The organism is Mucilaginibacter limnophilus (genome assembly GCF_004005815.1).
GTDB classification, from domain to species: domain Bacteria; phylum Bacteroidota; class Bacteroidia; order Sphingobacteriales; family Sphingobacteriaceae; genus Mucilaginibacter; species Mucilaginibacter limnophilus.
The window spans coordinates 804093-919435 of the sequence record NZ_SACK01000002.1 but is presented as its reverse complement, the minus strand read 5'-3'; the positions used below and the strand labels follow the sequence as shown (position 1 = coordinate 919435).

Here is a 115343-nt window from a genome sequence, read left to right as displayed (position 1 = left end):
TTAGTCCATCAAACTTAAGCTCGCAAACGTATTCGAAGTTATCGCCAATGGCTTTTTTTATGCGCTGGTCAAAGTCAAGCAGTTCCTGTTCGCTGTAGGTATTTCCCAATGAGAGCATAGGCCAGCGGTGCCTTACAGTAACAAACTCTTTGGTAACCTCTCCACCTACTTTTTGCGTTGGTGAGTCCGGGTCGGCAAGCTCAGGAAACTGCTTTTCAAGTTCAGCCAGCTGTTCCAGCTTCTTATCAAAATCATAATCAGAAATAGTAGGCATGGCCAGCACATAGTAGTTGTAATTGTGCTGTTTTAACTCGGCGGTTAACTCTTCAATACGTTTTTTGGCTTCAATTGGCGACATGCAACGAAGATAGTGATTTGCCAGGTTACGACAATTTTAATCAATATCTACTACAGCACAATCATATAAAGATAGCAGCTTATTTACTGTTGGTTTTTCTTGTTTACACTGTAGCGTTTAGTTTTTTACCATCGTAATTACTTTTAAATGCCCTTACTATGTTGAAGAAGCTGTTTATAGCCGGTGCTGTAGTTTTACTATTTACTTCATGCGAGAAAAACACAAAATGCGGTGAACGTATATGCGATGCCAGCTTTGCTTACGTAAGTGTACAGTTTGTTAATGCCAATAGCGAACATATAGCTGTCAAAAATTTTACTTCAGTTAATAAGCGTACCGGGGATACGCTTATTAAAGGCAAAGAAAAGATGTTTACTGACAGCATATATGTGGTTGCCGACGACAGCCATGTAAGAAAGCTTTCTGAAAATGGTGATGAAATAAAAGTCTCTGCTACAGACAGCGCTACCAATGTTACGAAAACAGCAGTGTTCAAAGTATCGGGAGGTGAGTGCGAGTGTCACATCAGCAAAATTTCAGGTCCGGATAAAATAACGTTTAACTAACAGGCAACAGATGAAGAAAGTATTACTTGCAGTAACAGCCATCGCGTTTTTAGCTTCATGCAAAGAAAGCACCGTAAAGCTGCGCAAATGCCCCGATTTGGTTTGTACTGAAAACTTTGCGAGTGTAACTATTGAGTTTGTAAAGGGCGGACAATCATTTAAAGTGATTGATTATAGCGCCGTAAACCAGCGCACCGGCGATACACTTGTCCACGCAAAATCTGAACTGCCTGAAGGCATGTATGTGGTTGCCGATGATAGCGACGTAAAGGAACTATCAGAAAAAGGAGATGAAATAAAAGTAACCGGCACCGACAGCCTCACCAACAAAACTAAAACAGCTATAATAAAAATAACAGGCGGCGAATGTGCCTGCCACGTTGAAAAAATATCAGGGCCCGAGCAAATCAGCTTTGATTAAAACCCGTCCTTTAATTTTGTGTTTAATTGTTAAGAAGCCCGGTATTGAGCCACCGGGCTTCAATTTTTAATCTGATACTCAAATGAAAAAGTTATTTGCCCTTATACTTTTGGCGGCGATATTTTCCGCTTGTAAAAGCAAAAAGCAACAAACACAAAACGCCCAGGATTGCCCTGACAAACCCTGCACCATGATGTTCGCCAGCGTACCTGTACGCTATGCCGACAAGAACGGGCAGCCTGTTTCAGTAAAAAATTTCAAAGCAGTAATACTGCGCACTAATGAAGATATCACCCATACCGATAACCATACGGGAAGCATGTTCACCGTAGCCGATGACAGTGACCGAAAAAAACTTACCGAAGCCGGTGACAACATACTGATTACCGCTACCGACAGTGCAAGCAACGTTACCCGCACTGATACCATTAAGGTTGCAGGCGGCGTATGCTCATGTCACGTGGTGCGTGTGTCCGGCCCGGAAGAGATCAGGTTTAATTAAGCCTGCGACAGCCAAACGTGGTACTCCTGTTTAATAATTAGCAAACACTGGTTGCACAGACAACCATCATATTGCTCGCTGATGTATTGCGTTTCGTTTAGGGTTAAGGGGACTTTCGCGCAATCACACTTGGTAAAGGAGTTTGCCTTGCATTCAAAAGCGCCGTTACAGCGCTCGCATCTTATTATTTCGTGTTTTGAATGCATAAGCATTTAAAAATGGTAAGATAACATCACTGAAGCAGCGATGGAATTGTAAAGCTTGCCGCCCGGTTCGTCGGTCACATAATCATACCCTGTTACAAAGATATTATACTTAGCCTCGATGCCAATGCCGATGTTACTATTAGTAAGATATGTAAAGCCCGCTTTGGGTGCAAAATAAAAGTTGATGTTGCCCTGTTCACAGTCGCAATCATCATAGTCGGTTACAATATCGTAACGCTTAAACCATCCGCCAACATTTAAGCCACCATACACTTTAAAAAACGACGATATCATTTTATCATAAGCGCCACCAGTATAAAATCCTAACACCAGGAAATAATTGTCAACCTTACCGTATGAATTATTCTTTACCGGGTACTCGTGATAATTGAGGTTAAAGTTCACTGTAAAAGCATCTATTTTCTTTAAAACACCAAGGCCATAAGTAGGGGTAAGTTTATAGTTGAGTCCTAAAGCTCCCTGAGGGATGTCGTAACCATACTCTGCAACAATAGCTATGCCGTGGCCTTTATTAAATTCGTTATAACCGTCAACCGGTTCAAACTCAATTTCAGGGGTTTGCGCCCGGGCTTTTTCAAAACAAAATAACAGGATAATTAAGCAAAGCAAAAACGGCTGTTTATTAAAGTGATGGTTCATGATTGTGACATATAAGGGTTGTTATTGATACAGACACAAAAAGCGCTACACCGTTTAACAGGTACAGCGCTTTTTTTCCCTTACAAAAAAAGTAGGGGCGTATTCCTAAAACGCCCCATACTTTTTAGTAAAACTATTAAACTGACGATTTTAATAGCTACGGATCTTTAAGCCGAACAGGTTACGCAACCCTCTTCCATTGAGCAGGTTGGGCCGGCAGGTATTTCGTCGGCTACCTGCTGTACGTGGTCGGGTATTACAGGCTCCATTGTTTTACCTGCCTGGTTTTCAACGGTAAATTTAATTGCCTGCGATGCCGCCTGTGTACGCAGATAGTACATGCCCGTTTTTAGACCTTTTTTCCAGGCATAAAAATGCATTGATGTTAGTTTCGAGGCGTTTGGCGCGTTTATGAACAGGTTGAGCGATTGTGATTGGCAAACATATGCGCCCCTGTCAGCAGCCATATCAATAATGTTGCGCATTTTGATTTCCCAAACGGTTTTGTACAGTTCTTTAATATCGGCGGGTATCTCTGCAATATCCTGTATTGAACCATTTGCGCTGATGATTTTGTCTTTCATGGTGGTGTTCCACAAACCAAGGTCAACCAAATCGCGCAGCAAATATTTGTTAACGATGATGAACTCGCCACTTAGCACCCTGCGGGTGTAAATGTTAGAAGTATATGGCTCAAAGCACTCATTATTACCCAAAATTTGCGAGGTTGACGCGGTAGGCATTGGCGCTACCAGCAGCGAGTTACGTACGCCATGGTTCATTACGTCGAGGCGCAGGTTATCCCAATCCCACCTACCGCTATCAGGTATTACATTCCATAAATCGAACTGGAATTTGCCTTGCGACAGTGGTGATCCTTTAAACGTTTCGTAAGCACCTTCTTTTATGGCGAGATCTTTAGACGCCGTCATGGAAGCGAAATAAATGGTTTCAAATATCTCTTTATTCAGTTGTTTAGCTTCATCGCTTTCGAAAGGCAGGCGCAGGCGGATAAAGGTATCGGCCAGGCCTTGTACACCCAACCCTATCGGGCGGTGGCGTAAGTTTGAATTGCGGGCTTCTTCAACCGGATAATAGTTGTTGTCGATAATACGGTTCAGGTTGATGGTAACTTGGTAGGTAACTTCGTATAGTTTCTGATGATCGAACACGCCGTTAATGATGTATCTTGGCAAAGCCAGTGAAGCCAGGTTACAAACCGCCACTTCATCAGCCGAGGTATATTCCATAATCTCGGTACACAGGTTCGAGCTTTTTATGGTACCAAGATTTTGCTGGTTCGATTTGCTGTTGGCAGCATCCTTATATAACAGGTACGGTGTACCGGTTTCTACCTGAGCGTCTAATATGGCAAACCAAAGTTCCTGTGCTTTTACGGTTTTGCGGGCACGGCCTTCACGCTCATATTGCTCATACAGCGCCTCAAATTCGGCACCAAAACACTCGCTTAAACCAGGCGCTTCATGCGGACAAAACAGGCTCCAGTCTTCATCGGCTTCCACCCGTTTCATAAACAAATCGCTCACCCAAAGGGCGTAGAACAAATCGCGGGCGCGCATTTCCTCTTTACCATGGTTTTTACGCAGGTCCAAAAATTCAAATACATCGGCATGCCATGGTTCAAGGTAGATAGCAAAGGCACCTTTACGTTTGCCCCCACCCTGGTCTACGTAACGGGCGGTATCATTAAACACCCTCAGCATCGGGATGATACCGTTGCTGGTGCCGTTGGTACCGGTAATGTACGAGCCGGTTGCCCTCACATTGTGAATAGCCAAACCAATACCACCCGCGCTTTGAGATATTTTGGCAGTTTGTTTCAGCGTATCGTAAATACCGTCGATACTGTCATCCTTCATCGTCAACAAAAAGCACGACGACATTTGCGGTTTCGGCGTACCTGCGTTGAACAGCGTAGGCGTGGCGTGGGTAAACCAGCGTTCGCTCATCAGGTTGTATGTATTGATAGCGCTTTCCACGTCATGTTTGTGGATACCTACCGCCACACGCATAAACAGGTGCTGCGGGCGCTCAACGATTTTTCCGTCAACTTTTAACAAATATGATTTCTCAAGGGTTTTAAAGCCGAAGTAATCGAAACCGAAATCGCGGTCATAAATAATAGTGCTATCAAGCAGGGCGGCGTTTTCTTGTATCACCTCCCAAACATCGGGCGCAATCAGCGAAGCGTTTTTGCCCGTTTTACCATCAACGTACTCATACAGCATACGCATGGTTTCTGAAAACGACTTGATAGTATTTTTATGCAGGTTTGATACCGCTATACGCGATGCCAGTAATGCGTAATCAGGGTGTTTGGTGGTTAACGATGCCGCGGTTTCTGCCGCCAGGTTATCCAGTTCTGATGTGGTTACGCCATCATACAAACCCTCAATAACTTTCTTGGCCACATCAATCGGGTCAACCAAATTGAACCCATAGCACAGTTTTTCTATACGTGCTGTTATCTTATCAAATTTTACCGACTCTTTGCGGCCATCTCTTTTTATTACGTACATGTTCCAGCCCCCTAACCCCCTAAAGGGGGAATTTTTGAAGTGAATATTTAATTATCTTATCTTTTATTTTAGTCTCCTCCCCTTCAGGGGAGGCCGGGTGGGGTCAAAAATCCTCATCCAGCGAAAACGCCTTGCTATCTGCCGAGGCATTTAGTACACCACTTTTCTGGTAATCACCTACCCGTTTCTCAAAAAAGTTGGTTTTGCCTTGCAGGCTTATCATCTCCATAAAGTCGAACGGATTGGTGGCGTTGTAATACTTGTCGTAACCCAGTTCAGTAAGCCAGCGGTCGGCAACAAACTCGATGTACTGGCTCATCAGTTTGGCGTTCATGCCTATCAGGTTCACCGGTAGAGCATCGGTCACAAATTCCTTTTCAATTTCTACCGCGTCAGTAATTATTTGTGTCGCTTCTTCTTTTGTCAGCTTGTTTTGCAGCATGCTGTACAGCAAACAGGCAAACTCACAGTGCATACCTTCGTCGCGCGAAATCAACTCATTACTAAAGGTTAAACCCGGCATCAACCCGCGTTTTTTTAACCAAAACAATGAGCAGAAACTTCCTGAAAAGAAGATACCCTCAACCGCCGCAAAGGCTACCAAACGCTGCGCGAAGGTGCCATTGTTTATCCATTTAAGCGCCCATTCGGCTTTTTTGCCTACGCATGGTACGGTTTCAATGGCGTGAAACAGGCGATCTTTTTCAACCGGGTCCTTTACATAAGTATCTATCAGCAGGGCATAGGTTTCTGAGTGAATGTTCTCCATCATTATTTGGAAACCATAGAAGCAGCGGGCTTCGGGAACCTGTACTTCGCTCATAAAGTTTACGGCAAGGTTCTCGTTCACAATGCCATCGCTGGCCGCAAAAAAGGCAAGTATGTGTGATATAAAATGTTTTTCACCTGCATTGAGGTTTTCCCAGTGCTTCAAGTCATCGCTAAGGTCAATTTCCTCGGCCGTCCAAAAGCTGGCTTCATGCTTTTTATACATTTCCCAAATGCGGGGATAGTTAATGGGGAGAATAACAAAGCGGTCTTTGTTTTCGCGTAGTAAAATCTCAGTTTCGTTTTTCATCTTGCCTCTTTTTTGTTTTGTGGGAAAAGGCAAAAGACGGGTACGCCGCGTGTCCGGAAGAGAAGGGGACACAGATGAGGTAACATATCTTCGCCAAAACCCTATGCGTGAAAGTTTTGACAAGCTATTAAGGCAGGTGTCTGGCTCAGTTGGTTGATTGGTCAGTAGTCATTTGCCAGTAGTCATTGGGCTTATATAAACCCATTCACTACTTGCCATTCACTACTCACTGCTCACCAACAACACAGTTGCACGTCAGCCCATGAATTTAACATGGTTCCCTTTTAATACCGGCAGTAAAACCGGCAACCTGGATAGCGTTATGTAAAGAACTTATAAACCAAAGATAGGCGGCAGGATTGTTATGTTGGTAATGTTAGTTTTTCACATTAGGCGGAGTTTTTAACAAAATGACCGAGATGATTTTATGCAGGCGCTGATGGTGAGGCTGATATAATGTGAATTAGAAAAATCGGGTATTTATATTGCCACATTATTAAGCCTCACCCAGTAACGGCAGTGCTATTTGCAATGACCTACAAACTCTCTCCGGGTGGAGAGGGTAGCACGCACAGGGCTGACAAAACAATGATAACGGGTGAGGCTAAACTCATTTAACAAAAAGCCCGGAAGTGCGTTCACGCTTTCGGGCGACATAATAGCTATTATAGATACCTACAGCCTGTAGCCTATGCCAAAACCTATTACTAAAGGCCTTATTTTTACATCGGCCGGAATACTTTTTAATACTGATGACAGCTGCGGGTTAGAAGCCGGTGTCAAATTGGATGCGTCGACAGTAACATCGGTATCGAGAAATATTTTCTTGATGTCGATATTCAGGAAAAACTTTTGACTCAGGTCGATATCTACGCCCAACTGACCTGCAAAGGCAAATTTGTTTGCGTAATCAACATTTTTTACGGTTTTACCCTCATCGGCATTGTAAAAAATGGTGTAATTAATACCCGCACCAATATATGGGCGAACGCATTTGGCCAGCGGCAGATGGTATTGTAGTGTTAAGGTTGGCGGCAACAGCCATACCTTACCCAAATCAACATCGGCAGATGCAGGGCCGCCAATTGGCGTTAGGTTTGAACCGGTAGTTTTTACGCTATGCCTTGATATACCCAGTATAAGTTCGGCCGAGAAGTTGTTGGCGAAAAAATAGGTGAAATCAAGTTCAGGGACTACAGTGTTGCTTATCTTAGCGTCGCCACCTATTACGCCTATTTCCGCGCTTTCCTGCGGCAGTATGCCAATACCGCGCAAGCGTACGTGCCATTCGTTTTTTTGTTGAGCAAAACCTGTAAAGCCTGTTAAAAGCAGCATGCCAATAAAGGATAATCGTAGAGTTTTCATAATGATATTTAAGTTGAATCAATAATTCAAAACTATTTATCAACTCATGAAAATCCTTTGACGCAAGACATGCTTCTACGTGATGCCTATCATTCAGGCGAGGCACCAACGTCACGTTAAAAATTACAAAATTATTTCTCCAGCGGCACAAATTTCATTGAGACAGAATTCACGCAGTGGCGGACATTTTTATCGGTTAAGTGCTCACCTTCAAACACATGTCCCAAGTGTGCCCCGCAATTAGCGCAAAGTATCTCTGTGCGGCGGCCGTCAGCATCGGTTTCGCGGCGTATTGCACCCTGAATTTCATCATCAAAACTTGGCCAGCCGCAATGGCTTTCAAACTTATCTTCCGAGCGGTACAACGGCGCGTCGCAACGTTTGCACACGTAAAGGCCTTTAGCCTTGTTATTAAGCAACGAGCCGGTGAATGGCCTTTCAGTACCTTTGTATAGTATTACCCTTTCTTCTTCGGGTGTCAGTTCGTTATATTTCATGTTTTTATAATTATGCTGTGTTGTTTTTTGTTTTACAGGATTGCTTTGTTTCTTAGCGTCGGGTTGCGTACACGACAGGAAAAAGCCCATCATAACTGCAACAATAAATCCTCTAATTATTTTTCCTTTATTTGACATCTGCCCTATCCTTTTACTTAAATATACGAAATAATAGCCATGCAGATGTTTGAGTTAAGCTTGTTTACAAGCGGGTGACAAGGCGGGTTAATCAATACATCAGCAGCTTTTCCATCATTTTTTCCACCCGGTTTTTCGCCATAAACTGGTCTTCAAGCGCTTTGTTCATGGGGATAGGTGTATCTAAACTCGCGCAGCGCATTACCGGCGCATCGAGGTAGCTGAAGCAATGTTCGGCTATATACGCGGCAATTTCGCCTCCGAAACCGCTTATAAGGGTATCTTCATGAAGTATCAGCACCCGGCCGGTTTTCTTTACGCTTATTTCTACCGTTTGCTTGTCCCAGGGTTGCAGCGTGCGCAGGTCAATAATCTCAATTGATTGTTCAGGATGTTTCGCCGCGTACTCCATTGCCCAGTGCACGCCCCATCCGTAGGTAATAATACTGGCTTGCGTACCTTGCTGAATAATATTAGCCTTGCCTATTTCAACGGTATAATAGCCATCAGGTACGCTTCCGCTGATGTTGCGGTACAGGTATTTATGCTCAAAATACATTACGGGGTTCGGGTCGTCAATTGCTGCCAGTAACAGACCCTTTGCATCGGCCGGAAAAGCGGGATAAATCACTTTTAAACCGGGTGTTTTGGTAAACCAGGCCTCGTTGCTTTGCGAGTGGAACGGCCCCGCACCGGTGCCGCCGCCAGCAGGCATGCGTATCACTACATCTACAGGCTGGCCCCAGCGGTAATAGTTTTTGGCCAGATTATTTACCACCTGCGTAAAGCCCGAACTCACAAAATCAGCAAACTGCATTTCAACCAGCGCTTTGTAGCCGTTTAGTGCAAGCCCCATACCTGCCCCTACAATAGCTGATTCACAGATTGGCGTGTTACGCACGCGCTCTTTCCCAAACTCGTCTACAAAGCCCTGTGTAATTTTAAACGCGCCTCCGTACTCGGCAATATCCTGCCCCATCAATACTAAATTTGGGTAACGCTGCATAGCTTTCCGCAAGCCGTCACTAATGGCGTCGATATACCGTTTCTCAGAACTACTTTCTGTAACAGTCGGTATAAAATGATGCGGCTTGTATACATCCTTTAATTCAGTTTCTATATCAGGCACTGTATCCGGTTGGGCAAACGCTTTTTCAATTTCAGTTTCAATATCTTTAGCAAATCCTGCACGCAAACCATTGATGGTACTCTGCTGCAATACGCCCCGTTTATCAGGTATTGCTCAAAATTTTCTATCGGATCCTTTTGCTTCCACTCATCTAACAATCGCTGCGGTACGTATTTCGTGCCCGACGCTTCCTCGTGCCCTCGTATCCTGAAGGTAACGCACTCCAGCAACACAGGTCGCGGGCGCTGGCGAATGTCATGCGCTACTTCATTAATGTTATGATACACATCAAGCAGGTTATTGCCATCAATTCGCCTGCCTTCAATGCCGTAGCCTATTGCACGGTCAACCAAACGGCGGCAGCGATATTGCTCCCGTGTAGGTGTAGATAAGCCGTAGCCATTGTTCTCTATCAGGAAGATCACAGGCAAATCCCATACCGCGGCAACGTTTATGGCTTCATGAAAATCGCCTTCACTGGTAGCGCCTTCTCCCGTAAAAACCAGTGTGGCTTTTTTGCGGCCGCTTAATTTATCCGCTAACGCGATACCATCAGCCAGCGCCATTTGCGGACCGAGGTGTGATATCATCCCGATGATCTTATGTTCCTGCGACCCGAAATGGAACGAGCGGTCGCGACCCTTAGTAAAACCGGTAGCCTTGCCCTGCCATTGCGCCATCAGTTTCCACAGCGGTATATCGCGTGTAGTAAAAACTCCCAGATTACGATGCATGGGCAGGATGTACTCGTCAGGCTGCATTGCCAGTGTGCTGCCCACGGCTATAGCCTCCTGCCCTATTCCTGAAAACCACTTACCAATACGCCCCTGACGCAACAGTATGAGCATTTTTTCTTCTACCATCCGCGGCAGCAGCAGGCGCTTGTAGAATGCCAATAAAGTGTCATCATTAAGATTTTTACTGTCGAAAATCATGTGCCTAAGCTAACGAAGTTTTCAAAACTTTGTATGTTTGAATGATCTAATTAATACGCCCATGAAACGTGTGTTCCTGCCCATCTTAGCTGCTTTTATTGTAGCTGTTTCTGTAGCCGCAAGCAGCGGAAGCTTTTTACTTGCCGAAAATTTCTATCTGCATAAGGGCGATAAACTAAGTATTAAACTTTTTACAGGCTTGCAAACAAACGAGGATGGCTACCAGGGGCCGCGTTCAAAAAATGCTGAGTTCGCGCTGTATGAAGGGTCGAAAAAAATCCCGCTTACTGCTTCAATAAGCGATACTGCCATAGCGGTCAATAACTATGAAATGGCTAACCAGGGCCTTGCCATGCTACATTGCACTCAGACAGCCACCCAGGAAGCCGACAGCTACGATGTAGCACAGTACTTCGAGCATGAAGGCCAAACCACCATTTCGCAAAACATAAAGGATATGAACGCCGACATGGTGACCGAAACCCGCCATAACTTTCTTAAAACGCTGGTTAGGGTTGACAAGCCTTCAGGTGACGCGTATAGCCAGGTTTTGGGCGATGAACTGGAAATCGTACTGAAAAACAATCCATACAAAATGAACTATGGTGACGACGTGACCGCTGTACTTTACCATAAAGGCAAACCGCTTGTATCGGCACCGGTAGTGCTGTATGTAAAAACTACTCGTGGCAGCGTTTACCCTGAAAAGCTTAACACCGACGAAAAAGGACAGGTATATTTCAAACTTAGTCGTGAAGGGATTTACCTGATCCGCTCGCTATATACACCAGGTGGCAAGAATGACGAACTGGAAACCTGGTGGGCTTCATATACTTTCGCGTTCAGCAGCGCGAACGATCTGCCTAACACTTACAAAGAGTTCGGTTTCGGTAATTATCATTAATAGTATAAGTGTTGACGTCAACAGAGTCAACACCGTCAACACCGTCAACACCGTCAACACCGTCAACACCGTCAACACCGTCAACACCGTCAACACCGTGCTTCAGTTGCACTGAAGCACGGTGCATAAGCTGCCTCACCCATTTACGATACTGATTAATTCACTGTCACTGCTCCCTCTCCATTGGAAAGGGTTTGTTCAGGATTGCATTGCTGCAACGTTGTCAGATGGGGCTACAGTGCTTCGTTAGCAATGGCTTTGCGCCATATTGTGCGTTAGTGGATGTTACTTTTTCTTTTGCCGGAAAAGAAAAAGTAACCAAAAAGAAACCTCGCGGCTGCGCACTCCCGGCCAGTGTTACTGCCAAAGCAATGCCTCTGCCCATCCGGCATTACGATGCCGCATCCTTTTTAAGTTTGTATTAAGCGATTGTGTGGCTCTTTTTTCGTGACCGCAAGCAATTAATCCTACGCTGTCATGCTGAACTTGTTTCAGCATCCCTCATGCTAAGCTAAGCAATCGAATTGTCCTGAGAGATCCCGAAACAAGTTCGGGACGACGAATTGAGTATCTAAAAAATCAGCGTAATCAAAAAATCACAAAAATCAGTGGTTCAGACAATCTCCTCAAAATGACAAGTGTTTAGAAAGTATCAAACTTTATAATACAACTGCACCAAACCACTGCTAAAGGTTATGCTGTTTGTAAGGGTTAAAGGCAACCTTTCTTTCAGATCTTCAAACAATGGTTTACCGGCGCCTAAAACAATGGGGTGTACCGATAGCATCAGCTCGTGAATATAATTATGCTTAAGCATCGCAGATACCAGGCTCGCACCGCCAAAAAGCCATATGCTCTTACCGGGTTCATTAAGAATCGCTTCTACCTTTGAAACTAAATCGGCGCCGCGCACTATTTCCGCGTTTGGCTTGACGGTATCAAGCGTATCGGTAAATACATACGTTTTTTTATTGTACCACTCGTGCGTTTCATTGGCTATCAGCTCATAGCTTTTCCTGCCGATAAAAATGGCATCGGTATTCTCAATAAACGCCGTCATACCGTAATCGTCGTCGGTAAAACACCAGTCGTATTCACCATTGGGCCCTTCAATAAAGCCGTCAAGGCTTACAGCTACATTCAGTATTACTTTACGCATCGGGCTCTCCTTTCTGGCGTTCCTGCCATTGTTTACTGAACGATTTTTCGGCCACATGAGGCAACTCACGGCGCTTGCCCCAGCTTTTTTTAAACGCGAATTTCATAAGCATATTTTTCCATTTGCCGCCTAAAAAGTCGGTGAACTTACGGCTAAGCATAGCCTTTTTCCACATGGCCCAGCTCCACTTTTCAACTTTGGGCGATAAGTCTTCTTGTACAGCGTCGCGGCGATTAAGCAGCAGCATTTTATGTATATCAATCTTCACCGGGCATACCTCAGTACATTTACCGCACAGGGTTGACGCGTAGCTGAGGTGTTTAAACTCTTCCATACCCTTCATATGCGGCGTTATGATAGAGCCGATAGGTCCGCTGTAAGTGGTGTTGTAGCTATGCCCGCCTATGTTTTGATAAACCGGGCATACGTTTAAACACGCGCCGCAGCGGATACAGTACAAACCCTGGCGCTGTTCTTTTTGCGCCAGCAGATTGGTGCGGCCGTTATCAAGCAGTATCAGGTACATTTCTTCCGGACCGTCAGTTTCGCCGGGCTGCCGCGGACCATTTAAAATGGTGTTATACACGGTAAGATTCTGACCCGTGCCATGCGAAGCCAGCAGCGGCCAAAACAGATCAAGATCAGCCATTGATGGGATGATCTTCTCAATACCTGCAACAGCGATATGTATCTTAGGGAACGATGTAGTTAAGCGCGCGTTGCCTTCATTTTCGGTAATGGCAATGCTGCCGGTATCGGCAATTAAAAAGTTGGCGCCGGTAATCCCTGCATCTGCCTGCAGATATTTTTCGCGCAGTACTTCCCTTGCTTTCAGCGTAAGCTGCTCGGGTGTAGCGTCCAGTGGGGTGCCGAATTTCTCGTTGAACAGCTTAGCTATTTCCAGTGTCGACAGATGCATGGCCGGCGTTACAATGTGGTAAGGCGCCTGCCCCAAAAGCTGAATGATATACTCGCCGAGGTCGGTCTCCAAACTTTCTATTCCGTTCTTTTCCAGAAACTCATTTAAATGAATTTCTTCAGTCGCCATTGATTTCGATTTAACAACGGTTTTAGCACTGGCTTTCTGAAGAATATTAAGTATCTCGCGGTTGGCTTCGTCGGCGTCATTAGCCCAAATAACCTTACCACCGCGACGCTGGAAATTGGCCTCAAACTCTGGCAAAATTTTGTCGAGATTCTCCATCATACGCCACTTGACAACATGCGCCTTGCGCTTAGCGTGCTCCAGGTTAAAAAAACGTGGAATGCTTGCTTCCGTGGCCAAATCGTACTTACCAATACTGCTATTGATAATGTTACGATGGCTCATATCAAATGCCTTATCCTCAGCGGCTATCAAAAACTCTTCGGCAATGTTACCCATGCGGCTAATTTAGGATATTTAACAAAAAATTAAAGGGATGAGTTCGCACCCATCCCTTTATTAGTTTTCAACAATTATCCCTCCTAAATCCTCCCCAGTAGAGACGACTTTCTTTAAGCCCTCCTTTGGGAGGGTTGGGTGGGCTATTTATCAGCCGGCATATCATTTTTCACGTCAACAACCGGGCGCTCCGCGCGGTTGGCAAGCTCCCAGGCGGTATAGTAAACCAGTTGGGCGCGTTTAACCAGCATCGGGAAGTCAATTTTTTCTACTTCGTCGTCAACACCGTGGTAATCTTCGTGCACGCCGTTAAAGTAAAAAATAATCGGAATATTATGTTTAGCAAAGTTATAGTGGTCTGAACGGTAATAAATCCGTTCAGGATCGTTTGGATCATTGTACTTATAATCGATAGTCAGGTTGGTATAAGTAGCGTTTGCCTGTTCGCTTATTTTGTGCAGCGTGGTACTCAACTTGTCCGATCCTATCAGGTAGCAATAATTAGGATTATCTTTATGAGCAGGGTCAACACGACCGATCATATCAATGTTAAGGTCGGTAATGGTATTTGCCAGCGGAAATACAGGATGATCTGAGTAATATTCAGAACCCAACAAACCTTTCTCCTCGCCTACGTTACCCAGGAACAAAATGCTGCGTTTAGGGCCTTTACCTGCTTTTTTAGCCATTGTAAATGCGCGTGCAATTTCAAGTACACCTGTAGTGCCCGAACCATCGTCATCAGCGCCGTTGTTTATACGGTCGCCATTTTTACCCTGACCTTCAGGCTCTATACCAATATGATCGTAATGCGCCGAAATCACCAGCACCTCGTTTTTCAGCTTCGGATCGCTGCCCGGCAGAAAGCCTAACACGTCAACCGCTTTAACATCCTTGTTTTCGGTAGCGTATGATACGTTGATATCAGTTTTGATTGTTTGCGTTTTTGGCGCGCTGGTAGAGTCGATCTCAGCTTTTAACTGCGTATAGGTTTTACCTGTGTTTTTAAGCAGTTGGTTAGCCATGTCGGCAGTGATGCTAACAATAACAGGCTTGGTATTAACAGGAGCTGCCTGATCAGCTTTTATGGTTAAACGAGGCGCCATAATGCTACTGCCGAAGCGCTGAATGTTACCGGCAATCAACGAGCTGGTTGATAAGATCAACGCAGGGTTTTTGCTTTGAAGAAACTGGGTACGTTTACCGCGGCTAATGCTCCATTGTGATTTGGTAGCCGTACCGGTTAATAATGATACGCCTGCCTTGGTAGGCTCGCCCTCGTTTATAACCAATACTACTTTACCGGTGATATCGATGCCTTTCAGATCGTCGTATTTCTCATCACTTATGCCGTAGCCTACAAAAACAATCTCGTTTGCGTTGATGGTTTTTGCCGGTGCCGGTGTAACCGAATAAAAATCTTTACCATTGGTAAAGGTTTGTCCGCCTGCGGTAAAGTTGCTTATTTTAAAAGCGTTCTCTGTTAAAGGCACATCTAAAAAGTATGAGCCTTTTACCGGAGCCTGCAAGCCAAGCTTTTTAAACTCGCCGGCAATGTATTTGGCTGCTTTATCGGCGCCTGGCTTGCCGGTTTCACGGCCTTCAAATGCATCAGATGCTAAAATGGTAAGGTGTTTTTTCGCGTCGTCAACGCTGATGTACTGCGCATATTTAACCGCAGCAGGATTTTTTTGCGCATAGCTGCACGAAGCCGCAGCTACCGCCAAAAACAACAGGGGTAGTTTTTTCATTAATGTTTGTCAGTTTATATTAATAAAGATCCCGCGTCCTTAAAACGGGATCAAAAAATTAAACGCTTTTGTTAGCAGGAAATTTTATCGACCCTGCGGGCATGCCTGCCGCCTTCAAATTCGGTGTTAAAAAACACGTCGAGTATCTCTTTCGCTTCTTCAACCGTTACATGCCTTGCCGGTAAGCAAATCACGTTCGCGTTGTTATGGCTGCGTGCAGGCTCGGCTACCTCAGGCTTCCAGCATAAAGCCGCGCGTATGCCCTGGTGCTTATTGGCGGTAATAGCCACACCGTTAGCAGTACCGCAAATCAGAATACCAAAATCAGCTTCACCGTTTTCTACCGCGCTGGCTACCGGGTGAGCAAAGTCAGGGTAATCGGCTGATTCTGTCGAATAAGTCCCGTAATCTTTTATTTCCGCGCCTTCAAGTATAGGCTTCAAAGCTTCTTTCAAATCGAACCCCGCGTGATCGGCGCCTATAGCTATTTTAAGACCTTGTTTCATGGTTGATAAAATTATCAATAATTAATTAAAGCGTTAGTAAAGTTATTGTTGTATTTACAGAAAGGTGATATTGGTTTATCACGCTTATACACCTATCAGGCGGCAGCTTCCTCACGTTTTTTTCTGCGACGCTCAACCACACCTGCTACAATGATACCCACCTCGTACAGCAGGAACAGCGGGATACAAACTACCGTCATGGTTAAAATATCAGGTGTTGGCGTAATCACCGCGGCTATAATCATGATACCTACAATGGCGTACCTTCTGCCTGAACGCATTGTTTTGGCTGTCAAGATACCCAGGTTAGACAGGATGTATACCAATATCGGCAGCTCGAACACGATTCCTGTAGCCAACGTAAGCGTTGCTACCGATGACAGGTACGAATCAATTGTAAAATTATTTTCAATATCAGCACTTACTTGGTAGGTTGATAAAAACGAAATAGATTCGGGCGTAACCACATAATAGCCAAACAGAATACCCAGTATAAACAGCAGCGAAGCATACATCACAAAGCCGCTTGCAGCCTTGCGTTCACTTTCGTGAAGGGCAGGCTTAACAAATTTCCATATCTCGAAAAGCAGGTACGGAAAACCCAGCGTAATGCCAATGATGAGCGCCGAATTGATCTGCAGGGTGAACTGCCCGGCCATCTCGGTGTTGATGATCTTTCCGGGAATCTTATCGATACAAAAACCCGGGCGGTTAAGCCAATGGCCTATCTTGCACAGCATCCGGTAAGTGAAAAAGTCGGGTTTCCGCGGCCCCATAATCACCGTATCAAACACAAAATCGTAAAATATAAACGCCAAAATACTAAAAGCAACAATACCGATACTTGCCCTGATAAGATGCCAGCGCAATGCCTCGATATGATCAAAAAACGACATTTCGGCCTCAAGGTTCTTGCCTTTTTCTTTGATGGCCTTTACAAGTTTATTATCGCTCATGTTTTAAAGTAAAATACCCTTGCTTAAACGGGCAGGGGTATTTACGTATTATTTTAATATGTGGGTTTTTATATTCCTGTTACTTCGCTTTCAACCATTTCAAAGCTTTCCATAAACTTGGTGGTAAAATTACCCGCCCTGAAGTTAGGGTCTTTCAGCAATTTAAGGTGGAAAGGTATAGTGGTTTTAATGCCTTCAATAACAAACTCGCTAAGCGCGCGCTCCATAGTGCTAAGCGCCTCGTCGCGGGTTTGCGCTACACAAATCACCTTGGCTATCATCGAATCATAGTTCGGCGGAATGGTATAGCCCGAGTACACGTGCGTATCAACCCTTACACCATGGCCACCCGGCGAGTGGAAGTTGGTTATCCTGCCCGGCGACGGACGGAAATTGTTAAAAGGGTCTTCAGCATTTATACGACACTCAATGGCGTGCATTGTTGGCTCGTAGTTTTTCCCTGAAATTGGTATACCTGCTGCAACTTTAATCTGCTCTTTTATCAGGTCGAAGTTGATCACCTCTTCGGTAACCGGATGTTCTACCTGTATACGGGTGTTCATCTCCATAAAGTAGAAGTTGCGGTCTTTATCAACCAAAAACTCAATGGTACCGGCGCCTTCGTATCTTACAGCCTTTGCGCCTTTGACGGCAGCATCACCCATTTTTTTACGCAGCTTTTCGGTCATGAACGGCGATGGCGCTTCTTCAACCAGTTTTTGGTGACGGCGTTGTATAGAGCAGTCGCGCTCAGAAAGGTGCGAAACCTTGCCGTACTGATCACCTACTACCTGTATTTCAATATGGCGCGGGTCCTGAACATATTTTTCAAGGTACATACCATCGTTGCCGAAAGCTGCACCCGATTCGGCACGTGCAGAATCCCAGGCGGGTTCAAATTCTTCGTCGCTCCAAACTACACGCATACCACGGCCACCGCCACCGGCAGTTGCTTTCAGTATAACCGGGTAGCCAATTTTTTTCGCTATTGCGATACCTTCTTTTACTGAAGAAAGCAAACCTTCAGAACCCGGAATAGTTGGTACGCCGGCTTTTTTCATAGTTTCTTTAGCCGATGATTTATCGCCCATGGCGTTAATCTGGTCGGCAGTGGCGCCTATAAATTTGATGCCGTAATCGGCACAAATTGCTGAGAACTTAGCGTTTTCTGATAGGAAACCATAGCCCGGGTGTATCGCGTCGGCATTGGTTACTTCGGCCGCCGAAATAATGTTCGGGATATTCAGGTATGAATCTTTACTTGGCGGCGGACCGATACAAACAGCCTCGTCGGCAAAACGCACGTGCAAACTCTCGCGGTCGGCAGTTGAATATACAGCTACGGTTTTAATGCCCATTTCCTTACAGGTACGAATAATACGCAAGGCAATTTCACCACGGTTAGCTATTAATATTTTTTTAAACATAATTTAAATGTGATGTGCAGATTTCAGATGTGCAGATGTGCAGATGAATTTCTTTGCGTATCGCATATCAGCATTCAACACATAATTAAACAATTAACAAATCAGCGGGCAGACGAACATTCGCACATCTGCATATACTCATTTGCACATTTATACCGGTTCAACCAGGAACAGCGGCTGATCGTATTCAACCGGCGAAGCATTGTCAACCAATACCTTAACAATACGGCCTGATACTTCAGACTCGATCTCGTTAAACAATTTCATGGCTTCTACAATGCAAAGTACAGTACCCGGTTTAATTTCGTCACCTACGTTAGCAAATACCGGTTTTTCGGGGCCTGCCGAACGGTAGAAAGTACCGATCATTGGTGATTTGATGGTGATATAGTTTGACGTTTCAGGAGCTGAAGCTGCAGCCGGTGCGGAAGCGGTTGCCTGCTCGGCAACCTGTGGTATTGCAACAGGAGCCGGCGCGGCTGAAACAGCCTGCGGCGTAGGTATAGTAGCGTTTACTATAGTTGGCGCCTGGTTGGTTTTTATTGTGATTTTGAAGTTTTCCTGCTCAATTGAAACTTCGTTTACGCCTGCTTTCGAAACGAAGCGGATAAGATCCTGTATCTGTTTAATATCCATATGAGGTGTTAATAGGTTACTTTGTTAAAGTAATGGTCTAAAATTTTCTATTTGCTTTTAAAAGCCTACAAATATGCAGATATGCAGGCAATTATTAATCAACATTTAACATTTAATAATGTTCGGCGTAACAGGCTGATCAATAAGCCCATTTAACGTATACCGAACCCCATGTAAATCCGCCGCCAAAAGCAGCCAGTATAATGTTGTCGCCTTTTTTAAACTTGTTTTCCCACTCCCACAAGCAAAGTGGTATGGTAGCGTTGGTAGTATTGCCGTAACGCTCAATGTTTACCACAACCTTATCTGAGGTTACACCGCAGCGGTTGGCGGTAGCATCAATAATACGTTTGTTGGCCTGGTGTGGTACCAGCCATGCAATATCTTTTGATGTCAGATTGTTGCGCTCCATTACTTCGGCAGCAACATCGGCCATATTGGTTACGGCAAATTTAAATACTGCCTGGCCTTCCTGGTAAGCATAGTGTTCACGTGCATCAATAGTAGCGTGGCTTGCCGGTTTTAAGCTGCCGCCTGCTTTCTGGTGCAGAAAAGGTATGCCCGAACCATCGCTTTTCAGTATTGAATCAAGTACGCCTTCGCCTTCTTCATTAGGCTCAAGCAAAGCACAGCCACAGCCATCACCAAAAATAATACAGGTAGCACGATCGGTATAATCAATCATGGCCGACATTTTATCGGCGCCGATAACCAATACTTTTTTATGTTTGCCTGATTCAATGAACTGGGCGCCGGTTGTTAAACCAAATATAAAGCCCGAGCAGGCTGCCTGAAGATCCCATGCCCAGGCATTTTTAGCGCCTACTTTATCGGCCAAAATACATGCCGTTGCCGGGAAAGGCAGATCGGGTGTAGTAGTACAAAATATAATCAGATCAATTTCTTCGGCACCGATGCCGCGCTTTTGCAGCAGCTCTATTACGGCCGGTACAGCAAGGTCCGACGTTGCCAGGCCCTCGCCTTTTAATATCCTGCGTTCTTTAATGCCGGTACGGGTGGTTATCCATTCGTCGTTGGTATCAACCATGGTTTCCAGTTCCTGGTTGGTTAAAACATACTCAGGTACGTAACCTCCAACGGCAGTAATGGCAGCGTGAATTTTACTCATCTTCTTTTTTAAGAGGGGGATTAATGAAATGCCTGCTTTATTTTTTCAATAAGGTTGCTTTCAACCATATTTTTTGCCAGCAGCACCATGTTTTTTATGGCTTCGGGATTGGATATGCCGTGCCCTACCACAACAGGGGCGTTTAGGCCAAGTATGGGGCTGCCGCCGTATTGCTCGTAATTAAACTTATCCAGAAACTCGTCTTTAAAGCCTTTTTTAAGCGTAATAACATAAAACGACTCGGCGAGCTTTAATATTACATTTCCTGTAAAACCATCGCACACGGCAACATCAAAGCCATCGCTAAATAAGTCGCGACCCTCAATATTGCCCACAAAATTTAACAGGTTAGTATCTTTCATCAGCGGGTAGGTGGCCTGTGTAAGCAGGTTGCCCTTTTCTTCTTCCTCGCCAATGTTCATCAGCGCCACACGTGGCGTTTGAATATTGTACACGCTTTCGGCCAGCAAACTGCCCAAAATACCAAATTGCAGCAGGTTGTCGGGCTTACAATCGGCATTAGCGCCTACATCCAACAAAATACCCAAACCGCCTTTCAGTTTGGGTACAATGGTTGTCATGGCCGGACGCACAACGCCGGGTATGGTTTTAACGCTGAACATGCCGCCCACCAGCATGGCGCCAGTGTTGCCTGCCGATGAAAATGCCTGCAGCTGGCCTTCTTTAAGCATTTTAAAGCCAAGGCTTATGCTTGAGTTAGGCTTTTGTACAATGGCTTTAGTAGGATGCTCACCCATGCCTATCACTTCGGTTGTGTGTACAAACTCAAAGCAGGCCTGGTCGGCATTGTTTTGCTTTAGTATATCTTCGGCTATGTCCCTGTCGCCAATAAGCACCAGCTTTTGGTTTGGAGATAGCACCTTACAGGCTTCAATAGCTCCTAAAACTGCTGCTTTAGGGGCGTAATCTCCGCCCATAATATCTAAGCCAATCTTCATTAATTGAAAATTAAACTTATGCTACTGCTGTTTTCTCAATCAGTAATTTACCGTTGTAGTAAACGTTACCGTCAACAGTGTAAGCCCTGTGCGGCAGGTGCACCGCGCCGGTAGTTTGGCAAGTAGTTAAAGTTGGCGCTTCTGCTTTATAATGCGTACGGCGTTTATCTCTTCTTGATTTCGAGAATTTTCTTTTTGGATTTGGCATAACTTCCTAAATAAATATTACTTAATGTTCTTCAGCGCATCCCAACGCGGGTCGGGTGCGTCATCGTTTCCTTCATCATCGCCTGTCAGGCTGTTAAGCTTGGCAAGCATATCTTTATCACAGTATGAGGTGTTTCCCTCGTTTCCGCACGATGCTATAAATGGCACCGCAACGTTTATATATTCATATATCAACCCCGAGATATCGATCTCATGATCGTTTTTACCCAAGGTGATAATTTCGTCGTCTTCATCTATTTCCTCGTCACTAAACTTGGCTATCTGCTGCTCGCTTATATCCACCGTTTCAGGATATTCAGCAAGGCATTTATCGCAGGTTAGCTTTATGCTGCCTGTGATATGGAAATTCAGGATAAGCATTGTCTCCTGTTTTTCCAGCTTAACAGTGCATTTCAGGTCGGCTTTTTTAACCAGCGAGTATTCAAATTCTTCAAAAAAAGAATTGTTTACCTCGAAGTCAAAATCATGCTTCCCGAGCGCAAGCCCCGTAAACGGAATAGAATATTTTCTAAGCGATTTCAATGAGCAACAATTAGCCCGCAAATGTAGGGAAAATTCCGTTATGTGTAAAGTGTTTTTTTAATTTGGGAAGTGAGTGGTTTATTATGTTGATTAGGTGAGTGGTTCTGGTGTATTTTCCCGATAACAAGGGGTTTTAATATAGCGATGGGTTTCAAACCCATCGCTACCAGGATGAATATCTTACTTAATCAACCATTCACCTAATCACTACTCACCAATTCCATTAATCCCTGTCCCTGCTCAATTTGGTAAACACCAGCGGATTTTCATTCAACTCAACATTTTCGCGGCGATTCCGTACTATCCGTAAAGCCGCAAACAACGCTTCGCGGAAAGATACATCAGATGCCTTGTTTTTTCCGGCGATATCGTAAGCGGTACCATGATCGGGTGAGGTGCGCACAAAGCTGAGGCCGGCGGTAAAGTTTACGCCATCTTCAAAAGCCAGTTGTTTAAAAGGAATAAGTCCCTGGTCGTGGTACATAGCCAATACTGCGTCGAACTGACGGTAAGTGCCGCTGGAAAAAAAACCGTCGGCCGAGTACGGGCCAAAAGCCAGTATATCGTTTGCACGCGCCTCTTCAATAGCCGGGTTAATTACTTCTATTTCTTCTTTACCAATTAACCCGTTATCGCCTGCATGTGGGTTGAGGCCAAGCACGGCAATTTTTGGTCTGCGTATCCAGAAATCGTTGCGAAGGCTGGCATCCATTAATTTTAGCTTGGTATGAATTTTTTCTTTGGAGATGCTTTGCGACACCTGGGAAACCGGTATATGCCCGGTAACCACCCCTACACGGATATTATCACTCACCATAAACATCAGTGAATCGAGCGCGCCATCGCGCTGCTGCAGGTACTCGGTATGCCCGGGGAAATTAAATGTCTCGCTTTGGATATTGTCTTTATTAATAGGCGCGGTAACCAGCGCGTCAAGCTCGCCGGCCAGCAGATCGTTTGTAGCGCGCTCAAGCGATATCAGTGCGTATTTGCCGCCCGTGGCATTCACCACACCCGGTTCAAGCTTTACATCTTCCTCCCAGCAGTTAATCATGTTGGGCTTGCGGTGGTGTGCGTTTGAAGGATGATCGATCACATTAAAATTGAACTCGCTGGCATTGCTTAAGCGGCGGTAAAACGAAGCAACCTTGGTATGCCCGTAAACCACAGGCGTACAATAATCATATACCTTGCTTTCAGACAGTGTTTTTATAATTACCTCAAGCCCTATCCCGTTTACGTCGCCTATGCTAATACCAACTTTAATTTTATCGCTCATTATATTTTGTGATTACGCGGATTCTATTCTCGATTACACCGATTATAATTCGACTTTTCTCTGATTTAAACTTTCTTAGCTATCTAAACCTATTCTGAAAATTCTCAAATTCAACAAATTCAAGTCCAGACAATTTGCAAATAAAAGATTTTTAGGATTAAACTTCCTGATTAAAACACAAATATGACTTAATTTGCTCAATAATTAACAGCACATGTCATTAGTAAGGGCGAAAAAACATTTAGGGCAGCATTTTTTAACGGATAAAAATATCGCCGCTAAAATTGTTGATGCCCTTCATCCGGAGAAGGGCTATAAGCAGGTTTTAGAGGTTGGTCCGGGCATGGGTATCCTGTCTGACTTTTTATTGCAGAAGACTGATTACGAAACTTTTTTGATAGATATCGACACCGAATCTTACGAGTTTCTTCAAAAGAAATACCCGCAACTTGGCAGCCGGCTGATTAACGCCGATTTTCTGGAACTGGACTTTGCCGCAACCTTCGCCGGGCCGATAGCTGTGATTGGCAATTTTCCTTATAACATCTCCTCGCAGATACTTTTTAAGATACTTGACAACAGGCAGCAGGTAAGCGAAGTAGTAGGTATGTTCCAAAAAGAAGTAGCCGAACGCTGTACTGCAAAAGCAGGAAGCAAAGAATATGGTATACTCAGTGTGTTCTTGCAGTCTTATTATAAGGTTGAGTATTTGTTTACGGTGAAAGCAGGCGTGTTTAATCCACCGCCCAAGGTATTATCTGCCGTGATACGTCTTACCCGTAACGAGGTCACCGAGTTAGGTTGTGACGAAAAACTGTTTTGGCAGGTGGTAAAGGCCGGCTTTAACCAGCGAAGAAAAACTTTGCGGAACGCGCTGTCATCACTCATCAACAAAGAAAAACTAACCGACGAGCCGATGCTTGAACTTCGGGCAGAGCGGTTAACGGTGAATGATTTTGTTCAGCTAACCAATAACATATCTGCAAGCAGGTAATCAACTTGGCTGGATTACTATCGCTTCTTTCGTATAACCGTTCAATTCCTTAACCGAAGCTGCCATGCGTTTAATGAACAAATAATTGGCCGTACCGCCTATCACTGCACCAACCACCGGAACCAGCCTTTGGGCGGCACGCGCGCCAAACTTCAGCATGATCTTTTCGGCTACGGCCTCCATAGCGGTTTTGGCAACAGCAACACCGGCCTCTACCTTCATTGACGCAGCCACTACCGACATAAACTCATTAAAGTTTATCTTATAATTTCCTTTAGTATAATACATCACCGCCATAGTTACCCTGAACTGCTGAGTGATCAGGTTGGCCACATCTACAGGCATGCCGGCCATCATGGTGATCAATCCGCCGGTACCGGATAGTGCACCTGAGCCTGCAGCCATATAAGCGCATTGCTCAATAAATTTATCAAGCCCAAGCTTATCAACGCCCTTTTTAACGCCAAGTTGATCGATACGGCTAAATATTTGTTTAAACCCTTCGTGCGCAAGCCTGTCGGCCTGCTGCTTTATGTTTGTGCTGATCTTTTTAAGTGCTTTCATTTCATCTAATTACAATCCATTTACGTGCCAGAGATAGCGGCTGTTAGTATGGCATAAATAAATTTTAGGTATATTTGAATATGGACCTGCAAGCAGAAAAAATTGAACTGGTAAAACTTTTACTCGAAGTAGAGGATGAGCAAACGCTGAACGAAATAAAGGCGGTGTTACACCACGATTATGATTTTTATGACGACTTGCCTGAGGCTGTGAAGGACAGCATTGAACAAGCCCTTGAAGACGTTGAAAAAGGCAATGTGCGTAGCCACGAGGAGGTAATAAAAGAAATGAAAAGTAAGTATGGCATTTGATGTCATATGGTCGGCTGAAGCCGAAAAATCTTATTCAAAGATACTTTTATATCTTCAAAAAAACTGGACAGACCGCGAAGTAAATCACTTTGTTAAGCGCGTAAACATTCTCATAAAAAACATCACTCAACAACCTTACCTATTCAAACCCTCGTCAACAAAACAAATACGCAAAGCGGTTATCGGCAAACAAAATTCGCTTTTCTATTTAGTTCGTAATCACCAAATCATACTGCTTACTTTCTGGGACAATCGACAGCATCCAAAGAAAAATAAATATTAAGCTTACTTAATACCTTTACGCTTTAAATATTTCTATTGTGAACAACAAAATTCTCATTGTCGACGACCTGCACCCGGCATTTATCCAGGGTGCCGAAGCTAAAGGTTATGTATGCGATTACCGTCCGCAGTTTACTCTTACCGACGCCATGCAGGTGATAGGCGATTACCACGGATTAGCTATACGCTCAAAATTTGAGGTAGATAAAACGGTTATAGACGCTGCCGTTAGCCTGAGATTCATTGCCCGGGCAGGCGCCGGTATCGACAACATCGACGGTGATTATGCCGCTCAAAAGGGCCTCACAATATATAACGCGCCCGAAGGTAACGCCGATGCCGTAGGCGAACACGCTGTAGGATTGCTGCTTGCGCTGATCAACAAATTTAACACTGCCGATGCCGAGATACGCGATGGCAAGTGGCTGCGCGAAGAAAATCGCGGTTATGAGCTTAAAGGAAAAACCGTAGGCATTATTGGTTACGGCCACATGGGCCAAAGCTTCGCACGCAAGTTAAGCGGCTTTGAGGTAAACGTTATAGCCTATGATAAGTACAAAACCGGCTTTAGCGACCAATATGCACGCGAAGTGAGCATGGAAGAGATTGTTAAACATAGCGATGTGCTTAGCCTGCATGTACCGCTTACCCATGAAACGCAGCACCTGGTTGACGAGGAATATCTGTTCCACTTTAAAAAGCCTATCTTTTTTATTAATACATCCCGGGGAAAAACAGCGAAAGTGCGGACTGTGCTTGATGCCATTGGTAAAGGAAAAATCATAGCCGCCGGACTTGACGTACTTGAAGTAGAGAAGTTTCCTGCCCTTGCCGAACAGGAGTGGTTTGAAGACCTGAAACGATCAGGAAAAGTGCTGCTTACCCCCCACGTTGCCGGCTGGACATTTGAATCGTACCGAAAAATAAGCGAAGTGCTGGCGGAGAAGTTGCCGGTGGCTTTTTGACCATAGACGATGGTCTATAGCCCATAGCCGAATTATTTATCACCATCGACTATGGACTATCGACCAAATAAATTTGGATTATAAAATTTAATTCTCTTATCTTCGTTTTATATCAAAACAAGACTATGCGGCTACGGTTCTCATAGTCTTGTTTGTTTTTAAAGTCGTCACGTCCTTCTTGTTAAAAAGGAAGGGCGGTTTTTTTTGACGGCTATTGAACAATTGAAAACAAAAGTCTTACAAAAACATAGTGCGTTATGGCAGAGGTTTCATACTACACCAAAGATGGTTTAGAAAAATTAAAGGAAGAATTACAATACTTAAAAACAACAGGCCGTGCTAACATCGCAAAAGCGATAGCCGAAGCCCGTGATAAAGGTGATCTATCAGAAAATGCGGAATACGATGCCGCCAAAGAAGCGCAGGGTCACCACGAAACTAAGATAGCTAAACTGGAAGATACGCTTGCACATGCACGCTTGCTTGATGAATCAAAACTGGATACTTCAAAAGTGCTGGCCCTATCAACCGTTAAAATCAAAAACACCAAGAACGGCGCGGTAATGAGCTACCAGCTGGTATCTGAAACAGAAGCGGATCTTAAGGCCGGAAAAATATCTGTTTCTTCACCAATAGCTAAAGGCTTATTAGGCAAACAGGTTGGCGAAAAAACTGAAATAACCGTTCCTGCAGGTAAAATTGAATTTGAAATTCTGGAAATTAGCAGATAGTGAATAGTTAATTGAGTGAGTGGTAACCAGATTTATATTAACCACTCACTTAATAAACGTGATAAATTTAATCAACATAACATGCCTACCATCTTTTCAAAAATAGTTTCGGGCGAATTGCCTGCGTATGTGGTTGCAGAAAGCAACGATTACCTTGCTTTTTTAGATATTAATCCGCTGGCGCAGGGCCATGTGCTGGTTATCCCAAAAATAGAGGTTGATTATATTTTTGATGTTGAGGATGATGTTTATGCAGGTCTCTGGCTGTTTGCCAAAATTGTAGCCAAAGGACTTGGAAAAGCTGTGCCATGCACCCGGGTAGGCATAGCGGTAATTGGCATTGAGGTACCGCACACACATATCCACCTTATTCCGCTAAACAGTGTGCAGGATATTAATTTTTCCAGACCTAAATTGTCGTTTACTCCTGAGGAATATGAGGCAACCGCTGAAAAAATCCGTGAAGCACTGAGGGGATAGCTTTTTGATGTGCGGAAGCGTTTTAATGTGCAGATACGTGGATGTGCAGATGTGCGAATTTGCTGTTATAATGCATGGTGATAGATGCTTCGTTCCTCAGTAGGACAATTGAGTAAGTGTATTGATACACTTACAAGTTCAATAATATATTCATCGATACATCATTTGCGCATCTGCATATCCCCACATCCCCGCACATTAAATTATTTTTTCTTCGTCAAACCGCTTACCCTTGCAGCGTTATCTTTGGCAAAGGTGTCCCAGCCTGAGTATGACTTTTTGCTGCCGCCAGCACTGCTGTTACCTGTGATATTGCGTTGAAAAGCGTGGCAAACCGCTACGGCCAGTCCGTCGGTAGCATCTAAAAAATCCGGTGTTTCGGTGAAGTTAAGCAGACGCTGTATCATGCCGGCTACCTGTTCCTTGGTAGCGTTACCATTGCCGGTTATAGCCTGTTTTATTTTACGTGGAGAATACTCGGTGATATCAATATTACGTGACAACGCCGCCGCCATAGCCACCCCTTGTGCACGACCAAGTTTTAACATTACCTGTATGTTTTTGCCGTAAAACGGCGCTTCAATGGCCAGGCAGTCGGGGTGATAGTTATCAATTAAAGCAACGGTTTTTTCAAAAATTCGCTGCAGTTTCAGCATGTGATCGTCAAGGTTTTCCATTTTTACCACACCCAAACTAATAAGTTCAATTTTGGGGCCGGTTTCTTTTATCAGGCCGTAACCCATAACGGCTGTTCCGGGGTCGATACCTAATATGATGCGTTCTTTGTGGTTGGGTTGCTGCATGGAAAACATTTAGATGTCATGCCGAATTTATTTCGGCATCTCACATGGTATTCACATTGCATGAGAGATCCTGAAACGAGTTCAGGATGACAATTCAAATTTACCTATTTCTCGGTCAGCATTTGCATATATTCTTCCCTGCTTATCATTTGGGCGCCCATGCTTTCCAGGTGTTCGGTATGTAACTGGCAGTCTATAAGCTTATACTTACCTGATTGGCATAAATATATCAGGGATGTTTTAGATGCATTGCTAACGCGACTGAACATACTCTCGCCACAAAACACATTACCCACCTCAACACCGTAAAGTCCGCCGGCAAGCTCACCATCCTGCCATACCTCGACCGAATGCGCAAAGCCTTTTTTATGCAGATTGATATAAGCGTTGATCATGTCACTTGTTATCCACGTACCGTCCTGCCCTTCGCGTTTGGCGGCAGAGCAAGCTTGTATCACCTCAGCAAAAGCTTTATTAATGGTAACTGTGAACCTGTTTGAATGCAGCACCTGCCGCGTGCTTTTTGATATTTTTATATTATTTGGATACAGCACAAAACGCTCGTGCGGCGAATACCACAATATGGGCGTTTCGTCACTATACCATGGGAATATACCATTCCGGTAGGCCAGCATCAGTCGTTCGGTCGACAGGTCGCCGCCTACTGCCAGCAAACCATCAGGTTCGGCCAGGGTTGGGTCGGGAAAAATAAGGTCATCAACAATCCTGAAAATCATCAGGCGCAAATTTACGCCTTGCGGCGGATAACCAGCTTTTTATTCTGCGCTTTAGCAACGGCGTCCATATACTGCTGCATTTCGGTGTACTTAGCGGCCGGTATAATATGCTTATTCAAGTTAAATTTTGTAGTTCCGGTTACGCGGTTCGTAGCGGCATCATATACATAACTTACGTCAAAACTTCCGTAAGTAAATTTAAGACTTTGATTTGCCGGCAATGTTTCTACTTCAAAACCTTCAGGCAATTCAATAGTGGTTACGCTGGTTTTTTGCAGGGGGTGCTCAAAGTAAAAGTCGGCTTTGCGCTTTTCGGCGGCAGGGCAGGTAAACGTCCATATATCAAATGCCGCCGGGCGGTAAAACTGTTTGCTTCCGGTAATAACATCACTAAACTTATCATACTCCAGCTCAATATCAACCTGTTTTACACCATCTTTATCTTCTGCCGGCTTAAACTCAAAAAACGAAGGCTGTTTGATGTGCATACTGCGCAGCAAAATTTCCTTTTGCTTGTCAAGTGGGATCTCTGCCAGACCCAGGTACATGTTGCGGTACTCGCCGGTTCCCGATATCTTTATATCTGTTTTAGCGCTACCATCAGCGTTAAGCTTTATTAAAACCGTGCTGTTAAATATATTATCCTCAGCTTTGGTGACAGGCGTATTCACCAATTTTCCGCCATCTTCAGTAATAAGCAATGCATTACGGTTTTCGGTAAAAGTGCCCAGCTTGCCGAAGGGTTGCGTAGTGCTGGTGCACTCGAGCCAGGTAGTATCGCCCTTAAACGGTATGCATAAAATGGCGTGGTTAAACCTGAACTGACTGAATGCAGCATTCGCTGGCTCGGCATTCTCTCCTGCCCGGATTATTGCATAGTTTGCCGGAATATTTACAGCCTTAAGCATGGCGTACATGTAATTTGACAAGGCTTTGCAGTCGCCGTATTTTTTTTGGTCAACAAATGCTGCCGGGAAAGGCTTTAAACCGCCTATACCCAATTGTATGCTTACATAACGCATGTTTTGCTGCATATATTCATATAAAAATTTGGCTTTTTCCTTGTCGCTTTTTAAATGCGCAGTCATTTGCTGTAACTCGGCCACACGCGCGGGCGACAGGGTGTTTACATCGCTGTTAAGCCCTTGTATCCATTTACCAAATCCGGTCCAGGTGCTCATATCCCCTTCAATATGATTGTATTGAAACTTCACCGGGGCTATATCTACCCGCGAGGCTTCACGCCATGAAGGCACACCTTCTTCGCTTTTAAAAGCTTTCAGGTTTGATATATGCCAGGTATAGGTTTCCATCTTATCGGCAGTTCCTTTCTGCGGAAGTATTTTGGTATTAACGTTATTATACCTGATGGCCACACCCGGATTTACAAGATACTTACAGTAAGTATCTTGTACTGATTGTTCGGGATTTTGTAGCAGAAAACTTCCATAGCTAATCGCGTTGTCATTTTCGGTTTCATAAATCATTTCAATAGTAACCGGGTAACTGGCCACGGCGTGCATAATCGCCTTGAAACGGCTATCGGTAATAATTGATATACCATCAACCGCGGCGCGGTCATACATATCGCTTTTAGCATACTTTTTTATCAAGGTGCCATCAGCATTATAGACGTTCATTTTAAATGAATTGATAGACGATGTTTTGTCATACGGGATCATGATGCGTGTTTCATCTATCGCTTTTTCATTTAAAACGGCAACAATGGAATGGCATTTATTTATCAACTCTCCGGGGGCATTAACAAAATTCTCAACCATTTTGTAACGCACCACAGAGTTAGCTTCCTGCTTAAGCGAATCAGGTATGGTTGCCGCCTTATACAAATCGGGCGACGGCGACTGTGCCCTGCATATATTAACCCCGGCTGCCAGTGCGCAGCAAACCATAAGCACTTTATACAATCTCAGTTTCATGACTTTTTCAATACGATCTGCTCATTCAACATTTCAAACATTTGCTTGCTAAACTCCCTGAAATCGTTGTAATCTTCTTTAAAATAAGTGGTTTTTGCGTGGTCAATTGTGTACCTTATACTAATTGCATCATTTACCTGGGTAACAATCCGTTTGAAAGTCATGCTTTTATCGGGCATAGTAAGGCTTATGCTTTTAGGCACACTTTCGGCAACATAACCTGCCGGTAACTTATATACAGCAAATATGCTGTGATTATCGCGATAGGCAAAATCAATATCAGTAAAACGGTTCTCGCTTAAAAACGGATTTGTTTTAAGCAGTGTAAGCGCATTTGGGTTTAAATAAATATAATTATCATCAGAACCCGAAAGGTCCATATCAAACTTTGCATTTTGCACCAGCGGAAGTGTATCAACATCAATGTTTTCGAGCTTTAATTCTGATATTTTAACGCTGTTATCATTATCTCTTAAGAAGTCGATGTACTTGTTTTCTCCATCAGTTTTATACTTGGCGGTGCGTTTTATTTTATTATAGCTAAAGCTGCTTATTTGCAGAGTGCCGCTCATTTTACCGCCTGGTTTAACTTCGCCATTAATAAAATAAGTTTGCCTTACAGGCTGGTTGTTACTGATAAAAAATATATCATAAAGTTTTTTCTCCTTGTCAATATACAGCCCTGACGAGTTTAATAGTTCATCAGGCACCTCGTTATACAGGTTATACTTGCCTGATGCGTCAAGAATATATCTCCTTGTGCTATCAACAGGTATATACACTACTCCACGGTTAAACTGACGGATAAACGCGCTGTAGGGGTTCACCCTGCCATGTTCGCGTGTGCTAACTACCATCGGGTAGGCATCAACTCCGGCTTGCTTAAGTAAATGGTAAAGTATCAGGTTAATTTCGGTAGCGTTACCTGTTTTTTTCTCCCAGGCCTTAACTGTGCCGTCAATGGTAAACCACCTGTCCAGATTATTCCATTTCATATTGTTTTTCACCTCGTTAAACAAATAGGCTATTTTCTGGTCATCCGTTTTTAGTGAGGCAGCTTTAGTAACAATTGCTTCTTCGCCCTGTAACTTGCGCTTAAGCTGTTTGCCAAAGTCTTCGTCGTCAGCCAGTAAGCCTCCTACCTTTGGCCAGGTATCGGCACTTGTTTGCGTGAAACCCTGCGGTGGCCTGATACTGGTTAGTATAAACGACATGCTTTGCAGATTATCCGCGTCTGACCGCATATACGGTTCGTCGGGCAGTGAATGTACATTCTGCATACCTCGCACATCAATTTCATTGACATATTGCAAGGCCGAATTACCAAAGCCTATGGTTGCCGAATTGGTTGAGTGCTGATTTGTAGAAAAATAAGTTGCCAGGCGGATTTGAGGCTTATAGTAGAAATACTCAGGGATTTTTGTAGTTAGCTGGCTATACCGCACAGGTATCTTTTCCTGGAAATACCACTCGGGAAAATCACTTAATGAATTAGCTGTAAGGCGGTAACGGTATTCTATAACCGATCCGGCTTTGACATTAGGGAACGAAAACACCATTGCCGAATTCATCTTATCAATGTTTTCGGTAAATATTTGCTTTTTGTCAATTTTAGTGATTTCGGGTTTGCCGTTCACCATGTTAATAGTTTGCACCTGCAGATCAGTAACATATTCCAGGTGATTGCCGCTATAATATTCTATGCGGACATCGGCATTTTTTTTACCGTTATCATTGAATATTTTTATTCGCTTATGCCGCTCCAAAACAATGTTAAAGCTTTGGTCGAAATAAACTTCGCCCTTATCAAACAGCACCATAGCGTTTGCATCAGGTTCAAAATCACATTGTTTTAGTTCAAGGTCGGCTACGTCAATTTTTCCAAAATCGGGTAGTTTTGGCGCGGGAGATTGCGCTTTTACTGTTGTTAGCACAGCGCATGCCACTAAACAGGCATAAATCTTTTTCATGAAAAGGGTTAGTCTAAGTTAAAAGGGTATTTTAAGTTGTTGTATTATAAAGCTTCGCACTTATGGTGCGGCTAAAACTAATTGGGAAATAGTTTTTTCATGCTGATAAGGTTTTGAGTAAAATCAATAATTCAAGGCTTGAATATAGAAAAAAAATTTAACTTGTATAAAGCTGGTTAATTACTTTTTTGAATAACAACCGGCTCATTTAGTATTTCAAACATTTTTTTAAAAAACTCTTTTACGCCTGTGTATTGATCTTTTTTGAAATAATGATGATGCAATGTTACTGTGTACCGTACATACAGCCTGTTATCTTCTACAGCTGCAAAACGCTTAAGGCTTACACTTCCGTCTTCGGCTCTCACGTAAAGATTTTTAGGTAAGCTTTCAATTTTTAATTCTTTAGGAATGGTATAAACAGTGTTTATCATGTTAGTTTTAGGGAAGCCTAATTCAATATCTGAGTTTCGTACATCAGCTATAAACGGATTTGTTGTAAATCCTGAAAAAAGGTTGGCATACAGGTACAGATATCCACCGTCGGACTGTACCAGATTAACTTTATAATTTATATTTTGAATTAGTGGCAAGGTATCAATATCTGTATTGTCAAAACTTACCGATTTGATCTCGAGGTCGTTATTATCTTCTTTTAGATAATCAGCATACTTGTCTTCATGAAGCTTTTTAAATTTTAACGAACTTTCGCGGTTGTAACCATAATCTTTAATCGTAACTATACCTTCAACTTTTCCGTCGGCAGTTATAGTGGATATATTGTTTATCGCTTTTGAAGCCGGCACTACACTTTGTATTGAAAACAATTGTCCGGCATTCTTTTCAAGCTCTTTAACCGGATTTTTAATATCGGTATTTATACCTAACCCGTAAGTGTTTAATATATCGTAAGGAATAATTTTATAGTCGCCGTGTTTATTTGTAGCATCAAGTACATAGTGTTTAATACTATCGGCAGGCACACATATTACGGTTTTATTAAACTGCAGGATGCTTGGATAATTAGGCTCAACTATACCATTATCAGGTGTACTTACTAAAACCGGAAACCCTTCAACACCGGCCTTTTTAAGCAGCGTGAATAAAATAAGATTAATCTCGGTGGAGTTGCCCGTATTTTTATTCCATGCTTTTTTCAGTCCTGCCCGGGTAAACCAGTCATCTGTGTTATCCCATAGCATTTTGTTTTTAACGTAATTGAAAACCGCTTCAATTTTGTCGGTTTCGTTATTCAGTTTTGCAACTATTGTTAATATTGAATCGGTACCCGGCAAGCTTACCTGCAACTGCTTGCCAAAGTCAACATCACCAATAACCCTGCGCGAAATTTCATTCCATGTGGTATAATTACCTTTAAAAAAAACAATTTGCTGTACCATGTTCTCATCAGTAGGAGCAAAGGGTTCTTCTTTATACGACGGCACATTGGCCATTGCCCATACCTTTTTTATGCCGGTTGTTTTATCTGTTACTACTACCCCGGCCTTTACAAAAGGCTGTTTTACTTTACTTAGATAGTACACGCCATATCTAAATTTTGTGATAATCTCGCTATATAGTACCGGTATGTCTTCTTGAAATATCCAGGGAGGGTAATAAAGAAAGGGGGTGCTCCATTTATAAACAAATTCAATAACAGAGCCCACCTTTACAGCCGGAAAGGTGATGATAACAACTTTGCGATACTTATCGATTTTTTGGGTATATATCCTTTTTTTATCAACAGGTGTGTATTCAATTTTTCCGTTTGTTAAATTGATAGTTTGGGCGGATATGATATCTATATCTTCAGCAGCTCCTTTACTGATATATTGCAGTTTAATATCACCTTCACTTAAACCGCTGCTGTTAAGTATTTTTATGCGTTTATGCCGTTTCAGTTCAATTGAATAATCGTAACGTGTTAGCTCGCCTTTATCAAAGAGCACCATAGCGCCGGCATTTTTTTCAAAGGGACATTCGGATAATTTTAAACTGGCGGTATCAATTTGCCCGTAAGGCTGTATTTGTGAGAATGTGCTGTGAAAAATACACAGCAACAGAAAAGTGATAAGAGGTTTCATGCAATTGCTTAACGCCCTCAAAAATATAAAAAATACTATTAAGACGTATTTACAAGCGCTATGCTTATAATCGGTTATTTATTTGAAGCAGAATATCAGGATCAGGAACATTTTTCAGATACCTTCCTTTTTCAGACGGACGGCACACGCCCGGATAATCACCCTTCTTGCCTTCCATATCCAGCATCAGCTGAAAATGCAGGTGCGGCGGCCAGTTGCCGTTTTCATCGAGGTTGCCGAAGCTGGCTATATGTTGCCCGGAATTAACTTTTTGGCCGACTGTTAAGTTATTAAGACTTGCACGATTGAGATGCCCGTAAAGACTATAAAGGGTAAGTCCGGCGATATCATGTTGAAGGACGATGGTGGGGCCATAATCACCAAAGTTGTCATTATCCAGGAAGCTGTGTACAATGCCGTCAAGTGGTGTATATACCGGTGTACCTGCCGCGGCCCAGATGTCAACGCCTAAATGGATGCTGCGGGGTTCGGCATCTGTATCAAAATGCTCCCGGCTGGCATAGATGACCCGGTTTTCCATATAGCCCCCAACGCCATAACGGCAGCCCGAATCATTTAGTTTTTTAGTTACCCAGCCATCAAACGCCTGTACATCTTTTAATAACTGCGGGTTAAGTTCACTGTTGCCGGCGGTAAGATCCATATGCAGCAGGCAATCGTCAGGCTTGATATCAACAACCTTACTTACACGCAACGGATACTTTTGCAGATGCTGTACCAACAGTTCCGAGGCATCCATGCGAAATTACTCTTCGGTATCGGGCTGACGTGGTTCGCGGCTTATTTTGTCAAACAGCGCGTCCATACGCTCAACGTATTCGTTGGTATCGTCCACAAAAAACTCAAGCTGCGGTATAATGCGCACCTGGTCTTTTATACGTGCGCCAAGCTTGTAGCGAATTTCTGAAGCATGCGATTTTACCAGCTGCAAGGCCTGCTGAGTATTGGTATTATTAAAAAAGCTCAGGAAAACGCGTGCAATAGCCAAATCGGGTGTTACCCTTACTTTAGTAATAGTTACCAGCGTATTGGGCAAATAGGCATTGCCCTCGCGTTGAAAAATGGCGGCAAGGTCTTGTTGTATTACTCCTGCAAACTTTTGCTGACGTTTTGATTCCATGATGAGATATATTAATTAGCCGAACGGCGAATATTAAAAGTTAAAGCTACTATTAAAAGCCTGTCGCGCCTAATTTGTTTTATTAAATGCCGATGCGTTTTTCAACATACAGCCGGGTTAACGGCAGCTATCGGCAGGAATTTCTTTTGTAATTTTGATGACTTTATAAACCACAAGTGTACTGTCAAACTCAGCACCTAAACCGTCTTTGTTCGAAGGTTTTTTTACGCCCTCTACCTCGACATAAACGGGCAGGTAAGGCTTTTCAAAGTTCATTTGTGAATATTTTAATTCCAACTGCGCCGAACTATCGGTTACCCAGAACTCTTTCTCGCGGCCGCATTCCTGAAACGATTTGATCTCGGGGCCAAAGCTATACAAACCTTTTATCACAAGCGGTTTTTTAGCATCGGGGCGCCGGTTGCATGAGCATGCCGATACCAGCATCAACGTTATGCCTAAAATGATATACTGTATATTTAAAATACGCATAAATTATCTTTCTACAGGTCTTGCTTTAAATCGCTCAACCCTTTTACACTTAGCCGCGCGCTTATGCCCGATGCTATTACGGCGATACCCAATACGGTTAAAAACACGAGTAAAAAGTCGCCGGGCTTAATGTCTATAGGGTAAGCATCAATAACCGTTAACGAGCCGTTTATTTTTATCAGGCCGAATTGCTGCTGCAATATGCAAAATATCAGCCCTACTATAATACCGGCTACACACCCCAGTACTGATATCATCATTCCCTCGAAAAAGAAAACACCCTGTATCAGCCTTTTCCCGGCACCCAAACTGGTTAATATGGCAATGTCTTTCCGTTTATCAATAACCAGCATCGTTAACGAACCAATGATGTTAAACACGGCTATGATCAACACAAAGGTTAGTATCATAAAAACCGACCAGCGCTCATAATTCAACGTTTTATATAGCTCGGTATTTTGCTGTACCCGGTTTTTTACCACAAAACTGCTGCCTGCCGATTTTTCTATTTCTTCTTTTACCTTTTCAATGTTAACGCCCTTGTTGAAGTTTAATTCAACAGACGATACCTGGTCGGGTTCATCGAGCAGATCGCGGGTGAAGCTGAGCGGTGCAACTACAATATCGTCAAAGTCCTGCTGTATGGCAAACACACCCGAAGGCGATATGCTTTGTACAACAAACTCGTTCAATGGGTTTGACGATGCCGAAGCGCTTCGCCTCGGCGAATATACCTGCAACTGGGCTATCGCGTCATCAATATTAACACCTAAACTGGCCTGTATGGTGGCTCCTACCACCGCGTAGTCTTTACCGCCGGCCTTCAGCGTGAACGATCCGTTGAGTATGGTGCTATCCAGGCGCGGGTTCTTTAAAAAATCGTCGCTCACTCCCTTTATAGTACCTATAAACTGTTTGTTACCATAACGCAGTAAAACCTTTTCCTGCAACACCTGGGTGTACGAAAATATGCGTTTATCGTTTTTCAGCGATACAAAGTAAGGTGTGTTCGGGTTAAATGTTTTGCCCAACTTGGCCTCAATTTTTACTTCCGGACTGAAATTACTGTACAGCGAAAGGATAACTTTTTCGAACCCGTTAAACACCGACAGGATAATAATAAGCGCTGCACTGCCCACAAACACCCCAAGCATGGATATGCCTGAGATAATATTGATGGCATGTACCTTTTTGCGTGAAAAAAGATACCGCTTCGCTATGTAAACCGCCGTGTTCAATTATAAAGGGTTATGCAGAGTTAATTAAAAAAGGGGTTGTATTGTTTTTCGTAACCGATGGTTGTTTCAGGTCCATGCCCCGGATATACTGTGCAGTCATCAGGCAGCACGAACAATTTCTCACGGATATTTTTCAAAAGCTGCGCGTGGTTACCACCGGGCAAATCGCTGCGACCAATGCTGCCTTTGAAAAGCACATCTCCGCCTACCAATATATTGGCTTCCTTATCATAAAAGCACAAATGCGCAGGCGAATGGCCCGGCGCGAATATCAGTTCGAGCGTTGTATTGCCAAAGCTAATGGTTCCTGTTTCAGGCAGATATTCATCTGGCAGCGGCGAATTTTCATACCTAAAACCTATTTGCGCGGCATGCACCGGGGCAAAATTTAACACAGGCAATTCGCCCTGATGAAACTTCGGTTTTAAACCATATTGCTCGAAAACGAACTTGTTGCCCAGCACATGATCTATATGGCAATGGGTGTTTAATAACAAAACCGGGATCAGGTTATTTTCTTTGATGAAATTCACCACCGCGTTCTGCTCGGCGCCGGTGTACATTCCGGGATCGATAATCACGCACTCGCCGCTGTCATTATATAAAACAACGGTATTTTCCTGGTAAGGATTATTTGCAAAACATTCGATTTTTGCCATATGGGCAAAGGTAGTATATTTTATTCACCCCTCATTAGCAATGGGTTTAAAACCCATTGCTAATGAGGAATGCCAAACAATAACCGAAAATCTTCTACTTCCACCTAAAACTTTTTATCAGCACATCTACGTCTTTCTTCACGAAGTCGAGAACAGGCTGTATCGAATCGAGCCGAGGTTCGTTGCTAAAGTATAATGCGCCCCGAAGATAGTGCCGGGTACTGTCTGTTAAGAAGAACTGTACCGAAGAGGCCGCGTTGCCGTCAATGGTATAATATAATCCGTAAACTTTCCTGTCGGGATAGCTGATGTAGCCTTCATCAATCGAAGTCGCTTTTATAGTGTGCTTGAAAGCAAAGGTGTGCGCATCTTCAACCAACTCGTTAAATATCTTTTTGGATGTTACCGGCTGATAGCTTAAATGCAGTACCCCGTTAAACTGGGGCAAATTCATGTTCAGCCAGCAAGGATTATTTTTAGCCTTCGGATCGGGTACAATGTTAGCGTATTTGGGATACTCAAAAGTAAACGGGCAGCCATCATTATATTGCTGATAAGCCTTTTCGGGATAGTATATACGGAAGTACCCCCTTGGCTTGGGCGAGTAATCCGCCTCGCCGACGCAGCCGGCAAGTACTATCAATGCTAATAAAACAATTGCGCACCACTTCATCGCATCAGGCTTTTTTGTTCCATATTTCCCAGGCCCGTTCGGCCTGCAGTATCAGCATTTCATGACCGTTTTTTGTTACCGCGCCCCTCTCCGCCCCTTTCTTCAGTAACAGCGTCTGCTCGGGATTGTAAATCAGGTCGTAAAGCAGGTGTTTATCCGTAATCTGGTCGTAAGGTATTGGCGGGCATTCATTTACATTTGGTGATGTACCAACAGGGGTGGTGTTAATAATCAATTTGTTCTCAGCCACCATTTCGGGTTCGAGCTCATCAAACAATATCGTACCGTCCATTTTACGGCGAGTGATAACCGCGTAAGGTATCTCAAGTTTATCCAGCACATAAAATACTGCTTTCGCCGCGCCCCCGTTACCCAGCACCAACGCACTTTCGTGATGTTTTTTTAGCAATGGCTTTAACGACATTTCGAAACCATACACATCAGTATTAAATCCTTCCACCCTGAAGTTATCGTCGCCGAAGGCAACAGTGCCTTCAAATGATGCCGCAACCGGTGTTTCCTGACTGATGCGCAAGGTATTTACAGCGCCTACCTTATTGGCTTCCTCGTCGAGCCAGTCGACGTACTTCATCACATCAACCTTGTACGGAATGGTCACATTTAACCCAACCAAACCGGGATTGGCGCTTAAAAAGCTGTTGAACGTACTGATATCCTCAATAGGATAAAGGTCATACTGTGCATCGGCAATGCCTTCATTGGCAAACTTTTCGGTAAAGTATTTTTTGGAGAACGAGTGCGACAGCGGGTACCCTATAAGGCCGTATTTTTTCATTTTAAAGGACTGATGTAATGCAACGGCGAATATAGCAATGTTTTACGCCGCCTAACTTACATCCTCAAAAATGATTTAAGCTCACCTTTATCATTCGCCGCCGAAAGACGCTTTATATCTTTTGATAGTTTTGATTTGTAGTAGGTAGGCTCGTTAACGTATTTCAGGAAAACTTTGGTGGCGTCGAGAGTTAGTTCGTTAGCATCAGTATGCTTGGTTTCAAGTTCCACCTTGCATAAAGCAGCCATGTATATGCTCATCAAATCAACGTTATATGAGAAGTATTTTGTGGGATAACCATCTATGGTAAACGTATGATCAGGGGTTCCTTCCATCCACTTTATCAAAAACTGCACAGCTTTTAAACGGTCGATATCATTTTCTTTAACAGGGGTGGTAAGCAGGTAATCGGCGGTTTGCAGTACCAGCGGCTCATGTACCTTGAATATTTCCGAACCTTCAAACTTTATACCATCGATGGGTGGCAGCTCCTGCGCCACAGACACCGCAGCGGTTGATATTATCCAAAATAAGACAACTAAAGTCTTTTTCATTCAACTTTGATATGGTGGCTGAAAGATAGCAATTTTAGCGGTTATCCGGCAATCACAATCCTATCACATCAGGCCGTGTTTCTTTGCGCCAGTCTTTGCCATACTTGTTATCAAGATATTTAAACACTTCTGCATTGTAAGCTCGTATCTTTTCACCTCGCGGAAAAACACATCCATACGTGTAGTATGTGATATCATATTTACGCTCAAACCTCTCCTGATCATCAAAGTGCTTTGGCCGCATACCGCCTATCAGTAACAGCTTTATAGTATTGTTACTGATGTCATGCAAAGCCCTTGCCTTGCCAACATTTGTATGATAATTTTCATACTCACTTATAACAACACTATCCTTTTGAGTCGACTGCGCTTTTAGCTTAACCGAGCCCGACAATATGATTAAACAAAACAATAAGTATTTCATAACCGATCTTTTACTATAAGATGCAGACAGGTCATGGATTCCATATATTATAAGATCCTTGTTAATAAATTCTACTGAACTAATTCCTGCATATGATTGATACTCGCAGAATATTTCATCTTATTTGCCAATTGCTTAATTGTCTCATAAAATTCATTTGTGATTTTTATATCAAATTCATACAACTGAGCAATCACTAAATGAAAACATTCTCCATATTCATAGTGCGACAATAAGTCTAAAGCAAAATCAGTATCTTTTTCAGGTAAACCTAATTCAGCAGCAGTATTAACAAAGTCTTTTAGCATTGCCTTTAAACTCCTAATTCTCCATTTAAATAAGGCAGAAAATATCATATATAACTAATCTCTCTATTGTAAACAAAAAAGCCGCACCGGAAATCCGGATACGGCTTCGATAAAAATATGTTCAACGCTTAACGCGTATAGCGGTTAATGATATCAATGATCACCTTGTTGTTTTGCAGCTGAGGCAAATATTCAAACAGGATAAAGTGCTTCTCGGCATCGGTGCTTAAGGCAAGCTCAAGCTGGTTAAGCGCCTCGTTATAATCGCCTTTGGCAAACAGGTAAGCAACCATGCGGTAATACAGCTCTGCTGTTCCCGGGTTAGTTTTTATGGCCTCTGTCATTACCTCGATGGCTTCGGTTAGCTTGCTTTGCTCGTACAGTATCGACGAATAATCAAGCCAGGCATCAATATCTACCGGGTTCAGTTCAACTACCTTTTCATAAGCCTGGGCTGCTTCGTCAATACGGCCAAGCTTGTATTCGGCATCGGCAATGGCAAACCAGTAGTCGGCATTGGCAATGTCAAGGTCGAGAGCTTTTTTGTAGAAGTGCAGCGCTTCAAAATAACGTTCCTCAAAATCAAGGGTTACTCCTATGCCAAACCATGCATCGGCCAGTTTAGGATCCATTTTCACCGACTTTTTGTAAAAAGCCCTCGCGTCGTCCATCTGCTCCAGCTTTTCGTAGCATTCACCAATGGCGCAATAGGTATCGGCATTAGGCTGCTCATACTCAAACGTATGGCGGTAAACTTCAATGGCCTCGGCATATTTTTCAAGGTTCACCAAGGCGTTACCTTTGTTAAAGTAGGCAGACGCAAAGCTTTCTTTTATCAGGATGGCGTAATCATACGCATCGATAGCTTTTTCAAACAGGCCTAACTTAGTATAAGCGTTGCCCAGGTTGTACCATGCGGCATAGCTATATGGCTCGTTATCGATGTACTGCATATAAAACTGCACGCTTTCCTCCTGGTTGTCTAGCACATCATAGCAAAAGGCCAGCTCGTACAGGGCGTCCTGGTTTTCCATATTCTGCTCAAGGCAGCGTTTCAGGTATTTTATAGCCTGATCATAGTCGCCCATGTTTTGATGTACGTAGGCAATATGCAGCAGCACATCGTCAGTTTCATCGGCAAGTTCAAGGGCCTTTTCGTAATTTTCCAAAGCCTCGTCGTAGCGTTCCATACTTTCGTACAGGTTACCGCGGATCACGTAGATATCCGGGTCGCTTGCTTCAAGCATGGCCGCCTTGTCAAGCGAGTCAAAAGCCTCTGAAGCGCGGTTAGTTACCACCAGCAACTGTGCCTGTTTAATAAAAAATACAGCGGCGAAAGGGTGCTGGTTGCGGGCGTACTCTACAACTTGCAATGCTTTTAGCGGGTCGTTCTTCTCGATGTAGTAGTCGATAATGTTCTCAAACGCCTGGGCATCAAAAAAGTACTGGTCGTGGTTACGAATCATCTCTTCGTACCGTTCTACCGAGAATTTTGCATCTTCGGCAGAACCAAATTCAAATTCTTCTTCCATTCAATTTTGTTTGCAGAACATATTCGGCTTGACAGCAATTTATATTGCTTTTAGGCTTTACTGCGTTTAAGTTAATAACTATAAGTAACGGCAATGCAATTAAGTTTTCAACATACACACATTGTTAACACTTGTTAAATGCAACTACCTGATAATAAATAAGTATCAGCGGAAGGCGGTTAAGTGAGGGTGCCGGGTGATTTGCCTTAAAGATTTTTACCTTTGACAAATTTACGATTATGTATATCGATATTTCAAAAATTCTTTCTCATTTACATATAAACGACAAAAACCCTGCCTTTAGTACAGGCAGCATATGGGGTGGCAGCGGTACTGATATAAAAAATATCACTTCACCGGTTGACGGTAAATTGATAGCGCAGGTAACCATGGCTACAGCCGATGACTATAATGCCGTTATTGAAAAAGCGCAGCAGGCATTTACCATATGGCGCACCGTGCCGGCGCCAAAACGTGGTGAAATTGTAAGGCAAATTGGGGATGCACTGCGTGAGCACAAGCAAAGCCTGGGTGCGCTGGTATCATACGAAATGGGTAAAAGCCTGCAGGAAGGCTACGGTGAAGTGCAGGAAATGATTGATATATGCGATTTTGCTGTTGGTTTAAGCCGCCAGCTTTACGGCCTCACCATGCACTCGGAACGCCCGGGGCACCGCATGTACGAGCAGTATCATCCGCTGGGTGTGGTGGGCATTATTTCGGCGTTTAATTTCCCGGTAGCGGTATGGAGCTGGAATGCCGCTTTGGCCTGGGTGTGCGGCGATGTATGTGTTTGGAAACCATCAGAAAAAACACCTTTAACGGCTATTGCCTGCCAGCATATTGTACAAACTATTTTCGAACGAAATGAGGTACCGGAAGGCGTATCGTCCATAGTAATTGGCGGCCGTGATATTGGTGAACTGATCGCCAATGATACCCGTGTACCTTTAGTTTCGGCAACAGGTTCAACCCGTATGGGCAAGGCTGTGGGCGCTGCTGTTGGCGCACGTTTAGGCCGTAGTTTGCTTGAACTTGGCGGAAACAACGCCATCATCATAACCGAAAATGCCGATCTTGACATGGCATTGATAGGTGCAGTGTTCGGCGCGGTGGGTACAGCAGGCCAGCGTTGTACTACCACACGCAGATTGATCATTCATGAAAGTATTTACGAGCAGTTTAAGCAAAAACTGGTGAGCGCATACGGGCAAATCCGCATTGGCAACCCGCTTGATGAAAATAACCACATGGGTCCGCTGATTGATGCAGACGCGGTGCAGGCTTACCTTGACTCGATAGAAAGATGCAAGGCTGAAGGCGGTAAATTTATTGTGGAAGGCGGCAGGCTTGAAGGCGAAGCCTATACCTCTGGTTGTTATGTAAAGCCTTGCATAGCCGAAGTGGAAAATCAATACAGCATTGTGCAGCACGAAACCTTCGCTCCTATTCTTTACCTGATAAAATATACTGATATTGACGACGCGATTGCCATGCAAAACGCTGTACCGCAGGGTTTATCTTCAGCCATCATGACCAATAATTTGCGCGAGGCCGAACAATTTTTGTCGTTTGCGGGTTCTGACTGCGGTATTGCAAACGTTAACATAGGCACCTCGGGTGCCGAAATTGGCGGCGCGTTTGGCGGCGAAAAGGAAACGGGCGGCGGCCGCGAGTCGGGGTCAGACGCATGGAAAGCGTACATGCGCAGGCAAACCAATACTATTAATTATTCAAAAACGTTGCCTTTAGCACAGGGAATTAAATTTGATTTGTAATTTATAGACCATAGTCCATGGACCATAGACGATAGCAAACTATGGACTATGGTCTATGGTCCATCGTCTTAAAAAAACATATATGTTAAAAACACGCAAATTTCTTATTGCCCCGCTGCTTACAGGGGCTTTATTCTTTAACCTAAACACTTACGCACAGGCTCCTGCTGAAGCGCCGGCACCCGAACTTCCAAAAAACTGGCATCTGCTTGACCTGAAAACTGATGGTTATTTCGGTATCAGTCTTACTCCTGCCTATCAACTGGTAAAAGGTAAAAAAAGTAAAACTGTTGTGGTGGCTACTATTGACAGCGGGATTGATACCGCTCAAAAAGACCTGAGGCCTATCCTGTGGACAAATCGTAAAGAAAAACCCGGAAACGGCAAGGATGATGATAAAAACGGTTATGTTGATGATGTACACGGCTGGAATTTTTTGGGCGGACCGGGCGGTAACTGTAACTACACCGAAACTACCGAAGAAGTACGCGAGTATAACCGTTTAAAAGGCAAGTACGCCACTATTACCGAAGCCTCAGCAACCGACAAAAAGGAATATGCTTACTGGCTGAAAGTAAAGGCTGTACACGATACTACGGTTACCCACTCAAAAACCGAATTTGAGCAACTGTCGCCTGTGCTGAATGTGTTGATGGCGACCAGCGGTTATGTGAAACGCGATTTGAAACTAACTTCAGACGCTACGTTTAAAACAGCTGATCTGTCAAAGATCAACACCACCAACGATACCGTTATGCAAAGCAAGCAGATATGGGAGTCGATATTTCAACAGCAGGGCGGCGACAAGGATAACGCTGAAATCATTAAAGACCTGAGCGAGTATCTTACAAAGCTGAATAACGACATCAACCCCGACCTTACTTCGCGCCAGCGCATTGTGGGCGATAACCCTGATATTTGGGAAACCAAGCCTTATGGCAGCAACCTGCTGAAATTCCCTGATGCATCGCACGGTACAGGCGTTGCGGGACTAATTGCCGCCGTGCGCGATAACCAATACGGTATTAATGGCGTTGCTGATAATGTACGCATAATGGGCATCAAGGCGGTTCCAAACGGCGATGAATACGATAAAGACGTTGCTAAAGCTATCCGTTACGCTGTTGACAATGGCGCGCAGATCATCAACATGAGTTTCGGCAAAAAGCTTTCGCCGCACAAAAAGTGGGTTGATGATGCCTATAAATATGCCGCTTCAAAAGACGTATTACTGGTACAGGCTGCAGGTAACGAAAGCGAAGACGGTGATGTGAAACCGCATTATCCGAATGATAATTTTGAAGACGGCTCATCATCAGACGCTGCAAACGTGATTGTAGTGGGCGCTTCCGGAGCAAAAAATGATTCGACGCTTGCGGGCAGCTTCAGCAATTATGGAAAGAAGAACGTAGATGTATTCGCGCCGGGCGTATCAGTTACCTCAGTTGATAAAGACGCTGAATTTAACACTGCTGATGGTACCAGCTTTGCTTCACCAATTACCGCAGGTGTGGCAGCGTTGGTATTGGAATATTATCCGAAGCTTAGCGCGAAACAAATTAAACAGGTAATCTTGCAATCGGCCGCACCGCTAAACGGCACTATGGTTATTAAACCGGGCAGCAAAGACGAAAAAGTTGATTTTGCAACCCTATCGAAAACCGGCGGTATTGTGAACGCTTACAAGGCGCTTCAAATAGCGGCAACGTTAAAGGGAGAAAGAAAGTAAATTGTATTTCGGATTTCGAATGTTAAATTTCGAAATTGAAAGGCGGAGGATTTTTCTCCGCCTTTTTTGCTGAAATTCTGAAACTAACACCCACCGCCACTCGCCAACCACCACCCAAATACTTATCTTTACCATTTGTTATGAAATACCTGCGCCTGCTTTTATTTCCTTTTTCGCTGTTATATGGGCTGGTGGTGAGCATCCGTAACTGGTGTTATGATGCAGGGTTGTTTAAAAGCTATACGTTTAAGCTGCCGGTTATATCTGTAGGCAACCTTGATGTTGGCGGGGCGGGAAAAAGCCCTATGACAGAGTATCTTATCCGCCTGCTAAAAGATCAGTATAAAATTGCCACGTTAAGCCGCGGCTACGGCCGTGAAACAAAGGGTTTTATTCAGGCGGATAACACATCTACGGCTACGCAGATTGGCGACGAGCCGGCACAGTTCAAGCATAAATTTCCTGACGTTACCGTGGCTGTTTGTGAAGACAGGGTAACCGGTATTAAACAATTAGTAAATTATCACGAAGTCATTATTCTGGACGATGCTTACCAGCACCGGAAGGTAAAACCCGGTTTCAGCATTTTATTGTTTGATTATACACGGCTAAACGAACCACGCCTCGTATTGCCCGCTGGCAACTTGCGCGAGCCTTTCATTGGCCGTTGGCGCGCCGATGTTATCGTGATCAGCAAATGCCCGGCAAACTTATCAACCGATGAGCAGACAGCCATCGCCGAAAAAATAAAGCCGTTTCCATTTCAACAATTGTTTTTCACATCGATAGCGTATCAGCCTTTACGGACTATGTCAGGCAATAATTCACAGGTTGCTATCGATAACAATACAACAGTTTTCCTGTTGACAGGAATAGCCAATACTTTTCCCCTGCTGCAGTATCTGCAAGGTTTTACAACGAAGATAATTCACCATAAATATCCCGACCATCATCCCTTCAGCTTAAAAAATATCACTAAACTTGCCGCTGAGTTTGAGGCTTGCCCGGCAGAAAAAAAACTGCTTATCACAACAGAAAAGGATGCGCAACGTTTAGGTGAACAGCACCTGCTTCCGCTGGTGAGCAAACTGCCGTTTTTGGTGTTACCAATAGGGGTTGAATTTTTAAATAATGGGCAGTTACAATTTAACGATTTGATTTTACAATATGTTAGAGAGCATACAGCGCACCGCGGCATACATTAAAAACCGCATAGGCGATTTTGAGCCCGAGGCAGGCATTATTTTAGGCACCGGTCTTGGCGGACTTGTTAAGGAAATCCAGATTGAAAAACAACTAATGTATGCCAACATCCCCGATTTTCCTATTTCAACCCTTGAGTTTCATTCGGGTAAGTTGATATTTGGTACTCTTGGCGGTGTTAAGGTAGTAGCCATGCAAGGCCGTTTGCACTATTATGAAGGCTATAACATGAAGGAAATAACCTTCCCGGTGCGTGTGTTGAAGGCCCTTGGCATTAAAACGTTGTATGTGTCAAATGCCAGTGGCTCGTTAAATCCGTCGTTTAAAAAAGGCGACCTGATGATTATTGAAGATCATATTAACCTGCAACCACAAAACCCGCTTACAGGCCGTAACGAAGAAGAGCTTGGCCCGCGTTTCCCTGACATGAGCCAGCCTTACCGTATTGATCTGATTGCCAAAGCGCTTGATATCGCGGAAGCAAACAATATTATATGCCATAAAGGAGTTTATGTAGGCGTAACAGGCCCAAACCTTGAAACCCGCGCCGAATACCGCTATTTACGCATAATAGGCGGCGACGCGGTGGGTATGAGTACTGTGCCAGAAGTAATTGTTGCCAACCACATGGGTTTACCTGTTTTTGCAATATCTGTTTTAACCGATGAGGGCTTCCCCGAAGAACTGAAACCTGTTTCGCTTGACGAAATTATAGCCGTGGCGCAGGAAGCTGAACCAAAAATGACCTTGATTTTAAAAGAACTGATAGCCGGAATTTAATGCACGCAAGGCTGAAATATATTTTTTTATTGCTGATAGGCTTATCGGCGCATGCGGCGTTTGCCCAGTTTCCAAGCAACAACAGAAACAACCAGTACCCCGGCCAGCGTATGCCCAACTATATGCGCGATACTGCCAAAACAACTTCGCAAAGGCAGCTTACCGGCGACGAGCTGATGGATACCCTGCGAAAGCGCGAGGAAGAAAAAGAAGATTCGATAGTGTTCAATTCAAGCTTTATCAGGGTAAGTAACGAACGCTTTCTGAGCGACAGCACACAGGTATTTGCCATTGATACGGGATTGGTAAATTTTGAAAATTATAGTCCGCTGCTACAGCCGCGAAGCCCACGGATAAGTTTGGGCGGATATACAGGTATAACGCAGCGTCCGTTGTTGTTCGAGCCACTCAAAACAATCGGCTTTGATGTAGGCATGCACGCCCTCGATCCGTATCTACTTAACCATGAAGACATCAATTATTTCAAAGCACGGGTGCAGTATACGAACATCTTTTATGTAGGAGGCGGCAAAAAAGAGCAATTTGTACGCATTACACACACACAAAATGTAAAACCCGAATGGAACGTAGGTTTTAACCTGAATTTTAACGGATCGCGCGGATTTTACAGTACCGACAACGTGTTGCGACAAAATGTTAGCGATGTAAATGCTGCATTTTTTACCTGGTACGAATCAAAGAACAAGCGGTATAACATACTCGGCAATATTGTTTATAATGACCTTAAAGCACCGGAAACGGGAGGCATTCTGAATGACACGGTGTTTACCGGGCAGGGATCTGCAACCATTTTTGGAAAAGCCTTCGCCCCGGTACGGTTGCCTAACAGCTATACACGATGGAAACAGGCAGGCGTTTATATAAAACAGTTTTACTATATAGGCAGAATAGACAGCGTACGTAACAAAGGTACCGGTAAGATACTACCAACGCAACGGGTTACCCACACCATTAGTTACGATCGCCGCCGGTATCAGTTTCTGCAGGATGATGAAGACACTTATGGCGTTTTCCCCGATTGGTTTTATACTTCACGCGTATCAAACGACTCGCTGACGGTGAACCAGTTACATAATGATTTTTCATACAGTTTTTACCTGCGGGGAAAATCTGTCGCCTTTGTTAAAAATGAAATGAAACTTGATGTGGGTATAGCGCATGATTTATATAATCTTACCCAGCACGTTACCGATACGGCCTTCAACGAGTTTGGAACGCAGTACATACGCCGCAACAAGGTACAAAACACAATATTTCAAAACATAACGCTGAAAGCCCGGGCCAGCTACCGTTTCAGCAACCGCATATTGCTTGAGGCCGATTTACGGCAAATAGCACAGGGTAGAGATTTTGGAAACTTTTTGTACGATGCTAAGCTAACGCTGGGCGGCGGTAATAAACTTGGCCGGGTTATACTGGGCGCTTATCAGCAAAACAGTTCGCCGCCGCTTGTTGCTACAAACTGGATATCGAACCACTACATTTTTCATAACGACTTTAATAACGTAAAAACCACTAACGCGTCGTTCAACTACATAAACGAGGCGCTGCAGCTTGACGTTAAGGCGGAGTATTTCCTGATAAACGATTACATTTATTTTACAGCAGCGCCCGGCAGTAAAGACGCTCATCCCGAGCAACTAAGCAGCCCTATAAACCTGATAAAAATAAGCCTGGGTAAAAACCTGGCTTGGCGCCGCTGGCACCTGGATGCTTATGGCGTTTATCAGAAAACCGACTATCAAAGCACCCTGCGCACGCCCGAAGTGTATGCTTACGGAAGCCTGTATTTTGCATCAACGTGGTTTAAGGTGCTTAACAATAACTTAGGTGTCACAGTACGCTATAACACGCCATATGTTGCACCATCATACGCGGTGGGATTGGGCCAGTTTTATAACGGGCCTGATGTTACATTCAGTTCGTATCCGGTTGCTACAGCCTTCTTTAAAACCACGTTATACAGCGCAAACATATTTGTGCAATACGATTACATTAACCAGGGATTGTTAAGCCGCGGTTTTTACACCGTTAACCGATACCCTATGCAGGACGCGTTGCTGAAATTTGGCGTAAGCTGGACGTTCTATCAATAAGTTTATTAAACCAAGAACTAAAAATTAAGATAAAACTTTCTATCGGCAAGTTTTTTTGAGTCTTAAATCCTGATTCTTAATTCTTGACTCTTACGCTTATCGTACAGGCTTGTACAACTTGGTTACTATGGGTTGCGCGTTGAATGTCAGCTTTGTGTACATATTTGAATCAAACGCGAAATAGTTATTGGTGATCCAGGTTTCCTCAACAGCGTTTACGCAGTAATCATTACCATATACCCAAAACAATGGAATTATAATCCCGCAATCTTTTAGTTTTTTGGCAGTGATGAATTCATTTAATAACTCCAGCTTAAAGCTGCCTTTTATTTTGTTAAACTCCTCGCGCAGCAAATCAGGCGCGCTGTCTGATATTTTTACGTCAACTACCTTACCCTTACCGTCAATATCTATCAGCATATTGGTAAAAGCCGGAGTACAGGTTTGCCGCAAAAATGCCGGGTACACCAGCATACGCTGAATATTTTTTTTAAAGGGCTCAAGCTGTGTTTGGGCGTAAACTGAGCCCGATAATAGAAATGCAATTAACAAGGCTAAGTATGGTTTCATGCGGGGAGTTGTTTTATCAATTACCTTGTAGAAATAGTTATTTTTCTGTAGCGGGTGCAACAAATTTAGTTGACATGAGGTTTGGAATTAAAATAGCGGTTGGGTCGGTATTTTTTAATTGCCAGTATATTCCATTAAGTGTTTCTACAACCTCACTGGGGGTAGGCAAGTAGTCATCAGGCTTAGGCTTACATATTTGAGCGTTATCTATATAATAATAAAAAACAACCGACCGCCCCTTCAATTTCATTGTGTTTGGAAATTGATACCCCAATAGAAAATCAAAACTTTTCTTCATCGCTTCGGGTGGACTATTTAAAAAATTATACTTTACAATTTTGTTTGAAGCATCAGTTTTAACACGCACTACTGCATATAGCCACTCGCAATTATATTTCAGCTCATCAGGAACTTTATAATTATTGAGAAATTTAACAAAATTTTGTATTTCAATTGATTGAGCACTTGCCATAATTGGAAGAAACATCAAAACAACTAATATTCTAATTATGGTGTGCATGGCGTTCCTTGTTGACCTGATAAATACTTTTGATTTGCTAATGCAATATAATTTTTTTCTGTTTGACTAAGGCTATTATATAAATCCGGTGCATCTTTTTGAAGTCCACCCCAAGCCAAAGCCGTTGCATTAGATAATGTTAAGTTAGGATAAATTAATACAAGTTGTTCTGCCATAGTAGAAATATAGTTTCGAGCCATATCCAGATGTTGATTAACAATTGTTTGTGAATTCCACAAATAAGCGTGTAGAGCCTCGTGTAAAATCGTTGCTGTGATATATTCCTTAGAAGCGTTACTTAATCGAGTTTTATTTAAAGATATTTCCAAATCCATTTTTTCTACAACAACTCTATTAGTTCCAGATTGAGTGCTTTTAATAATAAATGAAATATCTGTAGTTCCATCGATATTTGAATTCGAAAAGCTGCTTCCATTTGCATCTTTAAAAATTAAGTTGACATCCGTATTACTTCCAAAAATACTTTTCATTGATTTTCCAATTACAAACTGAATATCACGATTGATCGCATCTTGAACCATTTTTTTTAAACATGGGTCTTTTACATTATTAATAATTATCGGCGCTTCGTCACACGGCGGCGGCGTTGTAGGCGGCGGGAAACCAGTGCCTGGATTTGCCGGTGCGTTATAATGTGTTGTTAAGCCCCCTTTTTTTTTCGCAACACTTGCCGGCCCCGGCTCGCAAGGTGTTGTTTGCGGCGCACCGGGGCTTGAGCTTCCACCACCGCCTGAACTACCGCCGCCAGTAGCCGGAGGGGGAATACCTCCGTCAACCGACCCATAAATTGTGCGGCATGATGAATCCAAATAAACCCACTTGCCATCTATTTTTTGGTACCAGTCAGTACAATATGTAGCAATTGCAACATCATTGGTATTGGTATTTACCCGTAACCTGTGTGTGGTTTTACTTCTATTAAAAATCTCATTGTTGGTGGTAACTGTTTGCCCCGGGCGCAGCCTTTCTGTTATGCTACCATTTTTATAAAGCCATCCGTTCACAAATTGTCCATCTGGCGTCGAATATAATACGGCACCCGAAAAATCATCATCGCGTTTGTTATACTTAATGCTATCAAGCTTCGATGGGTTATTATTGATATAAGCAGGATCGGATATAATAGTCATTATAAAAGCTTTATACGTGTCGTTATTTTTCAACACTAAAAATGAGCTCTTACTGTATTCCTTTGGATAGTTAGCGCTATCTGTAACATTGCTTACCATGCCGGCGCCTACCGCGCCTGTAGCATCTTCCGGTAATTCCATCACTTCATCGCCAAAACGTTCATAAGTATCGGCATTATCCCAATCAGGCTGAATTAGTTGACTAAAATCAATACCGTCATCAATATCGTTTGTTTTCTTTCCTTTAAACGGATAAGTGGATTCGTACCATGATTTGGCATCCACAAATTGTTCGTGCTCAATTTGTGGCGCTGATGAATGGATGTCTTTACGACAACTGTTGGTTATAAACGCAATTAATGTTGTTGCAATTAATAAATAAAGAGATTTTATTCTTACAGATTTCATATACAAGGTTTGGTGCTCAAATTTACAATTTGCGTTAAACGAAACCTATACGTATTTCTACCTGTTTTTAGTTGAGAATCAAAAGCCAGGAATTAAGATCAAAAAAGGAACTATTCTTTTTGATTCTGATTCTTAACACTTGATTTTCCTCCCCTATGTCTTCTGCTTCTTTTTGTTAGCCGCCGGAAAAAGCACATTATTGAGTATTAACCTGTAGCCGGTTGAGTTAGGGTGCAGTTTCAGGTCGGTTGGTGGGTCGCCAACGGCGTGCTGGTAATCTTCCGGATCATGACCGCCGTAGAATGTCCATTGGCCTTTACCATATTCGCCATGTATGTAGCGTGCCTCATTTGCGGTTTTCATTTCGCCCATTATGGTAACGCCGGGCTTTATAAAGTTTTTGTTGAAAGCCGTGGTTAAGCCCATAAAACCTTTAATTACCTTGTCGTGGTCTTGAGTGAGCATGCTTGGTACCACATCATATTTGGCCGAGAAATCAAACAGCGTAAAGAAGTCGCGGTTACGATCAACGTTGCGGCTGGTGTTCACATCAATGTCGCTAAACTGGTGCGACATTGGGTTCATATCGATATGGAAATCTTTAAACGCGAAAGTGCCGCTGAAATCAAGCTTGCTTTGGGCGGCACGGTCGGAAGGGTCTCCGTCAAACATGGTTTCACAGATATCGGTATTGGCTGCCGCTAACGCAATGTCGAACGTATCGGTACCGGCGCACATAGCAAACAAAAAGCCGCCACCGGCACAAAACGACTGTATGTTTTGTACCACGGCCAGTTTCATTTTCGATACCTTTTTAAAACCCAGCTTTTGCGCGGTAAGCTGCTGCGTTTTCATGTCGTCCATATACCATTGCTCGAAACGGTAAGCGCCATAAAACTTGCTGAACTGCCCTGTAAAATCTTCGTGGTGCAGGTGCAGCCAATCGTATTTGGGTAGTTCACCTTTTATTACTTCCTCGTCATACAAAACGGTATAAGGTATTTCGGCATACTTAAGCACCATGGTAACGGCATCATCCCAGGGCAATTTGCTTTTGGGCGAATACACCGCGATCTTGGGCGCCTTTTGCAGCTTCACCACATCCATGTTTACCGATGGATCGCTTACTTCGGTAATGATGTTGTTAGCGGCTGCATCGGCAATAACCTGGTAGCTTACGCCACGTATCTTACATTCGTCTTCAAGCTTTTTGTTATAGGCCATCATAAAGCTGCCGCCGCGGTAGTTAAGCAGCCAGTCGACCTCCAAATTATTTTGTAACACCCAAAAAGCTATACCGTAAGATTTCAGGTGATCTTTCTGCTCCTCATCCATAGGTATCAGCAGCGAGGCTGCTTTTGAGGTGAAAGCGGAAAGCGTAATGCAAAAAGCCAGAAGGTGTATAAATATTTTTTTCACTATAAACGAACTTACTCAAATGTAACGATAAAATGAGGTGAAATGCATAAGTAATCAGATCAATGCTCTAATGTTTTAACACTAAATGCACAACTTATTAGCGATGGGTTTAAAACCCATCGCTAAATAACATTTTCAAACTTTTACATCTCTTACAGCTCTTTCACCTTCCTCCTTTTTTGCTACCTTTGCACCCTGATATTTAGAAACATGAGCAAAGCAATAATAAAAACTGAAAAGGGCGACATGACCGTAGAGTTCTACGATAACGACGCTCCAAATACCGTAGCCAACTTTAAAAAACTTGCTAAAGAAGGCTTTTACAATGGCATAGCCTTTCACCGTGTAATACCAAACTTTGTGGTTCAGGGTGGCTGTCCGTTCTCAAAAGACCCGGCAACGGCTTACCGTGCAGGCAGCGGTGGCGCAGGCTATAATATTGATTGCGAATTAACCGGCGAAAACCAGTATCATGATCGTGGTGTATTGTCAATGGCGCATGCCGGCCGCAATACCGGCAGCTCACAATTTTTTATTTGCCACAGCCGTACAAACACCGCGCACTTAGACCGTAACCATACCTGCTTCGGTAAAGTGGTTGAGAATGTTGACGTGGTTGATGATATCCGCCAGGGCGACAAAATTTTAGGCATCGAGGTAATTGAAGAATAGGTAAAAGAGATTAGAGGTTAGAGATTAGTTAATTACAACTGATCTCTGATCTCGAATCACTAATCACTAAATATGAATTTACAAGGAATAGTAGCAGTATCCGGCAAACCGGGTTTATGGAAAGCTTTGGCGCAAAACAAAACCGGGTTTATATTGGAAAGTCTCGATGGGAATAAAACCAAGTTGGTAGCCAACCTGTCGACAGCTAAATTGGCCGCGCTTGACGAGATAACCGTTTTTGGCGACGATGAGGACCTGAAGCTGAAAGATATTTTTGCAAATATAAAAGAGGCATCAAGCGTACCTGATGCAAAAGCCGACGGTAATACACTGCGCAAGTTCTTCAGGGAAGTGGCACCAGGCCATGACGAGGAAAAGGTTTATGCTTCAGATATGAAGAAGATCATTTCATGGTTCAATATCCTGAAGGATCTGCCGCTTTTTGACGAAGCCGAGGCTACCGCTGAACCCGCTTTGGAAGAAGCGCCTGTTGAAGCACCCCAGTCCGAAGAAACTGCTGAAGAAGCAAAGCCAAAAGCGAAAGCAAAAAAGACAGCTAAAAAAGCAGAATAATTTTTAGAGCATAATTAAAAAAAAAGCGCCACCGGGATTTCCGATGGCGTTTTTTATTAAGAGGAAGTTATTAGTGTTTATCATGACCTTTGCCCCGGCCGTTACCATGACCATGGCTTTTCACTTTAACCTTGGTAAAGTTCTTTCTTCCCTTGTCATTATCAACCTTTACATGGGTGACGGTCTTTTTTGAGGTGCGGTACTTAGTGTATTTCACATCATGACTGTTACGGATAATGGGCTGGCTTGGCTTGCCTTTATACACCACATATTTGTTATGTATAACGGTATGATTACGCCATGGTTCAGGATCATTTATTACTACTTTGTAACCATTATAAACGTTATAATTGCTATAACGGGCAGGCAGATAAGTACGGTGTACCCAAACATTATTATCTAAATAAACATAACGCCTGTTAGGTACGTCGTAGTAAGCGTCAACGTCAGGCAGGTAGTAATAATTTACATAATCGTACCCAACAGGGCCCCAGGCCGGCTGGCTGCCTATGTTGATGTTTACACTTATTTGTGCACTAACTTTTTGAACGGTAAATACGCTTAGTGCTATTGCAGTTGTTAATATCAGCTTTTTCATAACAATTTATTGTTGTTTGTATGTATGACAATCATATAGCAAAAAAAGTTTAATAAACTAAGGGTATTGGAAATGTAACATCCTTGAAATACATCATTTGTTAATATCTTAGGTACACTGATGCTTTATTTTAGTATTTTCAGTTCGTAAAATATTATGCGTTATACAGTTAATACCGATGCCGGCGAGTGTCCGTCGTGTGGTGCGGCCTTTCAGGGAAAATATTGTCGTAACTGCGGCGAAAAGGTATTTCATCCTTCAGACCTCGGTTTAAAAAAATTCACCTCGCAAACGGTTGATATATTCACCCATTTCGATAGTAAATTTTTACGCAGTTTAAAGTACCTGATGCTAAAGCCCGGCTTTTTGGTTAAAGCATATATAACCGGTAACAGGGTGAAATATGCCAAGCCAATGCAGGTTTTTGTACTGGCCAACGTATTGTTTTACTTTGTTACCCACATTTTAGGTATAACCGATTATTCACCAAATTTTGGCGACCATTATTACTTTGGCTTAAGCGGATACTGGATATTTCAATGGACTGAAGGTTTTGACAACTACATTGCCTCGGCTATTGATCAGTTAGGCGCTTGGAAACAACATCAACTGCATTTAAGCGACAAGCAATTTTATTATACCTTCTTCGAGAATAGCTGGATATATTCAAAAACTTTTATCATACTGCTTATTCCTCTATTTTCTGTAGCTACCTGGGTGGCTTATATAAGGAGGTTTAAATATTTTGGCGAAGCGGTTATCTTCGTGGTTTATTTCCTGTCGTTTCAGCTTATTACCTTTTGTGTTATCACACTTATATTAAATGGCTTTAATGTAAATATTTACCAGCCTTTTAATTGGTTGTTTTTCAAAACGCCCGTATATCATGTAACCAATATATTTTTTAATAACAGCTTTGAATTTCAAAACTTGCTGCTATGGTTTCCTTATCTGTACTTTGCTATACAGCGCGTTTACAAAGGGCATCCGTTACTTACTGTAATAATTACATTTTTATTAAGCAAGGTATTGTTCTTTCTTACTTTCGGGGTTTACAAGAAACTGCTTATCGTGCTTACTATATTGTTAATGCACCACGTATAAATAATTAATCTTCGTCCTCGTCGTCATCGCTATTAACAGCGGCATTTTTCGCAAGTAAATCGGTACGAGGTTTACCTATGATTTTATAGTTGCCTTCACCTTTTAATATCGAAGCCAGCAGGAGCTTGTTCTGCATGGTTTGTACAGCGCTTGCCAGTTCTTTATCGTATTTAAAATGCGCCTCATACCGGCCTTTTTCATAGTAATAACGCGCAGCTATCTCGTTTTCAAGCAATTCTTTTATTTCCTGTTTATGCTGACGCAGATCGTTCTTTTTACTATTAAGCAGTTTGTTACGTAACACATCATACTCAGCCTGCACTTCAGTAAACTGTTTTTCTTTAGTTGCCTGGGCTTTTAACTCGTCAAGCAATTTCTCAGATACTGTGGTGTACTTATAATCTTTACCTGCCAGATATTTTATAAAATCCTCATATTCGGCATCAGTAAGCGCAAACGAACGTGCATCGGCTATTTTAGAATGCGTCTGCTTGTATTTGGTAGCATAATCAAATACCAGAAGCTTCCCTACCAATGCCTGGGTAACACGTGCAAATTTATCACGCGGAATTTCCAGGTCAGGATATACGCCGCTGCCATCAAAAACGGAACGGCCATTCTTAGTTTTAAACTCATGTATTAGCGAGTCGGCTACTTTAACCACGCTGCCATCATTGTTACGGTGGGCATAATCAAGCTCCTGCACGCAACGGCCCGAAGCGGTATAATACTTAGCCACGGTAATTTTTACCAGGCTATTGTACGGCAAGCTGAACGACTGCTGTACAAGCCCCTTACCAAAGCTGCGCTGGCCGATAATAACGGCGCGGTCAAGGTCCTGCAGCGTGCCCGCAACAATCTCCGATGCCGAAGCGGAACGGCTGTTCACCAAAACAACCAGTGGCAGTTCGGGCTCAACAGGAGTGTTGGTAGTGGTATAAATAAAGTTCTTCTCTTTTATCTTACCTATCTGCGATACAACCTTTACTCCCTTTGGCACAAACAGGTTGACGATCTTTACCGCTTCCTGCAGTATGCCCCCGCCATTTGAACGCAGGTCGAGAATAATACCTGACGGATTATTTTTCTTAACCGCAACCAGCGCGTTGGTTACTTCCTCAGCCGAACGCTCCAAAAATTTGTCCAGCTTGATATAACCCATGTTCCCGCTTACTACGCCATAATAGCTAACATTAGGTTGCTTAATTTCATCGCGTGCGATGTTTTTTACAACAGGTTGTGCTTCGCCGGGGCGTTTTAACAGCAATTTAACTGTACCGCCTTTAGGGCCTTTCAGCAGCATGCTCACCTGATCGCTGTTCTTGGCGTTTAGGTCGATATCATTGATCTTCACGATTTGATCGCCTACACGTATATCATTCTTCTCGGCCGGGAAACCTTCAAACACATCCGAGATGTACACTTTATCATCACGCGAGAAAATGCTGGCGCCTATACCTCCGTACTGAGTGCTTACATAATGCAGCTTGTAATCTTCAATTTCCGATTCGGGTACGAACTCGGTATATGGATCGAGGCCGTTAAGCATAGCATCAACCCCAGTTTTCACCATTTTGGCAGAGTTAATTTCATCAACATAATTCATGTTGACTTCTTTATACAATGAAGCAAAAACGTCCAGGTTTTTTGATATCTGGAAAAGATCATCCTTAAATCCCCAAACAACAACTGCAAACGCTAATAAACCTGCTGTAAATAGTTGTACTTTATATTTTCGTGGTGATGCGCCCTTGTTCATCCTGTTTTAACATAAATAAAATATAAATGTACAAAATGCCTGTTAAAGAATATTATGCGGTCTGTCAAAAATACACAGCAACCAAATTCGGGCTACATCAATTAGTTAACACTTACAAAGCGGCAGGCGGATGACGTGCACAAACAGTATTAACAATTCAATGCTTTCTGTTTCAATGGCATTTGCTATTTTTAGCGCAAACAATCAGTCATGACTTACTTCAACCTAAAAGCAAAAGCATTTATAATATTACTGACAGCAGCTCTTTTTGGCAGCGGCGCTTATGCACAAGCACAAACCGGCGGGGTAGTTGGCGCACAAACCTATGCCGAAAACTTTTTTAAAGCTTATAAAGAAGATACCCGCAAAGCGGTGTTCGAACTGTTTAAAACTAACCCGCGTATTGATTCGGGCAAGTTAGAAGACATAGTAAAAACCATTGATAAAGAGCGCAAGAACATAGGCGATTATCACGGTAAGGAGTTAATCACACAGAAAAAAGCTTCGGGCAGTTTGGTGTTATACAGCTACCTGGTTAAGCATGACGTGCAGCCTGTAAGGTTTACCTTTATGTTTTACAAGCCTAAGAACGACTGGATAATCTACCGCTTTTATTTCGACGGCAATGTTGACAGCGAATTGCAGGATTCGGCGAAATTGTAATTACTCCACCAAAATATTCTCACCAAACTTTTGTGATACGGTAGTATTTGCCGCGCCGTTGATACTGATCACGAGCGAATTGTCGAAACTGATCTTCTCCACTAAAGTGATAGTGGTGCCAATGCCGATATCAAGTTTAAGCAAATATTGCAAAAAAGCACTGCTGGTATCGCGTACGGCGGCTACGCGGCAATTGGTTCCGGTTTTCATGTCGGCAAGAGTAACTGAGTAGGCTTTGGCCATTTTACCGTTAGCTTTAGGTATCGGATCGCCGTGCGGGTCGTATTCAGGAAAGCCAAGAAACTTATCGAGCCTGTCGGCCAGGGTGGTATCGTTTATGTGCTCCAGTTCCTCGGCAATATCGTGTATCTCGTCCCAGTGGTAACCCAGTTTCTCCAGTAAAAAAACTTCCCAAAGGCGGTGCCGACGGACAATCAGTACCGCGGATTTTAAACCTTGCGGAGTAAGGCTTACACCGCTTTTTTTATCATACGCTATCAGCTGTTTATCCGTCAGCTTACGTATCATATCAACTACCGACGCCGGGTTATTGCGTAACGATTCGGCAATGGCGGTGGGCGTTATCTTCACCCCTTCATCTTGCGACAGGCGGTAAATAGCCTTTAAATAATTCTCTTCTGACAGGGTATGCATTCCGGATAACTCTTTAACAAACATAGTTAATAGTTGCAATAAATAAAATTAGACAAACCTAATTTTATTTATTGTGTTAATTTAACTATTTATATATGTTTGTTCAAAATATCTGTTTATGCGTAGCCTTTTACTTTTTATGCTGATATGCTTTCCGATAATAACTAACGCCCAGGATGCGGTATTAAAAGGAAAAGTTGTGGCCGATGGTATGCCGGTTCCGTATGCGTCAGTATTAATAAGCGGCACAAAAACCGGTACGCGGACAGATAGCGCGGGGTACTATGAATTAAAGGGTATTAAGCCGGGCATTCACAAAGTAACGTTCAGCAGCATCAGTTTCGAAAGCCAAAGACATACGGTAATTATCACCGGCACCCAAACTACGGTTTTAAATATCAGCTTAAAGCCATACAGTTCAAACCTTAACGAGGTGGTTATTACCGGGGTATCAAGAGCTACCGAGCTCCGGAAAAATCCTGTGCCGGTAGCAGTAATGTCTAAAACAAGCATCGAAGCAAAAGTTAGCACTAATATTATCGAGAGTATTGTAAAAGGCGTGCCGGGGGTAAATGCCGTTACCACAGGACCCAACATCTCAAAACCCTTCATCCGCGGACTGGGCTATAACAGGGTGCTTACTTTATATGATGGCATTCGCCAGGAAGGCCAGCAATGGGGCGACGAACACGGCATTGAGATAGACGCCTACGGATTAGGCCGTGTAGAAGTGGTAAAAGGCCCTGCAAGTTTAACCTACGGCAGCGACGCGCTGGCCGGGGTGATCAACCTTATACCAGATATCAGGCAGGATAGTACAGGTTTTAAGGGCGACTTTACCACCGAATATCACAGCAACAACGGTATGACAGGTAATTCACTCGGATTAGGATACAACACCGGTAACTGGCGGTATAGCCTGCGCGGAACGTTCAAGGCGGCGCACGATTACCGTAACCCTGTTGATGGTTATGTGTATAACACAGGTTTCCGTGAGATGAACTTCACCGGCATTGCCCGCACCGACAAAAAGTGGGGATATGCACAAATTGCCGCCACCCTGTACAACAACAACCAGGAAATACCCGATGGCAGCCGTGATTCTCTAACCCGCCGTTTTACTAAACAGGTAAGTGAAGATGATGATATAAAAAACCGTCCGCTGGTAACGGATGAGGAACTGCGTGCCTACACACTTGCACCGTTACGGCAAAGTATAAAGCATTACAGGTTGTATGGTCAATCGCAATTTAAAATAGGACAAGGCAGTGCGTACCTGATGACAGGCCTTCAACGAAACATCCGCAGGGAGTTTCTGCATCCTTCAGACATTAATCAGGCATCGCTTGATATCATTTTAAATACCTTAAATTACGAAGCGCGCTATAATCTTCCTTCATTTTCGGACATTGAAAGCACCATAGGCGTAAATGGTTTTTACCAAACTAACCGTAATCAAAACGGCACTACCTTCCCTATTCCTGATTATAATTTGTTTGATATCGGTACTTATATCTTCGCTAAAAAAAGCTTTGGTAAGGTAGATGTTTCAGGTGGTGTAAGGTATGATAACCGCCGTATTCGCTGGCACAACTTCTATGTAGGTACCGATGCGCGAACCGGCTTTGACAGGCAGGTTGATGCCGGCACACCCGGCGCCGAATTACAATTCCCGGCATTCAGTCATAATTATACCGGACTTTCGGGCAGTTTTGGATTAACCTATAACATCACCGGACGCCTGCTAATAAAAGCCAATATTGCCCGCGGCTACCGTGCGCCAAATATTACCGAGATCGGTTCAAACGGACTCGACCCCGGCGCACACATTGTGTATCTGGGTAACAGAACTTTTAAGCCTGAATTCAGCCTGCAGCAGGATGTAGGTTTTATAGCTTACCTCAATAATATGGATATCTCGCTTGAGCTGTTCAACAATAATATCGATAACTACATTTACCAAGCAAAACTTACCGACGAGAATGGCAATCCTGTAGTGATAGTGGAAGGCAATACAACTTATCAGTATCAGCAGTCGAAGGCACGGCTTTACGGTGCGGAGCTTACCTGGAACCTGCGTCCCGAAAGTGTAAAATGGCTGGCATTTAACAACAGTCTGGCCTATGTAACAGGCATCAACAAAAACGAAAAGCTAATCCAACAATCAAACGGCGCGGCGAAGTACCTGCCATTCATCCCGCCCCTGCATGTGCGCAGCGAACTAAAGTTTACTATCCCAGGTACCTATGGCGCTTTTTCGAAAATATTTGCCGGCATTGAAGCCGACATGTATGGCGAACAGGATAGGTTTTATGCTTTAGACGATACCGAAACTTATACACCTGCTTACACACTCATCAATCTGAGCGCAGGCGCTACCATCGGTACAAGGAAAAAATGCCTGAAACTGTTTTTTCAGGCCGATAACGTGTTTAATAAAGCCTATCAATCTAACCTTAACCGGTTGAAATATTTTGAGTATTATCAGCAATCACCCAACAGTCGGCTGGGGATTTATAACATGGGACGTAACATAAGCTTAAAAGTGGTTTGGGGTTTTTAAGTGTATATTTACAGTATGAAAAACTACCTTATACTATCCGCTGCTGCCTTGCTGCTGGCATCGTGCAGTGCAAGTAAAACCGGGACAACCGGCGCCGATACCGTTACTGCAGTGCAAACCACGCAGGAAGCCCTTGCCGAAGACTCGCTGATTGCCATTTTGAATATAAAGGACACCATTAAAACAGGCGAACCTGTCGAACTTAAATTTACCGTATTTAACCGCACCGATAGCACCCGTCAGTTCTGTAAATGGCATACTCCGTTTGAACCGCCTATCAGCAAGTATCTGGATATAAAAGACGAGCAGGGTAACGAGGTAAACTATAAAGGCGCCATGGCCAAGCGCGTGATGCCTCCGCCGGCCGATAGCTATATTAAAGTTAATGTTGGCGACAGTGTTTCTGCCAATGCCGATCTCCTAAAATCATACGCTATCGACAAACCCGGCAGATACACCATTGTGTATAACAGCAAGGGCGTAAGCGGCGTAATTGTAAAAGACAGCGTATCATTTGTTTACAGCAAATAAAATAATCTTTTTTAATTTAAGGGCATAAAATCAAATCATCATGCCCCAAAACCGAAGAAAATTTATTGCCACTACTGCCGCTCTTGCTGCAGGTACGGCGGTATCAGCAAACCCTTTGATCAATATGAAAAGTAAATTCCCTATAGTTCATCATGTATTTTTTTGGCTGAAAAACCCCGGTTCGGTTGCCGACCGTGATAAACTGATTGAAGGCGTTAAAACCCTCTCAAAAATTGAAACTGTTAAACAACTGCATGTTGGCATAGTTGCCAGCACCGAAAAACGCGATGTGGTTGACAATAGCTGGGGCGTGTCTGAACTGATGTTTTTCAGCGACCTGGCAGGACAAGCCACTTATCAGGACCATCCAATTCATCAAGAGTTTATCAAAAACTACAGCCACCTGTGGGATAAGGTTGTGGTATATGATGTAAGTGAAGTGTAATGAACTTCACTTACATTTTATTATTGACAACAATTTTAGTTTTCCCATTCTTGGCGATGTATCTATCTAAAAAGTTAGGTATAACTAAATTGTTGCTACTTTTAAGGTATAGTATTCCTGTTATCTTAATTCATAACACACTATTCGCTACAGGCATTTCAATAAGAGGCGATTATTTTGATTACATTTTTTTCTCATTAGAGTATTTGTTGTTCACAACAGTGCTTTATAACTTTTCGCGTAGCGGAAAAAAAGTTATCCATAAAATTAGTAAGGTGGTAATTTATACCATCCTAAGTTTTGGTTACGTTATTGGAATACCGGGAATACTATTGTTTTTGCTTTTGGCATCCGGACTTGAAAGTGAAGCTAACTTTCCCTTTAAATTTAATAGGGAAAATTACGTAACCAGGAAATATTTTTATAGCGCCCTTCCCGACGGTTCAAGTGATACGTTTAAAACCTACCGCACATTCAAATTTTTACCTGTAGAAATTTTGATTGATAAAACCGTTATTATCGATGCAAAATATTATGAATTATATGATGCTATTGATGATCTCGGTTTTTCTATCAGGAAAAAAGACAACATAAACTACCTGGTCATTCGCGGATCCAAAAATAGGGCATATCGAAAAAGGATTGATTAATAAATTTTCAGAGTACTTAAGTAAAGTTTTTAAACTCTCCTTTGATTTCTCGCTAAAGTAAGGCAACTTCGCAGTCCGAAAATTTTGACGCGTATGCTTACTCATTCCAAACTAATTGCTGCCGAACTTTCCATTGCCGAAAAACAGGTAAACGCTACTGTAACCCTTCTTGATGAAGGTGCCACAGTACCGTTTATCTCCCGTTACCGTAAAGAACTTACCGGCAGTTTGGATGAAGTGCAGGTAGCCGCCATACGTGACAGGGTGCAGCAACTGCGCGACCTGGATAAGCGGCGTGAAGCTATCCTGAAGTCGCTGACAGATATGAGTAAACTAACACCCGAGCTTGAGGCGCAGATCAAAAACGCTGATACCATGGTGAAACTCGAAGATATTTATCTTCCGTATCGCCCTAAAAGAAAAACGCGTGCTACCACCGCCCGCGAAAAAGGCCTGCAGCCGCTTGCCGACAAACTGCTTGAACAGAACAGGTTTGATGTTGAAGACGCAGCTGCGCAATATATTGATATTGAAAAAGGCGTAGCCACTGTTGATGAAGCGCTGGCCGGTGCACGTGACATTATTGCCGAGTTTATAAGCGAACACGCCGAAACCCGCGCTAAAATGCGTGAACTGTTCATTGAAAAAGGTACTATTGAAAGCAGGGTTGCGCCGGGTAAAGAGCAAGAAGGCATAAAATATAAAGACTATTTTGAATGGGCAGAGCCGGTAAAAACGGCACCTTCGCACCGCATACTGGCCATGCGCCGCGGCGAAAAGGAAGAAATTTTATGGCTTGATATCAAGCCGAATGAGGATGATGCTATCGGTTTGCTTGAGAAGCTGTTTGTAAAAGGTAACAACGCGGCATCTGCGCAGATTCAGCTGGCTATTTTAGACGGCTACAAGCGCTTGCTGAAGCCGTCTATGGAAACAGAAATACGCCTGTTAACCAAAAAACAGGCTGATGAAGAAGCCATACGTGTATTTGCTGAAAATGCAAGGCAGCTGTTGCTTGGCGCACCGCTTGGTCAAAAGCGTGTAATGGCTGTTGATCCCGGCTTTCGTACCGGTTGTAAGGTGGTTTGTTTAGATGAGCAAGGCCAATTGCTTGAAAATGCTACTATATATCCGCATACCGGAGCAGGCAATGTGAAAGATGCTGAGAAAACAATAAGGCATCTGTTTGAAAAATTCGACATACAAGCCATAGCCATTGGCAATGGTACTGCGGGCCGCGAAACAGAAACATTTATCCGTAACCTTAACCTGCCTAACGCGGTAGTGGTTGTGGTTAGCGAAAGCGGCGCTTCAATATATTCAGCTTCTGAAGTGGCGCGTGAAGAATTTCCGGATAAGGATGTAACGGTGCGTGGGGCAGTATCAATTGGCAGAAGATTGATGGACCCACTGGCCGAGCTGGTCAAGATAGATCCGAAATCAATCGGCGTAGGCCAGTACCAACATGATGTTGACCAAAATAAACTTCAAACTTCGCTTGACGATACAGTTGTTAGCTGCGTAAATGCCGTTGGTGTGGAGCTCAACACCGCGTCGAAACAAATACTGGCTTACATATCGGGCCTTGGTCCGCAACTGGCGCAAAATATAATCGACTACCGCAACCAGAACGGTGCCTTTAAACGCCGCGACCAGCTGCGTAAAGTTGCCCGTCTTGGCGATAAAGCTTACGAGCAGGCGGCAGGCTTCCTGCGTATACGTGATGCTGAAAACCCGCTTGATAGCAGCGCCGTGCACCCCGAGCGTTATGCGCTGGTTGAGCAAATAGCTAAAGACCTTAATTGTTCAGTTAAGCAGTTAATGGCGGATGATAAACTGCGCAAAAGCATTCCGCTGCAAAAATATGTGTCAGAAACTGTAGGTCTGCCCACATTGAATGATATCATCGCCGAGCTGGCCAAACCCGGCCGCGACCCGCGTGAACAGTTTGAAGCATTTAGTTTTACCGAAGGTGTTAATGCTATTGACGACCTGAAAGTGGGCATGAAGCTGCCCGGCATTGTGACCAACATCACTAACTTTGGCGCTTTTGTGGATATCGGCGTTCACCAGGATGGCCTGGTGCATTTAAGCCGTATCACCAACCGCTTTATAAAAGACCCGAACGAGGTGCTGAAAGTACACCAAAAAGTAGAAGTGACAGTCACCGAGGTAGATGTTGACCGTAAACGCATATCGCTGTCAATGGTTGAAGGTGAAAAACGAGTACCAGAAAAGAAACAGGGTAACTGGGCCAACTCAAATAAACAGGCTAAACCACAACCGGAAACAGATATGGCAGCTAAACTTGCGGCACTGAAAAGCAAGTTTAAGTAAAGCTGAGATTCATAAAGATATTAGATTGTCATACTGTCCAAAGGACTCCTATGAAGAACTTGATTCAGCATCCTTCATGAAGGTGATTAACTGTCCTGTGAGATCCCGAATCAAGTTCGGGATGACGGTACTTATGAATTTGTCATTGTGAGCGTAGCACGTCAATCTCTTAAGTCACTTGTAATTGTGAAAGTGAAGAACCCATTTGCAGGCAGATGCTTCGTACCTCAGCATGACAAGAAAAAACCCGACGAAGTTGCTTCGTTATTCCTCCTTGTAATTATTTGTTTTTAAAAGGATAAGAAAATCAAGGTAATCTTCAAATCATAAAAATCAAGGTCAAGACAACCGCGTTAAGGTTGCAGCGGATACCGGCCTGTGCCTAAGGCATCCAGTTGGGGAAAGCGTATGAGCGGAAAGCCTGGCCCAAAGAGAAACGCCCGTATTATGATACTACTAACCTTCAAAAAGGGAAAGTTAGTAGTATATATTTTATTCCAGCGTGATCTGCCTTTTTATACTTTCTTCAAGTGATATAAAGGTTTCGGTACGCTGAATGCCTTTTACGCTTTGTATATTTTCGTTTAATACCTCGCGCAGGTGGTTGGTATCGTGGCATACAATTTTGGCAAAAATACTCCAGCTGCCGGTAGTGTAATGAAGCTCCACAATTTCATTAATTTTCTTCAGCTGGGTAACTGCCTCCTGGTATTGCGAGCCTTTTTCAAGGTAAATACCAAGGAAAGCGGTGATGTCATAACCCAGCTTTTGCGGGTCAACCTCAAGGCTTGCCCCCTTTATAACGCCCATTTCTTCAAGCTTTTTCATGCGCACGTGTATGGTACCGCCTGAAACAATCAATTCCTTGGCGATCTCGGTATAAGGCGTGGTCGCGTTCTTCATCAAGATAGATAATATCTCGATATCAAGTTTATCAATTTCTAAATTTTGGGCTTTCCTGTGGGGCATAAATTAAAAATTCTATATTTTAATACAAGTTTAATTAAAATCTGAATAAAAATAAAATTATTTTGTTGAAATATTTGCAAGAAATTACAACGTGTTTTAAATTTGTATCAAGCAAATGACAAATGCTTGGCGTTCTTTAAAGAAAAAACACACTGTTGGGTGGTGAAATTTTTGGCAGACACACCTCCTTGTCCCGGTGGCGGAGAATCTGGGAAACCCGCAAGGGCTAACCACTCTGTGGAGGTTCGAATCCTTCCCCAACAGCATCCTGATGGCTCAGGATACAATACTGTAGGATGGTGAAATTTTTGGCAGACACACCTCCTTGTCGCGGTGGCGGAGAAATTGGGAAACTTTAGCAATAAAATAACCACTCCGTGAAGGTTCGACTCCTTCTCCTACAGCTCTTCTCATAATTTAGGTTTATAATTGGTTAGTAAAGGCCCCTGCCCATCAGGGGCTTTGCTGTTTTATAAGGTTTTTTGACCTTGATATTTTCTGAACCGCTGATTGATGTGATTTTTTGATTTCGCTGATTTATTTTTTTGATAAGGGAGTTCCCTGCGGGCCGGGCTGTACACTCATACTGCGCAGGCCTTGAGCACATGGCCGGTATCCGTTTCCATCCCTAACGCGACTGTCTGAACCTCTGATTTGTGTGATTTTAGGATTTCACTGATTCTTGCCCTTGAAGTTGAATTGGGGGTTGGTCATGCCAAAACAAGTCGCGATTACCTTAGTAAAAACAAAAAAGCGACGGAACCACCGTCGCTTTAACATGCACTATTAACTAAATTAACAAATTATTTATTCTACTTTCAGGCTTTTAACCGGGTTCATAAACGCTGCTTTAACGGTTAATAATGATACAGTGGCCATAGCTATAAGGGCAACTACTACAAAAGGCACGGCAAACAATACCCAGCTTATGCCAATACGGAACGCATACCCCTGCAGCCACTGGTTAATGGCATACCAGCCAAGCGGTGCAGATATAACGAAGGCGATTAATATAAGCAGGGCAAAATCTTTATAAAGCAATTGCAGGATGTTATTTACTGAAGCGCCTAATACTTTACGTATACCTATTTCTTTAGTGCGTTGTACAATGGTGAACGATACCAAACCGAATAATCCTAAACATGCTACAAAAATGGCGATGATGGTAAACAGCCCGAACACCTGCCCGAAGCGCTGATCAGCCTTATATTGTTGATTGAAATGCTCATCCAGAAAGAAGTAATCGAACTGATCATCAGGGAAGAACTCTTTCCAGTTTTGCTTCAGCGCCGCTATAGCCTGCGTTACCTGCGCCTGGTTTACTTTAACCGACACATCGCCCCTAACATCAGGTATACAACGGAATATCTGCGCGTCAAACGTTTCTTTTAACGATTGCTGGTGAAAATCTTCAGTAACGCCTATTATGGTATAAGTTTCGCCCCAAAACTCGATGCGCTTGCCAATAGCTTCCGCCGGACTATTCAGCCCCAATAACTTCACAGCCGACTTATTGAACACAACGTTCTTATTTTCATTGGTATATTTTTTTGAAAATTTACGACCGGAAATCATTTTCAATCCGTAAGCTTCCAGGTAATCTTCGTCGGCGCCTATTACGCGGTATTGTTGCGCATCTTTATTATCAGCACCAACTAACTTTATGCCGCCGGCATTCCAGTTAACCGGCTGCCCGGGGATGGTGGTTGATACCGTAATGCTTTTAACCCCGGGCTGTTTCAAACTCTCCTGCTTAAAGGTGCTCATGCTGCGGTAAAACGAATCCACCTTAGCCAATGGCGCTTTAATAACGAGGGTTTGATCAATATTAACACCCAATTTTTGCTGCTGCATATATTGTATCTGCCTGTAAACGGTTAGCGAGCCGATGAGCAGAAAAATTGATGCCGCGAACTGGAAAACAACCATCCCCTGACGCAATACAATGCCTTTGGGCGATGAGGTAAGCTTGCCTTTTATTACCGATACAACTTTAAAGCCTGATAGCACAAGTGCCGGATAAAATCCTGAAAAGAAGGTACCCGCAACAAATATCCCGGTAACGGCCGCCCAAAACCATGGATTGATCAGCAGCGTGAGGCTGATATCCTGCCCTGATATTTTTGAAAAAGCAGGTAAAAACAAACCGATTATAATAACAGCCAGTAAAACAGCCAAACCGTTTAATACAGCTGCCTCAAGCATAAACTGAGTAACAAGCTGGCTTTTTGCCGAACCAAGCGTTTTACGCACACCCACCTCACGGGCACGACTGATGCCGCGGGCTGTTGCAAGGTTAATGTAATTTATCCAGGCTATTACAATAACAAATATGGCGATACCAAGCAACAGATAAACCGAGTTACCGTCGCCGTTTGGCTCGGCTTCCATCATCAGGTGCGAATACAGGTGAATATCTGTAAGCGGCATCAATGTATAAACCGCGCTGATATTTGGATTATCATAAGCTTTTTTAACAAGCGGCGGAAACTTGGCTTCAAGCGCTTTTATGTTGGTACCGGGCTTTAACAACAGGTAGGTAAGGCAACCATCATTGTACCATGCATTATCAACATCGTAGTCGCCGTTATCCTTAGTGAAAGTGCTGTATGATTTTATCATGTCCAGCTTCAAGTGCGTATTTTTAGGAAAATCCTTAAAAACCCCGGTTATTTTAAACAGCCTTTCATTATCAAGCATCAGGCTTTTATCCGTTACATCGATAGTGCCAAACAAATTTTTAGCTGTTGTTTCTGATATTACAATGCTGTTTGGTTCTGTCAATGCCGTACCTGCGTCACCGCTTAGCAACTGATAAGAAAACACTTTAAAAAATGCAGGACTTGCATAAGCCACCTTTTCAATCTTTAATTTCCTATCATCCTGCTTAGCCAGCGCAGGCCTGTCTGATACGACCTTTACAAAGTCTTCTATCTCAGGAAAAGCGTTTTTAAAAGCGTTACCCGCCGCAAAAGCTCCTGCCGCCCAGCGCGTACTTAGCTTACCCTGATCGTAACGGTCCTGATGAACACGATAGATCCTTTCCTTTTTTGTTTGGAAATCATCGTAGCTCAGTTCGTAAATTACATATTGAATAATAAGCAGACAGGCTGCCATGCCTATGGCAAGGCCTAATATGTTGATAAAAGAGAATACGGTGTTTTTGCGGATGTTCCTTAATGCAATAAGCAGGTAATTTTTGATCATGATCAGCTTGGTTTGTAAAGCTGTTACGCCAATCACATGCCAAACACATAATCAATTGATTTATTGATAATTATAATAAATTTAATAAACTTATCCGTTCGGATGCGTTACAAATCCGTTCGAAAACGAACAGTTTCGTACATTTGGGTATAAACCAAAAACCCCGGCCTTTTTTTGACCGGGATTTCTCAATACAATAAATTAAGCTTAGAAAATCTTAAAGCCTACCGCCAACGACCATAAGTTTTGCCGCTGATCAAAATAATCGTTCACCTTGGTTAAGCCGCCTTCATAACGTAGGTCGATGCTGATCTTACCTACGTCAATACCACCGCCAACCTGGTAGCCTAATGCGCTGCTTTTGTAGTTGTTAAACGCGTCGCTTATGTTACCACCAAGGTTACGGTTATCATCCATAATATAGGTATAAACGGGGCCTGCATTTAAACGTAAATTCAGGTCTTCGCTGCCAAAGGTTTTGCCTATCAGTAACGGCACGTTAAGGGTTGTAAACTTAACCTTGCCGTCAACAGTAACCGTATTGTTATTGTCTTCGGTTTTAAATTTACCGCCGCTGCTGGCCAGGTATAGTTCGGGCTGAAAATACCAGTCGCTACCTAAACGTGCGAAAGCGCCTATCTGATAACCTGTAATAGATGATTCATCTACATTATCAGCATTAATTTTTGAAAAGTTAACACCTGCTTTGGCGCCAACTGTAACCTGGGCCTTTGCACTTATAGCGCCGGCAACCAGCATTGTAATACATAAAAGATACTTTTTCATTTGTTGTTGTGAATATTATGGTTTAACATTGGTTTAGAGTACCATATTTAACAATGGTTTAACCATTTTGTGTTGTCACATATAAAACGTACTAATTAGTAGTTTTTTATATTTTTGCATCAAAACACATAAAATGGCCGAAATAAGCATTAGCAGTAAAGATTGGGAACGCGTAAAAATCAAATTGCAGCGCAAGTATAACCGTCTTACCGATGATGAACTGCAGTATACGGAAGGGCAGGAAGATGCACTGATAACCCGAATAATGGAGCTGGTTAACCGCGACAGGAAATATGTGGTTTTTACACTTAAAAAAGCTTTGGTTAATATTGACAATAACCGCCTTTAAGTCATTATTAAACAGGTAAATTTGAATAGACTCGCCTGTTTACCTGATATTATAAATTCTTTATAAAACAATAAAGCCCTGCTGGTTAACCAACAGGTCTTTATTGTTTTATAGTATTGTTACTTAGTAACGTACATTACTTCTTTAACCGCTTTAACCACTTTTTCGGCGTTTGGCAGGTACTCTTGAATTAAGGTTGGCGCGTATGGCAGCGGCACGTCGCCACCCATAATACGTTGTATTGGCGCATCAAGGTAATCAAACGCGTCTTTTTGTACTTTAAACGCAACTTCGGTAGCAATTGAACCTAACGGCCAGCTTTCTTCAACAAATACCATACGGTTTGTTTTTTTAACTGATTCAATTACAGTAGCGTAATCAATAGGGCGAACAGTGCGCAGGTCGATAACTTCAGCGTTGATACCTTCTTTAGCCAATTCTTCGGCAGCGGCGTTAACCACTTTCATTATCTTACCAAAGCCAACTAAAGTAACGTCGGTACCTTCGCGGGTAACTTTTGCTTTACCTATTTCAATATAGTAAGTTTCTTCAGGCACTTCACCCTTATCACCGTACATCAATTCAGATTCCATGAAGATAACCGGATCCGGATCTAGTATAGCTGATTTTAAAAGGCCTTTTGCGTCGTAAGGGTTTGATGGAACAACCACTTTCAAGCCCGGACAGTTGGCATACCAGTTTTCGAAACACTGGCTATGCTGTGAGCTAAGCATACCTGCGTTACCGGTTGGACCGCGAAAAACGATAGGCACTGAAAATTGTCCACCGCTCATGCTCATCATTTTGGCAGCGGCATTTATCACCTGGTCGATAGCTACAAGTGAGAAGTTGAAGGTCATAAACTCGATGATAGGTTTTAAACCGTTCATGGCCGAACCTATACCGATACCTGCAAAGCCCAATTCAGAAATAGGCGTATCAATTACACGTTTGGCGCCAAACTCATCAAGCATACCCTGGCTAACTTTATAGGCACCGTTATATTCGGCAACCTCTTCACCCATCAGGTATATGGTTTCGTCTTTGCGCATTTCTTCCTGCATTGCCTCGCGAAGCGCTTCTCTGAACTGTATTTCTCTCATTTTACTATAAAAGTGATTTTTTACGGACGCAAATATAACGCATAATGTTTGAAATTCAACGCCAACGCAACTACTATAACTATTTTACAGGTTTGTTACAATTTAGTTTCGTATAAGGGGTGTAAAAAGCACACAAAGAAGTTAAAAGTTATTACATTATCTACAATTCTCTAATCACCAATCACTAACAGGGCGTTCCCTTCGGGACGAGCTTTCTGCTCATACGCCTGCAGGCCTTTTATCAAAGAATATTCTTTTACTTTATCTTGATTATGCATAGAAATCTTTTCCGGCAAAAGAAAAAGTAACATCCACTGGCATTGATACAGCACAAGTCATTCCAATAATACCCTTACATTGCTTGAGAGATGCTTAAACAAATTCTGCATGACATGTGGTGCTTTTACAACGGTATATTCCCGTGCTTTTTCCTCGGATTATTCACAACCTTATTTTCCAGCATTTTAAACGCGTTAATAAGCTTAGCGCGGGTATCAGCAGGCTCAATCACTTCGTCAATAAAACCACGCTCGGCGGCACGGTACGGGTTGGCGAAAATTTGAGAATAAAGCTGTTCTTTTTCCTGCCATTTTGCTTCTTTATCTTCCGCTTCGCTGATTTCCCGCTTAAAAATGATCTCCGCAGCCCCTTTCGCGCCCATTACGGCTATTTCTGCAGACGGCCAGGCGAAGTTCATATCTGCGCCAATGTGTTTTGAATTCATCACATCATACGCACCGCCATAAGCCTTACGCGTAATAACGGTGACGCGCGGTACGGTTGCTTCGCAAAAAGCGTAAAGCAGTTTAGCTCCATTGGTTATTATGGCGTTCCACTCCTGGTCGGTACCAGGCAAAAAGCCTGGCACATCCTCAAATATCAGCAACGGAATATTAAAGCTGTCGCAAAAACGTATAAAGCGTGCGCCTTTGGTTGATGAGTGGATATCCAGCACACCGGCCAGAAACGCCGGCTGGTTGGCAACTATTCCTATGCTTCGGCCAGCCAAACGGGCAAAGCCGACAATTATGTTCTCAGCGAAGTCCTTATGCACTTCTAAAAATGAGCCTTCGTCAATCACTTCTGTAATCACCTCACGCATATCATACGGCTGCGAGGCATTTTCGGGCATGATATCGTTTAAAGCAGGACGCTGCTCGTTAGCCGGTTCGTAAGGCAAAGCAGGTGCTTTATCCTCGCAATTCTGCGGCATGTAACTCAGCAATTGTTTGATATGCTGTATAGCGGCTATCTCGTTGGCACAAGCAAAATGCGTGACGCCCGATTTGGTTGCATGTGTTGTGGCGCCACCAAGTTCTTCAGAAGTTACTACTTCATGTGTTACCGTTTTTACCACATTAGGGCCGGTGACAAACATGTACGAGGTATTTTCAACCATCAAAATAAAATCGGTTATGGCCGGCGAATACACGGCGCCGCCCGCGCACGGCCCCATAATGGCCGACAACTGTGGCACTACACCGGATGCCAAAGTATTGCGGTAAAATATATCAGCATAGCCGCCCAGGGACACTACGCCTTCCTGTATGCGCGCTCCGCCCGAATCATTGAGTCCGATTATTGGCGCGCCGTTCTTCAAAGCAAGGTCCATTATTTTGCATATCTTTTCAGCATGGGTTTCAGAAAGCGATCCCCCAAATACAGTAAAATCCTGCGAGTACACATATATTAACCTGCCGTTTACGGTACCATACCCGGTAACCACGCCATCGCCGGGGTACTTTTCCTTCTCCATGCCAAAATCAGCCGAGCGGTGGGTAACCAGCATACCTATTTCCTGAAAGCTGCCTTCATCGAGTAAAAAATGAAGTCGTTCCCGTGCTGTCAGTTTGCCTTTTTTATGCTGAGCTTCGATTCGTGCTCTGCCGCCACCCGCAAGGGCCTGCTCCTGTTTTTGTTGTAGGATATTTATTTTTTCGTTCACAATTGGCGTGTTAGTGCGTTAAAAATAGTAATTTAAATGTAAGATAAACCTGCACATCTTGCCTTGACATATTGCCAAAGTAATTTTTATATATTTGTAACTGATGAAGGCAAAGGCATTCAAGTTATCGGTAGCAATACTTTTCCTCACTATTTTCTTCTCGAAGATGGTGATATCGATAGCGCCTGTACTTTTTCAAATGGATAACAAGGTGGTTAACGCTGTAATTATGCAGCTGGAAAACGAATCCAAATCAGAAAAGGAAAATCCTGATAAAGAGGATTTCAAAGAGAAAAAATCCTTTGATGAATACTACACCCACCTTGTTCGCTACAATATTCACTTAATTGAGGTAAACATTCTGCATAATCAGGAAAGCCTGATCTATCATGAAGTTTACTACCCGGTAGTACCTACCCCGCCGCCCAACGCGTAATTCCCCTTTCTATCCCCTTATATTTTACCGGCTTAACATACCGGTAGATTCCCCCTTTGAATCTTAACAACCTTAAAAGTTTAGTTTATTATTTATGACTCAGCACGATCATAGCGGCGACGCTAATGGATTTTTTGACGTGAAAAAGTATTTCCTGGCCAAAAACCTTAAGAAGGATATTCCGGCCAGTATAGTGGTATTTTTAGTGGCGTTGCCGCTATGTTTAGGTATAGCGCTGGCATCGGGCGCGCCGCTTTTCGCTGGTTTATTAACCGGTATTATAGGCGGTATAGTGGTAGGCACTGTCAGCGGCTCACAGTTGAGTGTGGCCGGTCCGGCAGCAGGTTTAACCTCTATCGTGTTCAGCGCTATTGCCACGCTTGGGTCGTACGAAGCTTTCCTGCTAAGTGTGATGATAGCAGGCGGCATACAAATTATCTTCGGTATAATAAAGGCCGGTATTATTGGCAATTACTTCCCTTCGGCAGTAATTGAAGGCATGCTGGCGGCCATCGGTATCATCCTTATCATGAAACAGTTTCCGCATGCCGTAGGCTATGATGCCGATTACGAAGGCAACGAGAGCTTCGCGCAGGCAGATACGCATAATACCTTTTCAGGTTTGATGGTGGCCATATCAAAAATTAACTATGGCGCGGTAATTATCGCCTCGGTATCAATTGCTATAATGCTTTTTTGGCCGAAGGTTAAAAAGCTGGCCATAGTACCGGCGCCATTGCTGGTGGTTATTGCCGGCGTTATACTGGCATCGGTATTCAGCAGTACAGGTTTCGCTTTGCAGAAAGACCAGTATGTATCTATACCCAGCGTAAACAGCGCTTCGGAGTTTTTCGGACTGTTGCGAATGCCCGACTTCAGCCAGATAACGCGCGGACAGATATGGATAACCGCAGGTACCATAGCGCTTGTAGCCAGTTTAGAAAGTTTGCTGAGCCTTGAAGCGGTTGATAAAATAGACCCAATAAAACGGATATCGCCAACCAACCGCGAACTTATTGCCCAGGGTACCGGCAACCTGATAAGCGGCTTTTTAGGAGGATTACCTATGACGGCGGTTATCGTACGTTCATCAGCAAACGTTAACGCCGGCGCACGTACCAAAATGAGTGCTATAATGCATGGCTTCCTGCTGCTGCTGTCGCTGCTGTTTATACCGGCAATTATTAATCTGATCCCGCTGTCGTGCCTGGCAGCCATACTGTTAATGACAGGTTATAAACTGGCACGCATAGGCCTGTTCCAGCATATGTGGCACAAAGGCCTGCCGCAGTTTATACCGTTTGTGGTAACTATTGTAGCCGTAGTATTAACCGACCTGCTTATTGGCGTAGGCATCGGTTTGTTTGTGGGCGGTTTCTTTATACTTTATACCAACCTTCGTAATCCCTACTTCTACCAGATAGTGAAAGACGACAACGGCAAAAAGGTTATCCACATAAAACTTGCCGAAGAGGTATCATTTCTGAACAAGGCGGCCATACAGGTAACCCTTACCAGCCTGCCAAAAAGCAGCGACGTGATTATCGACGGATCAAATTCGAGGTTCATCGATCCGGATGTACTCGAGATTATAGAGAACTTTAAGCATAATGCCTATACTAAGGGTATAGTGGTACAGCTTAAGGATATCAAACCAAGGTACGACGTACCCAAATTAAATGAATTGACTTACAAACCTTAATAATTGAAAAACATGGCAACTACAGAAAATAACGCGAACGGTACAAAGTATACCGTAGTAACATCAGAGAGCTATAATAAGCTGATAAACGCTAACCGTCAGTGGGCGGAAAGCAAAGTTAATGAAGACCCTGACTTTTTTAAAAAACTGGCTGCGGGTCAAAGCCCGGAGGTATTATGGATAGGCTGTTCAGACAGTCGTGTACCTGCAAACGAAGTTACAGGCACCAAACCGGGCGAAGTTTTTGTACACCGCAACATTGCTAACGTTTGTGTACATAGCGACATGAACCTGCTTAGCGTGCTCGACTATGCCGTTAACGTCCTCAAAGTAAAGCACATTATTGTTGCCGGCCACTATGGCTGCGGTGGTGTAGCCGCTGCCATGACGCATAAGCAATTTGGTATTATTGACAACTGGCTGCGCCACATAAAGGATATTTACCGCCTGCACAGCCATGAGCTTGACCGTATTACCGACCAAGAAACAAAGGTTAACCGTTTGGTTGAGCTTAATGCTACCGAGCAGGTTTATAATATCTGCAAAACATCAATTGTACAAAACGCCTGGAACAACGGGCAGGACCTGCACGTACACGGCTGGGTTATAGATTTAAAAACAGGCCTTGTTAAAGACCTGAAAGTAAGCAGTAACGGCTCAGAAAACCTGGGTTATGTTTACGCGCTTGACGGCATTGAAGCCGCAGCTTCACGCTAAGCTGCATTCAATATGTTGAGGTGTTTTCGGCCCGTGCGTTCATAGCGCACGGGTTATTTATTTTTAGTGTGTTATGTAAATGTTATTTAATTATTAAATAATTGTTACATCACACAAAATCAGAGTATTATAAGCGATTTTAGCCGGCAATCTTAAACCGGTTTCATGTTAAGGCAGTCAAGGCACCACCGTTCACTAAAACAAAATTTAATGCTCGCTTCGTCAACGGCTTTTGCCGCGGGAGTTATCAATGTTGCGGCCCTGGTATCGTTCTTCGCCTTTTCATCAAGCATAAGCGGTCATATGGCTAAACTGGCCAACAACCTGGTATCTCAAAACTTTGAGGAAGTGCTGATATTCTTCGCATGGCTGAACCTGTTCTTTTTGGGTTCGTTTATTTCAAGCTTTACGGTAAACTCATACGGATCGGTAAACCCTTACCGCGCCCATGCAATACCCATTGTGCTTGAAATAGTTGTGTTACTGTTTGTTGCGATATATGGTCATAACTTTTACAAGGAAACAAAGGTTGAACGCGAGGTAGTAATAGGCTGCACTATTTTCGCTATGGGATTGCAAACCGGGTTAGTGACAGTAATTTCAAACGGATTGATCAAATCAACCAGTTTGGCAAGTTTATTTACTGATCTGGGTGCTGAATTGGCCGAGTACTTTCATATAGGTACGAATCGTGACAAGCGCATACGCCATCGTTTGTATGTGCGTATTACCGTATTGCTGTTTTACCTGATAGGCGGACTGGTTGGCGGTTACTTTTTTAATAAGCTGGCTTTTGATGTGTTTTATTTTGTGCCTGTAATACTCATATTAGTGTTATTATAATGCTTGTATAGCTAACAGGTTTTAACTTAATTTGCTTAAATTAAACAGCTAACTATGTGCGCAAAAACACAATTTACCCGTGAAGACAAAGGCCCTATTACTTACGAGGGCTTATTGAAAGGCAACGAAGAATTTATTAAGAATACCCTTGAGCAGGATGCCGACTATTTTAAACGCCTTGCGCAAGGGCAAAAGCCACCGGTTTTATGGATAGGCTGCGCCGATAGCCGCGTTCCTGCCAACCAGATCACCAATACCGAGCCGGGCGAGATATTTGTACACCGCAACATTGCCAATATGGTGGTGCATAGTGATATGAACATGTTAAGTGTACTCGACTATGCGGTGAACGTTTTAAAAGTACAGCACGTAATAGTAACCGGCCATTACGGCTGTGGTGGAGTACTTGCGGCAATGGGTAACCAGTCGTTTGGTATAATTGACAACTGGCTGCGCCACATTAAAGATGTGTACCGTCTGCATGCCGACGAACTTAACGCTATTGAAGATGAAAAAGCACGCGGCAATCGTCTGGTTGAGTTAAATGTTATTGAAAACGTAAACAATCTTTGCAAAACGTCTATCGTGCAAAACGCCTGGAAAAACAACCAGGACCTTAAAGTACATGGCTGGGTTTACGCGCTTGATACCGGCAAAATAAAAGACCTCCAGATAAGCCACAGCAGCACTACCGGGCTGGATGAGGTGTTTAAACTGGCGTAAGCCGCTATATACTTAATAAAGCCGTCATTGCGAGGAACGAAGCAATCTCTACACATGCTAATCAGCATGTAAAGTTCAGAGATTGCCACGCTCACGCTCGCAATGACGCGATGTTTTAATAAATAAACACCAATAAAAAAGCGTCAACACTAAATGTATTGACGCTTTTCTTTTTTCCCTTCAGGGGTTGGAGGGATTATCCCAAAAACGGGTACCTGTAATCTTTAGGCGGATCAAAGGTTTCCTTAATTGTTCTTGGTGATACCCAGCGCAGGAGGTTGATCATGCTGCCGGCCTTGTCATTCGTTCCGGAGCCGCGGGCGCCGCCGAACGGCTGCTGCCCAACAACTGCCCCGGTAGGCTTGTCGTTAATATAAAAGTTCCCGGCAGCGTTACGCAGTTTGTTTGTTGCAATGGCAACGGCATACCTGTCTTGCGCTATTATGGAACCTGTTAACGCGTAGATGGATGTTTTATCTACGATATCCAATATCTCTTCAAACTTGTCGTCTTCGTAAACGTAAACCGTAAGTACAGGGCCAAACAGTTCTTCACACATGGTTACATAATATGGGTCGTTTACCTTAAGCACAGTTGGTTCGACGAACCAGCCTTTGCTTTTGTCGTAACCGCCACCTGCAATTACTTCAACATTGCTGTCGGCTTTTGCCGCATCAATGTATTTTGCCAGTTTGTCAAACGATGCTTCTGTGATAACAGCATTAATAAAGTTACTGAAATCTTCTACCGGGCCCATGTTAAACGAAGCGATATCACGCTGCATGTTTTCTTTTACCGCAGGCCATAACGATGCCGGGATATAAGCCCTTGAAGCAGCCGAACATTTTTGCCCCTGGTATTCAAAAGCGCCGCGAACCAAGGCAGTGCTCACCACATCGGCGTTGGCGCTTGGGTGCGCTACCACAAAGTCTTTACCGCCGGTTTCGCCCACAATGCGTGGGTAGGTTTTATACTGATGGATGTTAGTACCAATAGTTTTCCAGATATTTTGGAATACGCCGGTTGAGCCGGTAAAGTGTATGCCTGCAAAATCAGGGTGACTAAATATCACATCACCAGCCAGCGGTCCGTCAACATAAATAAGGTTGATAACACCGGGCGGCAAACCGGCTTCGCGCAACACCTGCATAATTATGTTGGCGGCATATATCTGGGTGTAGGCAGGTTTCCAAACCACCACGTTGCCCATCATGGCGGCGCTGGTTGGCAGGTTGCCCGCGATAGCGGTAAAATTAAATGGCGTTAACGCGAACACGAAACCTTCCAGCGGACGCTGCTCAACACGGTTCCATACGCCTTTTGGCGAAATGGGTGGCTGCTGCTGGTAAATCTCGGTCATGTAATGCACGTTGAAGCGCAGGAAGTCGATAAACTCACACGCTGAGTCGATCTCGGCCTGGTAGGCGTTTTTCGACTGGCCAAGCATGGTAGCCGCATTTATTTTAGCGCGGTACGGACCCGAAATCAGTTCAGCGGCTCTTAAAAATATCGATGCGCGTTGTTCCCAGGCCAGGTTTTCCCAATCTTCCTTAGCGGCAAGGGCGGCATCAATGGCGGCTGTTACGTGGGTTTTATCACCTTCGTGAAAATTGGCAAGCAGGTGCTGATGATCGTGCGGGGGGCGCACTTCGCCTGTTTTACCGGTACGCACCTCTTCGGCGCCAATATACATGGGTATATCCGCAACATACGAACGTGCTTCGCTAAGTGCGGCTTGTAATTGCGCACGTTCGGCACTTCCCGGGCCATAATTCAGCACAGGTTCGTTTTGCGGCTTAGGGACGTTAAAAAATCCTTTAAGCATAATTTTTATGTAGTACAGTTAATATAAAGTAAAGATAGGGTTTAATGTGCACATATGCAGATGGGTGAATGTGCGGATTGTGTAAAATTTGAGGGATGATGGTGATGTGCTTACGGAGGCCGTTTGTTAAAAGTGTTAAATAAAACACAACGTTCGGCAAATCAGTTTATATTTACACAAGCTGATACCCGCATATGAAGCAACTGACACTTAAACAATACGCGCTCTTTTTATCATTACTATTTTTTACCGCTTTCGCACAAGCGCAAGACATGCTGAGAGGCACCGTGTATGATGGCGCGAGCGGTAACCGCATGGCCGATGTGTTCATAAAAAACACCACTAATAACCAGGTTGCACTTACCGATAAAAAGGGTAATTTCACTATAAAAGCGGCACCCGGGCACCTGCTTATCTTCACTTCGCCTACCTATACCAATGATACCTTGTATGTAACCAATATGAGGGAAAAAAGGGTAACGCTTAACACCACCCGTATCGACCTGAAACAGGTAACCGTTACCGCAAGGGCAAATTTTAACCCTGAAACGGAATACCCTGAAGTTTATCAAAAAAGTAAAGTGTACGCCCTATCGCCAAGTTCATGGTTTAGCAGCGAAGGGCGTAACGCGCGCCGGCTTAAAAAATATTTTAAACGCGAAGTGCGTGAGCGTAAGATTGACAGTGCTTTCAGTAAGGTTTATGTAAGCAGCGTTATCCCGCTGCGCGGACAAGAATTGGAAGATTTCATGACGATGTACCGCCCGTCGTACGACCTGGTAGAGAAAAACGACCGTGAGCTGATGATGCTTTACATAAACGACTCGTATAAGAAATTCATGGCTTTGCCACCTGAAAAGCGCAAACCTACACCGCTGGGGCAATAGGTTTTGGTAGATAGTCCATGGAACATCGAGCATAGTAGTTTTTTTGTCCAGGTCTATGGCATGAAAAGTATCTACTATTGTCTATCGACTATGGACCATGGACAATCTTGTCTATGGACTAATTAAAGTTTGAACTCCCCGCCAAAAGTTGCACATTTGCAGCGGAATGGATTACTTTATAATTGATTTTGACAGCACCTTTACCCAGGTGGAAGCGTTAGACGAGCTTGCGCGGATATCATTAAAAAATCACCCCGACAGGGAAGATATTTATCAGCAGATTGAAGGCCTCACCAACCTTGCCATGGAAGGTAAACTGTCTTTCAGCGAAAGTTTGGAAAGGCGCGTAAAGTTATTACAAGCCAACCGCGAACACCTGAAGCTTCTGGTAAGTCATCTTAAAAAGAAAGTATCACGCTCATTTTCGCGCAATACGGTTTTCTTTAAACAGCACTCTGATGGTGTATTAATTGTTTCGGGTGGGTTTAAAGAATTCATAACACCTGTTGTTACCGAATATCACATCAAAAAGGAAAATATCTACGCCAATACTTTTGTATTCGACGAAGAAGGCAACATCATCGGTTACGACAGGGAGAACCCATTGTCAAAAGAGGGTGGTAAAGTTATATTGCTGAAAGAACTGAATCTACCGGGAGATATTTACGGCATTGGCGATGGCTACTCAGATTTCCAGCTTAAAGAATCGGGGCTTATAAAGAAATTCTTTGCCTTTACCGAGAACATCGAGCGTAAATCAGTAGCTGAAAAAGCCGATCACGTTACACCAAGCTTCGACGAATTTTTGTACATCAACAAGCTGCCGAGGGCTATATCTTATCCCAAAAACCGGATTAAATGCCTTGTGGTTGGCAATGTTGGCGAAGAGGCCCTATCGCAAATGCAGAAAGAAGGCTACAATATCCGCCATAAAGAAACTATTGAAGATAGCTACCTGCAGGAAGCCGGTGTGTTGCTTTGTAATGAGGATACCCAACCTACCGCCGAGCAATTGCAAAACGCAGGCAGACTTAAAGTGATTGGTATTTTTGGCAAAGTGCAAAGCCGTAAACTTGCCGAGGTGGCCTGCGACAATGGCATCATCATTTTTGACGACCCGAGGAATAACCCGCGTAACGAGGACTTTATTCCGAAACGGGTGATAGCGTTTATGAATGAAGGGAAAACGCATACCAGCTGCAACTTTCCTGACCTACAGCCACCTCGCGTTAACAACGCTCACCGCCTGATACACATCCATAAAAACGTACCGGGCATACTGGCAAAAATAAACGACGTGTTTGCCCGCCATAACATTAACATTGTGGGCGAATTCCTGGTAACAAACAGCCAGATAGGTTATGTTATAACCGACGTTGATGCCGGGTATGATCCGGGAGTGCTTAACCAGCTAAAAGCTATAGAACAGACAATAAAATTCAGGCTTCTTTATTAGTCATTTGCCACTGGTCATTAGTCATTAGTAAAAAACAATAATGACTAATGACAGTGCACGTGAAATGACTAATGACTTTCTTCGAACGGCACTACCAGCACCGGGATATCCGCTTTGCGGATAATAGCTTCGGCTACGCTGCCCGAAAACAATCTTTCCAGTCCGCTGCGTTTGTGAGTGCCTAACACAATCAGGTCGGCTTTAAATTCAATGCTGCATTGCAATATGCCTTCTGATGTTGACCCATATTCGCTGAAATTGCTTACCTGCAGGTCACCCGCCATTTCGCTGATCACTCGGTTCATTAAGCGTGTCGAATTATCTTCCTGGGCGTTTACCAGTTCCATTTCTTCCGGGCCTGAAGCTACATTAGCCATAGGCATCCCTAAAATACTATCTGATGTATCAAGCGAGGTAACAACCGGCTCAATAATATGTACTAATCCAACGGCCGCGTCAAACTTGCGGGCAAGGTTGAACCCGTAACGGGCGGCATGTTCGGCATACTTACTGTCGTCAATCCCAATGATTATCTTACTGATCTGCATAACTAAAAGTGTTTGTGATAATTACTGAATAACAATTTAAAGCTAATAAGTTTTGCGTTCTTAAGTTATGTTTGCTTCAAATCTGTTTTTAACCCGTTTCGGCGCTGAGCGCTGTAAATACCCGTGTTTCCACTGAAATAATAAGCCACAAAACATGCAACAGCAAATAATAAAGCGTGTTCGCTGCCAAAAAGTTCAATACCCATAATAGTGCACGCCAGCGGGGTATTGGTAGCCCCGGCAAATACGGCTATAAAACCAAGAGCAGCAAACAAGCTAACGGGCGCATTCAATACTTCTGCAAGCGTATTGCCCAATGTTGCACCAATATAAAATAACGGCGTAACCTCTCCGCCTTTAAAACCGGTTCCCAATGTTATAGCCGTATAGATCAGCTTCCATAACCAGCTTAAGGTATGGGCTCCACCCTGCTGAAATGCTGAAACAATGGTAACCGCGCCAGGATACTGCGCGTCGACACCCAGGCTTAAATAATCAGGCTTGCCTAATATAACCGTTAACACGATAATAACTACCCCTCCGGCAACAGGCGTAATCCACCGTGCTTTTAGTAATTTAATACCGGCGTTTTTTACAGCGTGAACCGATTTTGCAAAACCGTAGGATGCCAGTCCGAATACAGCAGCCGCAACAACAACCTTTGCCAGCAACAATAAACTTAATGGAATGTGATGCCCGTTAAGGTTTTGTCCGGCGTTTACATAATCGATATGGTATTTTGTATGATGGACATTCCAGGCCGATACGGTGAGGTCGCCAATCATGCCGGCTATCAGGCATGGCAGTAACGCGTTATAACGAATGCGTCCAACCGTTATAACTTCCAAAGCGAATACCGCACCCGTTAACGGCGTACCGAATACGGCACCAAAGCCCGCGGCAATACCGGTAGTAAGCATTACCTGTTTATTGGCGCCTTTCAGCTTGAATAGCCCGGCAAAAAGGTTGGCTATGCTGCCGCCAATTTGCACTGCCGTACCTTCGCGCCCGGCCGAACCACCAAATAAATGGGTAATAACCGTTGTAACCAATATCAACGGTGCCATGCGTTTAGGAACACCTGCGCCGGGCTCATGAATTTCATCGATTATAAGGTTATTGCCCCTCTCGGCCGAACTGCCATACCATTTATACAAAAAGTGAATAGCTATACCGGCAACAGGCAGCATGTATAACAGCCAGGTATGCGCAAACCGAAAGTGAATTGCCAAATTAAGCAGCCACAGGAACAAGGCAACCATACTACCAATAGCAATAGCCACAGGAATAGTAATAAGTGACCAGCGCAGAAAATATTTTAATGTTGAATAGTGTTCAGAAAAGCTCTTTTTTATCATAACCTACATGCAAATAAATAAAAACTTATTTGGGTAGGCGTCATCAGCTTCGCAGCGGTTCAAATAGGCGGAACACCATCGCCTTTGCGTTATGCAACAAATATGAACCAAAAAATTGTCAATCGCAATACTACTTTGTTATTTTTGGCCATGAGCATCTCTCCCGAAATAGAAAAACGCCTTGCCCAACTTCAGGAAAAGTACGAAGCGATGGGGCAGGATATGGTATCGTATCTTGACGGTTTGCTTTACGCAGATTTCCTGACCTATTGGGATTATATACATCTGGATACGTTGCTGAGCCTGCAAAGCCCGAAAACACCTTTTCCTGACGAGCAGATATTCATTATTTATCACCAGATAACCGAGTTGTACTTCAAGCTATCTCTGCACGAGTGCGAACAGATTGCTCATCATGAAAACCTGACGGTTGAGTTTTTTACCGCGCGCATTAAACGCATCAACCGTTATTTTGAAGCGCTTACCCAATCGTTCGAGATCATGGTTGAGGGGATGGAAAAAGAGCAGTTTCTGAAGTTCCGGATGTCACTATTACCGGCCAGCGGCTTTCAAAGCGGGCAGTACCGCATGATTGAGATTTATGCTACCGACTTTTTGAACCTCGTGATTAAAAGCAAACGTGAGGAGCTGGCCCCTGCCCCTGTTGAAGAGCAGTTTGAATTCATCTACTGGAAATATGGCGCAACAGAGCTTTCAACCGGTAAGAAAACACTTACGCTGAAACAGTTTGAAAAGAAATACGCAAAAACGTTTATAGATCTGGCCAGGACTAATGCCATAACCAACTTTAATTACCTCGCACTCAAATTTAAAGAAGCCGGCCAACTTACACCTGAACTAACTGCCGAGTTACGCCGCCTGGATGTGAACGTGAATGTCAACTGGCCGCTGTCGCATTATAAATCAGCAGTGCGTTACCTGCACCGCGAACCTGAAGAGATAAGTGCAACCGGTGGTACCAACTGGCAAAAATACCTACCGCCTCGCTTTCAGAAACGTATTTTTTACCCTTCGCTGTGGAGTACTAATGAAATAGAAAATTGGGGCAAAGCCTGGGTTGAACATGCGTTACGCGGTACTGATTTTTCGCTGCCGCGAAGCGAAGCCTTTAAGGAATCGCATTTGCCGGGAGAGAAGTAATTCGCCACCTTCTATTTTGTCATCCTGAGGAACGAAGGATCTATAGCCGAAGATCCTTCGTTTCTCAGGATGACAAAAATTAATATATCGCTTGAACCAATTGTAACATTCCCCGCTCCTCTTCCGTCTCTTATCATATACAACAAGCCTATGAACTGAACAATAAAATTCATACCTTGCATTTCTGAATAAAAAACGCACTTTGCCATGACTGAGACGCTGGATATACAAATAACAAAAACCACACATTCCCGCTTGGAGGAAACCGACTTTGACAATCTTCCCTTCGGACGTACCTTTTCTGACCACATGCTGCTGGCTGATTATGCCGACGGCGAATGGAAAAACTTCCGGATAGTCCCTTATGGAGAGATTAAGATGAGCCCGGCCATTTCATCATTGCATTACGGTCAGGCATTTTTTGAAGGATTAAAAGCTTACAAACATGCTGATGGCAAGGTGGTGATCTTCCGTCCGGATAAAAACGCTATCCGTTTTAACAAATCGGCCGAGCGCCTTTGCATGCCTGAGTTGCCTACCGATATTTTTGTGCAAAGCATTGCCGCCCTGGTTGATATCGACCGCGACTGGATACCTACAAAAGCTAACCACTCGTTATACATCAGGCCATGTATGTTTGCCACCGACCCATACCTGGGTGTGCAACCATCGGCTACTTACACTTATGTAGTGCTTACCGGTCCGGTGGGTCCGTATTTCTCAAAAACGCTTCGTGTTAAAATTGAAACACATTACACCCGCGCTGCCGAAGGTGGTATGGGTTACGCAAAAGCTGCGGGTAACTACGCCAGCTCAATGCTTCCGGGCAAAAAAGCTGTTGAAGAAGGTTTTGACCAATTGATTTGGACCGACGGTCAAACGCACGAATACATTGAAGAAATGGGGGCAGCTAACGCGATGTTTATGCTTGACGGTAAACTGATCACCGCCTCAACACGTGACACCATATTAGATGGCGTAACCCGCGATACCGTTATACAACTGGCTAAAGAATGGGGTATCCCTGTTGAAGAGCGCCGTGTATCGGTTGCCGAAATTATTGAAGGTGCTCAGAAAGGCACACTTACCGACGCTTTCGGCGCAGGCACTGCTGCAACCATTGCACCGGTTGGATCAATAAGCTATAATGGTGAAGAGTACTTTTTATGCGACCCGAAAGAACGGGTGTTCTCTCAAAAAGTATTTAAAACGCTTGATGCCATAAAATATGGAACTGAGGCTGATACCCACGGTTGGAACTACGTTGTTTAATGTCTGAACCGGAATTTCAGAATTTAGCAATTAACAGAATATAGAGCCCCTTAATTGGGGCTTTTTTGTTGAGAAAGATTTTCAAAATTTCATGCTTATGAACGAAGTATCTACCGCTTATCAAGGTTTTTTGTAACTTGTCTGGTCAATTCTCCAGGTGTTGACGGGTGTTGACGGGTGTTGACGGGTGTTGACGGGTGTTGACGGGTGTTGACGGGTGTTGACGGGTGTTGACGGGTGTTGACGGGTGTTGACTCTGTTGACGGTGTTGACTCTGTTGACGGTGTTGACTCTGTTGACGTCAACACTTAGCAAAATCAGGAAGTCCCTTCATAATGAAACTTAATCTTATTTCCTGATCTAACTTCCTGGCTCTAATTAAAAGCTATTCCACCGTAACGGTCAAACCTTCCTGTTGTAAAATCTTGCGGTAAATCTCCATTTCGGTGAATGAACCTTCAAGCACGGCGCATTTGCCTTCGTTATGCACCTTCCAGGCAATTTTTTCGGCTTGGGGTTCGGTATAGTCCAGGTATTTCATCATGCAATGGATAACATGATCGAATGTGTTTATATCATCGTTCCACAATATCAGGCGGTGCATTTCTTTCAGCCCGGCCAGTAACTCTTCAAGCGTGAATGTCTGTTCCTGTACTTCTGTTGGCATAATCAGCACAAATCTACTTAAAATAGGCTAAAAATGCACTAACAAACACGTTACAGATGAATGCAGGATTGTTTTCGGCTAAAACTTGTTCTTCCACATCATGCTTTCAACAGGGCGCGTGGTAGGGTTGTTATACTTGGCGTTACCTTTTGAATTGTAAAAGGTTTCGATCTCCCCCTCAACAACAAAGTAAATAAGTTGCCCGATTGGCATACCGGCGTATACCCTTACAGGCTGCGCGCATGATATTTCAAGTGTCCAGGTATTGCAAAAGCCAACGTCGCCCTTACCGGCTGTGGCATGTATATCAATACCCAGGCGCCCGGTGCTTGACTTTCCTTCCAGGAAAGGCACATGGCGGTGTGTTTCGGTATATTCAATGGTAACACCCAGGTAAAGCGTATTAGGCTGCAACACAAAACCCTCTTTTGGTATTTCGAAATATGTTATCTCGTTATGCAGTTTTGCATCAAGCACCCTGTCTTTGTAAGTAGCAAGGTGTTTGCCCAGATGCACATCATATGAGTTGGTACCCAGGCACTCACGCTTAAAAGGCTCAATGATAATGTGGCCTTTGTCAATCTCTTCCAGGATGCGTTTATCAGATAGTATCATATTAAGGGTGTTACCCGGCTAAAATAGAATTTTTTAACATGATAGCCAACATGATAATATCAACAACTTCAGGACTTAATCTTATCAATTTTTGCGTTTGCATGCGGCGATTGCCTGATCACTTTATTACCTGTAAGGTTGTTTTCAAGCTGCTGTTTGCAGCACGATTCGGTGGCGGCAAGCGCTATCAAAAAGGCAACGGCTGTGTATATCTTTTTCATTTCGCGTTATATTGTGATAGTGTTACTTATATGACGGTACTGCAGGCTATTTCGTTACAATTGCCTGTAAATTTTATCGATTTAAACGTTATTCAAATGATAATTAATTAACATACTTTTGCCTTGAATTTTATATAAACTAATGGCTATAGCATACAGGCAGCGCATTGATGATGATACTGAGTTTGCCCTCTGGAAAATAGAGGAAAGCGCCGGCGACCTGTATGCCCAGCTTCAGCTTAATGATGATGAAAAGGCTGTGGTTGAAAACCTTGGCACCAACAAACGCCACCTCCACTGGCTAAGCACACGGGTTTTATTGCGTGCTATGCTTAGCACCGACGAGTATATCGACTGCAAGGTTGACGCTCATGGCAAACCTTACCTGGTAAATCACCCCTATTATATTTCGTTCAGCCACTCGTTTGATTACGCGGCGGTAATGATCAGCCGGCGTCACCAGGTGGGTATTGATATTGAACTGGTTAAAGAAAAGGTTGAACGCATTGCGCATAAATTTATGCGGAAGCAGGAACTCGACTTTATCAGTCAAAAGTGTAAAATAGAAGAGCTATATGTATGCTGGTGCGTTAAAGAGGCGGTTTATAAATGCTATGGGCAAAAAGAAGTATCGTTTTTGGATAACATTCTGCTGGAGCCATTCAGTTTTGAAGGGCATGGCATAATAAATGCTAAATTACGCAAGGACGATATAGCCATTGATTACGCTGTAGGTTATCAGCAGTATCAGGATTATATGATTGGTTATGTAATACAGGATCGGTATGAAGCATAAAAGAGTAATTTTTCAGGACTGGGGTGTAACCGATTACAAAGTGGCCTGGAACAGGCAGGAAAAGTTTTTTAATGAAACCGTAGAACTCAAAATGAAGCTGCGCGACCGTAAAGCCGCCGCAGGCGATGATTTTGAGGACAATACTGTTACCAACAACTACCTTGTTTTTGTAGAGCATCCGCATGTTTATACGCTTGGCAAAAGTGGTAAACCCGAACACTTACTGCTTGATGAAGCCGGATTGAAAGAAAAACAGGCAGTTTATTATCCGGTTAACCGCGGCGGTGATATTACTTACCACGGTCCGGGCCAAATTGTGTGCTACCCGATACTGGACCTTGACAACTTTTTTACCGACATACACCTGTACATGCGCAAGCTTGAGGAAGCGGTTATACTAACGCTTGCCGAATTTGGCATACAGGCCGAACGCTATCCTGGTTACACAGGTGTTTGGATAGATGCCGGAAAAGACACCGCACGCAAAATTTGCGCGATGGGTGTACGCTGCAGCCGCTGGGTTACTATGCATGGGCTCGCTTTTAATGTTAATAGCGATTTGGATTATTTTAAACATATTGTTCCGTGCGGTATTGATGATAAGGACGTTACCTCAATGAAGAAGGAACTTGGTGAAACTGTTGATATTAATAAAGTTAAAGAAATCTTAAAGCAGCATATTTCCGTACTTTTTGGTATGGAGCTGATATGAGATTATTACTGATATTATTAATAGCCGCTGTTAGCGGATGCGATAAAAAACAAACAAGGGACACCATAAAACCTGTTACCCTGCCGGTTACACCTGCAAAACCCGATACCACAGTGAAGTTAACTTACCTGGCGCTTGGCGATTCGTACACAATTGGCGAAAGCGTGGTTTATGATCAGAATTTTCCAAACCAACTGACCAAACGGCTTAACATTGCCGGATACAAGGTTAGCCAGCCTCATATCATAGCCCGTACCGGTTGGACCACCAATGAGCTTATTGATGCCATTGAAAGGGAAAAGGTTACTGAAAAGTTTGATTTTGTAACGCTGCTCATCGGGGTAAATAATCAATACCGAGGATATGATATCAACGTATATCGTAAAGAATTTGTTGAACTTCTAAATACCGCCATTTCCTTTGCCAATGGAAAAAAAGACCATGTGTTTGTGGTATCGATTCCTGACTATGGTGTAACACCGTTCGGTATGTCGCGCGATCCGCAAAAAATTGCACAGGAAATTGATGCTTATAATGCTATCAACAAAGAAGAAAGCGTAAAAGCGGGTGTTAATTATGTAGATATTACACCTATATCAAGGCAGGCGGCTACACAACCTGATCTTGTAGCCGCCGATGGGCTGCATCCTTCAGCTAAAATGTATACCGCCTGGGTAAACCTGCTTGAACCCGCAGTTGAAAAACAATTTTAGAAAAGGCTTGTTATTTCCAGACAAGTGTCGTAATTTAGATGACATATTACAGGAAATAAAAATGAGCGAGCCAAAACCATATAAATTCCCCGGGGATGATGAGTTTGACCTTACCAACATGGTTAGGGAAGGCGTAGCATTTCCATACTTGAGCAAATTATCAGCCTTTATACACTTTACTATTGAAGAGTGGGCTGCTTACCTGCACCTTTCTGAACGCACGCTTCAACGTTATAAAAAAGATAAAAAAGCTTTTGATCCTATTCATTCTGAACGTATTGTGCAAATTGAACTTTTGTATAAAAAAGGCATTGATGTTTTTGGCGATGCCGATAACTTCCATACCTGGATGGAAACCAAAAGCATCGCACTTGGCGGTGTAACACCAAAAGAGCTACTTGATACTGCTTTTGGTATTAACATGGTTAAAGATGAACTCACTCGTATTGAGTACGGTGTTTTAGCATGATAATTTATCGCCTTAGCACCGCGAATTACATTACAGACCTATCGGGAAAGGGTGCCGAAATTGCCGGCGGCCGCTGGAATACCAAAGGTATACCGGTATTGTACACAGCCAGCTCACGTGCGTTGGCTGTAATTGAAGTTGCGGTACACGTTCCGTTAGGTATCATTCCAACTAATTACGCTATGGCAAGTATTCAGTTACCTGATGATGCCTCGATACATGAAATAGCCATAGACGCACTTCCTCCCACTTGGACAAAAAATCCATTTATTAAAGAGACCCAACAATTAGGCGACAGCTTTATAAAAGCCGGTAAATTTCTTGCTTTAAAAGTACCCTCAGCGTCAGTAGCCGGTGATTATAATATTTTGCTTAACCCGAGGCATAAGGATTTTAGAGAAGTACAAATTGTAAAAACCGAAGCTTTTGAGTTTGATTTGAGGCTGTTTAAGAAGCCGTGAAACCACAATCTCTATGTCTTTCGACCGGAGGAAGAAATTTTCTACAATATGCTTAGCCGCCTAAGTCGCTCTTAGAAGATTTCTCCTTGCACCTCTTCGAAATGAAAATTTTAAAGTCTCAACTGTCATGCTGAGGCACGAAGCATCTATCGGCAAAACAGATTCTTCGCTATCGCTCAGAATGACAATATTAACATTTAACACTCCGGCAAACTTAACGGAATATTCACTGCTAGGCCACCGTCAGAAGTTTCTTTGTATTTTGAATTCATGTCCTGGGCGGTTTGCCACATGGTTTTTACTACCGCGTCTAAACTTACCTTGGCGTTATCAGGGTTAGTTTGCAGGGCCAGTTGTGAGGCGGTTATGGCCTTAATAGCGCCCATAGTGTTACGCTCGATGCAGGGCACCTGTACAAGGCCTGCAATGGGATCGCATGTGAGGCCGAGGTGATGTTCCATAGCTATCTCGGCAGCCATAAGCACCTGCCTTTGCGAACCACCCAGACATTCGGTAAGCGCCGCTGCCGCCATGGCTGATGATACACCGATCTCTGCCTGACAACCGCCCATGGCTGCTGAAATGGTTGCTCCTTTTTTAAAGATGCTGCCTATTTCGCTTGCCACAAATAAAAAGCTGATGATCTTATTATCATCAAAGCCATCGCAAAAAGCTATGTAATATTGTAATACTGCGGGTATTACACCTGCCGCGCCGTTGGTAGGCGCTGTGACTACCCTGCCAAATGAGGCGTTTTCCTCATTCACCGCCAAGGCAAAGCAGCTTACCCAGTCGAGTATATTTTGAAAGCTGTTACCCGATTGCCTGATTGCATCAACCCATTCGTGATAATTAGTGTAATGGCGTTCGCCAATAAGGCGCTTGTTCAGGTGTTCTGCCCGGCGAGCAACATTTAAGCCACCGGGCAAATGGCCTCCCGTATGACAACCCCGGTAAATACAATCTTTAATTACGTTAAAAATATTCAACACACCTTCCCGTGTATCCTGTTCGCTGCGCCAGGCCAGTTCGTTTTCAAGCACTACTTCGGATATCTTAAGTCCGGTTTTCATGCACCAGTGCAGCAAATCGCCGGCTGTATCTATAGGGAACGGCAGATCGACTTCTGTTTTAGTACCTTTCTCCTCCCCTTCTTTTACCACAAACCCACCGCCTATTGAATAATACGTTGCTGAAACAGCCTTACCTGTACTTAAAAATGCCTGGAATGTTACCGCGTTGGGGTGATACGGCAGGCTCTCGTTAAAAAGGAACAGCAAATCGTCATCAAAATAGAAACTTACGGGCGCTTCGCTATTCAGCTCAAGCTTTTTTGAGACAATGATATCATCAACCTTACTGTCTATTTTATCAACCTCAAAAGTTACAGGATCGGCACCGCTAAGACCAAGCAGTATGGCTATATCGGTGCCGTGCCCTTTGCCGGTTTTTGCAAGCGAACCATAAAGCAGTATTTTAACCTGCGAAACCAGCGGGAGTAGTTGTTGTTGCTTAAGCCACTGTACAAATTGCTGCGCGGCACGCCATGGCCCAAGTGTGTGTGAACTTGACGGGCCAACGCCTATCTTAAACATGTCGAATACGGATATCTGTTCGCGCTGCATGGTACAAAGCTATGTTTACTAACGTTTTTATTTGTCAATGTGATTTAATATCTTAAACAAAAATTTAAAACCTTATAACCAAATCAATTATGGACAACTACGAAAACTACTCCGATCAATCAGCCTTTTTTGCATTATTTAGTGTTTTGCTAATACCTATAATTATTATTACAGTGATTAACATTATAGGCATGTGGAGAATATTCGAAAAGCCGGTAAACCAGGATGGGCAGTTCTTATACCGATTATAATACCATTGTTCTGCTTGAAATTGTTGGTAAACCTATCTGGTGGATATTTTTGTTTCTGATACCTTGCATAAACATAGTTTTTGTAGTTTGGACATATAACCTGCTTAGTAAAAGCTTTGGCCAAAGCGAAGGGTTTACAGTTGGCTTATTGCTATTGTCATTTATATTCGTTCCGATATTAGGCTTTGGCAATTACAAATACCTTGGCCCGGCCGGTGCACAACAATTCTCACCGTATGGTAATGATCCATATAACAATTTCCCTAATAACCCGCCTCAAGTATAAGTGTTAGGATTTGCTTATATACAGGCATGGCAGCAACTAACCGGTTGGCTACAAAGCCACTTGCTGCCATGCCCTTTTAAATATATAACAGGTATTGATTGCCCTGGCTGTGGCTTTCAACGCTCAGTAGTTGCATTACTGAACGGTCAGCTATCACGTAGCTTTGAACTTTACCCGCCGGCATTGCCTTTGCTGCTGGTACTTATTTATTTATTTGCCGATAAGAAATTTAAGCTGGACACCCCGAATCATGTAGTAAAAAAAACTATTTACATGGCAGTAGGTAGCTTTATATTGGTTGTGTACAGTTTAAAAATGTGGCATTTGTACATACATCCTCATACAACGGCCTGAGCCGCCATGTGGGTATAGTCTTTCAATATGGTTTGAAGAAATACATAATCATTCATTTCAGGCGGTGTTGTTATGCCTAAGTGGTCTTTAATACGGTTGGCCATGTTATAAATAACAACTGTATTAGCCGTTTTTAAATAGTTTACTATTACCTCATTAACCAGCGCAATGTCCTTATCGCTCAGCTGCATCACCTCATTAAATACAGGCACATAATCATCTGCTGAAGGTTTAAACACCAGGTGATCCATTTGTGTACGCGGTTTAGTACGTATAAGCGTTGTGCCGGCTACAACGTCGCCTATGCGCTGTACATTTTTGGTAAGCAATCCGCTTATCAAGCCGCCAAGTTGTAGCGTAATACCAAAATCAACTATACGGAATACCCAGCGGATAAGATACTGACTGATGGTTGGGCGCGCGCCGTCAAGGCTCATCACCCTGATTTTCATGATACGCTTACCTATGCTTTGGCCGTTGAAAAATATTTCGCATACCAGATCATAAAATCCGAACACTGCAGCAAGCGTAATAAGTAAAATGGTATCAAGATTAGGGGCGCTTACATTAGCCGACGCTATCACAAACACTGTTGCTATCCACAAAACAAAAAATAGCCCATAGTCTATTAAACGGGCAAGTATGCGGTCTCCAAGCCCCGCAACTTCATAGTCAATCCCGATATTTTGTGTAGTATGTATAGTAACCGTTTGCATGTTAACAAATATAAAATTGTTATGGATTTTTTTGCTTGCAGTTTAAGTTTTTGTGTATTATTTTAAGCCGGAAATACCTGAAGCTTATAACATGCGTGAAGCCCTATTTATTAAACAGAATTCTGAGCGCTGGAAAGCTTACGAAAATGGCAAAACACAAAGCCCTGATGAACTGGCAGAGAGTTTTATTAGCCTTACCGACGACCTTGCTTATTCAAAAACCTTTTATCCAAATTCAAATACCACGCGTTATTTAAACGGCCTGGCTTCAAGGTTCCATCAGTCTATTTATAAGAATAAAAAAGAAAAAACTAACCGGTTTATTACCTTTTGGAAACTGGAGCTTCCGCTGATATTTTTTAAATACCGCAAACAACTTTTGTATGCGTTCGCCTTTTTTTTGGTTTTCTGTTTGATGGGTATGCTATCGGCTATGTATGACGACAGTTTTGTGCGGTTGATATTAGGCAACAATTATGTGAACATGACCAATGACAACATTGCCAAAGGCGACCCTTTTGGGGTGTATAAACAAGGCAGCGAGTTTAAAATGTTCATGCGTATTGCTATTAATAATATTTATGCTGAACTCATGGCGTTTGCCATGGGTATTTTCTTATCTGTTGGTACGCTGTACCAGCTTATGCAAAACGGTATTATGCTAGGCTCATTCCAATATTATTTTTTTAGCAAGGGATTAGGTGTTCAATCTGTTTTAGTAATATGGATACATGGCACGCTTGAAATTTCGGCACTTGTAATAGCCGGTGCGGCCGGACTTATTTTAGGTAACAGCATACTATTTCCTAAAACATACAGCCGCATGGAATCTTTAAAAAAAGGCGGTAAAGACGGTATGAAGATAGCCATAGGTATTGTGCCTATATTTTTGGTAGCAGCCTTTTTTGAAGGCTTTGTTACACGCCATACTGAAATGCCGATATGGCTTAGCGTAGCTATATTAGTGCTTTCGCTGATATTTATAATATGGTATGTGATATTATACCCTGCAATACTTAACCGCAAACTAAATACAAACACCCCTGACATTGATGAAGCCTTATTTTGAACTGCGTCGCATACGTGATTTTGGAGAGATAATCAGCGATACATTCACGTTTTTTAAAGAAAACTTTAAAGATCTGTTTAAACCTATGCTGATTATTTGCAGCGTATTTATTTTGCTTAACCTTGTAACTTTATTTGTAATGCAGCGTAACGCAGCAGAAGGCGTGAGTGCAATGGCCAACGGTACATATAATAATGATTTTGATCTTCCGAGATGGTCAATCAACGCGTTTATAAGCAGCTTTATATACTACTTCAGTTACTTATTTTTTAACTTTAGCATATTTATTATAACCTATAGCTATATAGCTGTTTTTAAGGAAAAGCCTGAGGGCGAAAAACCCACGTTAAATGAGGTATGGGGCTATTACCGCTATTATTTTTTGAGGGCGGTTGGAAGCAGCATTGTGTGCACGTTGCTAATTGGGATTGGCATCGTTTTTTGCCTTCTGCCCGGGATTTATTTTGGCATTGTGTTATGCCTGGTATTACCTGTTATCATATTTGAAAATGCCTCATTCGGGTATGCGTTCAACAAAAGCTTTACACTTATTAAAGGTAACTGGTGGTTAACATTCGGCGTGTTGATTGTACTTTTTTTGGTGTTGTTGGTGTCATCACTTATAATAATTGTACCATCAGCCATTATACAACAAACCCAATTGCTTATAAACCCGGAAGGTTGGATTTGGCCAGTATTCATATTATTAATGCTTTTTTACAACCTGTTTTTATTAAGTTACTCACTTGTTGCCATTGCCATAAGCATGTGTTACTTTAGCTATTCCGAACAAAAAGATGGCACAGGGTTAATAGACCGCATTAATACGCTGGGTATGAACGATCAATCTTCACATTTGCCAAATGAAGAATTTTAAGGCATGAAAAGGCTGTTTGTTGTATTGTTTTGCTTGTTTAGCGTAGTAATTGCTTTTGCACAAAAAAGCAAAAAACCTGCTGTTTTGAAAAAGGACAGCACAGCTATAACTGTACAGCATTTTAATGACGCGGCCATAAAAAAATACGCTGCTGATCCCGAATTTCAATATGTGGAAGGGCAAAAAGCTGAGCCTTCATGGTGGGACAGGTTTTGGTACTGGTTTTGGCAATGGCTTGGAGATCTGCTTTCTTCTGCCGGGCTTAGCCATCCTTCAATAAAATATATTCTGGTTGGATTAGCGGCAATAGGAGGATTGTTTTTAATACTTAAATCGGCAGGACTATTAAAAAGGACGGCTAAAAAAGTCAGCTTGCCCTATCAGGAATCGCTTGAAAATATACACGAAATTGATTTTGACAGCGAAATAGAAAATGCTATTGCCTTGCGCAATTTCAGGCTTGCTGTACGGCTGCAGTATCTTAAATGTTTAAAGCAGTTAAGCGATGCCGGGCTTATAAACTGGCAGATAGATAAGACCAACACCGCATATTACTATGAACTTACTAACCCAGTACAGCGAGAAGCGTTTGGATCAATAACCCGGCGGTTCGAGTATGTATGGTACGGTGATTTTCCAATTGACGAGCATGCATTCGGTAATATTAACGTGCTTTTTCAGCAATTTAAAACTAAACTGTAATGAAAAGCCTGCGTATATATCTTATAATTGCAGTACTGCTGGTAGTTGTATATGCTGTAATGCAGTATAACAGGCCTACGCCAACCAACTGGTCGCGTACTTACTTTAACACACACAAAATACCTTTCGGCACATATATTTTATACAACCAGATAAAAAATATTTTCCCTAAAGCAAAGGTAACTCCACGCCGCAGGCCGGTTTATGAGGTTTTGGTTGATTCGACATACCAAAACACGGCATATGTTATTATTGGTAACAACATTCAACCGTCTGAAGAGGATTACGAGCAGCTCATTTCATATATCAACGCAGGTAATAATGTGTTTATTGCTGCTGACAATTTTGGCTCACTTATAGACAAAAATCTTAAAACAGAAGCCAATTATGTTTTTTGGGAAGATGAGAATGTAGAGTTCGTTAGTTTCGTGAATCCAAAGCTAAATAACGAACGGCAGTATTTTGTTGATAAAGGACAGATAGGTGGTGGTTTTAATAAAATTGACAGCACAAAGGCCATTATTTTAGGTGAGAACGATAAGGGCGAAGCAAACTTTATAAAATATAAAATAGGCAAAGGCACTTTGTACCTGATGCCTAACCCCGGCATGTTTACCAACTACAGCCTGTTGAAAGATAACGGGAGAAGGTACGCGTCGATAGCGCTATCGCACCTTGGTAAGCCAAAGCAAATATTATGGGATGAATATTACACGCAAGGTTTAGCAGCACAGGAGTCACCAATGCGGGTATTTCTAAGCAGTCCGTATTTACGCAGTGCCTATTACCTGGCTCTTTTCAGCTTGCTTGTTTATGTATTATATGGAATAAAACGCAGGCAGCGCGTAATACCGGTAGTTGAACCATTAAAAAATGCCACGCTCGATTTTATAAATGTAGTAGGCCAGGTGTATTATGAACGCCGGGATAATGTAGATATCGCACAAAAAAAAATCATTTACTTTTTAAGCTCATTGCGTGATAAATACTGGCTTAAAACCGGCAAAATGGATAATGAGTTTACCGAAACGCTGGCACATAAAACCGGTATCGACAAGGCTTTTTCACGCGAACTTGTGAACTATATTAACTATATAGCCCATCAGCAAAAAGTAACAGACAACGAACTTATCGAACTGAACAGATTAATGGAAAAATTCTATACTTTATCAGCATAAATAACATGGAAGAAGGACAAGAAGAGCTATTTGAACAGCGTACAGACCTAAGCAGGCTGAACAACGCGGTTGAACAAATTAAGGCTACTTTAGGAAAAATAATAGTAGGTCAGCAGGAAACTATTGACCTGGTGATTGCCGGTATATTGGCCGACGGACACATTCTTATTGAAGGTGTGCCGGGCGTAGCCAAAACGCTTACTGCCAAACTGGTTGCAAAAGCAATTGATGCTGCTTACTCACGTATACAGTTTACGCCCGACCTGATGCCATCGGACATACTGGGCACACCGGTTTTCAACCCTAAAACAACTGAATTTGAGTTTAAGCACGGACCTATTTTTGGTAACATCATCCTGATAGATGAGATTAACCGCGCTCCGGCAAAAACTCAGTCGGCGTTGTTTGAAGTTATGGAAGAACGCCAGTTGACCATCGACGGTACCACCTATAAAATGGACGAGCCCTTTTTGGTGCTGGCTACGCAAAACCCGGTTGAGCAGGAAGGAACCTACCGCCTGCCCGAGGCACAACTTGACCGCTTTTTGTTTAAGATAGAGGTAAAATACCCAACGCTTGAAGAAGAGATAGCCATTATATCGCAGCAGCACCAGCAGCGCACTGCTGAACAGATAACGCATATTGAGCCGGTACTTTCGGCTCAGGATATTGTGGCCTTGCGTGAACAGGTGCGCGGCTTCCATGTAGAGCCAAAAATACTCGAGTTTGTAGCAAAGATCATTATTGAAACCCGCAACAATAAATCATTATTCCTGGGTGGTTCTCCGCGCGCATCCTTAGCAATTATTAATGCAGCGAAAGCGCTGGCAGCCATTAAAGGCCGTGATTTTATTACGCCTGATGATGTGATTTGGGCTGCACCGCACGTATTGCGACACCGCATTATGCTAACGCCTGATAAGGAAATGGAAGGCGCTACACCTGATGACGTGATAAACCAGATCATTCATAAAATTGAAATACCACGATAACGTATAAGCGTGAAAAAATTGTTCAGCCTGTATTATAGTAACCTGTTTTTAAACAACCGCCTGTTTATCGGGCTTGCCGTGTGCGTTACGTTGTTTTTAGTGGGGTTCTTTTTTAGCTGGCTGGGCGTTATACCTGAACTTGTTTTTTGGGTGCTGATATTATTGATTCTCGCTGATATTTTACTGCTTTATCGAAACAGCAAAGCCATATTTGCCCGCCGCACCGCACCCGAGCGGCTAAGTAACAGCGACGAAAACGATCTGAGCATATTCATTGAAAGCCGGTATCCGTTCACCGTACAAGTTGGCATAATTGACGAAGTTCCGCGCCAGTTTCAACGCCGCGATGTGTGGTTTAAAACCAGCCTCGCACCTTATCAGCAAAAATCAATAACCTATCAGTTACGCCCAACCAAACGCGGCGAGTATGACTTTGGCGATATCAGGGTGTTTGTGCGTTCGCCATTAGGTTTAATAAGTCGCCGGTTTAATTTTACCCAAAGCGAAGTACTGCCCGTATACCCTTCATTTTTGCAAATGCGCAAATATGAACTAATGGCAATATCAAACCGGCTTAACGAGGTTGGTATAAAAAAGATACCCCGGGTAGGCCATAGCCTTGAATTTGAGCATGTAAAAAATTATGTTCAGGGTGATGACTACCGCACTATAAACTGGAAGGCCACCGCAAGGCACGGCAGCTTTATGGTGAACAATTATATCGACGAAAAATCGCAGCATGTGTATTGTGTTATCGATAAATCAAGGGCCATGAAAATGCCGTTTAACGGTTTAAGTTTGCTTGATTATGCCATCAATGCAACCTTGGCGCTTTCAAACGTCGCCCTGAAAAAAGAGGATAAAGCCGGACTTATTACCGTAGGTGAAAAGATAGGATCGGTAATAGCTGCCGACAGGCGTCCCACACAAATCAACCGTATTTTAGAGGTACTATACAAAGAAAAAACCCGCTACCTGGAAACTAATATGGAAGCGCTGTACAGCACCATTCGCGGGGTAATAAAACAGCGCAGCCTGGTGGTATTCTTTACCAATTTTGAAAGTCTTTCGGCATTGCAGCGTCAAATGCCTTTTTTAAAGCGGATAGCAAAATTCCACCTGCTGCTGGTAGTATTCTTCGAGAATACCGAACTGCTTGAAATGAGCGCTCAACCTGCCGCTGATGTCGAACATATCTACATTAAAACAGTTGCCGAAAAGTTTGCTAACGATAAAAAACTGATAGTAAAAGAACTGGCCAAATATGGCATACAATCCGTACTAACCGCGCCTGAAAATCTTACTATTAATGCGATAAACAAGTATCTGGAGATTAAAGCAAGACAGAAGATATAAGCAACATTCTATTATCACGCGTCATTGAACGAAGCATGTTTTTAAGTTCATACCTTTGTTAGCAATGGGATATGCTCACATCAATGTTAGTGGATGTTACTTTTCTTTGTCATAGCAACAAAGAAAAGTAACCAAAAGAAAATGCCTATCCGGAAAAAACCTACCCATCACACAGGCAAAACGCCCGGCCACGGTTTTCCGGAAGGGCCTTGGCCCGCATTTAAAAAGAAAAACCGGCATGCTGAACTTGTTTCAGCATCCCTCATGCAAATCAATTACCTCTCATGCGAGATCCCGAAACAAATCAAGATGACATAACACATTATCACGTTCCCGGCAACTTAACCCCTGCGGCTTCCAAACCGGCTACTATCCTTTCGTGCAGGTCTATCTTAACGGTTAAAAATTCCGACGGCTTTACCCAAACATAAACCGCGAATATCATCCTGTCAAAAAGTACTTTAGTAATGCCTACTTTCACCGGTTTATTCTTAATAATATAAGGTGTAGCTTTTATAGCATCTTCAATTATGCGTTTCACCCTCTCAGAGTTTCCGGCATAACCTACTTCCAATTCAAAGTCTAACCTGCGACTTCCTTCACGTGTTACATTAACAATTACCTCGTTAAACAGCTTTCCGTTGGGGATGATGATGGTTTTATTATCGGGCGTAAGCAGTACAGTAAAAAATATCTGTATGGATGTTACTTTGCCATCCTGTCCCTGGGCGATAATGTTGTCATTCAATTCAAAAGGCTTCAACAGTAATATCAGCACCCCACCTGCAAAATTTTGCAGTGTGCCCGATAATGCCAAGCCTGCCGCAACGCCAAACGCGCCTACCAGCGTAGTAAACGCCGAGGCTTCTACACCCATAATGGTAAGCACTAGCAGCACCAGTAAAATATTAAGCGCAGTTATACTAACGCTAAGCAAAAATGGCTGTAATGATGAGTGTACCTCTTCGGCGCTCATTTTACGGCGTATGCGCGATTTTAAAAGGCGTATGAACCAAAGGCCTGTTATAAGTACTATCAGACCTATAATGATGTTGGGGCCGTGGATAACAACCCATTGATAAGCACTATTGTAGAAATCGGCTAACTTCATAAATTATAAAGAAGCCCGAAAATAAGAATATTAAAGGAGCGTCACCAAAAATTCGGGCGACTTAACTATAACCCATTCAAAAATGGCAGTTTGTAAGTATTTTCTCTTTTTAACAAGATGTTTCATAACGCCGATACATTAACAAATGCTATGCCTTTGTAGCCTCTGTTATATATGTTGACGAACGAAATGATAAAATAATTACAATGCCTTATGTTTTTAACGAATATTTAACAATGTGATACTTATTCGCTTATATAACTGCCATTAATACCTGTACAAAAACAAAGCCCTTGTCTGCTATTGCAGACAAGGGCTTCAAAAGTGTATAGTGCTTTAAAGCAGCGTTTATTACATCATGCCGCCCATGCCGCCACCCATTGGAGGTACAGCACCACCTTTTTCATCTTCCGGATCGTCGGCTAACACACACTCGGTGGTTAACAGCATAGAAGCGATAGAAGCAGCGTTTTCTAAAGCAACACGGCTAACTTTAGTCGGGTCGATAACACCGGCACCAATCAGGTTTTCGTAAGCACCTGTGCGGGCATTGTAACCAAAGTCGGCAGTACCTTCTTTAACTTTTTGTACTACGATAGAACCCTCGATACCTGCGTTCTCGCAAATTTGGCGAAGAGGCTCTTCGATAGCACGACGGATTATCTGGATACCAGTGTTTTCATCCTCGTTAGCGCCTTTCAATTCAGCAAGGGCTTCAACAGCGCGGATGAAAGCAACACCACCACCTGCAACAATGCCTTCTTCAACAGCGGCACGGGTTGCGTGTAAAGCATCGTCAACACGGTCTTTTTTCTCTTTCATTTCTACTTCGGTAGCAGCGCCTACGTAAAGTACAGCAACACCGCCTGATAGTTTGGCTAAACGCTCTTGCAGTTTTTCTTTATCGTAGTCAGAAGTAGTTGATTCAATTTGCGATTTGATCTGGCTTACGCGGCCTTTGATATCCTCAACATTACCTGAACCATTGATGATCGTAGTGTTGTCTTTATCAACAACGATTTTCTCAGCAGTACCTAAGTATGAAAGATCAGCGTTTTCCAGTTTAAAGCCTCTTTCTTCAGAGATAACGGTACCACCGGTAAGGATAGCGATGTCTTCAAGCATAGCTTTACGACGATCACCAAAACCAGGAGCTTTAACAGCAGCTACTTTCAGTGAACCACGAATCTTGTTTACAACAAGGGTAGCCAGTGCTTCGCCATCAAGATCTTCAGCAATAATTAAAAGCGGTTTGCCGGTTTGTACTTGTTTTTCAAGGATAGGAAGTAACTCCTTCATTGAAGATATTTTTTTGTCGTAGATCAGGATGTAAGGATTGTCCAGTTCTACTTCCATTTTGTCGGCATTGGTTACAAAGTATGGTGAAAGGTAACCACGGTCAAACTGCATACCTTCTACAGTTTTAACTTCAGTTTCGGTACCTTTTGCTTCTTCAACGGTGATAACGCCGTCTTTACCAACTTTGCCCATAGCTTCAGCAATCAGCGAACCGATTACTTCATCGTTATTTGCAGAGATAGAAGCAACTTGTTTAATCTTGTTGTTGTCTTCACCTACAGTTTGTGATTGTGCTTTCAGGTTTTCAACTACAGTAGCAACCGCTTTGTCAATACCGCGTTTCAAATCCATTGGATTTGCACCTGCAGCTACGTTTTTAATACCTGCAGTTACTATAGCTTGTGCTAGTACAGTAGCTGTTGTAGTACCGTCACCGGCAATATCAGCAGTTTTTGAAGCTACTTCTTTAACCATCTGTGCGCCCATGTTTTCAAGAGCGTCTTTTAGTTCGATCTCTTTAGCAACAGTAACACCGTCTTTAGTGATTGCCGGTGAACCGAATTTTTTGTCGATGATAACATTACGACCTTTAGGACCAAGGGTTACTTTAACCGCGTTGGCCAGAATATCAACACCGCGTTTCAGCGAATCGCGGGCTTCAACATTGTATTTAACTTGTTTTGCCATATCTTTAAGATTTTAGAATTGAGACCTACAATTCTTGTTAATTGTGATTTTTAACGATGCAATACAGAAACACTTGTTTCATATCTCACATCTATTGTCTTGACGTCTAAACTTACAGTACCGCGTAAATATCTGATTCACGCATGATAAGATACTCTTTACCTTCATAGGTAATTTCAGTACCGGCGTATTTACCGTATAAAACCTGGTCGCCTGCTTTAACAGTTAAAGGTTCGTCTTTTTTACCTTCGCCAACTGCTACTACAGTACCGCGCTGAGGTTTCTCTTTAGCCGTGTCAGGAATAATGATACCTGAAGCAGTTTTCTCTTCGGCTGGTGCAGCTTCCACTACCACCCTGTCTCCGATAGGTTTAATGTTTAATGCCATAACTATATTGATTTATTTGTTTAGTTTTTCGACTGCTGTTTCACATCAATTGTGCCAAGCGCTATATGCTTACATTTTTGACAGCTAATGCTGTTTTATTGTCAGCTACTCATTGGCGAATGTTAAATCTAAGTTACCGTATTCTGACGCAAAAATGTCATCGTGTCAGTGTAAAATCATTATAAAAAAGAAAGGCCCCGGACAGCCGCCCGGAGCCTTGTGCTATAGCTTGATAGCAATATTATTTGCTTTTAGAAGTATCGGTACCTTTTTGCAAACCTGGCAATGCAGCAGGTGCCGCAGCCGGAGCAGTTGGTTTTGATGCTTTGTTAATTATTTCCTGCTGCTCAGAATTTGTTGTAGCGCCGCCACCGGTTTTAAGGGTAACATTTATAGCCAACGCCAATACCATCAGGGTAATAGCTAAAATCCAGGTTCCTTTTTCAAGGAAGTCGCCGGTTTTTTGCACGCCCATTAGTTGCGACGAGCTTGAAAAATTAGAAGCCAGGCCACCACCTTTCGGATTCTGTATCAACACAATAAGCCCTAAAAGTATACATACTAAAATGGCCAATATCACTAAAAAAATACTCATTTCTTTTATATCAGGATGTTTTCTTTTCTAAAATATTGATTTGGTCGGCAAAGTAACGGCTTTTTTCCGGGAATTTCAACATCAATTTTTTATAAACTGCTATAGCTTTGTGATGTAGCATCTGGTCGGCATAAATTTTTGCCAGCGTTTCGCTCACCAAACCACCGTCATTGTCGTCTGAACTTCTTTTTGCCTTATTCTCGGTATCCAGCTTTTCGCTGCTTGGCGGCTTTATTTGAGGTTCTTCTTTTATAAAGCGCTCAATAATCTCATCGGTTTTATGCTTAACCTCAACAGCCGGAATCTCAGCTGTACTTTTATCAAGTTGCTCAACTGAGGTAAGGTGGAAAATATTTTCGATATACTGTTGCTGCAGGGCGTCATTGGTCATCATTGCCCTTGCCTGTTCAGCTTTTATAGCCGGAGTTTTGGCATATGGCCTGTATATGCCCGAATGTTCACGACGTGTTTTATCAAGCCACCATAAAAAGCTGTAAGGCAGTTTTTCGTCGTGATAAGGTGCTACCTCGCTGGTATCCTCGGCAGGCTTTTCAGCTTCAACCACAACAGGAGTCACAGGTTCGGGGACAGCTTCTTGTACAGCTTCTGCTTCCTCTATCTTACCAAAAGCCTTATCGAACATAAAGTAATCGGTAGCGGCAATATTACCTACTATCAGCTTGTCAGCCTCGTCATCAAGACGAAAACTATTTTCTGCAGTTGCAGCCGGTTCGGCAGCTTCTTCTATCAGTTGTTTGGTATCCTCGGCACTAAACGGGTCTTCAAACGTCAACACCGTTGCATCATGAAAAGTAACCTCGCCCGCCTGTGTTACATCAATAGCGATATCTTCAATACCTACTATCTCATCATAAACCTCATCTTCAATCTCACTTTCAGCTTGCGGAGCCGCTACACTTTCAGCCACAGGCGCATCAGCTACAGGTTGCTCATAAACTCTTTCCCCGTCGGTTACAGTTTCTTCAATAACTTCCTCTGAAATTGGCTCAATTAATGGCTCCTGTACAGCAAATTGTTCAACCGGTTCTTCTTCAATTGGCTCAGTAGTTTGCTGTTTATCAGCATTTTTTACAGGAGCTAAGGTTTCTTCCGTATTGATATCAATCTGCTCTGTAACAATTGCTTCAGCCTCAATAGTTGAAGGCTGTTCTGTTTCTGTTTGGTTTCCAGGAGAAAATGCAGCCTCTTCTATTTCATTGCTAACAGGCGCTTCAATAATTTCAGCTTGGTTAACCGGTTCATGGGTTATTTCAGGTTCACTAACTACAGGTTGAACAGGAACCGTTGCACTTCTAAAACCTACTTTTTCCTGCTGATAAAATATTTGTCCGGGCTTAACTTGAGTAAAGCCTGCGGGATCTTTTATTATTTTATGAAGCAGTTGTGGATCAAAACTTGCGGCGGCTCGTTGTGCATTGTGACCCTCGTTGGCGTATACATACAATGCCTGAAGCAATCCGCTTTGCGGAAAACTTTTTACCAGCTGATGCAGATTAGCCGCAGTATCAGCTTTTAACCCGACAGGGTTAGCTAAAAGTTCGTACAAAAAGCGATATTGATTATTTGCGTTTGGGTCCACGAGGTTGAAACTACGAATTGCCTACCAATTAGCAAAGGCTTTGTTAAAAATATCTTCGGTTAGCTGCCTTACAATATCTTGTATCAGGCCCTGCTCCTGCGAAGAAATGTCGCCCTGAAAATCGCGGTACTTGGTAAATTGCTGCTCAAAATTCAGCTTTTTATCAAACTCGTTGGTGTATTTAACATTAACGGTTATGCTAAGCCTTGACGCGTTGGCAATAGGCGCCTGGTTAGGGCTGGTAGCCTCAATAGATGCAGGCGTAATAGTATAATTTACAATAGCGCCGGACATGGTGGCGTTGGCAGCCGGATCGCGCACAATGCTCAAACGCGACTGTGAACGGATGCGGTTTTTCAAAGCCTCGGTAAAATCCTGACTCAAATTGGCCACCACCAGCGGCGCGTTGTTTTCAAAAAACTCAACGTTAATCGTCTTAAGTTCGGGTGGAATAGAAGCTCCGTTTAACGTAATGCTGCACGATTGCGACGTAAGCAGCAGCGTACTAACGGCTATAAAAAATACTAGTGCCCTTCTCATTCTAGATATTACAGGTTTAATTCTTTTATTTTGCGGTACAGGGTACGTTCAGATATACCAAGCTCATTAGCGGCCAGTTTACGTTTACCTTTATGCTTACGCAGCGCCTTGCGTATCAGGTCTGATTCTTTTTCAACCAATGATAAAGATTCTTCTACTTCCTCGGCTTCGTGGGTAATATGGTAATCATTACCATGCTGAACGTTATTTACCGGGTTATTAACGGGTTGCTGCAGCGTAAATTGTGCATCAGCGTTATTAGGCAATTCGATATCCTGGTATAGCTGGTTTATAGCCTGACTATGGTCGGCATAATTGACTTGCGCACCGCCATGCTCAATAATGTTGGCCACCAGTTTTTTCAGTTCTACCATATCACGCTTCATATCAAACAGCACTTTATACAGTATGTCGCGCTCCGAAAAATCTTCTTTAGGCTGACTTTCTAATCGCATAGGCAGGTTACGGTTACCTGCATCCTGAGGAAGATAAGTCAGCAAGGTTTGCGCGGTGATTACACGGTCGCGCTCCAGTACAGCCAGTTGTTCGGCCATATTACGCAATTGCCTTACGTTGCCCGGCCACGAGTAGTTGCTAAGCACCTGCTGTGCGTCTTCATCCAGTTGGATAGGCGGCGTGCGGTATTTGGCTGTAAAATCTGACGTAAACTTGCGGAACAACAGGTAAACATCTTCCTTCCTGTCGCGCAGGGGGGGAATACGCAGGGGAACAGTATTTAAACGGTAGTACAAGTCCTCGCGAAACTTGCCTTCTTTCACCGCCTCAAATATATCTACGTTGGTAGCGGCGATAACACGCACGTTTGTTTTTTCAACTTTTGATGAACCTACCTTTATAAACTGTCCCGACTCAAGCACCCTAAGTAAGCGTGCCTGTGTGCCCAGCGGCATTTCGCCTATTTCATCTAAAAATATGGTACCGCCATTAACCGTTTCAAAGTAACCTTTACGCTCACCCACGGCGCCTGTATAAGCACCTTTTTCGTGACCAAAAAGTTCTGAATCAATAGTACCCTCTGGTATGGCGCCGCAGTTAACTGCAATAAACGGCCCATGTTTACGGGCGCTCATCTGGTGAATAATGTGTGAGAAAACCTCTTTACCGCTACCGCTTTCACCGGTTATCAAAACCGAAATATCAGTAGGCGCAACCTGGTTTGCTATATCTATTGCCCGGTTCAATAACGGCGAGTTGCCAATAATACCGAAGCGTTGTTTTATTTCTTGTATATCCATTAGTAGAGTCAAGAATTAAGAATCAGGAATCAAGATAAAATCTATTCAGAATCCGGATTATCGTTACTTAAAATATATTCTCTAAATGAGAATATCATTTTTTGTACCTCTTTCAATAGTTCAATACATTCATTTAATTTTTGAACCGAACCATATTTTCTTCTCTGGCATATCAACAATTGTGTTTCTAATTCGAAAGAAGAAGTAAGAGATGTTGTTAAAAATTCACTAAAGTGAACATTCGTCCTTTTGCCTGAACCTTCTGCGATGTTTGAAGGTACAGAGCATGCGCTTTTATTTGTTTGACTTATTAAATTATAGCGTTCATCAATTGGCAAATCATCAGTATATAAATAAACCAGATCGACAAGGTCCATTGCCTTTTGCCATATTTTCAAATTTTTGAAATTGTGCCTTGGCATGCTTGTCTTAATTCCTGATTCTTAATTCTTGATTCTTTCTTCAAATTATTTTACCCAGCAACGTCGCCGTAGTGGTTCTTTCAACAAGCACGTAAGCGTACTGGCCGGGCTTGTAATCGGGATGAACCGGAAACACTACCATGGCGTTTTGATCGTTACGTCCGCAGTAATCCTGGTCTGATTTTTTTGAGAAACCCTCTATCAGCACCTTTTGCACCTTGCCCAACTGCTGTTGCAGGCGGATGTATGAGTGCTGCTGCTGTTTGGCCACTATCTCTTTTAGCCTGCGACTTTTTACCGGCTCGGGTATATCGTCGGCATAGCGTTTAGCAGCCAATGTACCCGGACGCTCCGAATACATAAACATGTAAGCGTAATCGTACTGAACAAAGTCCATCATGCTTAAAGTATCGGCATGTTCTTCTTCGGTTTCAGTACAAAAACCTGTGATAATATCTGTTGATATTCCACAACCCGGGATTATCCGACGAATAGCTTCTACCCTTTCCATATACCACTCACGGTCGTAAGTTCGGTTCATCAGTTCTAATACACGGCTATTGCCAGATTGTACCGGCAGGTGAATGTAGTTACAGATATTCTCGTATTTAGCCATGGTGTACAGTACATCGTCCGTAATGTCTTTAGGATGAGATGTTGAAAAACGCACACGCAGGTCAGGACTGATCAGCGCTACCATTTCAAGCAGGTTGGCAAAAGTCACTACTTCTGGTTCTCCACTTTTAACATGTTCAGGCAGATTGATTTCACCTAACAAATATTTCTCCTGCAGCTCTTCGTTGCTTATATCAAGATTAGCATCTTTTATCTTTTGCCTTTTGGCCTCGGCATTCCATTTGTATGAGTCGACGTTTTGGCCAAGCAGCGTTACTTCGCGGTAGCCTGAGTTAAATAAAGCTTCGCACTCGGCAACTATTGATTTTGGTTCGCGGCTACGCTCACGGCCACGGGTGAACGGCACCACGCAAAACGAACACATGTTATCGCAGCCACGCATAATGGATACAAAGGCGTTTATGCCATTGCTGTTCAGCCTTACCGGACTAATATCTGCATAAGTTTCCTCACGCGACAGCAGTACGTTTACGGCTTTCTGGCCGCCGTCAACCTGGTCTATCAGGTTTGGCAGGTCACGATATGCATCAGGGCCCACAACAACGTCAACCAGTTTTTCTTCCTCTAAAAACTTTGATTTCAGGCGTTCGGCCATGCAACCCAGCACACCCACCACCATGCCCGGGTTTTTCACCTTGGCAATTGTAAATTCTTTCAGTCGGTTGCGCACACGCTGTTCAGCATTTTCACGTATCGAACAGGTGTTGATGAACACCACATCCGCTTCGTTATAATCATTGGTAGTTTTAAATCCCTGTTCCGATAATATTGAGGCAACTATCTCACTGTCAGAAAAATTCATGGCGCAGCCATAACTTTCAATGTACAGTTTGCGGCCGTTATTTTTACCGTCAACCGGTTCAAGCACCAATGCCTCACCCTGCCTGCTCTCGTCGTGTGTTTTGTCCGGAATAACCAAATCGATCATGCTGAAATTTTTTGTGCCTGCAAAAATACATAATCTTTTAGATTTTGGGTGACAGTTTGTCAGCCAATTAACAAAATCGCTTTTTTATTGTTATAAACTAAAGAGTAATGCATTACCATACATGACAGATACCTCTACTCCCAAAAGAAGAATAAAAAAATGGCCATTCCTAGTGTTGGCTGTTTTGTTAGCTATTGGTGCTACGGGGTATTACTTGTATAATAAGTACCTTGCCGGTAACAAGTGGAAGCCATTGCTACAGGCCAAGCTTAAAGAGCTTGTATTGAATTCTACCGATAGCCTGTATCGCATAGAATATTCCGACTTCAACATCGACCTTAATTCGGGCAATGCCAGCTTAGAAGATTTTAAATTGATACCCGATACCAATGTGTATAACAAGCTTGTCGCCTTAAAAAAAGCACCCGATAACCTGTTTACCCTCAGTGTTAAAAAACTTCAGCTTAAAAACTTCAAGGCTAAAAAAGCATACGATGAAAAAGTGCTGAACATGGACGGTATTTTCATTGATAAGCCCGATTTAATGATAGTGAATAAGCGCCTTGCTTTTAACGATACGGTAAAGGTGGGTAAATCAAAAACGCCTTACCAGGTTATAAGTAAAGTATTTAAACAACTGCATATTGATTCGGTAGGCCTAAAGGATGTCAGCCTTACTTATATTAACAAGAATGGACCGGTAGCTAAGAGGTCGGCGTTGAAAAACCTCGATATTAATGTGTCGGATATTTTTATTGATTCGCTTTCTGCGCAGGATACCAGCAGATTTTACTACACCCGGGGCGTTAATGTAACGGTGAGAGATTATAAGATAAATACGCCCGACAATTTGTATGAAGCGAAAGTAGACAAGATATTTTTTTCCACCTCCGGACGCAACATTTCATTGGATAAGGTGTCGTTTCTACCAAGATACAATAAACGGCAGTTTTACATAAAGCGGGGTACGCCGGGTGATATCTTCAGTTTGAAGTTTAAAAAGATCAGTATTGATGATATAGACCTGCAGCGTTTTCTGCGCGACCAGAAACTGTATGCCGGCATACTTAACCTGGTAAATGCCGATGTGGAGATATACAATAACAATGCATACAAAGGCAAAAAACGGAGTAAAATTGGTAAAGATCCGCACCAGGCGCTGCAAAAGGTTGCATTAGAAATGAGATTGAAGCGTTTGAATTTAAAGAACGCCAATATTGAATATAAGGAAGCCGACGCTAAAACCGGGTTCACAGGTGTAATCCAGTTCAAAAAAACAAACGGTTATATCTTAAACATGACTAATGATGCGCCTGCCAAAAAGCTTAACAAGTACATGACGGCGCATATCAACACCCGGTTTATGAATGCCGGTAACCTTACGGTTAATTTTAAGTTCGATTTGACATCGCCTACCGGGGCGTTTAATTATAATGGCACATTAGGCAGGTTTAATGGACGCGTGCTTGATAAACTGGTAAAACCGCTGGTGCTGGTGCATGTTGAATCGGCCGACGTGCAAAAATTGCATTTTAACGTTAACGCGAGTAATTATTATGGCAAAGGGCAGCTTCAGTTTTATTATAATAATTTGAAGGTTGACTTGCTTAAAAAAGAGGAAGGCAAGCGTCAATTACAAAAACAGGGCTTTATTTCAAAAATCGCTAACACGCTGATTATTGAAGATGATAACCCGGATAAAGATGGTAAGTTCAGACCGGGACCAATCAACGTTGCCCGCGACCCGAAAACGGGTTTCTTCAGCTTTTTATATAAGGCTTTGTTAGACGGTTTAAAGCCAAGCGTGGGCTTTGATGCAAAAACTGAAAAGCGTGTAAATAATACAGTGTCCACTATAAGCAACCTTGTTGATAAATTTAATACATTTAAAGAAAATCGCAAAAAGCGTCGCGAAGAAAAAAAGAAAGAGAAGGCGTTGAAAGAAGCGCAGGAGGCTAAAGAAAAAGCAACCGAAGAAGCAAAGGAGAAGGCCGAGAAAGAGGCTAAAGAAAAAGCCAAAGCAGAAAAAAAAGCTCAGGAAGAAAAAGAGGAAGCAGCAAAAAAAGCCGCCGAAGAACAGCTAAAACAGGAAGGAAACTAAATGGCATTTACATTATTTAAGCAAAAGTGGCAAAGGGTTACTTTTTATGTAGTGCTTGGTTTTGTGGTAGTAATTATGTTGTTGTCGCTGGCGCTTAATGTTTATTTTTCGCCAATGCTTGAAAGTAAACTGAAAAGCAGCATTGCCGAAAGCAGCGACAGTTTGTATAAAATTGAGTTCAGCAAGGCAAGTCTGAATCTTCTGCAGGGAAAAGTGGTGATTGATGACGCCACTTTGAAAGTCGACAAAGCAGTATATAACAAAAAGAAAAAGGCAGGTACCGCGCCGAATAATTTATATGATATACGTGTAAACCAGATACGCATAACCGGCGCTAATCCGCTTAAGTATTTTTTTAGCAGGAAAGCCGCTATCAGTAAAATAGTGCTCAACGAACCGTCTATCGACATGAGCTATGAGGCTAATAACACTGAAGACAAACCTAAAGGCGATAAGCGTACCATATGGCAGCGTATGTCGAAAACTTTAAAATCGGCACGTGTTGGTGAGATATGGCTGAATAACCTGAAGTTCAGGCATACTGATTATTCGCACAAAAAACCTTTACGTACCGAAGTACGTGAACTCAATTTAAAAGCTACCGATTTGTTTATTGCCTCGACAACACAAGCCGATACTTCGCGTTTTTTTTATTGCAGCGACATAGTTACTGAAGTAAATAACTACAACGGTAAAACGCCAAATGGGTTGTATTTCTATAAGGTAAAATCCATAAAGCTATCAACTAAAAGCAAACAACTCACGCTTATTGGCGCCACCCTTAAGCCATTTAACCGCCTGCTGTTTTTCAATAAAACCCGTTCAGAACGTTTTGATCTCTCATTTGATACCATCAGGCTTAACAATTTCAATTTTATAAGTTATTACAGGTACCGCACGTTTACCGCCTCGTCGCTCTCGGCAAGCCATGGCGTTGCAGATATTTTTGGGGCACCCAACAAAATCCCTAACTACCAGAAAGATGCCGCGGCTTCGTTTCCGCACATGGCTTTACGCAAGCTTGATTTTGGTTTGAGAATAGACACCATCAACCTGAAAAAAGTGCACATTATTTATAGCGAGTTCAATAAAAAGTCGCAAAAAAATGGTTCAATAACCTTTAGCAATACCAGCGGTCAGATATTCAATGTCACCAATAACAAGAAGGCGTTAAAAAAGAATAACATTTCTACTATCAAGCTTACTACCTACTTTATGGATCGCGGCCGGCTTGATGTAACTTTCAAGCTTAATCTTACAGCAGATAACGCCGCATTTAGTTATAAGGGTACACTCGGG

At 43.1% G+C, this 115343-nt stretch carries 118 protein-coding genes, 1 tRNA gene and 2 riboswitches (2 of these 121 cut by a window edge); of the genes, 50 read left to right on the top strand and 69 right to left on the bottom strand.

Translation table 11 applies throughout. The features are described from left to right. Positions 1 to 358 carry the beginning of an NAD-dependent DNA ligase LigA gene (gene ligA, locus EOD41_RS08655; RefSeq protein WP_127704377.1) on the bottom strand. Its footprint begins 1658 nt before the window's first position, so 358 of the gene's 2016 nt are visible here — the first part of the coding sequence; the start codon lies at positions 356 to 358; its stop codon lies off the left edge, out of view. Between the two features lie 158 nt (positions 359 to 516). Between ligA and EOD41_RS08650 the strand changes: the two genes are divergently transcribed. The 3 genes from EOD41_RS08650 (at position 517) to EOD41_RS08640 (ending at position 1847) form a co-directional block, all read left to right on the top strand. Beyond that, a complete protein-coding gene (locus EOD41_RS08650; RefSeq protein WP_127704376.1) occupies positions 517 to 924 on the top strand; it encodes a hypothetical protein in 408 nt (135 codons plus the stop codon). A gap of 10 nt (positions 925 to 934) precedes the next feature. Then, entirely contained in the window at positions 935 to 1345 is a 411-nt protein-coding gene (locus EOD41_RS08645; RefSeq protein WP_127704375.1) for a hypothetical protein, read from the top strand. A gap of 82 nt (positions 1346 to 1427) precedes the next feature. Next, positions 1428 to 1847, top strand: coding sequence for a hypothetical protein (locus EOD41_RS08640; protein ID WP_127704374.1), 420 nt, complete (start codon positions 1428 to 1430; stop codon positions 1845 to 1847). Here EOD41_RS08640 and EOD41_RS08635 read toward each other — a convergent pair. From EOD41_RS08635 to EOD41_RS21020, 8 genes are all read right to left on the bottom strand, one after another. After that, the gene (locus EOD41_RS08635) at positions 1844 to 2053 is read right to left on the bottom strand and encodes a cysteine-rich CWC family protein (protein ID WP_240663277.1); all 210 of its coding nucleotides are present in this window, start codon (positions 2051 to 2053) and stop codon (positions 1844 to 1846) included. The two genes, EOD41_RS08640 and EOD41_RS08635, sit on opposite strands and share 4 nt — an antisense overlap. Positions 2054 to 2059: 6 nt before the next feature. Next, positions 2060 to 2713 carry a hypothetical protein gene (locus EOD41_RS08630; protein ID WP_127704372.1) on the bottom strand — a complete coding sequence of 218 codons (654 nt, stop codon included), beginning with the start codon at positions 2711 to 2713 and terminating at the stop codon, positions 2060 to 2062. 167 nt (positions 2714 to 2880) lie between these two features. Further along, positions 2881 to 5253 (bottom strand): ribonucleoside-diphosphate reductase subunit alpha, encoded by a 2373-nt coding sequence (locus tag EOD41_RS08625; protein WP_127704371.1) that lies wholly within the window; start codon positions 5251 to 5253, stop codon positions 2881 to 2883. A gap of 103 nt (positions 5254 to 5356) precedes the next feature. Continuing rightward, on the bottom strand, positions 5357 to 6331 hold the full coding sequence (locus EOD41_RS08620) for a ribonucleoside-diphosphate reductase small subunit (RefSeq protein WP_127704370.1): 975 nt from the start codon (positions 6329 to 6331) through the stop codon (positions 5357 to 5359). Between the two features lie 114 nt (positions 6332 to 6445). Further along, positions 6446 to 6660, bottom strand: a riboswitch (cobalamin riboswitch). A gap of 346 nt (positions 6661 to 7006) precedes the next feature. Next, entirely contained in the window at positions 7007 to 7696 is a 690-nt protein-coding gene (locus EOD41_RS08615) for an OmpW/AlkL family protein (protein ID WP_127704369.1), read from the bottom strand. A 131-nt stretch (positions 7697 to 7827) separates the two neighbouring features. Further along, positions 7828 to 8331: a methionine-R-sulfoxide reductase gene (locus tag EOD41_RS08610; protein WP_240663275.1), complete on the bottom strand. Its 504-nt coding sequence runs from the start codon at positions 8329 to 8331 to the stop codon at positions 7828 to 7830. Between the two features lie 91 nt (positions 8332 to 8422). Continuing rightward, positions 8423 to 9550 carry an alpha-ketoacid dehydrogenase subunit beta gene (locus tag EOD41_RS21025; RefSeq protein WP_240663273.1) on the bottom strand — a complete coding sequence of 376 codons (1128 nt, stop codon included), beginning with the start codon at positions 9548 to 9550 and terminating at the stop codon, positions 8423 to 8425. Further along, the gene (locus tag EOD41_RS21020) at positions 9448 to 10395 is read right to left on the bottom strand and encodes a thiamine pyrophosphate-dependent dehydrogenase E1 component subunit alpha (RefSeq protein ID WP_240663270.1); all 948 of its coding nucleotides are present in this window, start codon (positions 10393 to 10395) and stop codon (positions 9448 to 9450) included. Before EOD41_RS21020 ends, EOD41_RS21025 begins: the two co-directional genes overlap by 103 nt. A 61-nt stretch (positions 10396 to 10456) precedes the next feature. Between EOD41_RS21020 and EOD41_RS08600 the strand changes: the two genes are divergently transcribed. Next, the gene (locus EOD41_RS08600; protein WP_127704368.1) at positions 10457 to 11299 is read left to right on the top strand and encodes a DUF4198 domain-containing protein; all 843 of its coding nucleotides are present in this window, start codon (positions 10457 to 10459) and stop codon (positions 11297 to 11299) included. Here EOD41_RS08600 and EOD41_RS20695 read toward each other — a convergent pair. The 14 genes from EOD41_RS20695 to pdxA form a co-directional block, all read right to left on the bottom strand. Next, complete coding sequence (locus EOD41_RS20695) at positions 11259 to 11426, bottom strand: hypothetical protein (RefSeq protein WP_164849903.1); 168 nt, start codon at positions 11424 to 11426, stop codon at positions 11259 to 11261. The genes EOD41_RS08600 and EOD41_RS20695 overlap by 41 nt on opposite strands. 230 nt (positions 11427 to 11656) lie before the next feature. Beyond that, complete coding sequence (locus EOD41_RS20690) at positions 11657 to 11797, bottom strand: hypothetical protein (RefSeq protein ID WP_164849902.1); 141 nt, start codon at positions 11795 to 11797, stop codon at positions 11657 to 11659. 154 nt (positions 11798 to 11951) lie between these two features. Next, the gene (locus EOD41_RS08595; protein WP_127704367.1) at positions 11952 to 12458 is read right to left on the bottom strand and encodes a dihydrofolate reductase family protein; all 507 of its coding nucleotides are present in this window, start codon (positions 12456 to 12458) and stop codon (positions 11952 to 11954) included. Beyond that, entirely contained in the window at positions 12451 to 13842 is a 1392-nt protein-coding gene (locus EOD41_RS08590; RefSeq protein ID WP_127704366.1) for a LutB/LldF family L-lactate oxidation iron-sulfur protein, read from the bottom strand. The genes EOD41_RS08595 and EOD41_RS08590 overlap by 8 nt, the downstream gene beginning before the upstream one ends. 143 nt (positions 13843 to 13985) lie before the next feature. Further along, the gene (locus EOD41_RS08585; RefSeq protein ID WP_127704365.1) at positions 13986 to 15593 is read right to left on the bottom strand and encodes a M28 family peptidase; all 1608 of its coding nucleotides are present in this window, start codon (positions 15591 to 15593) and stop codon (positions 13986 to 13988) included. A gap of 71 nt (positions 15594 to 15664) precedes the next feature. Further along, on the bottom strand, positions 15665 to 16099 hold the full coding sequence (gene rpiB / locus EOD41_RS08580; protein ID WP_127704364.1) for a ribose 5-phosphate isomerase B: 435 nt from the start codon (positions 16097 to 16099) through the stop codon (positions 15665 to 15667). 95 nt (positions 16100 to 16194) lie between these two features. Next, on the bottom strand, positions 16195 to 17055 hold the full coding sequence (gene tatC, locus EOD41_RS08575) for a twin-arginine translocase subunit TatC (RefSeq protein WP_127704363.1): 861 nt from the start codon (positions 17053 to 17055) through the stop codon (positions 16195 to 16197). Positions 17056 to 17123: 68 nt separating this feature from the next. Then, entirely contained in the window at positions 17124 to 18482 is a 1359-nt protein-coding gene (gene accC / locus EOD41_RS08570; RefSeq protein WP_127704362.1) for an acetyl-CoA carboxylase biotin carboxylase subunit, read from the bottom strand. Positions 18483 to 18632: 150 nt separating this feature from the next. After that, entirely contained in the window at positions 18633 to 19118 is a 486-nt protein-coding gene (gene accB, locus EOD41_RS08565; protein ID WP_127704361.1) for an acetyl-CoA carboxylase biotin carboxyl carrier protein, read from the bottom strand. 139 nt (positions 19119 to 19257) lie between these two features. Continuing rightward, entirely contained in the window at positions 19258 to 20247 is a 990-nt protein-coding gene (locus tag EOD41_RS08560; protein WP_127704360.1) for a beta-ketoacyl-ACP synthase III, read from the bottom strand. Positions 20248 to 20267: 20 nt separating this feature from the next. Beyond that, on the bottom strand, positions 20268 to 21206 hold the full coding sequence (plsX, locus tag EOD41_RS08555) for a phosphate acyltransferase PlsX (RefSeq protein WP_127704359.1): 939 nt from the start codon (positions 21204 to 21206) through the stop codon (positions 20268 to 20270). A 16-nt stretch (positions 21207 to 21222) separates the two neighbouring features. After that, on the bottom strand, positions 21223 to 21414 hold the full coding sequence (rpmF, locus tag EOD41_RS08550) for a 50S ribosomal protein L32 (protein WP_127704358.1): 192 nt from the start codon (positions 21412 to 21414) through the stop codon (positions 21223 to 21225). A 17-nt stretch (positions 21415 to 21431) separates the two neighbouring features. Further along, complete coding sequence (locus EOD41_RS08545) at positions 21432 to 21956, bottom strand: YceD family protein (RefSeq protein ID WP_127704357.1); 525 nt, start codon at positions 21954 to 21956, stop codon at positions 21432 to 21434. Positions 21957 to 22179: 223 nt separating this feature from the next. Further along, positions 22180 to 23235, bottom strand: coding sequence for a 4-hydroxythreonine-4-phosphate dehydrogenase PdxA (pdxA, locus tag EOD41_RS08540; protein ID WP_127704356.1), 1056 nt, complete (start codon positions 23233 to 23235; stop codon positions 22180 to 22182). Between the two features lie 214 nt (positions 23236 to 23449). On the opposite strand from pdxA, the gene rsmA reads away from it, so the two are divergent. After that, positions 23450 to 24229: a 16S rRNA (adenine(1518)-N(6)/adenine(1519)-N(6))-dimethyltransferase RsmA gene (rsmA, locus tag EOD41_RS08535; RefSeq protein WP_127704355.1), complete on the top strand. Its 780-nt coding sequence runs from the start codon at positions 23450 to 23452 to the stop codon at positions 24227 to 24229. Here the strand turns inward: rsmA and EOD41_RS08530 are convergent, their stop codons facing one another. Then, a complete protein-coding gene (locus EOD41_RS08530) occupies positions 24230 to 24793 on the bottom strand; it encodes a hypothetical protein (protein WP_127704354.1) in 564 nt (187 codons plus the stop codon). An 80-nt stretch (positions 24794 to 24873) separates the two neighbouring features. On the opposite strand from EOD41_RS08530, the gene EOD41_RS08525 reads away from it, so the two are divergent. The 5 genes from EOD41_RS08525 to EOD41_RS08505 all read left to right on the top strand — a co-directional run bounded on the left by EOD41_RS08525 (position 24874) and on the right by EOD41_RS08505 (position 27562). Then, positions 24874 to 25104 carry a hypothetical protein gene (locus EOD41_RS08525; protein WP_127704353.1) on the top strand — a complete coding sequence of 77 codons (231 nt, stop codon included), beginning with the start codon at positions 24874 to 24876 and terminating at the stop codon, positions 25102 to 25104. Further along, entirely contained in the window at positions 25094 to 25387 is a 294-nt protein-coding gene (locus EOD41_RS21235; RefSeq protein ID WP_127704352.1) for a type II toxin-antitoxin system RelE/ParE family toxin, read from the top strand. Before EOD41_RS08525 ends, EOD41_RS21235 begins: the two co-directional genes overlap by 11 nt. Positions 25388 to 25424: 37 nt before the next feature. Further along, positions 25425 to 26351 carry an NAD(P)-dependent oxidoreductase gene (locus EOD41_RS08515; RefSeq protein ID WP_127704351.1) on the top strand — a complete coding sequence of 309 codons (927 nt, stop codon included), beginning with the start codon at positions 25425 to 25427 and terminating at the stop codon, positions 26349 to 26351. Positions 26352 to 26608: 257 nt separating this feature from the next. After that, on the top strand, positions 26609 to 27082 hold the full coding sequence (gene greA, locus EOD41_RS08510; protein ID WP_127704350.1) for a transcription elongation factor GreA: 474 nt from the start codon (positions 26609 to 26611) through the stop codon (positions 27080 to 27082). An 81-nt stretch (positions 27083 to 27163) separates the two neighbouring features. Next, positions 27164 to 27562 carry an HIT family protein gene (locus tag EOD41_RS08505; protein ID WP_127704349.1) on the top strand — a complete coding sequence of 133 codons (399 nt, stop codon included), beginning with the start codon at positions 27164 to 27166 and terminating at the stop codon, positions 27560 to 27562. 203 nt (positions 27563 to 27765) lie between these two features. Here EOD41_RS08505 and ruvC read toward each other — a convergent pair whose 3' ends face one another. The 16 genes from ruvC to EOD41_RS08425 all read right to left on the bottom strand — a co-directional run bounded on the left by ruvC (position 27766) and on the right by EOD41_RS08425 (position 42910). Continuing rightward, complete coding sequence (gene ruvC / locus EOD41_RS08500; protein ID WP_127704348.1) at positions 27766 to 28365, bottom strand: crossover junction endodeoxyribonuclease RuvC; 600 nt, start codon at positions 28363 to 28365, stop codon at positions 27766 to 27768. A 104-nt stretch (positions 28366 to 28469) separates the two neighbouring features. Beyond that, positions 28470 to 29102 (bottom strand): leucyl/phenylalanyl-tRNA--protein transferase, encoded by a 633-nt coding sequence (gene aat, locus EOD41_RS08495; RefSeq protein WP_127704347.1) that lies wholly within the window; start codon positions 29100 to 29102, stop codon positions 28470 to 28472. An 11-nt stretch (positions 29103 to 29113) separates the two neighbouring features. After that, positions 29114 to 31039, bottom strand: a complete 1926-nt coding sequence (locus tag EOD41_RS08490) for a DUF3857 domain-containing protein (protein ID WP_127704346.1) — start codon at positions 31037 to 31039, stop codon at positions 29114 to 29116. Then, positions 31036 to 33009: a DUF3857 domain-containing protein gene (locus EOD41_RS08485; RefSeq protein ID WP_127704345.1), complete on the bottom strand. Its 1974-nt coding sequence runs from the start codon at positions 33007 to 33009 to the stop codon at positions 31036 to 31038. Before EOD41_RS08485 ends, EOD41_RS08490 begins: the two co-directional genes overlap by 4 nt. Positions 33010 to 33185: 176 nt before the next feature. Continuing rightward, a complete protein-coding gene (locus tag EOD41_RS08480; RefSeq protein ID WP_127704344.1) occupies positions 33186 to 35093 on the bottom strand; it encodes a DUF3857 domain-containing protein in 1908 nt (635 codons plus the stop codon). 64 nt (positions 35094 to 35157) lie between these two features. Next, on the bottom strand, positions 35158 to 35853 hold the full coding sequence (locus tag EOD41_RS08475; protein WP_127704343.1) for a peptidoglycan DD-metalloendopeptidase family protein: 696 nt from the start codon (positions 35851 to 35853) through the stop codon (positions 35158 to 35160). A gap of 6 nt (positions 35854 to 35859) precedes the next feature. Further along, positions 35860 to 36234 (bottom strand): 30S ribosome-binding factor RbfA, encoded by a 375-nt coding sequence (gene rbfA, locus EOD41_RS08470; protein WP_127704342.1) that lies wholly within the window; start codon positions 36232 to 36234, stop codon positions 35860 to 35862. A gap of 117 nt (positions 36235 to 36351) precedes the next feature. Further along, the gene (locus tag EOD41_RS08465; protein ID WP_127704341.1) at positions 36352 to 36726 is read right to left on the bottom strand and encodes a hypothetical protein; all 375 of its coding nucleotides are present in this window, start codon (positions 36724 to 36726) and stop codon (positions 36352 to 36354) included. Between the two features lie 11 nt (positions 36727 to 36737). Further along, positions 36738 to 37964 (bottom strand): FtsX-like permease family protein, encoded by a 1227-nt coding sequence (locus tag EOD41_RS08460; RefSeq protein ID WP_127704340.1) that lies wholly within the window; start codon positions 37962 to 37964, stop codon positions 36738 to 36740. A 20-nt stretch (positions 37965 to 37984) separates the two neighbouring features. Continuing rightward, positions 37985 to 38623 (bottom strand): MBL fold metallo-hydrolase, encoded by a 639-nt coding sequence (locus tag EOD41_RS08455; RefSeq protein ID WP_127704339.1) that lies wholly within the window; start codon positions 38621 to 38623, stop codon positions 37985 to 37987. A 94-nt stretch (positions 38624 to 38717) separates the two neighbouring features. Then, positions 38718 to 39296: a gliding motility lipoprotein GldD gene (gldD, locus tag EOD41_RS08450; RefSeq protein WP_127704338.1), complete on the bottom strand. Its 579-nt coding sequence runs from the start codon at positions 39294 to 39296 to the stop codon at positions 38718 to 38720. Between the two features lie 4 nt (positions 39297 to 39300). Beyond that, the gene (locus tag EOD41_RS08445; protein ID WP_127704337.1) at positions 39301 to 40092 is read right to left on the bottom strand and encodes a shikimate dehydrogenase family protein; all 792 of its coding nucleotides are present in this window, start codon (positions 40090 to 40092) and stop codon (positions 39301 to 39303) included. A 56-nt stretch (positions 40093 to 40148) separates the two neighbouring features. Continuing rightward, a complete protein-coding gene (locus EOD41_RS08440) occupies positions 40149 to 40646 on the bottom strand; it encodes a hypothetical protein (protein ID WP_127704336.1) in 498 nt (165 codons plus the stop codon). 52 nt (positions 40647 to 40698) lie between these two features. After that, positions 40699 to 41070 carry an FEKKY domain-containing protein gene (locus EOD41_RS08435; RefSeq protein WP_127704335.1) on the bottom strand — a complete coding sequence of 124 codons (372 nt, stop codon included), beginning with the start codon at positions 41068 to 41070 and terminating at the stop codon, positions 40699 to 40701. A gap of 71 nt (positions 41071 to 41141) precedes the next feature. Then, positions 41142 to 41426, bottom strand: coding sequence for a MafI family immunity protein (locus tag EOD41_RS08430; protein ID WP_127704334.1), 285 nt, complete (start codon positions 41424 to 41426; stop codon positions 41142 to 41144). Between the two features lie 80 nt (positions 41427 to 41506). Beyond that, the gene (locus EOD41_RS08425; protein ID WP_127704333.1) at positions 41507 to 42910 is read right to left on the bottom strand and encodes a tetratricopeptide repeat protein; all 1404 of its coding nucleotides are present in this window, start codon (positions 42908 to 42910) and stop codon (positions 41507 to 41509) included. A 239-nt stretch (positions 42911 to 43149) separates the two neighbouring features. On the opposite strand from EOD41_RS08425, the gene amaB reads away from it, so the two are divergent. The 5 genes from amaB (at position 43150) to EOD41_RS08400 (ending at position 50517) form a co-directional block, all read left to right on the top strand. After that, entirely contained in the window at positions 43150 to 44688 is a 1539-nt protein-coding gene (gene amaB / locus EOD41_RS08420; RefSeq protein ID WP_127704332.1) for an L-piperidine-6-carboxylate dehydrogenase, read from the top strand. An 82-nt stretch (positions 44689 to 44770) separates the two neighbouring features. After that, entirely contained in the window at positions 44771 to 46417 is a 1647-nt protein-coding gene (locus tag EOD41_RS08415; RefSeq protein WP_164849901.1) for a S8 family serine peptidase, read from the top strand. Between the two features lie 140 nt (positions 46418 to 46557). Continuing rightward, positions 46558 to 47622: a tetraacyldisaccharide 4'-kinase gene (gene lpxK, locus EOD41_RS08410; protein ID WP_127704330.1), complete on the top strand. Its 1065-nt coding sequence runs from the start codon at positions 46558 to 46560 to the stop codon at positions 47620 to 47622. Further along, complete coding sequence (locus EOD41_RS08405; RefSeq protein WP_127704329.1) at positions 47585 to 48400, top strand: purine-nucleoside phosphorylase; 816 nt, start codon at positions 47585 to 47587, stop codon at positions 48398 to 48400. The genes lpxK and EOD41_RS08405 overlap by 38 nt, the downstream gene beginning before the upstream one ends. After that, the gene (locus tag EOD41_RS08400) at positions 48400 to 50517 is read left to right on the top strand and encodes a putative porin (protein WP_127704328.1); all 2118 of its coding nucleotides are present in this window, start codon (positions 48400 to 48402) and stop codon (positions 50515 to 50517) included. Before EOD41_RS08405 ends, EOD41_RS08400 begins: the two co-directional genes overlap by 1 nt. A 96-nt stretch (positions 50518 to 50613) precedes the next feature. Here the strand turns inward: EOD41_RS08400 and EOD41_RS08395 are convergent, their stop codons facing one another. The 4 genes from EOD41_RS08395 to EOD41_RS08380 all read right to left on the bottom strand — a co-directional run bounded on the left by EOD41_RS08395 (position 50614) and on the right by EOD41_RS08380 (position 54585). Then, on the bottom strand, positions 50614 to 51087 hold the full coding sequence (locus tag EOD41_RS08395) for a hypothetical protein (RefSeq protein WP_127704327.1): 474 nt from the start codon (positions 51085 to 51087) through the stop codon (positions 50614 to 50616). 37 nt (positions 51088 to 51124) lie between these two features. Then, the gene (locus tag EOD41_RS08390) at positions 51125 to 51607 is read right to left on the bottom strand and encodes a hypothetical protein (RefSeq protein WP_127704326.1); all 483 of its coding nucleotides are present in this window, start codon (positions 51605 to 51607) and stop codon (positions 51125 to 51127) included. Then, positions 51595 to 53166 (bottom strand): hypothetical protein, encoded by a 1572-nt coding sequence (locus EOD41_RS08385; RefSeq protein ID WP_127704325.1) that lies wholly within the window; start codon positions 53164 to 53166, stop codon positions 51595 to 51597. The genes EOD41_RS08390 and EOD41_RS08385 overlap by 13 nt, the downstream gene beginning before the upstream one ends. Positions 53167 to 53319: 153 nt before the next feature. Then, positions 53320 to 54585, bottom strand: a complete 1266-nt coding sequence (locus EOD41_RS08380; RefSeq protein ID WP_127704324.1) for an asparagine synthetase B — start codon at positions 54583 to 54585, stop codon at positions 53320 to 53322. A gap of 210 nt (positions 54586 to 54795) precedes the next feature. Between EOD41_RS08380 and EOD41_RS08375 the strand changes: the two genes are divergently transcribed. Both EOD41_RS08375 and EOD41_RS08370 read left to right on the top strand, forming a co-directional pair. Further along, positions 54796 to 55257 carry a peptidylprolyl isomerase gene (locus tag EOD41_RS08375; protein WP_127704323.1) on the top strand — a complete coding sequence of 154 codons (462 nt, stop codon included), beginning with the start codon at positions 54796 to 54798 and terminating at the stop codon, positions 55255 to 55257. Between the two features lie 72 nt (positions 55258 to 55329). After that, complete coding sequence (locus EOD41_RS08370; protein ID WP_127704322.1) at positions 55330 to 55830, top strand: DUF5606 family protein; 501 nt, start codon at positions 55330 to 55332, stop codon at positions 55828 to 55830. A 70-nt stretch (positions 55831 to 55900) separates the two neighbouring features. Here EOD41_RS08370 and EOD41_RS08365 read toward each other — a convergent pair whose 3' ends face one another. After that, on the bottom strand, positions 55901 to 56428 hold the full coding sequence (locus EOD41_RS08365; protein WP_205780505.1) for a hypothetical protein: 528 nt from the start codon (positions 56426 to 56428) through the stop codon (positions 55901 to 55903). Between the two features lie 156 nt (positions 56429 to 56584). Here EOD41_RS08365 and EOD41_RS08360 point away from each other — a divergent pair, with 156 nt between their 5' ends. After that, on the top strand, positions 56585 to 57532 hold the full coding sequence (locus tag EOD41_RS08360; protein ID WP_127704321.1) for a DUF3667 domain-containing protein: 948 nt from the start codon (positions 56585 to 56587) through the stop codon (positions 57530 to 57532). Between the two features lie 4 nt (positions 57533 to 57536). Here the strand turns inward: EOD41_RS08360 and EOD41_RS08355 are convergent, their stop codons facing one another. Then, entirely contained in the window at positions 57537 to 59291 is a 1755-nt protein-coding gene (locus EOD41_RS08355; RefSeq protein WP_127704320.1) for a S41 family peptidase, read from the bottom strand. 210 nt (positions 59292 to 59501) lie between these two features. Between EOD41_RS08355 and EOD41_RS08350 the strand changes: the two genes are divergently transcribed. Continuing rightward, complete coding sequence (locus EOD41_RS08350) at positions 59502 to 59954, top strand: hypothetical protein (RefSeq protein WP_127704319.1); 453 nt, start codon at positions 59502 to 59504, stop codon at positions 59952 to 59954. Here EOD41_RS08350 and EOD41_RS08345 read toward each other — a convergent pair whose 3' ends face one another. Next, on the bottom strand, positions 59955 to 60632 hold the full coding sequence (locus EOD41_RS08345; RefSeq protein WP_205780504.1) for a metal-dependent transcriptional regulator: 678 nt from the start codon (positions 60630 to 60632) through the stop codon (positions 59955 to 59957). Between the two features lie 94 nt (positions 60633 to 60726). On the opposite strand from EOD41_RS08345, the gene EOD41_RS08340 reads away from it, so the two are divergent. From EOD41_RS08340 to EOD41_RS08320, 5 genes are all read left to right on the top strand, one after another. Beyond that, complete coding sequence (locus EOD41_RS08340; RefSeq protein WP_127704318.1) at positions 60727 to 63171, top strand: TonB-dependent receptor; 2445 nt, start codon at positions 60727 to 60729, stop codon at positions 63169 to 63171. Between the two features lie 15 nt (positions 63172 to 63186). Continuing rightward, positions 63187 to 63702, top strand: coding sequence for a protease (locus EOD41_RS08335; RefSeq protein ID WP_127704317.1), 516 nt, complete (start codon positions 63187 to 63189; stop codon positions 63700 to 63702). A 40-nt stretch (positions 63703 to 63742) separates the two neighbouring features. Then, on the top strand, positions 63743 to 64147 hold the full coding sequence (locus EOD41_RS08330) for a Dabb family protein (protein WP_127704316.1): 405 nt from the start codon (positions 63743 to 63745) through the stop codon (positions 64145 to 64147). 23 nt (positions 64148 to 64170) lie between these two features. Next, a complete protein-coding gene (locus tag EOD41_RS08325; protein ID WP_164849900.1) occupies positions 64171 to 64797 on the top strand; it encodes a hypothetical protein in 627 nt (208 codons plus the stop codon). 93 nt (positions 64798 to 64890) lie between these two features. After that, complete coding sequence (locus EOD41_RS08320) at positions 64891 to 67134, top strand: Tex family protein (RefSeq protein WP_127704314.1); 2244 nt, start codon at positions 64891 to 64893, stop codon at positions 67132 to 67134. A 492-nt stretch (positions 67135 to 67626) separates the two neighbouring features. Here EOD41_RS08320 and EOD41_RS08315 read toward each other — a convergent pair whose 3' ends face one another. Beyond that, the gene (locus EOD41_RS08315) at positions 67627 to 68103 is read right to left on the bottom strand and encodes an Lrp/AsnC ligand binding domain-containing protein (protein ID WP_127704313.1); all 477 of its coding nucleotides are present in this window, start codon (positions 68101 to 68103) and stop codon (positions 67627 to 67629) included. Positions 68104 to 68256: 153 nt separating this feature from the next. On the opposite strand from EOD41_RS08315, the gene EOD41_RS20685 reads away from it, so the two are divergent. Continuing rightward, positions 68257 to 68367: transfer RNA gene (locus EOD41_RS20685), tRNA-Asp, on the top strand. Positions 68368 to 68910: 543 nt separating this feature from the next. Here EOD41_RS20685 and EOD41_RS08310 read toward each other — a convergent pair. Further along, entirely contained in the window at positions 68911 to 71310 is a 2400-nt protein-coding gene (locus tag EOD41_RS08310; protein ID WP_127704312.1) for an ABC transporter permease, read from the bottom strand. A 207-nt stretch (positions 71311 to 71517) separates the two neighbouring features. Continuing rightward, on the bottom strand, positions 71518 to 72096 hold the full coding sequence (locus EOD41_RS08305) for a porin family protein (RefSeq protein WP_127704311.1): 579 nt from the start codon (positions 72094 to 72096) through the stop codon (positions 71518 to 71520). 133 nt (positions 72097 to 72229) lie between these two features. Between EOD41_RS08305 and EOD41_RS08300 the strand changes: the two genes are divergently transcribed. Beyond that, positions 72230 to 72445, top strand: a complete 216-nt coding sequence (locus tag EOD41_RS08300) for a CsbD family protein (RefSeq protein ID WP_127704310.1) — start codon at positions 72230 to 72232, stop codon at positions 72443 to 72445. 119 nt (positions 72446 to 72564) lie between these two features. On the opposite strand, the gene EOD41_RS08295 is transcribed toward EOD41_RS08300, so the two are convergent. Further along, positions 72565 to 73548, bottom strand: coding sequence for a pyruvate dehydrogenase complex E1 component subunit beta (locus EOD41_RS08295; RefSeq protein ID WP_127704309.1), 984 nt, complete (start codon positions 73546 to 73548; stop codon positions 72565 to 72567). Between the two features lie 403 nt (positions 73549 to 73951). Next, positions 73952 to 75493: an acyl-CoA carboxylase subunit beta gene (locus EOD41_RS08290; protein ID WP_127704308.1), complete on the bottom strand. Its 1542-nt coding sequence runs from the start codon at positions 75491 to 75493 to the stop codon at positions 73952 to 73954. Between the two features lie 103 nt (positions 75494 to 75596). On the opposite strand from EOD41_RS08290, the gene EOD41_RS08285 reads away from it, so the two are divergent. The 5 genes from EOD41_RS08285 to EOD41_RS08265 all read left to right on the top strand — a co-directional run bounded on the left by EOD41_RS08285 (position 75597) and on the right by EOD41_RS08265 (position 79914). Next, positions 75597 to 75929: a hypothetical protein gene (locus EOD41_RS08285; protein WP_127704307.1), complete on the top strand. Its 333-nt coding sequence runs from the start codon at positions 75597 to 75599 to the stop codon at positions 75927 to 75929. 94 nt (positions 75930 to 76023) lie between these two features. Continuing rightward, the gene (locus EOD41_RS08280) at positions 76024 to 77631 is read left to right on the top strand and encodes a SulP family inorganic anion transporter (protein ID WP_127704306.1); all 1608 of its coding nucleotides are present in this window, start codon (positions 76024 to 76026) and stop codon (positions 77629 to 77631) included. Positions 77632 to 77643: 12 nt separating this feature from the next. Next, positions 77644 to 78348 (top strand): carbonate dehydratase, encoded by a 705-nt coding sequence (can, locus tag EOD41_RS08275; protein ID WP_127704305.1) that lies wholly within the window; start codon positions 77644 to 77646, stop codon positions 78346 to 78348. Between the two features lie 165 nt (positions 78349 to 78513). After that, positions 78514 to 79191 (top strand): YoaK family protein, encoded by a 678-nt coding sequence (locus tag EOD41_RS08270; RefSeq protein ID WP_127704304.1) that lies wholly within the window; start codon positions 78514 to 78516, stop codon positions 79189 to 79191. Positions 79192 to 79245: 54 nt separating this feature from the next. After that, the gene (locus EOD41_RS08265) at positions 79246 to 79914 is read left to right on the top strand and encodes a carbonic anhydrase (RefSeq protein WP_127704303.1); all 669 of its coding nucleotides are present in this window, start codon (positions 79246 to 79248) and stop codon (positions 79912 to 79914) included. Positions 79915 to 80110: 196 nt separating this feature from the next. Here the strand turns inward: EOD41_RS08265 and pruA are convergent, their stop codons facing one another. After that, the gene (gene pruA / locus EOD41_RS08260; protein ID WP_127704302.1) at positions 80111 to 81739 is read right to left on the bottom strand and encodes an L-glutamate gamma-semialdehyde dehydrogenase; all 1629 of its coding nucleotides are present in this window, start codon (positions 81737 to 81739) and stop codon (positions 80111 to 80113) included. A 194-nt stretch (positions 81740 to 81933) separates the two neighbouring features. Here pruA and EOD41_RS08255 point away from each other — a divergent pair, with 194 nt between their 5' ends. Next, positions 81934 to 82626: a peptidase associated/transthyretin-like domain-containing protein gene (locus EOD41_RS08255; RefSeq protein WP_127704301.1), complete on the top strand. Its 693-nt coding sequence runs from the start codon at positions 81934 to 81936 to the stop codon at positions 82624 to 82626. 166 nt (positions 82627 to 82792) lie between these two features. Next, entirely contained in the window at positions 82793 to 84082 is a 1290-nt protein-coding gene (locus EOD41_RS08250; RefSeq protein ID WP_127704300.1) for an HAD-IB family phosphatase, read from the top strand. A gap of 68 nt (positions 84083 to 84150) precedes the next feature. Here the strand turns inward: EOD41_RS08250 and EOD41_RS08245 are convergent, their stop codons facing one another. Both EOD41_RS08245 and EOD41_RS08240 read right to left on the bottom strand, forming a co-directional pair. Further along, positions 84151 to 84630, bottom strand: coding sequence for a universal stress protein (locus tag EOD41_RS08245; RefSeq protein WP_127704299.1), 480 nt, complete (start codon positions 84628 to 84630; stop codon positions 84151 to 84153). Between the two features lie 65 nt (positions 84631 to 84695). Beyond that, positions 84696 to 85988, bottom strand: coding sequence for a voltage-gated chloride channel family protein (locus EOD41_RS08240; protein WP_127704298.1), 1293 nt, complete (start codon positions 85986 to 85988; stop codon positions 84696 to 84698). A gap of 27 nt (positions 85989 to 86015) precedes the next feature. Beyond that, positions 86016 to 86080: riboswitch (Fluoride riboswitch) on the bottom strand. A gap of 58 nt (positions 86081 to 86138) precedes the next feature. Here EOD41_RS08240 and EOD41_RS08235 point away from each other — a divergent pair. Next, positions 86139 to 87149 (top strand): tryptophan 2,3-dioxygenase family protein, encoded by a 1011-nt coding sequence (locus EOD41_RS08235; RefSeq protein ID WP_127704495.1) that lies wholly within the window; start codon positions 86139 to 86141, stop codon positions 87147 to 87149. A gap of 207 nt (positions 87150 to 87356) precedes the next feature. Then, on the top strand, positions 87357 to 88421 hold the full coding sequence (locus EOD41_RS08230) for a branched-chain amino acid aminotransferase (protein WP_127704297.1): 1065 nt from the start codon (positions 87357 to 87359) through the stop codon (positions 88419 to 88421). A 385-nt stretch (positions 88422 to 88806) separates the two neighbouring features. Here EOD41_RS08230 and EOD41_RS08225 read toward each other — a convergent pair whose 3' ends face one another. From EOD41_RS08225 to EOD41_RS20680, 3 genes are all read right to left on the bottom strand, one after another. Continuing rightward, positions 88807 to 89088, bottom strand: coding sequence for an ATP-dependent Clp protease adaptor ClpS (locus tag EOD41_RS08225; RefSeq protein WP_127704296.1), 282 nt, complete (start codon positions 89086 to 89088; stop codon positions 88807 to 88809). A gap of 78 nt (positions 89089 to 89166) precedes the next feature. After that, positions 89167 to 89703, bottom strand: a complete 537-nt coding sequence (gene dcd / locus EOD41_RS08220) for a dCTP deaminase (RefSeq protein ID WP_127704295.1) — start codon at positions 89701 to 89703, stop codon at positions 89167 to 89169. Positions 89704 to 89771: 68 nt separating this feature from the next. Next, on the bottom strand, positions 89772 to 89924 hold the full coding sequence (locus tag EOD41_RS20680; protein ID WP_164849899.1) for a PASTA domain-containing protein: 153 nt from the start codon (positions 89922 to 89924) through the stop codon (positions 89772 to 89774). A 142-nt stretch (positions 89925 to 90066) separates the two neighbouring features. Here EOD41_RS20680 and EOD41_RS08215 point away from each other — a divergent pair, with 142 nt between their 5' ends. The 5 genes from EOD41_RS08215 to EOD41_RS08195 all read left to right on the top strand — a co-directional run bounded on the left by EOD41_RS08215 (position 90067) and on the right by EOD41_RS08195 (position 93075). After that, positions 90067 to 90720 carry a 4'-phosphopantetheinyl transferase family protein gene (locus EOD41_RS08215; protein WP_127704294.1) on the top strand — a complete coding sequence of 218 codons (654 nt, stop codon included), beginning with the start codon at positions 90067 to 90069 and terminating at the stop codon, positions 90718 to 90720. After that, positions 90710 to 91432 carry a lipoyl(octanoyl) transferase LipB gene (lipB, locus tag EOD41_RS08210; RefSeq protein ID WP_127704293.1) on the top strand — a complete coding sequence of 241 codons (723 nt, stop codon included), beginning with the start codon at positions 90710 to 90712 and terminating at the stop codon, positions 91430 to 91432. The genes EOD41_RS08215 and lipB overlap by 11 nt, the downstream gene beginning before the upstream one ends. After that, positions 91429 to 92145: an SGNH/GDSL hydrolase family protein gene (locus EOD41_RS08205; protein WP_127704292.1), complete on the top strand. Its 717-nt coding sequence runs from the start codon at positions 91429 to 91431 to the stop codon at positions 92143 to 92145. Before lipB ends, EOD41_RS08205 begins: the two co-directional genes overlap by 4 nt. 61 nt (positions 92146 to 92206) lie before the next feature. Continuing rightward, positions 92207 to 92614 (top strand): type II RES/Xre toxin-antitoxin system antitoxin, encoded by a 408-nt coding sequence (gene parS, locus EOD41_RS08200; RefSeq protein WP_127704291.1) that lies wholly within the window; start codon positions 92207 to 92209, stop codon positions 92612 to 92614. Continuing rightward, positions 92611 to 93075, top strand: coding sequence for an RES family NAD+ phosphorylase (locus tag EOD41_RS08195; protein ID WP_127704290.1), 465 nt, complete (start codon positions 92611 to 92613; stop codon positions 93073 to 93075). Before parS ends, EOD41_RS08195 begins: the two co-directional genes overlap by 4 nt. A 197-nt stretch (positions 93076 to 93272) precedes the next feature. Here the strand turns inward: EOD41_RS08195 and EOD41_RS08190 are convergent, their stop codons facing one another. After that, positions 93273 to 94700, bottom strand: a complete 1428-nt coding sequence (locus EOD41_RS08190; protein ID WP_127704289.1) for an L-serine ammonia-lyase — start codon at positions 94698 to 94700, stop codon at positions 93273 to 93275. A 225-nt stretch (positions 94701 to 94925) separates the two neighbouring features. Here EOD41_RS08190 and EOD41_RS08185 point away from each other — a divergent pair, with 225 nt between their 5' ends. Next, a complete protein-coding gene (locus EOD41_RS08185) occupies positions 94926 to 95237 on the top strand; it encodes a DUF5684 domain-containing protein (RefSeq protein ID WP_317133193.1) in 312 nt (103 codons plus the stop codon). Continuing rightward, positions 95238 to 95591, top strand: coding sequence for a DUF2752 domain-containing protein (locus tag EOD41_RS08180; RefSeq protein WP_240663265.1), 354 nt, complete (start codon positions 95238 to 95240; stop codon positions 95589 to 95591). Here the strand turns inward: EOD41_RS08180 and EOD41_RS08175 are convergent. Beyond that, entirely contained in the window at positions 95576 to 96307 is a 732-nt protein-coding gene (locus EOD41_RS08175) for an RDD family protein (RefSeq protein WP_127704288.1), read from the bottom strand. The two genes, EOD41_RS08180 and EOD41_RS08175, sit on opposite strands and share 16 nt — an antisense overlap. 91 nt (positions 96308 to 96398) lie before the next feature. Here EOD41_RS08175 and EOD41_RS08170 point away from each other — a divergent pair, with 91 nt between their 5' ends. The 6 genes from EOD41_RS08170 to EOD41_RS08145 are packed head-to-tail and all read left to right on the top strand — an operon-like array spanning position 96399 to position 102481. Further along, a complete protein-coding gene (locus EOD41_RS08170) occupies positions 96399 to 97376 on the top strand; it encodes a stage II sporulation protein M (protein WP_127704287.1) in 978 nt (325 codons plus the stop codon). Further along, positions 97360 to 98253 carry a glycerophosphoryl diester phosphodiesterase membrane domain-containing protein gene (locus EOD41_RS08165; RefSeq protein ID WP_164849898.1) on the top strand — a complete coding sequence of 298 codons (894 nt, stop codon included), beginning with the start codon at positions 97360 to 97362 and terminating at the stop codon, positions 98251 to 98253. Before EOD41_RS08170 ends, EOD41_RS08165 begins: the two co-directional genes overlap by 17 nt. A 3-nt stretch (positions 98254 to 98256) precedes the next feature. Next, positions 98257 to 98955, top strand: a complete 699-nt coding sequence (locus EOD41_RS08160; RefSeq protein ID WP_127704285.1) for a DUF4129 domain-containing protein — start codon at positions 98257 to 98259, stop codon at positions 98953 to 98955. Next, positions 98955 to 100133 (top strand): DUF4350 domain-containing protein, encoded by a 1179-nt coding sequence (locus EOD41_RS08155; RefSeq protein WP_127704284.1) that lies wholly within the window; start codon positions 98955 to 98957, stop codon positions 100131 to 100133. The genes EOD41_RS08160 and EOD41_RS08155 overlap by 1 nt, the downstream gene beginning before the upstream one ends. Before the next feature lie 5 nt (positions 100134 to 100138). After that, the gene (locus EOD41_RS08150; protein ID WP_127704283.1) at positions 100139 to 101125 is read left to right on the top strand and encodes an AAA family ATPase; all 987 of its coding nucleotides are present in this window, start codon (positions 100139 to 100141) and stop codon (positions 101123 to 101125) included. A 9-nt stretch (positions 101126 to 101134) separates the two neighbouring features. Continuing rightward, positions 101135 to 102481 carry a DUF58 domain-containing protein gene (locus EOD41_RS08145; protein WP_127704282.1) on the top strand — a complete coding sequence of 449 codons (1347 nt, stop codon included), beginning with the start codon at positions 101135 to 101137 and terminating at the stop codon, positions 102479 to 102481. 325 nt (positions 102482 to 102806) lie between these two features. On the opposite strand, the gene EOD41_RS08140 is transcribed toward EOD41_RS08145, so the two are convergent. From EOD41_RS08140 to EOD41_RS08100, 9 genes are all read right to left on the bottom strand, one after another. Further along, the gene (locus EOD41_RS08140) at positions 102807 to 103592 is read right to left on the bottom strand and encodes a mechanosensitive ion channel family protein (RefSeq protein WP_127704281.1); all 786 of its coding nucleotides are present in this window, start codon (positions 103590 to 103592) and stop codon (positions 102807 to 102809) included. 351 nt (positions 103593 to 103943) lie between these two features. Next, on the bottom strand, positions 103944 to 105578 hold the full coding sequence (gene groL, locus EOD41_RS08135) for a chaperonin GroEL (RefSeq protein ID WP_127704280.1): 1635 nt from the start codon (positions 105576 to 105578) through the stop codon (positions 103944 to 103946). A 112-nt stretch (positions 105579 to 105690) separates the two neighbouring features. Further along, positions 105691 to 105966 (bottom strand): co-chaperone GroES, encoded by a 276-nt coding sequence (gene groES / locus EOD41_RS08130; RefSeq protein ID WP_127704279.1) that lies wholly within the window; start codon positions 105964 to 105966, stop codon positions 105691 to 105693. Positions 105967 to 106207: 241 nt separating this feature from the next. Next, entirely contained in the window at positions 106208 to 106561 is a 354-nt protein-coding gene (gene secG, locus EOD41_RS08125) for a preprotein translocase subunit SecG (RefSeq protein ID WP_127704278.1), read from the bottom strand. Between the two features lie 10 nt (positions 106562 to 106571). Next, complete coding sequence (locus tag EOD41_RS08120; RefSeq protein WP_127704277.1) at positions 106572 to 108161, bottom strand: hypothetical protein; 1590 nt, start codon at positions 108159 to 108161, stop codon at positions 106572 to 106574. A 21-nt stretch (positions 108162 to 108182) separates the two neighbouring features. Beyond that, positions 108183 to 108701 (bottom strand): LPS assembly lipoprotein LptE, encoded by a 519-nt coding sequence (gene lptE / locus EOD41_RS08115; RefSeq protein ID WP_127704276.1) that lies wholly within the window; start codon positions 108699 to 108701, stop codon positions 108183 to 108185. 8 nt (positions 108702 to 108709) lie between these two features. Then, on the bottom strand, positions 108710 to 109957 hold the full coding sequence (locus tag EOD41_RS08110) for a sigma-54 interaction domain-containing protein (RefSeq protein WP_127704275.1): 1248 nt from the start codon (positions 109955 to 109957) through the stop codon (positions 108710 to 108712). A gap of 41 nt (positions 109958 to 109998) precedes the next feature. Then, positions 109999 to 110379 carry a four helix bundle protein gene (locus EOD41_RS08105; RefSeq protein ID WP_127704274.1) on the bottom strand — a complete coding sequence of 127 codons (381 nt, stop codon included), beginning with the start codon at positions 110377 to 110379 and terminating at the stop codon, positions 109999 to 110001. A gap of 40 nt (positions 110380 to 110419) precedes the next feature. After that, positions 110420 to 111943: a MiaB/RimO family radical SAM methylthiotransferase gene (locus EOD41_RS08100; RefSeq protein ID WP_127704273.1), complete on the bottom strand. Its 1524-nt coding sequence runs from the start codon at positions 111941 to 111943 to the stop codon at positions 110420 to 110422. Positions 111944 to 112064: 121 nt separating this feature from the next. Between EOD41_RS08100 and EOD41_RS08095 the strand changes: the two genes are divergently transcribed. Then, positions 112065 to 114044 (top strand): hypothetical protein, encoded by a 1980-nt coding sequence (locus EOD41_RS08095; RefSeq protein ID WP_127704272.1) that lies wholly within the window; start codon positions 112065 to 112067, stop codon positions 114042 to 114044. Next, positions 114045 to 115343, top strand: the 5' portion of a protein-coding gene (locus EOD41_RS08090; protein ID WP_127704271.1) for a hypothetical protein. The gene runs 450 nt beyond the window's last position; only the first 1299 of its 1749 coding nucleotides appear in the window; its start codon is at positions 114045 to 114047; its stop codon lies beyond the right edge, outside the window.

What these genes read in the sequence shown, in the direction of transcription:
- EOD41_RS08240 (WP_127704298.1), bottom strand. Translation starts at nt 85,988, where the DNA reads ATGATAAAAAAGAGCTTTTCTGAACACTATTCAACATTAAAATATTTT.
- EOD41_RS08625 (WP_127704371.1), bottom strand. Translation starts at nt 5,253, where the DNA reads ATGTACGTAATAAAAAGAGATGGCCGCAAAGAGTCGGTAAAATTTGAT.
- EOD41_RS08230 (WP_127704297.1), top strand. Translation starts at nt 87,357, where the DNA reads ATGACTGAGACGCTGGATATACAAATAACAAAAACCACACATTCCCGC.
- EOD41_RS08475 (WP_127704343.1), bottom strand. Translation starts at nt 35,853, where the DNA reads ATGGATGCCTCGGAACTGTTGGTACAGCATCTGCAAAAGTATCCGTTG.
- EOD41_RS08185 (WP_317133193.1), top strand. Translation starts at nt 94,926, where the DNA reads ATGGGCAGTTCTTATACCGATTATAATACCATTGTTCTGCTTGAAATT.
- EOD41_RS08525 (WP_127704353.1), top strand. Translation starts at nt 24,874, where the DNA reads ATGGACCTGCAAGCAGAAAAAATTGAACTGGTAAAACTTTTACTCGAA.
- EOD41_RS08390 (WP_127704326.1), bottom strand. Translation starts at nt 51,607, where the DNA reads ATGCACACCATAATTAGAATATTAGTTGTTTTGATGTTTCTTCCAATT.
- EOD41_RS08360 (WP_127704321.1), top strand. Translation starts at nt 56,585, where the DNA reads ATGCGTTATACAGTTAATACCGATGCCGGCGAGTGTCCGTCGTGTGGT.
- aat (WP_127704347.1), bottom strand. Translation starts at nt 29,102, where the DNA reads ATGATTTTCAGGATTGTTGATGACCTTATTTTTCCCGACCCAACCCTG.
- rsmA (WP_127704355.1), top strand. Translation starts at nt 23,450, where the DNA reads ATGTCATTAGTAAGGGCGAAAAAACATTTAGGGCAGCATTTTTTAACG.
- EOD41_RS08615 (WP_127704369.1), bottom strand. Translation starts at nt 7,696, where the DNA reads ATGAAAACTCTACGATTATCCTTTATTGGCATGCTGCTTTTAACAGGC.
- EOD41_RS08430 (WP_127704334.1), bottom strand. Translation starts at nt 41,426, where the DNA reads ATGATATTTTCTGCCTTATTTAAATGGAGAATTAGGAGTTTAAAGGCA.
- EOD41_RS08335 (WP_127704317.1), top strand. Translation starts at nt 63,187, where the DNA reads ATGAAAAACTACCTTATACTATCCGCTGCTGCCTTGCTGCTGGCATCG.
- accC (WP_127704362.1), bottom strand. Translation starts at nt 18,482, where the DNA reads ATGTTTAAAAAAATATTAATAGCTAACCGTGGTGAAATTGCCTTGCGT.
- EOD41_RS08330 (WP_127704316.1), top strand. Translation starts at nt 63,743, where the DNA reads ATGCCCCAAAACCGAAGAAAATTTATTGCCACTACTGCCGCTCTTGCT.
- EOD41_RS08265 (WP_127704303.1), top strand. Translation starts at nt 79,246, where the DNA reads ATGTGCGCAAAAACACAATTTACCCGTGAAGACAAAGGCCCTATTACT.
- EOD41_RS08105 (WP_127704274.1), bottom strand. Translation starts at nt 110,379, where the DNA reads ATGCCAAGGCACAATTTCAAAAATTTGAAAATATGGCAAAAGGCAATG.
- EOD41_RS08585 (WP_127704365.1), bottom strand. Translation starts at nt 15,593, where the DNA reads ATGAAAAAACTACCCCTGTTGTTTTTGGCGGTAGCTGCGGCTTCGTGC.
- EOD41_RS08490 (WP_127704346.1), bottom strand. Translation starts at nt 31,039, where the DNA reads ATGAAACTGAGATTGTATAAAGTGCTTATGGTTTGCTGCGCACTGGCA.
- EOD41_RS08095 (WP_127704272.1), top strand. Translation starts at nt 112,065, where the DNA reads ATGACAGATACCTCTACTCCCAAAAGAAGAATAAAAAAATGGCCATTC.
- EOD41_RS08215 (WP_127704294.1), top strand. Translation starts at nt 90,067, where the DNA reads ATGGCTATAGCATACAGGCAGCGCATTGATGATGATACTGAGTTTGCC.
- EOD41_RS08415 (WP_164849901.1), top strand. Translation starts at nt 44,771, where the DNA reads ATGTTAAAAACACGCAAATTTCTTATTGCCCCGCTGCTTACAGGGGCT.
- EOD41_RS08635 (WP_240663277.1), bottom strand. Translation starts at nt 2,053, where the DNA reads ATGCATTCAAAACACGAAATAATAAGATGCGAGCGCTGTAACGGCGCT.
- rpmF (WP_127704358.1), bottom strand. Translation starts at nt 21,414, where the DNA reads ATGCCAAATCCAAAAAGAAAATTCTCGAAATCAAGAAGAGATAAACGC.
- rpiB (WP_127704364.1), bottom strand. Translation starts at nt 16,099, where the DNA reads ATGAAACAAGGTCTTAAAATAGCTATAGGCGCCGATCACGCGGGGTTC.
- groL (WP_127704280.1), bottom strand. Translation starts at nt 105,578, where the DNA reads ATGGCAAAACAAGTTAAATACAATGTTGAAGCCCGCGATTCGCTGAAA.
- EOD41_RS08480 (WP_127704344.1), bottom strand. Translation starts at nt 35,093, where the DNA reads ATGAAACCTCTTATCACTTTTCTGTTGCTGTGTATTTTTCACAGCACA.
- EOD41_RS08530 (WP_127704354.1), bottom strand. Translation starts at nt 24,793, where the DNA reads ATGAAAGCACTTAAAAAGATCAGCACAAACATAAAGCAGCAGGCCGAC.
- EOD41_RS08425 (WP_127704333.1), bottom strand. Translation starts at nt 42,910, where the DNA reads ATGGAAGAAGAATTTGAATTTGGTTCTGCCGAAGATGCAAAATTCTCG.
- can (WP_127704305.1), top strand. Translation starts at nt 77,644, where the DNA reads ATGGCAACTACAGAAAATAACGCGAACGGTACAAAGTATACCGTAGTA.
- groES (WP_127704279.1), bottom strand. Translation starts at nt 105,966, where the DNA reads ATGGCATTAAACATTAAACCTATCGGAGACAGGGTGGTAGTGGAAGCT.
- EOD41_RS21235 (WP_127704352.1), top strand. Translation starts at nt 25,094, where the DNA reads ATGGCATTTGATGTCATATGGTCGGCTGAAGCCGAAAAATCTTATTCA.
- EOD41_RS08590 (WP_127704366.1), bottom strand. Translation starts at nt 13,842, where the DNA reads ATGGGTAACATTGCCGAAGAGTTTTTGATAGCCGCTGAGGATAAGGCA.
- EOD41_RS08505 (WP_127704349.1), top strand. Translation starts at nt 27,164, where the DNA reads ATGCCTACCATCTTTTCAAAAATAGTTTCGGGCGAATTGCCTGCGTAT.
- EOD41_RS08485 (WP_127704345.1), bottom strand. Translation starts at nt 33,009, where the DNA reads ATGAAAAAGATTTATGCCTGTTTAGTGGCATGCGCTGTGCTAACAACA.
- EOD41_RS08600 (WP_127704368.1), top strand. Translation starts at nt 10,457, where the DNA reads ATGAAACGTGTGTTCCTGCCCATCTTAGCTGCTTTTATTGTAGCTGTT.
- EOD41_RS21020 (WP_240663270.1), bottom strand. Translation starts at nt 10,395, where the DNA reads ATGATTTTCGACAGTAAAAATCTTAATGATGACACTTTATTGGCATTC.
- EOD41_RS08405 (WP_127704329.1), top strand. Translation starts at nt 47,585, where the DNA reads ATGTTAGAGAGCATACAGCGCACCGCGGCATACATTAAAAACCGCATA.
- EOD41_RS08165 (WP_164849898.1), top strand. Translation starts at nt 97,360, where the DNA reads ATGAAGCCTTATTTTGAACTGCGTCGCATACGTGATTTTGGAGAGATA.
- EOD41_RS08285 (WP_127704307.1), top strand. Translation starts at nt 75,597, where the DNA reads ATGAAGGCAAAGGCATTCAAGTTATCGGTAGCAATACTTTTCCTCACT.
- lptE (WP_127704276.1), bottom strand. Translation starts at nt 108,701, where the DNA reads ATGAGAAGGGCACTAGTATTTTTTATAGCCGTTAGTACGCTGCTGCTT.
- lipB (WP_127704293.1), top strand. Translation starts at nt 90,710, where the DNA reads ATGAAGCATAAAAGAGTAATTTTTCAGGACTGGGGTGTAACCGATTAC.
- EOD41_RS08355 (WP_127704320.1), bottom strand. Translation starts at nt 59,291, where the DNA reads ATGAACAAGGGCGCATCACCACGAAAATATAAAGTACAACTATTTACA.
- greA (WP_127704350.1), top strand. Translation starts at nt 26,609, where the DNA reads ATGGCAGAGGTTTCATACTACACCAAAGATGGTTTAGAAAAATTAAAG.
- tatC (WP_127704363.1), bottom strand. Translation starts at nt 17,055, where the DNA reads ATGAGCGATAATAAACTTGTAAAGGCCATCAAAGAAAAAGGCAAGAAC.
- EOD41_RS08320 (WP_127704314.1), top strand. Translation starts at nt 64,891, where the DNA reads ATGCTTACTCATTCCAAACTAATTGCTGCCGAACTTTCCATTGCCGAA.
- EOD41_RS08375 (WP_127704323.1), top strand. Translation starts at nt 54,796, where the DNA reads ATGAGCAAAGCAATAATAAAAACTGAAAAGGGCGACATGACCGTAGAG.
- EOD41_RS08310 (WP_127704312.1), bottom strand. Translation starts at nt 71,310, where the DNA reads ATGATCAAAAATTACCTGCTTATTGCATTAAGGAACATCCGCAAAAAC.
- EOD41_RS08280 (WP_127704306.1), top strand. Translation starts at nt 76,024, where the DNA reads ATGACTCAGCACGATCATAGCGGCGACGCTAATGGATTTTTTGACGTG.
- EOD41_RS08245 (WP_127704299.1), bottom strand. Translation starts at nt 84,630, where the DNA reads ATGCAGATCAGTAAGATAATCATTGGGATTGACGACAGTAAGTATGCC.
- EOD41_RS08190 (WP_127704289.1), bottom strand. Translation starts at nt 94,700, where the DNA reads ATGCAGCGCGAACAGATATCCGTATTCGACATGTTTAAGATAGGCGTT.
- EOD41_RS08195 (WP_127704290.1), top strand. Translation starts at nt 92,611, where the DNA reads ATGATAATTTATCGCCTTAGCACCGCGAATTACATTACAGACCTATCG.
- EOD41_RS08620 (WP_127704370.1), bottom strand. Translation starts at nt 6,331, where the DNA reads ATGAAAAACGAAACTGAGATTTTACTACGCGAAAACAAAGACCGCTTT.
- EOD41_RS08630 (WP_127704372.1), bottom strand. Translation starts at nt 2,713, where the DNA reads ATGAACCATCACTTTAATAAACAGCCGTTTTTGCTTTGCTTAATTATC.
- rbfA (WP_127704342.1), bottom strand. Translation starts at nt 36,234, where the DNA reads ATGGAATCAAAACGTCAGCAAAAGTTTGCAGGAGTAATACAACAAGAC.
- EOD41_RS08455 (WP_127704339.1), bottom strand. Translation starts at nt 38,623, where the DNA reads ATGGCAAAAATCGAATGTTTTGCAAATAATCCTTACCAGGAAAATACC.
- EOD41_RS08295 (WP_127704309.1), bottom strand. Translation starts at nt 73,548, where the DNA reads ATGAGAGAAATACAGTTCAGAGAAGCGCTTCGCGAGGCAATGCAGGAA.
- EOD41_RS08350 (WP_127704319.1), top strand. Translation starts at nt 59,502, where the DNA reads ATGACTTACTTCAACCTAAAAGCAAAAGCATTTATAATATTACTGACA.
- EOD41_RS08645 (WP_127704375.1), top strand. Translation starts at nt 935, where the DNA reads ATGAAGAAAGTATTACTTGCAGTAACAGCCATCGCGTTTTTAGCTTCA.
- EOD41_RS08300 (WP_127704310.1), top strand. Translation starts at nt 72,230, where the DNA reads ATGGCCGAAATAAGCATTAGCAGTAAAGATTGGGAACGCGTAAAAATC.
- EOD41_RS08395 (WP_127704327.1), bottom strand. Translation starts at nt 51,087, where the DNA reads ATGAAACCATACTTAGCCTTGTTAATTGCATTTCTATTATCGGGCTCA.
- EOD41_RS08370 (WP_127704322.1), top strand. Translation starts at nt 55,330, where the DNA reads ATGAATTTACAAGGAATAGTAGCAGTATCCGGCAAACCGGGTTTATGG.
- EOD41_RS08225 (WP_127704296.1), bottom strand. Translation starts at nt 89,088, where the DNA reads ATGCCAACAGAAGTACAGGAACAGACATTCACGCTTGAAGAGTTACTG.
- EOD41_RS08170 (WP_127704287.1), top strand. Translation starts at nt 96,399, where the DNA reads ATGCGTGAAGCCCTATTTATTAAACAGAATTCTGAGCGCTGGAAAGCT.
- EOD41_RS08560 (WP_127704360.1), bottom strand. Translation starts at nt 20,247, where the DNA reads ATGAGTAAAATTCACGCTGCCATTACTGCCGTTGGAGGTTACGTACCT.
- EOD41_RS08140 (WP_127704281.1), bottom strand. Translation starts at nt 103,592, where the DNA reads ATGAAGTTAGCCGATTTCTACAATAGTGCTTATCAATGGGTTGTTATC.
- EOD41_RS08650 (WP_127704376.1), top strand. Translation starts at nt 517, where the DNA reads ATGTTGAAGAAGCTGTTTATAGCCGGTGCTGTAGTTTTACTATTTACT.
- EOD41_RS08610 (WP_240663275.1), bottom strand. Translation starts at nt 8,331, where the DNA reads ATGTCAAATAAAGGAAAAATAATTAGAGGATTTATTGTTGCAGTTATG.
- EOD41_RS08160 (WP_127704285.1), top strand. Translation starts at nt 98,257, where the DNA reads ATGAAAAGGCTGTTTGTTGTATTGTTTTGCTTGTTTAGCGTAGTAATT.
- gldD (WP_127704338.1), bottom strand. Translation starts at nt 39,296, where the DNA reads ATGAAGTGGTGCGCAATTGTTTTATTAGCATTGATAGTACTTGCCGGC.
- EOD41_RS08440 (WP_127704336.1), bottom strand. Translation starts at nt 40,646, where the DNA reads ATGAAAAAGACTTTAGTTGTCTTATTTTGGATAATATCAACCGCTGCG.
- secG (WP_127704278.1), bottom strand. Translation starts at nt 106,561, where the DNA reads ATGAGTATTTTTTTAGTGATATTGGCCATTTTAGTATGTATACTTTTA.
- EOD41_RS08305 (WP_127704311.1), bottom strand. Translation starts at nt 72,096, where the DNA reads ATGAAAAAGTATCTTTTATGTATTACAATGCTGGTTGCCGGCGCTATA.
- EOD41_RS08250 (WP_127704300.1), top strand. Translation starts at nt 82,793, where the DNA reads ATGGATTACTTTATAATTGATTTTGACAGCACCTTTACCCAGGTGGAA.
- EOD41_RS20680 (WP_164849899.1), bottom strand. Translation starts at nt 89,924, where the DNA reads ATGAAAAAGATATACACAGCCGTTGCCTTTTTGATAGCGCTTGCCGCC.
- EOD41_RS20695 (WP_164849903.1), bottom strand. Translation starts at nt 11,426, where the DNA reads ATGCACCGTGCTTCAGTGCAACTGAAGCACGGTGTTGACGGTGTTGAC.
- EOD41_RS08150 (WP_127704283.1), top strand. Translation starts at nt 100,139, where the DNA reads ATGGAAGAAGGACAAGAAGAGCTATTTGAACAGCGTACAGACCTAAGC.
- amaB (WP_127704332.1), top strand. Translation starts at nt 43,150, where the DNA reads ATGTATATCGATATTTCAAAAATTCTTTCTCATTTACATATAAACGAC.
- EOD41_RS08435 (WP_127704335.1), bottom strand. Translation starts at nt 41,070, where the DNA reads ATGAAATACTTATTGTTTTGTTTAATCATATTGTCGGGCTCGGTTAAG.
- EOD41_RS08385 (WP_127704325.1), bottom strand. Translation starts at nt 53,166, where the DNA reads ATGAAATCTGTAAGAATAAAATCTCTTTATTTATTAATTGCAACAACA.
- EOD41_RS08640 (WP_127704374.1), top strand. Translation starts at nt 1,428, where the DNA reads ATGAAAAAGTTATTTGCCCTTATACTTTTGGCGGCGATATTTTCCGCT.
- EOD41_RS08175 (WP_127704288.1), bottom strand. Translation starts at nt 96,307, where the DNA reads ATGCAAACGGTTACTATACATACTACACAAAATATCGGGATTGACTAT.
- EOD41_RS08235 (WP_127704495.1), top strand. Translation starts at nt 86,139, where the DNA reads ATGAGCATCTCTCCCGAAATAGAAAAACGCCTTGCCCAACTTCAGGAA.
- EOD41_RS08315 (WP_127704313.1), bottom strand. Translation starts at nt 68,103, where the DNA reads ATGCCCCACAGGAAAGCCCAAAATTTAGAAATTGATAAACTTGATATC.
- accB (WP_127704361.1), bottom strand. Translation starts at nt 19,118, where the DNA reads ATGGATATTAAACAGATACAGGATCTTATCCGCTTCGTTTCGAAAGCA.
- EOD41_RS08110 (WP_127704275.1), bottom strand. Translation starts at nt 109,957, where the DNA reads ATGGATATACAAGAAATAAAACAACGCTTCGGTATTATTGGCAACTCG.
- EOD41_RS08270 (WP_127704304.1), top strand. Translation starts at nt 78,514, where the DNA reads ATGTTAAGGCAGTCAAGGCACCACCGTTCACTAAAACAAAATTTAATG.
- pruA (WP_127704302.1), bottom strand. Translation starts at nt 81,739, where the DNA reads ATGCTTAAAGGATTTTTTAACGTCCCTAAGCCGCAAAACGAACCTGTG.
- plsX (WP_127704359.1), bottom strand. Translation starts at nt 21,206, where the DNA reads ATGAAGATTGGCTTAGATATTATGGGCGGAGATTACGCCCCTAAAGCA.
- EOD41_RS08595 (WP_127704367.1), bottom strand. Translation starts at nt 12,458, where the DNA reads ATGCGTAAAGTAATACTGAATGTAGCTGTAAGCCTTGACGGCTTTATT.
- parS (WP_127704291.1), top strand. Translation starts at nt 92,207, where the DNA reads ATGAGCGAGCCAAAACCATATAAATTCCCCGGGGATGATGAGTTTGAC.
- EOD41_RS08100 (WP_127704273.1), bottom strand. Translation starts at nt 111,943, where the DNA reads ATGATCGATTTGGTTATTCCGGACAAAACACACGACGAGAGCAGGCAG.
- EOD41_RS08400 (WP_127704328.1), top strand. Translation starts at nt 48,400, where the DNA reads ATGCACGCAAGGCTGAAATATATTTTTTTATTGCTGATAGGCTTATCG.
- lpxK (WP_127704330.1), top strand. Translation starts at nt 46,558, where the DNA reads ATGAAATACCTGCGCCTGCTTTTATTTCCTTTTTCGCTGTTATATGGG.
- EOD41_RS08255 (WP_127704301.1), top strand. Translation starts at nt 81,934, where the DNA reads ATGAAGCAACTGACACTTAAACAATACGCGCTCTTTTTATCATTACTA.
- EOD41_RS08340 (WP_127704318.1), top strand. Translation starts at nt 60,727, where the DNA reads ATGCGTAGCCTTTTACTTTTTATGCTGATATGCTTTCCGATAATAACT.
- EOD41_RS08155 (WP_127704284.1), top strand. Translation starts at nt 98,955, where the DNA reads ATGAAAAGCCTGCGTATATATCTTATAATTGCAGTACTGCTGGTAGTT.
- dcd (WP_127704295.1), bottom strand. Translation starts at nt 89,703, where the DNA reads ATGATACTATCTGATAAACGCATCCTGGAAGAGATTGACAAAGGCCAC.
- EOD41_RS20690 (WP_164849902.1), bottom strand. Translation starts at nt 11,797, where the DNA reads ATGCTGAAACAAGTTCAGCATGACAGCGTAGGATTAATTGCTTGCGGT.
- ruvC (WP_127704348.1), bottom strand. Translation starts at nt 28,365, where the DNA reads ATGCAGCAACCCAACCACAAAGAACGCATCATATTAGGTATCGACCCC.
- EOD41_RS08205 (WP_127704292.1), top strand. Translation starts at nt 91,429, where the DNA reads ATGAGATTATTACTGATATTATTAATAGCCGCTGTTAGCGGATGCGAT.
- EOD41_RS08465 (WP_127704341.1), bottom strand. Translation starts at nt 36,726, where the DNA reads ATGCGTATTTTAAATATACAGTATATCATTTTAGGCATAACGTTGATG.
- EOD41_RS08345 (WP_205780504.1), bottom strand. Translation starts at nt 60,632, where the DNA reads ATGTTTGTTAAAGAGTTATCCGGAATGCATACCCTGTCAGAAGAGAAT.
- EOD41_RS08445 (WP_127704337.1), bottom strand. Translation starts at nt 40,092, where the DNA reads ATGAAAAAATACGGCCTTATAGGGTACCCGCTGTCGCACTCGTTCTCC.
- pdxA (WP_127704356.1), bottom strand. Translation starts at nt 23,235, where the DNA reads ATGAGCGATAAAATTAAAGTTGGTATTAGCATAGGCGACGTAAACGGG.
- EOD41_RS08365 (WP_205780505.1), bottom strand. Translation starts at nt 56,428, where the DNA reads ATGAAAAAGCTGATATTAACAACTGCAATAGCACTAAGCGTATTTACC.